Source organism: Crenalkalicoccus roseus (assembly GCF_004761865.1).
GTDB classification, from domain to species: Bacteria; Pseudomonadota; Alphaproteobacteria; order Acetobacterales; family Acetobacteraceae; genus Crenalkalicoccus; species Crenalkalicoccus roseus.
The window spans coordinates 1-86,706 of the sequence record NZ_SJDM01000012.1 but is presented as its reverse complement, the minus strand read 5'-3'; the positions used below and the strand labels follow the sequence as shown (position 1 = coordinate 86,706).

At 74.6% G+C, this 86,706-nt stretch carries 86 protein-coding genes and 1 pseudogene; 49 read left to right on the top strand and 38 right to left on the bottom strand.

The features are described 5' to 3' along the window. The 3 genes from ET526_RS11120 to ET526_RS11110 form a co-directional block, all read left to right on the top strand. Nucleotides 1-1,085 (top strand): murein hydrolase activator EnvC family protein (locus ET526_RS11120; protein ID WP_135467765.1); only part of this gene is annotated, 1,085 nt, incomplete at its 5' end. 331 nt (nt 1,086-1,416) lie between these two features. Then, complete coding sequence (locus tag ET526_RS11115) at nt 1,417-2,634, top strand: S41 family peptidase (protein WP_408869762.1); 1,218 nt, start codon at nt 1,417-1,419, stop codon at nt 2,632-2,634. A gap of 462 nt (nt 2,635-3,096) precedes the next feature. Next, nucleotides 3,097-4,176, top strand: a complete 1,080-nt coding sequence (locus ET526_RS11110; RefSeq protein ID WP_135467764.1) for a divergent polysaccharide deacetylase family protein — start codon at nt 3,097-3,099, stop codon at nt 4,174-4,176. A gap of 84 nt (nt 4,177-4,260) precedes the next feature. Here the strand turns inward: ET526_RS11110 and ET526_RS11105 are convergent, their stop codons facing one another. The 8 genes from ET526_RS11105 to ET526_RS11070 form a co-directional block, all read right to left on the bottom strand. Further along, entirely contained in the window at nt 4,261-5,658 is a 1,398-nt protein-coding gene (locus ET526_RS11105) for an MFS transporter (RefSeq protein ID WP_204623600.1), read from the bottom strand. Between the two features lie 219 nt (nt 5,659-5,877). Further along, nucleotides 5,878-6,480: a nitrile hydratase subunit alpha gene (locus ET526_RS11100; protein WP_135467763.1), complete on the bottom strand. Its 603-nt coding sequence runs from the start codon at nt 6,478-6,480 to the stop codon at nt 5,878-5,880. Continuing rightward, nucleotides 6,477-6,800, bottom strand: a complete 324-nt coding sequence (locus ET526_RS22390; protein ID WP_135467762.1) for an SH3-like domain-containing protein — start codon at nt 6,798-6,800, stop codon at nt 6,477-6,479. Before ET526_RS22390 ends, ET526_RS11100 begins: the two co-directional genes overlap by 4 nt. After that, complete coding sequence (locus ET526_RS22385) at nt 6,797-7,093, bottom strand: SH3-like domain-containing protein (RefSeq protein WP_135467761.1); 297 nt, start codon at nt 7,091-7,093, stop codon at nt 6,797-6,799. The genes ET526_RS22390 and ET526_RS22385 overlap by 4 nt, the downstream gene beginning before the upstream one ends. A gap of 105 nt (nt 7,094-7,198) precedes the next feature. Then, nucleotides 7,199-8,086 carry an SH3 domain-containing protein gene (locus tag ET526_RS11085; RefSeq protein WP_135467760.1) on the bottom strand — a complete coding sequence of 296 codons (888 nt, stop codon included), beginning with the start codon at nt 8,084-8,086 and terminating at the stop codon, nt 7,199-7,201. 32 nt (nt 8,087-8,118) lie between these two features. Next, entirely contained in the window at nt 8,119-8,493 is a 375-nt protein-coding gene (locus ET526_RS11080; protein WP_135467759.1) for a DsrE family protein, read from the bottom strand. After that, entirely contained in the window at nt 8,493-9,320 is an 828-nt protein-coding gene (locus ET526_RS11075) for a HesA/MoeB/ThiF family protein (protein ID WP_135467758.1), read from the bottom strand. Before ET526_RS11075 ends, ET526_RS11080 begins: the two co-directional genes overlap by 1 nt. A gap of 47 nt (nt 9,321-9,367) precedes the next feature. After that, on the bottom strand, nt 9,368-10,018 hold the full coding sequence (locus ET526_RS11070) for a S24 family peptidase (protein WP_135467757.1): 651 nt from the start codon (nt 10,016-10,018) through the stop codon (nt 9,368-9,370). A 198-nt stretch (nt 10,019-10,216) separates the two neighbouring features. On the opposite strand from ET526_RS11070, the gene ET526_RS11065 reads away from it, so the two are divergent. The 12 genes from ET526_RS11065 to terL all read left to right on the top strand — a co-directional run bounded on the left by ET526_RS11065 (nt 10,217) and on the right by terL (nt 22,047). Next, entirely contained in the window at nt 10,217-10,663 is a 447-nt protein-coding gene (locus ET526_RS11065) for a hypothetical protein (RefSeq protein ID WP_135467756.1), read from the top strand. After that, nucleotides 10,660-11,118 (top strand): hypothetical protein, encoded by a 459-nt coding sequence (locus tag ET526_RS11060; protein ID WP_135467755.1) that lies wholly within the window; start codon nt 10,660-10,662, stop codon nt 11,116-11,118. Before ET526_RS11065 ends, ET526_RS11060 begins: the two co-directional genes overlap by 4 nt. Nucleotides 11,119-11,260: 142 nt before the next feature. Continuing rightward, nucleotides 11,261-11,482 carry a hypothetical protein gene (locus tag ET526_RS11055; RefSeq protein ID WP_135467754.1) on the top strand — a complete coding sequence of 74 codons (222 nt, stop codon included), beginning with the start codon at nt 11,261-11,263 and terminating at the stop codon, nt 11,480-11,482. Then, the gene (locus tag ET526_RS11050) at nt 11,479-12,897 is read left to right on the top strand and encodes a portal protein (protein WP_135467753.1); all 1,419 of its coding nucleotides are present in this window, start codon (nt 11,479-11,481) and stop codon (nt 12,895-12,897) included. Before ET526_RS11055 ends, ET526_RS11050 begins: the two co-directional genes overlap by 4 nt. Nucleotides 12,898-12,905: 8 nt before the next feature. After that, nucleotides 12,906-13,631, top strand: a complete 726-nt coding sequence (locus tag ET526_RS11045; RefSeq protein ID WP_135467752.1) for a capsid assembly protein — start codon at nt 12,906-12,908, stop codon at nt 13,629-13,631. 259 nt (nt 13,632-13,890) lie between these two features. Beyond that, entirely contained in the window at nt 13,891-14,724 is an 834-nt protein-coding gene (locus ET526_RS11040; protein ID WP_135467751.1) for a phage capsid protein, read from the top strand. Nucleotides 14,725-14,925: 201 nt separating this feature from the next. After that, nucleotides 14,926-15,495, top strand: a complete 570-nt coding sequence (locus tag ET526_RS11035; RefSeq protein ID WP_135467750.1) for a hypothetical protein — start codon at nt 14,926-14,928, stop codon at nt 15,493-15,495. 3 nt (nt 15,496-15,498) lie between these two features. Further along, the gene (locus ET526_RS11030; RefSeq protein WP_135467749.1) at nt 15,499-17,382 is read left to right on the top strand and encodes a hypothetical protein; all 1,884 of its coding nucleotides are present in this window, start codon (nt 15,499-15,501) and stop codon (nt 17,380-17,382) included. Next, nucleotides 17,382-17,822: a hypothetical protein gene (locus ET526_RS11025; protein ID WP_135467748.1), complete on the top strand. Its 441-nt coding sequence runs from the start codon at nt 17,382-17,384 to the stop codon at nt 17,820-17,822. Before ET526_RS11030 ends, ET526_RS11025 begins: the two co-directional genes overlap by 1 nt. Before the next feature lie 94 nt (nt 17,823-17,916). Beyond that, nucleotides 17,917-20,229 (top strand): glycosyl hydrolase family 28-related protein, encoded by a 2,313-nt coding sequence (locus ET526_RS11020; protein ID WP_135467747.1) that lies wholly within the window; start codon nt 17,917-17,919, stop codon nt 20,227-20,229. A 71-nt stretch (nt 20,230-20,300) separates the two neighbouring features. Then, nucleotides 20,301-20,609: a hypothetical protein gene (locus tag ET526_RS11015; RefSeq protein ID WP_135467746.1), complete on the top strand. Its 309-nt coding sequence runs from the start codon at nt 20,301-20,303 to the stop codon at nt 20,607-20,609. Then, nucleotides 20,593-22,047, top strand: coding sequence for a phage terminase large subunit (gene terL / locus ET526_RS11010; protein ID WP_135467745.1), 1,455 nt, complete (start codon nt 20,593-20,595; stop codon nt 22,045-22,047). Before ET526_RS11015 ends, terL begins: the two co-directional genes overlap by 17 nt. A gap of 52 nt (nt 22,048-22,099) precedes the next feature. Here terL and ET526_RS11005 read toward each other — a convergent pair whose 3' ends face one another. Continuing rightward, nucleotides 22,100-22,321, bottom strand: coding sequence for a hypothetical protein (locus ET526_RS11005; protein WP_135467744.1), 222 nt, complete (start codon nt 22,319-22,321; stop codon nt 22,100-22,102). An 83-nt stretch (nt 22,322-22,404) separates the two neighbouring features. Here ET526_RS11005 and ET526_RS11000 point away from each other — a divergent pair, with 83 nt between their 5' ends. The 3 genes from ET526_RS11000 to ET526_RS10990 all read left to right on the top strand — a co-directional run bounded on the left by ET526_RS11000 (nt 22,405) and on the right by ET526_RS10990 (nt 25,098). Then, the gene (locus ET526_RS11000; RefSeq protein WP_135467743.1) at nt 22,405-22,734 is read left to right on the top strand and encodes a hypothetical protein; all 330 of its coding nucleotides are present in this window, start codon (nt 22,405-22,407) and stop codon (nt 22,732-22,734) included. Further along, a complete protein-coding gene (locus ET526_RS10995) occupies nt 22,731-23,264 on the top strand; it encodes a cell wall hydrolase (protein WP_135467742.1) in 534 nt (177 codons plus the stop codon). Before ET526_RS11000 ends, ET526_RS10995 begins: the two co-directional genes overlap by 4 nt. A 64-nt stretch (nt 23,265-23,328) precedes the next feature. Further along, nucleotides 23,329-25,098, top strand: a complete 1,770-nt coding sequence (locus ET526_RS10990) for a hypothetical protein (protein WP_135467741.1) — start codon at nt 23,329-23,331, stop codon at nt 25,096-25,098. A gap of 19 nt (nt 25,099-25,117) precedes the next feature. Here the strand turns inward: ET526_RS10990 and pip are convergent, their stop codons facing one another. After that, nucleotides 25,118-26,071, bottom strand: a complete 954-nt coding sequence (gene pip / locus ET526_RS10985) for a prolyl aminopeptidase (protein WP_135467740.1) — start codon at nt 26,069-26,071, stop codon at nt 25,118-25,120. 100 nt (nt 26,072-26,171) lie between these two features. On the opposite strand from pip, the gene ET526_RS10980 reads away from it, so the two are divergent. From ET526_RS10980 to rfbC, 7 genes are all read left to right on the top strand, one after another. Further along, nucleotides 26,172-26,927 carry a hypothetical protein gene (locus ET526_RS10980; protein ID WP_135467739.1) on the top strand — a complete coding sequence of 252 codons (756 nt, stop codon included), beginning with the start codon at nt 26,172-26,174 and terminating at the stop codon, nt 26,925-26,927. A 73-nt stretch (nt 26,928-27,000) separates the two neighbouring features. After that, nucleotides 27,001-27,972 carry a metal ABC transporter solute-binding protein, Zn/Mn family gene (locus tag ET526_RS10975; RefSeq protein ID WP_135467738.1) on the top strand — a complete coding sequence of 324 codons (972 nt, stop codon included), beginning with the start codon at nt 27,001-27,003 and terminating at the stop codon, nt 27,970-27,972. Further along, nucleotides 27,969-29,165, top strand: coding sequence for a hypothetical protein (locus ET526_RS10970; RefSeq protein ID WP_135467737.1), 1,197 nt, complete (start codon nt 27,969-27,971; stop codon nt 29,163-29,165). The genes ET526_RS10975 and ET526_RS10970 overlap by 4 nt, the downstream gene beginning before the upstream one ends. A 79-nt stretch (nt 29,166-29,244) precedes the next feature. Further along, nucleotides 29,245-29,964 carry a deoxyribonuclease V gene (gene nfi / locus ET526_RS10965; RefSeq protein WP_135467736.1) on the top strand — a complete coding sequence of 240 codons (720 nt, stop codon included), beginning with the start codon at nt 29,245-29,247 and terminating at the stop codon, nt 29,962-29,964. Between the two features lie 75 nt (nt 29,965-30,039). Next, the gene (locus tag ET526_RS22005; RefSeq protein WP_240048360.1) at nt 30,040-30,408 is read left to right on the top strand and encodes a DUF423 domain-containing protein; all 369 of its coding nucleotides are present in this window, start codon (nt 30,040-30,042) and stop codon (nt 30,406-30,408) included. Then, nucleotides 30,405-31,322 (top strand): SAM-dependent methyltransferase, encoded by a 918-nt coding sequence (locus ET526_RS10960; protein WP_240048359.1) that lies wholly within the window; start codon nt 30,405-30,407, stop codon nt 31,320-31,322. Before ET526_RS22005 ends, ET526_RS10960 begins: the two co-directional genes overlap by 4 nt. 371 nt (nt 31,323-31,693) lie before the next feature. Next, a complete protein-coding gene (gene rfbC / locus ET526_RS10955) occupies nt 31,694-32,260 on the top strand; it encodes a dTDP-4-dehydrorhamnose 3,5-epimerase (protein WP_135467734.1) in 567 nt (188 codons plus the stop codon). Nucleotides 32,261-32,418: 158 nt separating this feature from the next. Here rfbC and ET526_RS10950 read toward each other — a convergent pair whose 3' ends face one another. The 3 genes from ET526_RS10950 to folK all read right to left on the bottom strand — a co-directional run bounded on the left by ET526_RS10950 (nt 32,419) and on the right by folK (nt 34,932). Beyond that, nucleotides 32,419-33,183: an arginyltransferase gene (locus ET526_RS10950; RefSeq protein ID WP_135467733.1), complete on the bottom strand. Its 765-nt coding sequence runs from the start codon at nt 33,181-33,183 to the stop codon at nt 32,419-32,421. Between the two features lie 114 nt (nt 33,184-33,297). Beyond that, a complete protein-coding gene (locus tag ET526_RS10945; RefSeq protein WP_135467732.1) occupies nt 33,298-34,344 on the bottom strand; it encodes an LLM class flavin-dependent oxidoreductase in 1,047 nt (348 codons plus the stop codon). A 63-nt stretch (nt 34,345-34,407) separates the two neighbouring features. Further along, the gene (gene folK, locus ET526_RS10940; protein WP_135467731.1) at nt 34,408-34,932 is read right to left on the bottom strand and encodes a 2-amino-4-hydroxy-6-hydroxymethyldihydropteridine diphosphokinase; all 525 of its coding nucleotides are present in this window, start codon (nt 34,930-34,932) and stop codon (nt 34,408-34,410) included. 28 nt (nt 34,933-34,960) lie between these two features. On the opposite strand from folK, the gene ET526_RS10935 reads away from it, so the two are divergent. Together ET526_RS10935 and ET526_RS10930 are read left to right on the top strand one after the other, a co-directional pair. Further along, on the top strand, nt 34,961-35,614 hold the full coding sequence (locus ET526_RS10935; RefSeq protein WP_135467730.1) for a LabA-like NYN domain-containing protein: 654 nt from the start codon (nt 34,961-34,963) through the stop codon (nt 35,612-35,614). After that, the gene (locus ET526_RS10930) at nt 35,611-36,276 is read left to right on the top strand and encodes a uracil-DNA glycosylase (protein WP_135467729.1); all 666 of its coding nucleotides are present in this window, start codon (nt 35,611-35,613) and stop codon (nt 36,274-36,276) included. The genes ET526_RS10935 and ET526_RS10930 overlap by 4 nt, the downstream gene beginning before the upstream one ends. Here the strand turns inward: ET526_RS10930 and ET526_RS10925 are convergent. Next, nucleotides 36,267-37,391 carry an amidinotransferase gene (locus tag ET526_RS10925; RefSeq protein ID WP_135467728.1) on the bottom strand — a complete coding sequence of 375 codons (1,125 nt, stop codon included), beginning with the start codon at nt 37,389-37,391 and terminating at the stop codon, nt 36,267-36,269. The two genes, ET526_RS10930 and ET526_RS10925, sit on opposite strands and share 10 nt — an antisense overlap. 382 nt (nt 37,392-37,773) lie before the next feature. On the opposite strand from ET526_RS10925, the gene ET526_RS10920 reads away from it, so the two are divergent. The 8 genes from ET526_RS10920 to ET526_RS10885 all read left to right on the top strand — a co-directional run bounded on the left by ET526_RS10920 (nt 37,774) and on the right by ET526_RS10885 (nt 47,436). Further along, nucleotides 37,774-38,721, top strand: a complete 948-nt coding sequence (locus ET526_RS10920) for an ABC transporter permease (protein ID WP_135467727.1) — start codon at nt 37,774-37,776, stop codon at nt 38,719-38,721. 13 nt (nt 38,722-38,734) lie between these two features. Continuing rightward, complete coding sequence (locus ET526_RS10915; RefSeq protein WP_135467726.1) at nt 38,735-39,649, top strand: ABC transporter permease; 915 nt, start codon at nt 38,735-38,737, stop codon at nt 39,647-39,649. 98 nt (nt 39,650-39,747) lie between these two features. Continuing rightward, on the top strand, nt 39,748-40,743 hold the full coding sequence (locus tag ET526_RS10910) for an ABC transporter ATP-binding protein (RefSeq protein WP_456305113.1): 996 nt from the start codon (nt 39,748-39,750) through the stop codon (nt 40,741-40,743). After that, nucleotides 40,743-41,759, top strand: coding sequence for an ABC transporter ATP-binding protein (locus tag ET526_RS10905; protein ID WP_135467725.1), 1,017 nt, complete (start codon nt 40,743-40,745; stop codon nt 41,757-41,759). The genes ET526_RS10910 and ET526_RS10905 overlap by 1 nt, the downstream gene beginning before the upstream one ends. Nucleotides 41,760-41,794: 35 nt before the next feature. Beyond that, nucleotides 41,795-42,583, top strand: a complete 789-nt coding sequence (locus tag ET526_RS10900) for an enoyl-CoA hydratase/isomerase family protein (RefSeq protein ID WP_135467724.1) — start codon at nt 41,795-41,797, stop codon at nt 42,581-42,583. Nucleotides 42,584-42,587: 4 nt separating this feature from the next. Further along, nucleotides 42,588-44,762, top strand: coding sequence for an acetate--CoA ligase family protein (locus ET526_RS10895; RefSeq protein WP_135467723.1), 2,175 nt, complete (start codon nt 42,588-42,590; stop codon nt 44,760-44,762). Further along, complete coding sequence (locus ET526_RS10890; RefSeq protein ID WP_204623598.1) at nt 44,759-46,363, top strand: ABC transporter substrate-binding protein; 1,605 nt, start codon at nt 44,759-44,761, stop codon at nt 46,361-46,363. Before ET526_RS10895 ends, ET526_RS10890 begins: the two co-directional genes overlap by 4 nt. Nucleotides 46,364-46,548: 185 nt before the next feature. Then, the gene (locus ET526_RS10885; RefSeq protein ID WP_240048358.1) at nt 46,549-47,436 is read left to right on the top strand and encodes an endonuclease/exonuclease/phosphatase family protein; all 888 of its coding nucleotides are present in this window, start codon (nt 46,549-46,551) and stop codon (nt 47,434-47,436) included. 16 nt (nt 47,437-47,452) lie between these two features. On the opposite strand, the gene ET526_RS10880 is transcribed toward ET526_RS10885, so the two are convergent. The 6 genes from ET526_RS10880 to ET526_RS10855 form a co-directional block, all read right to left on the bottom strand. Continuing rightward, nucleotides 47,453-48,616, bottom strand: a complete 1,164-nt coding sequence (locus ET526_RS10880) for an aminotransferase (protein WP_135467721.1) — start codon at nt 48,614-48,616, stop codon at nt 47,453-47,455. Between the two features lie 37 nt (nt 48,617-48,653). Beyond that, nucleotides 48,654-49,859: a CaiB/BaiF CoA transferase family protein gene (locus tag ET526_RS10875; protein ID WP_135467720.1), complete on the bottom strand. Its 1,206-nt coding sequence runs from the start codon at nt 49,857-49,859 to the stop codon at nt 48,654-48,656. 67 nt (nt 49,860-49,926) lie between these two features. Continuing rightward, nucleotides 49,927-50,997 carry an ABC transporter ATP-binding protein gene (locus tag ET526_RS10870; protein ID WP_135467719.1) on the bottom strand — a complete coding sequence of 357 codons (1,071 nt, stop codon included), beginning with the start codon at nt 50,995-50,997 and terminating at the stop codon, nt 49,927-49,929. Continuing rightward, nucleotides 50,994-52,745, bottom strand: coding sequence for an ABC transporter permease (locus ET526_RS10865; RefSeq protein ID WP_135467718.1), 1,752 nt, complete (start codon nt 52,743-52,745; stop codon nt 50,994-50,996). The genes ET526_RS10870 and ET526_RS10865 overlap by 4 nt, the downstream gene beginning before the upstream one ends. 33 nt (nt 52,746-52,778) lie before the next feature. Further along, nucleotides 52,779-53,846: an ABC transporter substrate-binding protein gene (locus ET526_RS10860; protein WP_135467717.1), complete on the bottom strand. Its 1,068-nt coding sequence runs from the start codon at nt 53,844-53,846 to the stop codon at nt 52,779-52,781. Between the two features lie 79 nt (nt 53,847-53,925). After that, the gene (locus ET526_RS10855; RefSeq protein WP_135467716.1) at nt 53,926-54,879 is read right to left on the bottom strand and encodes a D-2-hydroxyacid dehydrogenase; all 954 of its coding nucleotides are present in this window, start codon (nt 54,877-54,879) and stop codon (nt 53,926-53,928) included. 127 nt (nt 54,880-55,006) lie between these two features. On the opposite strand from ET526_RS10855, the gene ET526_RS10850 reads away from it, so the two are divergent. Together ET526_RS10850 and ET526_RS10845 are read left to right on the top strand one after the other, a co-directional pair. After that, entirely contained in the window at nt 55,007-55,714 is a 708-nt protein-coding gene (locus tag ET526_RS10850) for a glutathione S-transferase family protein (protein WP_135467715.1), read from the top strand. Nucleotides 55,715-55,931: 217 nt separating this feature from the next. After that, the gene (locus ET526_RS10845) at nt 55,932-56,570 is read left to right on the top strand and encodes a VOC family protein (RefSeq protein WP_158295559.1); all 639 of its coding nucleotides are present in this window, start codon (nt 55,932-55,934) and stop codon (nt 56,568-56,570) included. A gap of 139 nt (nt 56,571-56,709) precedes the next feature. On the opposite strand, the gene ET526_RS10840 is transcribed toward ET526_RS10845, so the two are convergent. Next, on the bottom strand, nt 56,710-57,309 hold the full coding sequence (locus ET526_RS10840) for a class I SAM-dependent methyltransferase (protein WP_135467713.1): 600 nt from the start codon (nt 57,307-57,309) through the stop codon (nt 56,710-56,712). A 110-nt stretch (nt 57,310-57,419) separates the two neighbouring features. Between ET526_RS10840 and ET526_RS10835 the strand changes: the two genes are divergently transcribed. Then, nucleotides 57,420-58,790 carry a PleD family two-component system response regulator gene (locus tag ET526_RS10835; protein ID WP_135467712.1) on the top strand — a complete coding sequence of 457 codons (1,371 nt, stop codon included), beginning with the start codon at nt 57,420-57,422 and terminating at the stop codon, nt 58,788-58,790. Nucleotides 58,791-58,859: 69 nt separating this feature from the next. Here ET526_RS10835 and rpmG read toward each other — a convergent pair whose 3' ends face one another. The 9 genes from rpmG to ET526_RS10790 form a co-directional block, all read right to left on the bottom strand. Continuing rightward, a complete protein-coding gene (gene rpmG / locus ET526_RS10830) occupies nt 58,860-59,027 on the bottom strand; it encodes a 50S ribosomal protein L33 (protein WP_135467711.1) in 168 nt (55 codons plus the stop codon). A 92-nt stretch (nt 59,028-59,119) separates the two neighbouring features. Further along, nucleotides 59,120-60,637: a S41 family peptidase gene (locus ET526_RS10825; RefSeq protein ID WP_135467710.1), complete on the bottom strand. Its 1,518-nt coding sequence runs from the start codon at nt 60,635-60,637 to the stop codon at nt 59,120-59,122. Nucleotides 60,638-60,666: 29 nt separating this feature from the next. Next, nucleotides 60,667-62,949, bottom strand: a complete 2,283-nt coding sequence (rnr, locus tag ET526_RS10820; protein WP_135467709.1) for a ribonuclease R — start codon at nt 62,947-62,949, stop codon at nt 60,667-60,669. A gap of 1 nt (nt 62,950) precedes the next feature. After that, nucleotides 62,951-65,707, bottom strand: coding sequence for a type I DNA topoisomerase (topA, locus tag ET526_RS10815; RefSeq protein ID WP_135467708.1), 2,757 nt, complete (start codon nt 65,705-65,707; stop codon nt 62,951-62,953). Nucleotides 65,708-65,812: 105 nt separating this feature from the next. Then, on the bottom strand, nt 65,813-66,910 hold the full coding sequence (dprA, locus tag ET526_RS10810; protein ID WP_192898683.1) for a DNA-processing protein DprA: 1,098 nt from the start codon (nt 66,908-66,910) through the stop codon (nt 65,813-65,815). After that, on the bottom strand, nt 66,907-67,494 hold the full coding sequence (gene plsY, locus ET526_RS10805) for a glycerol-3-phosphate 1-O-acyltransferase PlsY (RefSeq protein WP_135467707.1): 588 nt from the start codon (nt 67,492-67,494) through the stop codon (nt 66,907-66,909). Before plsY ends, dprA begins: the two co-directional genes overlap by 4 nt. Further along, on the bottom strand, nt 67,491-68,768 hold the full coding sequence (gene pyrC, locus ET526_RS10800; RefSeq protein WP_135467706.1) for a dihydroorotase: 1,278 nt from the start codon (nt 68,766-68,768) through the stop codon (nt 67,491-67,493). The genes plsY and pyrC overlap by 4 nt, the downstream gene beginning before the upstream one ends. Continuing rightward, complete coding sequence (locus ET526_RS10795) at nt 68,765-69,220, bottom strand: GNAT family N-acetyltransferase (protein WP_135467705.1); 456 nt, start codon at nt 69,218-69,220, stop codon at nt 68,765-68,767. The genes pyrC and ET526_RS10795 overlap by 4 nt, the downstream gene beginning before the upstream one ends. After that, on the bottom strand, nt 69,217-70,167 hold the full coding sequence (locus ET526_RS10790) for an aspartate carbamoyltransferase catalytic subunit (protein WP_135467704.1): 951 nt from the start codon (nt 70,165-70,167) through the stop codon (nt 69,217-69,219). The genes ET526_RS10795 and ET526_RS10790 overlap by 4 nt, the downstream gene beginning before the upstream one ends. A 151-nt stretch (nt 70,168-70,318) precedes the next feature. Between ET526_RS10790 and ET526_RS10785 the strand changes: the two genes are divergently transcribed. Next, complete coding sequence (locus ET526_RS10785; RefSeq protein ID WP_135467703.1) at nt 70,319-71,317, top strand: hypothetical protein; 999 nt, start codon at nt 70,319-70,321, stop codon at nt 71,315-71,317. Between the two features lie 14 nt (nt 71,318-71,331). Further along, nucleotides 71,332-72,576, top strand: a complete 1,245-nt coding sequence (locus ET526_RS10780) for a TIGR02594 family protein (RefSeq protein WP_135467702.1) — start codon at nt 71,332-71,334, stop codon at nt 72,574-72,576. Nucleotides 72,577-72,588: 12 nt separating this feature from the next. Here ET526_RS10780 and ET526_RS10775 read toward each other — a convergent pair whose 3' ends face one another. Together ET526_RS10775 and thiS are read right to left on the bottom strand one after the other, a co-directional pair. After that, entirely contained in the window at nt 72,589-73,410 is an 822-nt protein-coding gene (locus ET526_RS10775; RefSeq protein WP_135467701.1) for a thiazole synthase, read from the bottom strand. A gap of 6 nt (nt 73,411-73,416) precedes the next feature. Then, nucleotides 73,417-73,629, bottom strand: a complete 213-nt coding sequence (gene thiS / locus ET526_RS22605) for a sulfur carrier protein ThiS (RefSeq protein ID WP_135467700.1) — start codon at nt 73,627-73,629, stop codon at nt 73,417-73,419. 127 nt (nt 73,630-73,756) lie between these two features. On the opposite strand from thiS, the gene aroQ reads away from it, so the two are divergent. The 3 genes from aroQ to accC are packed head-to-tail and all read left to right on the top strand — an operon-like array spanning nt 73,757 to nt 76,073. Beyond that, nucleotides 73,757-74,212: a type II 3-dehydroquinate dehydratase gene (aroQ, locus tag ET526_RS10765; RefSeq protein WP_135467699.1), complete on the top strand. Its 456-nt coding sequence runs from the start codon at nt 73,757-73,759 to the stop codon at nt 74,210-74,212. 22 nt (nt 74,213-74,234) lie between these two features. Further along, the gene (gene accB, locus ET526_RS10760; RefSeq protein ID WP_135467698.1) at nt 74,235-74,714 is read left to right on the top strand and encodes an acetyl-CoA carboxylase biotin carboxyl carrier protein; all 480 of its coding nucleotides are present in this window, start codon (nt 74,235-74,237) and stop codon (nt 74,712-74,714) included. Between the two features lie 9 nt (nt 74,715-74,723). After that, entirely contained in the window at nt 74,724-76,073 is a 1,350-nt protein-coding gene (gene accC, locus ET526_RS10755) for an acetyl-CoA carboxylase biotin carboxylase subunit (protein ID WP_135467697.1), read from the top strand. A 30-nt stretch (nt 76,074-76,103) separates the two neighbouring features. On the opposite strand, the gene ET526_RS10750 is transcribed toward accC, so the two are convergent. Together ET526_RS10750 and ET526_RS10745 are read right to left on the bottom strand one after the other, a co-directional pair. Next, nucleotides 76,104-77,072 (bottom strand): tripartite tricarboxylate transporter substrate binding protein, encoded by a 969-nt coding sequence (locus tag ET526_RS10750; protein ID WP_135467696.1) that lies wholly within the window; start codon nt 77,070-77,072, stop codon nt 76,104-76,106. 74 nt (nt 77,073-77,146) lie between these two features. Beyond that, nucleotides 77,147-78,787 (bottom strand): long-chain-fatty-acid--CoA ligase, encoded by a 1,641-nt coding sequence (locus ET526_RS10745; RefSeq protein ID WP_135467695.1) that lies wholly within the window; start codon nt 78,785-78,787, stop codon nt 77,147-77,149. Nucleotides 78,788-78,863: 76 nt separating this feature from the next. Between ET526_RS10745 and aat the strand changes: the two genes are divergently transcribed. From aat to ET526_RS10720, 5 genes are all read left to right on the top strand, one after another. Continuing rightward, nucleotides 78,864-79,586, top strand: a complete 723-nt coding sequence (aat, locus tag ET526_RS10740; protein WP_135467694.1) for a leucyl/phenylalanyl-tRNA--protein transferase — start codon at nt 78,864-78,866, stop codon at nt 79,584-79,586. After that, the gene (locus tag ET526_RS10735) at nt 79,583-80,335 is read left to right on the top strand and encodes a TRM11 family methyltransferase (RefSeq protein ID WP_204623596.1); all 753 of its coding nucleotides are present in this window, start codon (nt 79,583-79,585) and stop codon (nt 80,333-80,335) included. The genes aat and ET526_RS10735 overlap by 4 nt, the downstream gene beginning before the upstream one ends. A gap of 60 nt (nt 80,336-80,395) precedes the next feature. Further along, entirely contained in the window at nt 80,396-81,658 is a 1,263-nt protein-coding gene (gene serA / locus ET526_RS10730) for a phosphoglycerate dehydrogenase (protein WP_135467693.1), read from the top strand. A gap of 50 nt (nt 81,659-81,708) precedes the next feature. Then, a complete protein-coding gene (locus tag ET526_RS10725) occupies nt 81,709-82,428 on the top strand; it encodes a CBS domain-containing protein (RefSeq protein WP_240048357.1) in 720 nt (239 codons plus the stop codon). Nucleotides 82,429-82,569: 141 nt separating this feature from the next. Then, complete coding sequence (locus ET526_RS10720) at nt 82,570-83,178, top strand: YidB family protein (protein ID WP_135467692.1); 609 nt, start codon at nt 82,570-82,572, stop codon at nt 83,176-83,178. 49 nt (nt 83,179-83,227) lie between these two features. On the opposite strand, the gene ET526_RS10715 is transcribed toward ET526_RS10720, so the two are convergent. Then, entirely contained in the window at nt 83,228-83,656 is a 429-nt protein-coding gene (locus ET526_RS10715; RefSeq protein ID WP_240048356.1) for a septal ring lytic transglycosylase RlpA family protein, read from the bottom strand. A gap of 152 nt (nt 83,657-83,808) precedes the next feature. On the opposite strand from ET526_RS10715, the gene ET526_RS10710 reads away from it, so the two are divergent. Continuing rightward, entirely contained in the window at nt 83,809-84,828 is a 1,020-nt protein-coding gene (locus ET526_RS10710) for an RluA family pseudouridine synthase (RefSeq protein WP_135467691.1), read from the top strand. A gap of 68 nt (nt 84,829-84,896) precedes the next feature. Here the strand turns inward: ET526_RS10710 and ET526_RS10705 are convergent, their stop codons facing one another. The 3 genes and pseudogenes from ET526_RS10705 to ET526_RS21725 form a co-directional block, all read right to left on the bottom strand. Next, nucleotides 84,897-85,901 carry a Bug family tripartite tricarboxylate transporter substrate binding protein gene (locus tag ET526_RS10705; RefSeq protein WP_135467690.1) on the bottom strand — a complete coding sequence of 335 codons (1,005 nt, stop codon included), beginning with the start codon at nt 85,899-85,901 and terminating at the stop codon, nt 84,897-84,899. Between the two features lie 192 nt (nt 85,902-86,093). Further along, on the bottom strand, nt 86,094-86,366 hold the full coding sequence (locus ET526_RS10700; protein ID WP_135467689.1) for a hypothetical protein: 273 nt from the start codon (nt 86,364-86,366) through the stop codon (nt 86,094-86,096). A 149-nt stretch (nt 86,367-86,515) separates the two neighbouring features. Next, nucleotides 86,516-86,706 (bottom strand): annotated as a pseudogene (locus tag ET526_RS21725) (hypothetical protein); the annotation flags it as partial.

Below are 86,706 nucleotides of genomic sequence, written 5' to 3'. Positions count from 1 at the left end.
CCGCAGCGGCACGCGAGGCCGCGGAAGCGGCCGCCCGCGCCGCCGCGGAGGCGGCGGAGGAGGAGCGGCTGCTGGCCGAGCGGCGGGTCGCCGCGGCGCGGCGCGTGCAGGCCGCCGAGCAGCGTCTGCAGGAGGCCGAGGCCCGCACCCGCGAGGCCCGGGAGGCCGCGGCGGCGGCGCGCGAGGCGCTGGAGGCGCGCGCCGCGGCGCTGGCGCCGATGCTGCCGGTGATGCGCGCCCTGGCGCTGTGGCCGGCGGAATCCCTGCTCGCCGTCCCGGCCCCGCCGGAGGAGGCGCTGCGCGGTCTGCTCGTGCTGCAGGGGCTTTCCCGCAACCTCGCCGCCGAGGCGGCCTCGCTGCAGGCGGCCGGGGCCGAGGCGCGGCGCCGCGCCGCCGAGGCGGCACGCCAGGCGGAGGCGCTGGCGGCGGCGGAGGAGGCGGCGCGGGCCGCCGTCGCCGCGCTGGAGGAGGAGTTGCGCACGGCCCGCCAGCGCCGCGCCAGGGCCGCGGACGCCGAGACCGAAGCGGCCCGGCGTGCCGAGGCCAGCGCCGCGCGGGCACGCACGCTGGAGGCGGCGCTCGCGCGGCTCCTGCGCGAGCAGGCGGCGGCCAGGGCCCGCGAGGAGGCCGAGGCGCGCCGCCGCGCTGCGCAGGAACGCGCCGCCGCCGCCCAGGCGGCTTCCCGGGCGCCGCCGCCACCGCCGGCGCGCGGTGGACGCGCCCTTCCCGTGGTCGGGCGGGTGGTGCGGGATTTCGGCGCGGCCGGGGAGGGCGGTCCGGCACGGGGCCTCACCTGGCAGGCGGCGCCCGGCGCGCGCGTGGTCAGCCCCTGCGCCGGCCGCGTCGCCTTCGCCGCTCCCTTCCGCAGCTACGGCCTCCTGTTGATCGTGGATTGCGGCGGGGGTTACCATTTCGTCCTGGCCGGCCTCGACCGGCTGGATGCCTCGGCGGGCCAGCGCGTGCTGGCGGGCGAGCCCGTCGGCGTGCTCGGAGCGGATGGCCGTGGAGGAGCCACCCTCTATGGCGAGTTGCGGCGCAACGGCCAAGTGGTGGATCCGCGGCCCTGGCTCTCGGCCCGCGGGTAGCGGCTCCGGGCGGCGGGGAGCGACCTTGGGGGAACGGGTCCGCCACCGGGATGGCGCTCACGACGAGTTGTAACGCGATGCGATTTACCAGCGCAAAAGCCGCGGGCGGCACTATCATCAAGGCCTGCGGCGGCCACGGGTTGGCAGCGAAGGGACAGGGTGGCGCATGAAGCGTGGGCTTGGGACGGCGGCAGGGCTGGCGGCGGCATTCGCGGCGGGGATCATGGTCGGCCCCATGGTCGCCGCCTGGGCGCAGGACGGGGGGAGGGCGGAAACCTAACGGCTGCTCAACCTGTTCGGCGACGTCTTCGAGCGCGTCCGCGCCGAGTACGTGGAGCCGATCAACGACCGCGAGGCGATCGAGAACGCCATCAACGGCATGCTGAACGGGCTCGACCCGCACAGCTCCTACCTGAATCAGCGCAGCTTCCGCGACATGCAGGTCTCGACGCGGGGCGAGTTCGGCGGCCTCGGCATCGAGGTGACGCAGGAGAACGGCTACATCAAGGTCGTCTCCCCGATCGACGACACGCCGGCCTTCCGCGCCGGGGTGAAGCCGGGCGATCTGATCACCCACCTCAACGGCACCTCCACCCAGGGCCTCTCGCTGCAGGAGGCGGTGGAGCAGATGCGCGGCGAGCGTGGCACCTCCATCCGCATCACCATCCGCCGCGAGGGCGCGGAGCGGCCGATCGACCTCACCATCACCCGCGACATCATCCGCCCGCAGGTGGTGCGCTTCCGCCTGGAGGGGAACGACATCGGCTACATCCGCCTCACCTCCTTCAACGAGCAGACCGAGACCAACCTGCGCCGCGCCATGCAGGCCATCCGCCAGCAGGCCGGCAACAATCTGAGGGGGCTGGTGCTGGATCTGCGCAACAACCCGGGCGGGCTGCTCGACCAGGCGGTGCAGGTGACGGACGACTTCCTGGACCAGGGCGAGATCGTCTCCACCCGCGCCCGGCGGCCCGAGGACGCGCAGCGCTGGAACGCGCGCGCCGGAGACATTGCCCAGGGGCTGCCCATGGTGGTGCTGATCAACGGCGGCTCCGCCTCGGCCTCCGAGATCGTCGCCGGGGCGCTGCAGGACCACCGCCGCGCCATCGTCATGGGCGTGAAGTCCTTCGGCAAGGGCAGCGTGCAGACGGTGATGCCGATCCCCGGGCAGGGCGCCATCCGCCTGACCACGGCGCGCTACTACACGCCCTCCGGCCGTTCCATCCAGGCCATGGGAATCGAGCCCGACATCGAGGTGCTGGCGCAGCGCGAGACCGCCGAGGCGCGGCGCGAGCGGGGCGAGGCCGAGCTGCGTCGCGCGCTGCGCAACGACAGCAGCAGCGCCCAGCAGCAGCCGCGCATCCCGCCGCCGCCGCTGAATCTGCCATCACACATTGTGGAGAGCGTGCAGCGCCTGCCGCCGGAGGGGGCGCCCGCCTTCGATCCGGCGAAGCCGGAGACCGACCACCAGCTCCAGCAGGCGGTGCAGCTCCTGCGGGCCATGGCCGCGGCGCAGGTCCAGACACCGACCCGCCGCGCCGCCCGCTAGAACGGATCGCGGCGGACGGGAAACGGCCGGGAGCGTGCTTCCGCCCTGCAGACAAAGGGCCGGAGGCGTTGCCGCGAGCCCGGCCGGGCGGAGACGGCTCCAGCGCCCGCTTCGCGGAGGCGGGATCGCCGGAGCGGCGGGCCGCTCGCCCGGCAAGGGCGGAAGCGCGATTCGCCAGGGTGGATCACGCCGCGGCGCCCGATCCGCGAAGGCAGTGCCGCCGGAGCGGAGGGGCGAAGGCGTGACCCGTGGCAATGGTTCACGCCGCGGGGCGGAGCGCGGTTCCGCTCCGCAGGCGAAGGGTTGGAGCCGCCGCGGCGGGCCCGGGCACCCCGCGGCGGCCCGGACGCCTCTTCCACGCCAGGCCGGGCGCGCCGCGGCGGGAAGGGCGGAAGGCGGCGAACGGGAAGGAGCGATGTGGGGGAGGGCCCCGCAGCGCTCCCGGCCCGACGGGAGGCATCCTTGTCCACACACCGTGGCTGGCGGCTGCTGATCGCCACCTGGCTGGTGATCGGTCTCGGCACCGTCGGCACGCTCGGCTGGCTGGCCTGGCAGGGGCCGCTGCCCGAACCCGCCAGGGCCGAGGCGGAGGCGCCCGAAACCGTGCCCGACGCCGGCCAGACTCCGGCGGCGTCCCACCCTGCGGCGGCCCTGCTGTCCGAGCCGCCGCCGCTGGCGGCGGTGGAGCGCGCCGCCGCCTCCTCCGGCCACGCCATCGCCGCGCCCGACCCTTCCCTGCTCGAGGACGGGCCGCATGGGCCGTTGCCGATGATCGGCCCCGGCGGGCGCAGCTCCATCCGCGCCTATGCCCGACCCTTCGACCGGCAGGATCGCCGGCCGCGCGTGGGTCTCGTCATCGGCGGCCTCGGCCTCAACGCGGCGCTGACGGAGGAGGCGATCCGCCGCCTGCCGGGCGGCGTGACCCTGGCCTTCAGCCCCTACGCGCCGCGCCCCGGCCCGCTGCTCGACCAGGCCCGCGCCAAGGGGATGGAACTGCTGGTGGCGCTGCCGATGGAGCCCACCGGCTACCCCCTGAACAATCCGGGCGACCGGGCGCTGCTGACTGGCCTTCCCATGACGGAGAACCAGGACCGGCTGGACTGGGTGCTGTCCCGCTTCGCCGGCTATGTCGGGGTGATCGGGGCGCACGGGCCGATGCGGGGCGAGCGCTTCGCCCTGCTCGGCGACCGGCTGGGCATGGTGCAGCAGGCGCTGCACGGCAGGGGGCTGCTCTACATAGATCCCCGTCCCAATGCCCGCGGGCCGGAACGGGCCTGGGGGCGAACCGTGGATCTGGTGGTGGACGAGCCGGCGACCCGCGGCGAGATCGAGCTGCGCCTGCAGATGCTGGAGCGGCTGGCGCGGGAGCGGGGCTCGGCCCTCGGCTATGGCGGGGAGGCCTCGCCGGTGCTGGTCGAGCGGGTGGCCGCCTGGGCGACAGGGCTGGAGGAGCGCGGCCTGGTGCTGGCGCCGGTCTCGGTTCTGATCCGGCCGCCCGAGGGCATGGCCCAGCCCCTGCCGGCGCGCGCGCGCGCCGAGTAGGGTGATCGCGGAGGGCGGGAAACGGCTCTGGCGGCCATTCCACGCCTCGTCGCGCGGACAGGTCCGGCGATGTCGCCGGGCAGATCAGGCGGTCCGGCGCCGCGACAGGCTGAGCGCGCCGGCGGCGAGAGCGAAGCCGATCCCGGCCAGCAGCGCCACCCGCGCGCCGTCCGCCCCCGCCGCCTGGAAGCAGAGCGCCACCGTGGTGGTGCCAAGCGTGGTGCCGAGCAGCCGCGCCGTCGCCTGCATCCCTCCGGCGCTGCCGCTGCGCGTCCTGGGGGCGGAGCCGATCATGGTGCGGTTGTTCGGGGTCTGGAAGAAGCCGAAGCCGGCGCCGCACAGCGCCATCATGCCGGCGAGCAGCAGCCCCTGGCCGAGCGGCGGCACGGCGGCGATCACCCCGAGCCCGGCGGCCATCGCCGTCATCCCGATCGCGCAGAGCAGCGCCGTCGGCACCCGGTCCGAGAGGCGGCCGGCGAGCGGCGCCGCGACCGCCATGCCGAGCGGCCAGGGCGTCATCAGCAGGCCGGTCTCCACCTGGCTGTAGCCCGCCCCCTGCAGCAGGAAGGGGAGGGAGACGAAGCTCGCATGCCAGGCCGAGAAGCCGCAGACCGAGGCGGCGACGGCGAGCGCGATCGTGCGGATGCGCAGCAGGTCCACCGGCAGCAGCGGCGCCGGCTGGCTGAGCTGGCGCTGCACCAGGAGCCAGCCCGCCGCGACGCCCCCCGCCATCAGCAGCACCGCCGGCAGCGTCGCCTGCAGGACCAGGTCGAGGCCGAGGAAGAACAGCCCGAAGGCCAGCACGTTCAGCGCCGCCCCGGCGGCGTCGAAGCGGCGCGGCGCGCGCTCCGGATCGGGCAGGCTGCGCAGGCCGATCAGGATGCCGAGGAGGCTGATCGGCACATGCACCAGGAACAGCGCCGGCCAGGACGCGACGGCGAGGATCGCCGCGGCAAGGGAGGGGGCGGAGGCGCCCGAGACCGCGACCACGATGGCGTTGATCCCCATGGCGCGGCCGAGCTGGCGCAGCGGATAGGCGTGGCGGATCAGGCCCGCGGTCAGGCTCATCACCGCCGAGGCGCCGAGCCCCTGCAGCACCCGCCAGGCGAGCAGCGCCTCGAAGCCGGGCGCCAGCGCGGCGCCGAGCGAGGCGAGGCCGAACACCGCGAAACCGGAGAGGAAGATGCGGCGGAAGCCGACCACCTCGCCGAGCGAGGCCAGGGGCAGCAGCGTGGTGACGACAGTGAGCTGGTAGGCGATCTGCAGCCAGGCGACGGAGGCCGGCGCGATGCCGAGGTCGCGGGCGATGCCGGGCAGGGCCACGTTCAGCATGGCGCTGTCCAGCACCGTGGCGGCGATGGAGATCAGCACCGCGGCGACCGCCCAGTAGCGGCGCGGCACCGGCAGCCCGTCGGCCGGATCCGGCATCGGCGCGGGCCGGGCGGCGTCCTGCGGCAGGCGGGGAGCGTCCTTCGGCGACATGGGAGGCGGTCAGCGGCGGCGTTGCGGGGGAAGGCGAGCGGCACCCGCCGCGACGCGCGCCGGCCAGGGCGGTCCGGCGCGGCCCCGTCGGGTCACCGGCGGCGCACCCTCCGGAAGGTCACGGGCGGCGCGCTGGGGCGGGGCACGTCTTCATGGCCCGCGCCTCCGCCCCTGTCGAGCGGCCGCCGCACCGCTTCGGCGGGCTCGCCGGAGCGGGCGCTATTCGGCGGCGGCGGCGACCGGCGGCTGCGGCAGCGCCACGCCCACCAGCACGTCGCGCGTGACCAGCGCGGCAAGCCGCCCCTCGCTCCACCCCTCCGTGCCCGCGGGGCGGAGCGGCAGCACCATCCAGCGGTAATCCGCGGTGCTGTCCACCACCCGTACCTCCACGCCGGGCGGCAGCACCGTGCCCCATTCGGCCAGCACCGCGCGCGGCTCCCGCACCACGCGGGCGCGGTAGGCGAAGCTCTTGTACCAGGGCGGTGGGTAGCCGAGCACGGCGCGCGGGTAGCAGGAGCAGAGGGTACAGACGATGACGTGGTGGCGCGTCGGCGTGTCCTCGAGCACGCCGAGCGGCGGCGCACCGGCCATGGAGACGCCCATCGCCTCCGCCGCCGCGGTGCCGTCGCGGAGCAAGAGCGCGCGGTATGCGGGGTCCACCCAGGCGCGGGCGACCATGCGCGCGCCGGTCTCGGGGCTCGCCTTGTCGGTCTGGGCCTGGCGCGCGGCGAGTTCCTCCTCGGTGACGATCCCCTTCGCCTTTAGCGCGGCGATCAGGCGCTCGAGCCCGGCGATGGAGTCGGGGCGGGGGGGTGGGCTCATGCGGCCTCCTTCGCCGGCGCGGCGGCCGGCTCCAGCCAGTGCTCGAAGATCTCGACCAGCACCTGGTCGCCGGGCTCGCCCTCCCGCCACAGGGGCGGCTGGTCGAACAGCACGTGGTAGAGCACGCGGCGCGGCGCCGGCCGGGCGAAGGCGAGGTCCTCCGGGTTGGGGAAGGCGCCGAGCACGCGCTCCACCGTGCCGGTGCGGCCGCGCAGGTAGTGCGGCGTGCGGATGTGGCAGGGGCCGCGACGCTCCGGCCAGTCGTCGCGGACCTGGACGCGGTCGCCGGGGGAGAAGCGGGGCGCGGCGTCGTCGCTCATCCCCTCAGCTCCTCTTCCGTCACCACGCCCTTCTCCAGCATCAGCGCGGTGATCGAGCGCAGCCAGCGCTCGTAGTAGGTGAGGGCGAAGTACTCGTCCTCGGGGATGGATTCGATGCCCCGGCGCAGCTCGTCCACCGTCATCAGCCTCTTGGCGGCGAGAAGCTGGCGCAGCGCGTCCACGCGCTTGCCGAAGGCATCCGGCGGCGACTCGTCGTGCTCCACCGGGGTGCAGCGGAACCGGCTCAGGCCGCCGATGTCATGGGTGGCGGGGGTCCTGTCGGGGTCGCTCATGCGCCCAGGCTAGGACCGGCCGGGGGCGATCGTCCAGCGGGGAGCCAGGGCGGCCCTCGTGCCGGCGGCCGCGCGCGGACATGCCCGGCGACGCCGCCGGGCGCATCAGTTCACCGCCTCGTCCGGCGCCACGCCCCAGATCTCGCTGCGCTTCAGCCAGCCGCGATAATCCCCGACCTGCACCTCGCACCAGGCGCTGGCCTCGGGGCAGCGGCGCAGGCGGCCGATCACGCCGGGCTTGAGGCGGGCGACCGGCGCGGCCTCCTCCTCGGCGCGGCGACGCAGCACGCGCTCCTCGCCGCGCACCAGGAAGGTGCGGCGGCTGCTGAGCAGGGGGCGTTGGACCCAGCCCTCGGTCCCCTCCGGGTCGCGGATCCGGCGCCAGATCTGGTGCTCGTCGATGATCAGCACCGGCAGGTCCCTGCGCTGGTAGGTCCACTCGACGGGATAGCGGAGGTCGGGGCCGATGCGCAGGTTCACCTGGTTGGAGCCGAGGGCGGCATAGCGCGGCAGCGGCAGGCCGGTGGCGCTGCCAAGCCGCGGCGGGGCAGGCTCGGCCGGGGCGCTGGCGCCTGGGCGGGCGGCGGCGACGGCACCCGCGGCGACGGCGCCTGCCGCCGCCGCGCCGGCGGCCGGGGCGGCGCGCGGCCGCGGCTGCCCGGCCTGCGGTCCCTGGGGCGCGGCCGGGCGCTGCGTCGCCGTGCCCTGCGGCGGCGCGGGCGCCGGGGCGGCGGGGCGCTGCGCGGCAGCAGGGGCGCGCGGCGGCGCGGCGGGCCGCGCGGGGGCGGTGGCCTGGGGCGCGGGGCGCTGGGGGGCGGCTCCCTGCTGCGCCGGGCGCGCCGGCGGCGGCGCGGGTGGCGCGGCCTGGGGGCGCTGCGGCGGCGGCACGGGGGTCTGCGCGCCGAGGCTGCTCTGCGCCATGGCGGAAGGCGCGGCCAGCAGGGCGCAGAGGGGCAGGATGGCGAGGAAGGAGCGGTGCACGGGCAAGGGCATGCCAAGCCCGGCCGGTCGCGGTCAAGCGCGCGTTACAGCGCGACGATCTGCCCCTCGCCGACCGCGGCGAGGAAGCTCGCCACCCCGGCCACCTCCACCCCCGGCGCGAGCGCGGCGGCGCCGAGATCCTCGGCGCGCAGCCCGGCCTCGCAGGCGATGCGCCGCACGCCGAGCTCCGCGGCGGCGGGCAGCAGCGTGGCAATGGGGGCGACGCCGCGCGCCGCAAGCAGCGCCTCCCGCGAATCGGCGAGCAGCGGCGTCGGGTCGAGGAACAGGCGGCAGCCGGCGTTGGTGGCGAAGAGCGTCACCGCGCGGCCGAGCGCCGCCGCGCCGGTGGCGAGCACCAGCGCGTAGTGCGCCGCCTCGTGCCCGCCGGAGCGCAGCAGGATGCCGAGGGGGCGCGCCATCAGGCGGCGGCGCAGGCCGGCGCGGGCGCGGCACGGTGGGCGGAGAGGTCGCGTATCGTCGCCGCCTCGCCGCAGAGCGGGCAGGCCGGGTCGCGGCGCAGCGTCACGGTGCGGAAGCGCGCGTCCAGCGCGTCCCACAGCAGCAGCCGGCCGGCGAGGGGCGTGCCGATGCCGAGGAGCAGCTTCAGCACCTCCGTCGCCTGCAGCGTGCCCATCACGCCGGTGACGGCGCCGAGCACCCCGGCCTCGGAGCAGCTCGGCACCAGCCCCTCGGGCGGCATCTCCGGGTGCAGGCAGCGGTGGCAGGGATGGGGCGCGCCGAGATGGGACTGGAAGACCGAGAGCTGACCCTCGAAGCGCAGCACCGCCGCCGAGACCAGGGGGCGGGCGAGCAGGTGGCAGGCGTCGCCGAGCAGGAAGCGCGTGGGGAAGTTGTCGGTGCCGTCGCAGACGATGTCGTAGCGCGGGATCAGCGCCTCGGCGGCGGCGGCGTCCATGCGCAGCGCGTGGGTCTCGACGCGCACCTCGGGATTCAGGGCGGCGATCGTCTCCGCCGCGCTCTCCGCCTTGTTGCGGCCGAGCCGGGCGGTGGTGTGGGCCACCTGGCGCTGCAGGTTGGAGAGCTCCAGCGCGTCATGGTCCACGAGGCCGATGGTGCCGACCCCCGCCGCCGCCAGGTAGAGCGCGAGCGGCGAGCCGAGGCCGCCCGCGCCCACCACCAGCACCCGCGCGGCGCGCAGCCTGGCCTGCCCGACCGCGCCGACCTCGGCCAGCAGGATGTGGCGGGAGTAGCGGTGCAGCTCGGCATCGGTGAAGTCGAGGTCCATCCGCCGGATATGGGCGCGGCGGCCCGGCCGGCGCAAGCCGCGGGGGCCTACTGGCTCGCCCAGACGATGCGATGCATCCAGGCGATCTCGGCGAGATCGAAGGCGAGGTCGGGGTGCTGCGGGTTGAGGCTGCGCAGCTCGATCCGGCGGGCGGACTGGCGCTTCAGCTCCTTGGCCATCACCTCCCCCCTTTGGGTGCGCACCACCACGCGGTCGCCGCGGCGCACCGGGGCGCCGGGGGCGACGATGACGATGTCGCCGTCGCGGAACACCGGCTCCATCGAATCGCCCGAGATCTCGAGGGCGTAGGCGTTGGGGTCGCCCACCTCCGGCAGCGCGATCTCGTCCCAGCCGCCGCCGACCGGGTAGCCGCCATCGTCGAAATAGCCCTCGCTGCCGGCCTGGGCGAGGCCGATGAGGGGGATGCGCCGCGCCGCGGGGGCGCGGCCGGCGCCGCGCGGCAGGGCCGGGGCGCCGGTGACGAGGGCGGCGAATTCCTCGATGCCGGTGGCGGTGGCGGAGAGCACCTTGGCGATGCTCTCGGTGGAGGGCCAGCGCGCCCGGCCGTCGGCGCCGATGCGCTTGGAGGGGTTGAAGGCGGTGGGGTCGAGCCCGGCCTTCCTGGCGAGGCCGGAGGCGGACAGGCCGCGCTCCGCCGCCAGGGCGTCTATGGCTCGCCAAACATCGTCGTGCCGCATGGCTGTTCCCGTGCCGCGCCGCCGCGGCCTGCCGCCCTGGGGGCGGGGCCGGGCCTGCCGGATCTGGCGGTTGGCTTGGGGATAACATCCTAGGTCTTGAGTCGGAGCGCAATAGGCTTGTTTTCTTATTAACCCTTGCCGGTCATACAACCACAGGTGTATGTTCCTGGAACGTTCCGCAACGATGGAGCTGTTCCGATGCCAGTCGCCCTCCGCCCCAGCCACGTGCCGGTCCACGCCCCCCTGGCCCGCACCGAGCCCTTCCGCAGCGTCGAGGAGGCCTGGTTCTGGACCATGGCCGCCCTGATCGCCCGCGGCGACGGCGCCCGCATCGTCGCCGGTCGTGGCCAGGTCAGCCGCCCCTGCGAGCCCGACGACGTCGTGAAGTGCCTGGACCGCCTCTATCGCCAGCGTCGCATCGACCTGACGCATGTGCGCATCATGCGCATCTGGGGCGAGCGCGGCGCGGCGCCCGACCCGCGCTATCCGCGCGAGCGCGGCGACTGGCGGCTGTGGCGGGAGGCGATGTCGCGGCTGGAATGGCCGCTGCGGGTCAAAGGCATCGTCGTCGGGCCCGAATTCCAGCCCCCTGCGGCGGCCGAGCCCGTGCCGCTGCGGCGGCCCGGGGAGGGGGAGGCGCCGTGACCCGGGCGGCCCGCCCCGCGCACCGCCGCGCCGCCGAGGAGGAGGCGCAGCGGGTCTGGATCGTCTTCGGCGGCAGGGCGGACCAGCCCTGGCTGCGCCCGCTGCGGCCGGGCTTCCGCCACTGCTTCGCGGCGCTTGCCGACGCTTCCGGCTGGACGGTTCTGGACCCGCTTTCGGGGCGGCTGGTGGTGGCGCGGCTGGCCCTGCCGCCGGGCTTCGACCTGCCCGGCTTCTACCGCCGCGCCGGCTTCGCGGTGCTCGGGCCGTTCCGGCCGGGGGCGCCGCGCCGGCGCCTGCTGCCGCCGCTCACCCCCTTCTCCTGCGTGGCGCTGTGCCGGGCCGTGCTGGGCGGCGCCGCGCCCTTCGCGCTGACCCCCTTCGGCCTCTACAGCAAGCTTCGGAATCGGAACGGGATTAGGAAAAACTTCTTGACTGATGGTGCCGTGCCGGAATAGAAGGGTCTTGCCAACGGGCGAACTGTGCCCGGAGGTCTTCCTCCCTTCCCCATCCGGACTGCGCGGGCCCGGCTCTCCCAGGAGCCGGGCCCGCTCCTTTTCCGGAGGGAACATCCCCGAACCCAGACGAGAGGTGCCGCGCATGGGTGGCCTGTTCCGTGCCCCGAAACCCGTGATCGTCGCCCCGGCCCCGACCCAGCCCGAACCCGCACCGACCGCGGAGGCCGAGACGGTCGGCGAGGCGGCGCGCGCCGAGGCCCGGGCCCGCAGCCTGCGCGGCCGGCCGGGCACCATCGCCACCTCCGCCCGCGGCGTGCTCGCCCCGCTGCCGGCGGCGCGGCGCAAGACCCTGCTCGGGGAATGACCATGCGCCCCGCGGAGATCCTCTCCCGCTACGCCGCGGCGCTGGAGCGCCGGCGGCCGATCGAGCCGGTCTGGCACTCCTGCTATGACCACGCGCTGCCGCCCGCCGCCGGTGCGCCGGCGCTGTTCGACGCCACCGCCGCCGACGCCGCCGAGCAACTCGCCGCCTCCCTGCTCGCCGAGCTGACGCCGCCCTGGTCGCGCTGGTTCGGCCTCTCGCCCGGCCGACCGGTGCAGGATTCGGCCGAGGCGCAGGCGGTGGCCGCGGCGCTCGAGGACGCGGCCGCCGTGCTGCAGGGGCATTTCGACCGCTCCAACTTCGCCATCGAGATGCACCAGGCCTTCCTCGACCTGGTGATCGCCGGCACCGGCGTACTGCTGGTGGAGGAGGCGCCGCTCGGCGAGGCCTCCGCCTTCCGCTTCACCGCCGTACCGCTGCGCGCCGCGGTGCTGGAGGAGGGGCCGGACGGGCGCCTGAGCACGATCTTCCGCGAGGCGCGTCTGACCGCAGAGGAACTCCGCGCCCGCTTCCCCGCCGCCACCCTGCCCCGCGACCTGCCGCAGGACCGGCCCCTGCCGCTGCTCGAGGCGATCTGGCCGGAGCAGGGCGCGGTGCGGCACATGGTGCTGCTCGCCGCCGATCCCGACCGGCCGCTGCGCCTGGCCGAGGGGCGCTTCGCCGACAGCCCCTGCATCGCCTTCCGCTGGCTGAAGGCGCCGGGCGAGACCTACGGCCGCAGCCCGGTGATGAAGGCGCTGCCGGACATCCGCACCGCCAACAAGGTGGTGGAGCTGGTCCTGAAGAACGCCTCCATCGCGGTGACCGGCATCTGGCAGGCCGAGGATGACGGCGTGCTGAACCCGGCGACGATCAAGCTCGTGCCCGGCGCGATCATCCCGAAGGCGCCGGGCAGCAGCGGGCTGACGCCGCTCGCCGCGCCCGGCAATTTCGACGTCTCCCAGATCGTGCTGCAGGACCTGCGGGCGCGCATCCGCGCCGCGCTGATGGCCGACCGCATCGGCATGCCGCAGGACGCGCGGCGCACCGCGACCGAGGTGCTCGAGCGCGCGGCCGAGACGGCGCGCCTGCTCGGCGCCACCTATGGCCGCCTGCAGGCCGAGCTGCTGACGCCGCTCGTCACGCGCTGCCTCGGCATCCTGCGCCGGCGCGGCGAGATCCCGCCCCTGCTGCTCGACGGGCGGGAGGCGGTGCTGCGCTACGAGAGCCCGCTCGCCCGCGTGCAGGGCCGCGCCGACGCGGCGAACACGCTGCTGTTCCTCCAGGCCGTCGGCGCCATGGGGCCGGCCGCCGCCGCGCAGGTGGATGCCGCCGCGGCGACGCGCTGGCTCGCCCGCACCCTCGGCGCCCCCGCCGAGGTCCTGGTTCCCCCCGCCCCTCCCGCCAACCCGGAGTGATCCCGAGCATGCCCGAGAACCTGCTGCAGCCGGAGACGGACAAGGCGACGCCCGAGCGTCCGCAGGACGTCCCGGAGAAGTTCTGGGACCCGGAGCGCCGCGCCATCCGCGTGGAGGCGCTGCTGAAGTCCTATCGCGAGCTGGAGCGGCGCCTCTCCCAGCGCGAGCGTCCGCCGGGCCCCGACGCGGCGCCGGAGGAGCTCGCCCGCTTCCGCGCCCTGCTCGGCGTGCCGGAGAGCCCCGACGCCTACCAGATCCGCGCCCCCCACGACCTCTGCTGCGCCGATCCGGAGGTGAACCGCCGCCTGCACGCGGCCAACTTCACGAACGAGCAGGCCCAGCTCGTCTACGAGCTGGCCGCCGAGCGCCTGCTGCCGCTGATCGCCGAGGCCGCCGCCGAGTTCGAGGCGGAGCGCCAGCGCGAGAAGCTGCACGCCCATTTCGGCGGGCCCGAGCGCTTCCGCAAGGTGGCGGCGCAGCTCGCGGCCTGGGGGCGCGCCAACCTGCCGCCGCCGGTGTTCGAGGCGCTTTCCTCCACCGCCGAGGGCGTGCTCGCGCTCGAGCAGATGATGCGCAAGGGCGAGCCGACGCTGTCGCGCGAGGCGGTGCCGCCCAAGGCCGAGAGCGAGCAGGAGCTGCGCGCCATGATGCGCGACCCGCGCTACTGGCGCACCCGCGAGCCCGAATTCGTCCGCCGCGTCACCGAGGGCTTCCGCCGCCTGGTGAACGGCTGACGGGGCGGCGGGGCTGGAGCGTCGCCTGCCCCTCCTCCGACGCTCGCTCCGCCGCCGGCACCCGCGAGGCAGGTCGCGGGTGCCCCCGGCGCGGGGCGGGAGGCGCCCGAACGGCCGCCTCCCGCCCCCGCCTTCCCGATCCGCGCCGCGACCAACCCGCTCCCGCCCGGGGGCGGGCTCGCGGCGCGCGCGCCGCGGCGGCCCCGAGCGGCCAACCGACCGCGGCGCGCACCTCCAACCCCAGCCCAAGGACAAGAGCATGTCCGCTTCGATCGACCAGGCCTTCGTCAAGCAGTACCAGGCCGAGGTGCAGGAGGCCTACCAGCGCCAGGGCAGCAAGCTGCGCCCGACCGTGCGCAGCAAGACCGACGTGCGCGGCGCCTCCACCGTGTTCCAGAAGGTCGGCCGCGGCACCGCCGGCGCCAAGGCGCGCAACGGCGTGGTGCCGGTGATGAACCTCGACCACACCACCGTCGAGTGCTTCCTGCAGGACTACTACGCCGGCGACTGGATCGACCGGATGGACGAGCTGAAGATCAACCACGACGAGCGCGCCGTGGTGGCGAATGCCGGCGCCTACGCGCTCGGCCGCAAGACCGACGAGCTGATCATCGCCGCGCTCGATGCCGGCACGCGCGAGGCGACGGGCACCGCCAGCGGCACCACGGACAATGACGGGCTGACGCGGGCCAAGGTGCTGCTGGCCTTCGAGATGCTGGGCATGGCCGATGTGCCGGACGATGGCCAGCGCTTCGCCGTTGTCGGCTGGAAGCAGTGGAGCGAGCTGCTGACCATCCAGGAGTTCGCCAATGCGGACTACGTGGGCGACGACCAGCTTCCCTGGAAGGGCGCGCAGGCGAAGCGATGGCTCGGCGCGCTGTGGATCCCGCACAGCGGGCTGACGCTGAACGGCTCGCTCCGCTACTGCTACTTCTACCACAAGACCGCGATCGGCCACGCGGTGGCGAGCGAGATCACCACCGACATCACCTGGCACGGCGATCGCGCAGCCTGGTTCGTCAACACCATGATGAGCCAGGGTGCGGTGCTGGTGGACAACACCGGCGTCGTGCGGATGCGCGCCAAGGAATGAGACGCGGATGCGCGCGAAGGAATGAGATGCGGATGCGCGCCAAGGAATGAGACGCGGATGCGCGCCAAGGAATAACGTCCAGCCGCGCGCGCAAGGCCCGCATCGCGCGCATCCGCGCGCGGCGCCTTCGCGCGCCCCCCGCACCCCGGCCGGCGGTACCGCCGGCCGGGTCTTCCGCAAACCCTCGCCCTGGAATCTCCGATGGTCCTTTCCGCGCTCGCGCTCTGCTCGCGCGCCCTCCTGAAGATCGGCGCGCAGCCCGTCGCCTCCCTCGACGAGGGCACCGCCGAGGCCGAGGTGGCCGCCGCGCTCTACCCTTCGGTGCGCGACGCGCTGCTCTCGGTGCATCCCTGGAGCTTCGCCACGGCACAGGCGACGCTGCCGCGCCTCGCCGCGCGGCCGGCGGCGGACTTCGCCCACGCCTTCCAGCTTCCGCCCGGCTTCCTGCGCGCCCTCTCGGCCGGCGGACCGGGCAGCGGCCGCGGCCTCGCCTACCGCATCCTGGAAGGCAGGCTGCACACCGACGCGCCGCAGGTGACGCTGACCTACATCTTCCGCCCCGAGGAGAGCGCCTTCCCGCCCTTCTTCGCCGCCGCGCTGGTGGCGCGCCTCGCCGCCGAGTTCTGCATCCCGCTGACCGAGAACGCCTCCCGCACCGAGGTGCTGTTCCGCCAGGCGGAGGCGGAGCTGCGCGCGGCGCGGCAGGCCGACAGCCAGCAGGCGACGCCGCGCGCGATCGGCGACTTCCCGCTGCTGGCGGTGCGGGGCTGAGCCATGGCGCAGTCCCGCACGCTCAAGACCAGCTTCACCGCAGGAGAGCTGGCGCCGGAGCTGCTCGGCCGGCCTGACCTGCGCGCCTGGGCGAACGGCGCGCGGCGCCTGCGCAACGTCTTCATCCAGCCGACCGGCGGCGTGACGCGCCGGCCCGGGCTGCGCCACGTCGCGATGCTGCCGGGGCCCGCGCGGCTGATCCCCTTCGAGTTCAACACCGAGCAGACCTATCTGCTGGTGCTGACCGCCGGGGCGATGCGCGTCTTCGTCGGCGACGCCGAGGTGGCGCAGCTCGCCGGACCCTGGACCGAGGCGATGCTGCCCCAGCTCGCCTGGACGCAGAGCGCCGACACGCTGCTGCTGGTGCACCCGGAGATGCCGCCGCAGCGCATCACCCGCACCGGCCATGCCGACTGGCAGGTCGCGCCCTGGAGCTTCCTGCGCGAGCCGAGCTTCCGCTTCGCCCCGCCCGAGGTGACGCTGACGCCGGGGGGTACGAGCGGGGTCATCACGCTCCTCGCCTCGGCGCCGGTGTTCCAGCCGGGCCATGCCGGCCAGCCCTTCCGCATCGCCGGCAGGCGCGTGCGCATCAGCGGCGTGGGCTCGCCCGTCGCCGCCACCGCGGTGGTGGAGGAGGGGCCGCTCGAGAGCGCGGCGCCGACCACGATGTGGGAGGAGCCTGCCTTCTCCCCCGTGCGCGGCTGGCCGGTGACGCTGTGCTTCCACCAGGACCGGCTGGTGATCGGCGGCTCGCGCGACCTGCCGAACCGGCTGTGGCTGTCGCGCTCGGGCGACCTGTTCAACTTCGACCTCGGCACCGGGCTCGACGACGAGGCGATCGAGTTCGGCCTGGTCTCCGACCAGGTGAACGCGATCCGAGGCCTGTTCTCGGGCCAGCACCTGCAGGTCTTCACCTCGGGGGCGGAGTGGATGGTGAGCGGCATGCCGCTGACGCCCGGCAGCATCCAGCTCCATCGCCAGACGCGCATCGGCTCTCCGGTCGCGCGCATGGTGCCGCCGGTGGACGTGGACGGCGCCACCATCTTCGTCGCCCGCAGCGGCCGCAGCGTCCACGAGTTCGTCTACACCGACCTGCAGCAGGCCTACCAGGCCAACGACCTCGCCCTGGTGGCGCGGCATCTGGTCCGTGACCCGGTGGCGCTCTGCTACGACCAGGTCCGCCGGCTGCTGCACGTGGCGATGGCGGACGGCTCCCTGGCGACGCTGACGCTCTACCGCGCCGAGGAGGTCACCGCCTGGACGCGGCAGGAGACCGACGGTGCCTTCCGCGCCCTGGCCGAGATCGAGGGCCAGGTCTGGGCCGCGGTCGAGCGCGACGGCACCATGCGGCTCGAGCGCTTCGACGAGGCGCTGGCGACCGACGCCGCGCTGACCGGCGCCGCCGCCGCGCCGCGGGAGCGCTGGAGCGGCCTCTCCCATCTCGAAGGGCGGGAGGTGACGGTGGTGGCGGACGGCGCGCCGCATGGCGGCGCCACCGTCTCGGGTGGCGCGGTCACGCTCGACCCGCCGGCGCGGGAGGTGCAGGTGGGCCTCGGCTTCCGCCATGTCGTCGAGCCGCTGCCGCCCGACCTCGCCACCGCGATCGGGGTGCGCGCGGCGCCGCTGCGCCTCGTCTCCGTCACCTTCCGGCTGCTGGAGACGGGCTCGCTCGCGGTGGATCTCGGCCACGGCCCGAACCCGGTGCCGTTCCGCCGGCTCGACACGCCGCTGCTCGACTCCGCGCCGGGCCGCTTCACCGGCGACGTGCGGCTGCGCGCGCTCGGCTGGCGGCGCGACGCCCTCGCCTCGCTCTGGCGGATCGAGGACGCGACGCCGCTGCCCATGACCCTGCTTTCCGTCACCACCGAGACGAGGATCACCGACTGATGGGAGCACTTGCCTCTTTCGCCACCGTGCTGGGCGCCGGCGCGAGCCTCTACGGCACCGTGCGCCAGGCGCAGGCGCAGAGCGCGATGAGCCGCGCCCAGGCCGAGATCGCGAAGTCCCAGGAGGAGGCGCGCCAGCAGGAGCTGCTGGCGCAGCGCGAGGCCGAGCGGGCATCGCGGCAGCAGACGCTCTCCCGCACCGTGGCCGCGGCCCGCGCGCGCCTCGCCGCCTCCGGCGTCGCGCCGGATGACGGCAGTGCCGGCGCGCTTACCGCCGGCTTCGAGCGCGTGGCCGCGGAGGCGGAGGGCGCGAGCGAGGAGGCGCTGCGCGCGCGCCTCGCGCGCGGCCGCGCCAGCCTGCTGAATCCGGACGGCACGCTCACCGCGATGCTGCAGTCCGGTCGCAGCTTCGGCGCGCTGGCGAGAAGCCTTCTGGATTAGCCGGCCGCGCAACCGGTCGCCCCACCGACCCCGGTTGCGCGGCCGAAGGGGGCATGGCCCCCCCCAGCCCCCCTTTCGGGAGTTCCAGCGAGCGATGGACGAGCACATCCGCATCGGCGACGTCGCGCCGCGAGTGCAGTACGTGGCCGACGGCGTACAGACCGACTTCTCCTTCCCCTTCCCGATCTTCGAGGCCGCGAATCTCGAGGTGCGCATCGGCGAGCTGGTGCAGCAGACGGGCTTCGCCATCCTCGGCGCCGGCGCCTCGGGCGGCGGCCTGGTGCGCTTCGACCAGCCGCCGGAGGCGGGGCGGCGCGTGACGCTGCGCCGCAACCTGGTGGTGGCGCGCACCAGCGACTTCCAGGAGAACGGCATCCTCCGCAGCCGCGTGCTGAACGACGAGCTGGACTACCAGGTCGCCGCGCTGCAGGAGGTGAAGGAGGAGCTCTCCGCCACCCTGCGCCTCGCGCCCTCCGAGGTCGGGTCGCTGGCGCCGCTGCCGTCGCGCGAGGTGCGGGCGAACCGGCTGATCGGCTTCGACAGCGTCGGCGGCCTCGCGGTGTTCGAGCGCGGGGAGGGGCTGCTGACCGCGCCCTTCCCGGGCGGCGTGCCGCGCACGGTCGAGGACAAGCTCGGCGAGCGGCTCTCGGCGCGCGACTTCGGCGCGGTCGGGGACGGCGTGACGGACGACGGGCCGGCGCTGCAGGCGGCGATGCACGCGGCCGCGGCCAGCGGCAAGGTGCTGGAGATCGGCGAGGGCACCTTCCGCACCACCATGGGCCTGACGCTGCTCAGCGCCGCCGCCGGCCTCGCCATGCGCGGCACCATCCTCTACGACGGGCCGCCGGGCCGCACCGCGCTGGCGATCGGCGACGGCGGCGCCATCCGCGCCCAGGCGCGGCGCTACACCGGCCTCAGCGTGGTGCGCGCGGCGCAGAGCGACTGGACCGACGAGGCCGACATCGGCATCCAGCTCCGCAACATAGACGCCTGCCATGTCGAGATCCGCCGCGCCGAGCGCTTCACCATCGGCGTGCAGGTGGTGGGCGACCAGCTCGGCGCCGAGGACAGCGAGCTGTTCTACGGCCGGCTGATCGACAACCGCATCGGGCTCGATCTGCGTACCCTGACCGCTGCGGGCTGGTGCAACAGCCTGCGCCACCATGGCGGGCACTTCGCCTGCAGCTCCGCCACCAACCCGACGAAGGCGCGCTTCGGCGTGCGCTTCTCCAACGCCCCTGGCGCCTACGACCGGCACAACGCGCACCTGTTCCTCGGCCCGGCCTTCGAGCTGCAGCGCCAGGGCACGCCGGGCACGGTGGACGCCATCCCCTTCCTGCTGGAGGCGGCGGACGGGCGCGGGTTGACGGCGCTCGGCATCCGCATGGAGCAGTGCTCGCCCTACGTCGCGCGCCACACCGGCGGCTTCAACGACGCGGTGTACGAGGTGAGCTTCGTCGGCACCTACGGCTTCCTCGGCTGCGACATCCACTACCCGCCGGGGGCGACGCGCGCCGGCGGCACCGTCATTCCCCGCCACCAGGCGGCGGCGGCGATCGGCACGCCGCGCCTGATCGCCGCGGCGGAGAGCGTGCGCGCCCGCGCCTTCCGCTGGAGGGCGGGGGAGACTGGATTCGAGGGGATGGCGGTGCTGTCGGGCAATCCGGCGGGGCCGCCCGGCACGCTGAACGGCTTCTGCTTCCCGGGCCTGCCCGACATCGGGCTGAACGCCGACAGCGTCACCCTGCCCACCTCGCGCGCCCTCGCCTTCGTGGTGGATGCGGAGCGGTGCAAGGAGTTCTTCCTCGCCGCCGAGGGGACCGACCTGCGCCCCGTGGTGATGCAGTTCGGCGCGACGGAGATCGTGCTCGGGCCGGAGGCGCCGGCGCTGCTGTCCAACATGAACATCACCTGGGCCGGCGCCCCGGCCTTCTGGTGGGAGGGCAACGCCAACCTCGACAGCCTGACCGGCGGGCTGGCGCTGAACCGGCTGCAGCGGGTGACGCTGCATCCCGCCTGCCGCTACGCCGTGATCGGCGTGCGCGGCGGCTCGGCCGGCGCCACCCTGCGGGCGCTGCGCCTCTACGGCCCGGCGCAGCACGCGCCGGCGGTGCTGGCCGGCGGCGGGCGGCGCTGGGGCACGCGGGAGCTCGCCACCACCGCCGCGCTCACCCCGCCCCCGATCGCCGCCGGCGGATCCTTCGCCCACACCGTGCCGCTGCCGGATGCGGCGCCCGGCGACTTCGCGCAGGCCGCCTGGTCGAACGCGACCCTGCTGCCCTTCCTCGCGCAGGTCAACGCCACCGCGCCCGCCAGCGTCAGCCTGCGCATCTGGAACCCGACCGGTGCAGCGGTGGAGCTGGCGCCGGGCACGGCCTTCCTGCGCGTCGTCAAACCCAAGCTCTAGGAGAACCGCATGAGCAAGGAGTTCCCGCGGGCGGCAGAGGCGCCGGTGCGGTCCGGCGGGGCGGTGGCGCGATGAGGAGGCGCGCGCGGCCGCCGCTCGAGAGCACCGACTTCGCCGCCGCCGCCCGCCGCGTGCTGGCCGATTACGAGGGGTTCGTCGCCGCCTCGGCCGAGGCGGGCGACGCCGCCGACGCCCGCGCCTTCGCCGCCCGCCACGCCGCGGCGCGCGCGGCGCTCGCGCATCTCGAGCAGCTCCTCAAGCTCGCCGGCGACGGCGGGCGGGAGGAGGAGGTGCAGGACATCGCGCACTGCCTCGGCGAGACCCGCCGGCAGATCGCGGCGCTGGCGGAGGAGGAGGCGGCGGATGACGAGGGCGGCTGAGGCCGGCTTCCTGGAGTTCGTCTGGTCCTGGAACGCCCTGCAGGGGCAGGCGACGCCCGCCGTGCACCGGCGCGTCGCGCGCTGGCTGGAGGCGCGGCGCGAGGCCGGCGACCGGCGGCTGCTGCTGATGGCGTTCCGCGGCTGCGGCAAGTCCACCCTGGTCGGGCTCTACTGCGCCTGGTGGCTGCTGCGCGAGCCGGAGGCGCGCATCCTGGTGCTCGCCGCCGAGCAGACGCTGGCGGTGAAGATGGTGGCGACGGTGCGCCGCATCCTGGAGCGGCACCCGCTCTGCCGGCACCTGCTGCCGGAGGGGCCGGACTCCTGGGCGATGGACCGCTTCACCGTCGCCCGCCGCACGGTGCTGCGCGATCCCTCCATGCTGGCGCAGGGCCTGGCCGGCAACATCACCGGCGCGCGGGCGGAGCTGATCGTCTGCGACGACGTCGAGGTGGCCGGGAATTGCGACACGCCGGGCAAGCGCGCCGAGCTGCGCGAGCGGCTGCGCGAGACCGAGTTCGTGCTGACCCCGGGCGGCACCATCCTCTACGTCGGCACGCCGCACTGCGCGGAGAGCCTCTACCTGCATCCCGCGCAGGGCGAGGCCTTCCTCGCCGGCTACCGGCGCCTCGTCGTGCCGCTGCTCGACGCGGCGGGGCGCAGCGCCTGGCCGGAGCGCTTCCCGCCCGAGGCGGTGGCGGCGCTGCGCGCGCGCGTCGGACCGCTGCACTTCGCGCGGCAGATGCAGCTCCAGCCGGTGGAGGAGCGGGCGGCGCGGCTCGATCCGGCGCTGATCGTGCGCTACGCCGAGCAGCCGGAGTACCGGGAGGCAGGCGGACGCCCGCAGCTCTGGCTGCTCGGCCGGCGCCTGGTCTCGGGCGGCGGCTTCTGGGACCCGGCCTATGGGCGCCCGGCGGCGCGCGGCGAGGCGGGCGACGGTTCCGTCCTCGCCTGCTGCTACGCGGACGGGGAGGGCAACCACTACCTGCACCGCATCGCCTGGCTGCGGCACGACCCGGACGGCGCCGACGACCCGGCGACGCAGCAGTGCCGCGCCGTCGCCGCCATCGCGCGCGAGCTGATGCTGCCCGTGGTGCGCGTCGAGACCAACGGGATCGGCCGCTTCCTGCCCGCCCTGCTCAGGCGGGAGATGGCGCGCGCCGGCGCCGCCTGCGCCGTGGTGGAGCATGCGAGCCGCCGGGCGAAGGCGGAGCGCATCCTCGCCGCGCTCGATCCCGCCCTCGCCGCCCGCCGCCTGCACGCGCATGAGGGGGTGTTCCGCACCCCCTTCCCGCAGGAGATGGCCGCCTGGCGGCCGGAGGCGGCGGGCGGCCGGGACGACGCGCTGGACGCGCTGGCCGGCTGCCTGCTGGCCGAGCCGGTGCGCCTGCCCGGCGCGCCCGCCGTGCCGCGCCACGCCGCCTGGCATGGGGCGGGATGAGCGCCGCGGCCGGGGGGCGCCCAGCGCCGCCTCCGGCCGTCCGCGATCCGCCCTACGCCGCCGGCCGGCGCAGGATCTCCCGCGCGTGCCGGTCCTCGCCGGCCGCGGTGGCGACGAAGCGTCCATCCTCGCGCCGCCGCGCCAGACCCATGCCCTGCAGCCGCTTCAGGCAGGGCTCGTCCTGCAGCCCCTCCGGACGGCCGATCGCGCCCACCAGCATCAGCCGGTGCAGCGCCGATCGGCAGCAGGTCTCGAGATAGGGCTCGTTCCACATCGCAACCGTTCCATCCCGCGCGGACCGCCCGAGAGGGTGGGGCCGCCGCCGGGGGCCTGCAAGGAGGCCATGAGGAGGCAAGCATGCAGATCGAACCCACCTGGTGGATCACGGCGGTGGAGGCGCCGATCGTCGGCGCCCTGTTCTGGATGATCCACGGCCTGCGCCGCGACCTGCACGAGCGCATGGAGCGGGCCGACCAGCGGGAGAGCGAGGCCGTCGCCCGCACCCGCGAGGATCTGGCGGAGTTCAAGCTGGAAGTGGCGCGCACCTACGTGCCCCTCTCGCTGATCCGCGAGGTGGACCGCCGGCTCTCGGCGCAGCTCCTGCGCATCGAGGAGAAGCTCGAGGCGGTGAACCGCGCCGCCGCCAGCCGCCCGCGCGCCGGCCTCGGCCTGGGAGACGAGCGGTGAGGCGCGCGGCGGGCGCGCCGGCGGCGGAGACCCTGGCGCTCACCCTCTGGGCCGAGGCCGGCACGCGGCCGGTGCGGGCGATCGAGGCCCTGGCCGCGCTCGTGGTGAACCGCGCCAAGCTGGCGGCCGAGGCGGCGGCGGCGCGGCTGCGCTTCGCCCCGCCCTGGCGGGGCGCGCCCGCCTCCGGCGCCTGGCCCGGCCTGATCGGGCCGGTGTGCCGCGCGCCCTTCCTCTTCGCCTGCTGGAACCCCCGCCATCCGCGCCATGCCGCGCTGGGCACGGTGCCGGAGGGGGATGCGGCGCTCGCCATCTGCCGCCGCGTCGCCGCGCGTGCCGTCGCGGGCAGCCTGCCCGACCCGACGGGTGGGGCGACGCACTGGCATGAGGCGGGATCGCTGCCGGGCTGGGCGCTGACCCTGGCGCCCACCGCCGAGATCGGCGGCCTGGTGTTCTACCGGCCGGAGGCGCCGCCGCGGCGGGGGAGGGCGCGCCGCGCGGCGCCGGCCCCCGTGCCCCTGGCCGTGCTGTAACCGTTCCGGCTTGGCGGCTCCCGCCTTCCCCCCTAGGCTGGGCGCAACAGGACCGGGAGGAAGGATGTCCATCAGGAAAGGCGTGCGGCGGCATGCCGTGCTCGTGGTCGCCCTGCTGGCGCCGGCTCTTCCCGCGCAGGCCCAGCTCGCCCGGCCGGGCTGCCCCGCCCTCGCCGCCTGGGCGGAGGGTTTCGACCGCGCCGCGCGCTGGCGGCCGAACGATCTCGGCGGCCGCGACCGCTTCCACCCGCTGTTCGCGGCGCCGCGCACCGCCGCCCTATTCGGCAAGCCGGTGCTGTCCTGGACGCCGGAGGAGGCGCAGGCGCTTGCCCCCCTTCTCGCCGAATGCGCCGAGGCGGCGCGCCGCGGCAACCGGCGCGAGACGCAGGCGGCGCTGAACGCGCTGCGCCTGCAGGCCGCGCGGGAGGTGCCCACCTACCTCTCCGCCCTGGCCGAGGCGCGCGCCGCGGCGCCGCGCGCCCTTGCCGAACTCGGGGAGGCGCCGGCCTCGCCGCCCCTGCTGCGCCTCCACGCGGCGCTGGCCGGGATCGGCACCGAGGAGGGGGCCTTCGCGCGCGCCGGACAGGCCGCCGGGCTCCTCGCCGGCCCGGCCCAGGCCGCGGCCCGCACCCTGCTCGGCGCCCTGCGCGACCTGCCGGAGGAGGAAGGGCGGCAGGCCCTCCGCCCGGCGGCGGCGCGCCTCCCCGCGCTCCGCGAGGCGGTGCGGGACGGGCTGGTGGCGGAGATCGCGCGGGCCGAGCCCTCCGCCGCCGGGCTGCGCGCCCTCGACCGTCAGGCGCAGCAGACGGCGCAGGACCACGCCCCGGTCCTCGGGGCGGAAGCGACGCGGGCGGTGGAGGCGGCGATCGCCGCGCGCCGCGCCGAGATCGGCGCCGCCCTCCGCGACGGGATGCTGCGCGAGGTGCGGGCGGCGCCGCTTTCTCCCGAGGGGGCGCAGGCGCTCGACCGTTTCCGCCGGCAGGCGCTGCCGTCCCAGGCGGCGGCGATCGGCGCGGAGGGGGTGCAGGCGGTGGAGGCGGCGATCGCCGCGCGCCGCGCCGAGATCGGCGCCGCCCTCCGCGACGGGCTGCTCGGCACGATCGCGCGCCTGCCGCCCGACCTCTCCTCGCTGCAGATGCTGCGGGGAATGGCCTCCCAGGTGCCGCCGCACCTGCTCGACCTGGCCGGGGTGGAGGGGGTGCGGGCCGTGCAGCAGGCGGCGGAGGCGCGCCGCGCCGCACTGGCCGGCATGGTGGCGGAGCGGCTGGCGCAGGAGATCGCCGCCGTCCCACCCAATGCCGAGGCCTTCGGCCGGCTCGACCGGCTTGCCGCGGAGGGAGTGCTGCGGCTGCTGGAGCCGGAGGGCGCCGGCCGGGTGCAGGAGGCCGCCGCCGCGCGCCGCCGGTCGGTGGCGGAGGCGCTGCTGCCGGCCTTCCGCCGCGAGCTTGCGGCCCTGCCGCAGACCGAGGAGGGCATGGCGGCGATAGACGACCTCCTGCTGCCCGGCATCGCCGCCTGGCCGGCCTCGGCCGCCGCCGAGAAGGCGCAGTTCGCCGAGCTGGCCGGGGCGCACCGCGCCGTCATCCTGGCCGCGATCGAGCGTGCCGAGGCGGGACCGCTGCGCGGGCGGATCTATGAGGGGGAGCTGCTGCGCATCGAGTTCGTGGACCGCTCGCGGGTGGTGGTGACGCCGACGGGCGGGGTGCCCGCCGCCGGCACCTACACCGAGGAGGGCAACCGGGTCTTCGTGACGGTGAACGCCCTCTCCACCGTGTTCTCGCGCGAGGGCAGGCGCCTGGTCGGCGGCCCGCTGGCCTTGCGGCGGGTGCGCTGAACTCCGGGAAGGGGGCGCCCTACGCCCCCCGCCGCCGGAACCGCTCCACCGCGCCGACCAGCGCCGTGCGCACGCCGGGCTCGAGCGCCGAGTGGCCGGCATCCGGCACCACCGTCAGCCGGGCCCGCGGCCAGGCGGCGGCGAGTTCGAAGGCGGTCTCCGGCGGGCAGACCATGTCGTAGCGGCCCTGCACGATCTCGGCCGGGATGTGGGCGATGCGCCCCATGCGGCCGAGCAGCCCCTCGGGCGGCAGGAACAGGTCGTTGGCGAAGTACCAGGCCTCGATCCGGGCGAGGCCGAGGGCGGTACGGTCCTGGGCGAAGCTCGCCACCGTGTCCGGGCTCGGCAGCAGGGTGGAGCAGGAGCCCTCGTACTGGCTCCAGGCCCGCGCCGCCGGCAGGTGCACCATCGGGTCGGGGTCGCAGAGGCGGCGGAGGTAGGAGCCGAGCAGGTCGCTCCGCTCCTCGGGCGGCAGGTGCTCGACGAATTGCGCCCAGGCATCGGGGAAGACGCGGCGCAGGCCGTGGAGGAACCAGTCCACCTCGCTGCGGCGGCCGAGGAACACGCCGCGCAGCACGCAGCCGGTGACGCGGTTCGGGTGTTCCTGCGCGTAGGCGAGGGCGAGGGTGCTGCCCCAGCTGCCGCCGAACAGCAGCCAGCGCTCGATGCCGAGGAAGCGGCGCAGCGCCTCGATGTCGGCGACGAGGTGGGGGGTGGAGTTCTCGCGCAGCTCGCCGAGGGGGCGGGAACGGCCGGCGCCGCGCTGGTCGAAGATCACCACGCGCCAGTGGCCGGGGTCGAAGAAGCGCCGATGCACCGCGCCGGCCCCGGCGCCCGGGCCCCCGTGCAGGAACAGCACCGGCTGCCCGCGCGGGTTGCCCACCTGCTCCCAGTACATCACGTGGCCGCCCGACAGGGGCAGCAGGCCGGTCTCATAGGGTGCGATATCGGGGAACAGGTCGCCGCGGGGCATCGGCCTATTTTCCCCAGCCGGCCGGCTTCGGGCAACACGCTGCTGCGCGGCCCCTCATCCCCCCTTCGCCTTTCCGGCCGCTGCGCCTACCTTTGGCACGATGCCCGCTCCGTCCTCCGCCAGCTCCCGCCCCAACGCGGCCGACCCGCAGCCGGTCTGCGCCGTCTGCGGCACCGGCAGCCGGCAGGTGCCGTTCCGGCCGATGCCGCCCGAGCAGGCGCCGGATCTCGATCTCCGCCCCGGCGAGCCGGTGCGCAGCAGCATGGCCCGCTGGCTGCAGCAATGCCCCTCCTGCGGCTACGCGGCGCCGGACATCGCCAAGGCGCACCCGGCCGCGGCGCAGGCGGTGGCGGCGGCGCCCTTCCGCGCCCTGCTGGCCGAGACCGGCCACCCGCCGCTGGCCCGCCGCTTCCTCGCCTGGGCGCATGTGCTGGAGGAGACCGGGGCGCTGCACGCCGCCGCCGAGGCGACGCTGCAGGCCGCCTGGGTGGCCGACGATCTCGGCCGCGCCGACCTCGCCCGGCAATGGCGGCTGGAGGCGGTGGCGCTGTGGCGCGCCGGCCCGCCGCTCGATCCGGAGCAGACGGTGCGTGTGGTGGACGCGCTGCGCCGGGCCGAGGCCTGGGACGATGCCGCGGCGACGGCCGAGGCGCTGCGCCGCTCCAACCCGCCGGAGGCGGTGGCGCAGGTGATCGGCCTCGAGATCCGCCTGATCGCGGCGCGGGATGCCGGGCGCCATACCGTGGCCACCGCCCTGCCGCCGCCGGCCAGGCGGCCGCATGTGACGCATCAGCGCCTGTCCGAGCGCGGCGAATCCCTGCTCGACCGCCTCCGCCGCTGGCTGCGCGGGGGGTGAGCCCCTCTCGGGGGAGGTTGCCGTTTTTCCGGGGGCTGGTAGTGTTATAGTATAACATCACGGGAGCCGCCCGATGCGCCGCCGCCTCCTGCTTGCCCTCCCGCTCGCCGCCCTCGCCCCCCGCGCCGCCGCGGGCCAGACCGGCGGCGCCGTGCCGGTCGTCGCCTCCTTCAGCATCCTCGGCGACATGGTCCGCCAGCTCGGCGGCGAGAGGCTGGCGCTGCGCGTCATCGCCGGGCCGGATGTGGACGCCCACAGCTTCCAGCCCCGCCCCTCGGATGCCGAGGCGATCCGCGGCGCGGCGCTGCTGGTCAGGAACGGCCTCGGCTTCGATGCCTGGTTCGACCGCCTCGCCCGCGCCGCCGCGCCCGGGGCGCGGATGGTGACGGCGACCGAGGGGATCACGCCCCGCACCATGGAGGGGCATCACCACCACGGGCACGGCCATGCCCACGACCACGGCCATGCCGGCACGGAGCGGCGGCGCCAGCACGCCGTGCCGCCGCGCCGGGTAGCCGACCCCCATGCCTGGCAGGACCTCCGGCTCGGGCAGGCCTATGTGCGCACCATCGCCGAGGGGCTGGCCGCCGCCGACCCGGCCGGCGCCGAGGCCTACCGCCGCAACGCCGCCGCCTATCTCGGGCGCCTCGCCGCGCTCGACGCCTGGGTGCGCGAGCAGATCGCCACCGTGCCGCCGGCGCGGCGCAAGGTGGTCACCAGCCACGACGCCTTCGGCTATTTCGGCGAGGCCTATGGCGTCGAGTTCCTGGCGCCGCAGGGCGTCTCCACCGCCGCCGAGCCCTCGGCGGCCGAGGTGGCGCGGCTGATCCGCCAGGTGCGGGCCGAGGGCATCACCGCCGTCTTCGTGGAGAACATGGCGAGCCCCGCCGCGCTGGAGCGCCTGGCGCGGGAGGCGGGGGTGCGGGTGCGCGGCCGGCTCTACGCCGACGCGCTGTCGCCGCCCGACGGCCCGGCGCCGACTTACGAGGCGATGTTCCGCCACAATGTCGGGCTGATGGTGCCGGCGATGCGGGGAGAGGCGTGAGGATCCGCGCGGCAGGGTGGGGCGCGCTCGCCGCGCTGGCGCTTGCCGCGGCGCCGGCGGCGGCGCGGGAGGAGGGGGCGGCGGCCGCCTTCCCGCAGATCGCCGGCGAGATCGACATGGGGCTGTTCGGCATCGGCACCTTCCGCGCCGGCGACCGGGAGCGCCGCGGCAGCACCACCTTCCTGTTCGGCGAGATGGCGGCGGGGCTGCACCTTTCGCCGCGCTTCTCGCTCCAGGGCCTGCTGAAATTCGAGCCGGCGGGGGAGGTGGAGCCCGGCGGCACCCACACCTTCCTCCGCCACCAGGCCGCCTTCCTGAAGGCGCTGTACCTCGACTGGCGGCCGCACGACCGGCTCGGCCTCTTCGCCGGCAAGTTCGGCGCGCCCTTCGGCTATGGCCACCACGACTTCCCCGGCGTGCTCACCGCGTTCCGGGCGCACGAGACCTATGCAGTGGACGAGGCGCTCGGCTTCGGCGCCACCTGGACCTGGCTCGCCGATCCGCGCTTCGGCGAGCACGACATCTCCGCCGCGGTCTTCACCCTCGACACCACGCCGCTGTCCAACACCGTCCTCACCCGCCGCCGCTGCTGCGAGGAGGGGTTCGACCGCTTCCGGCGCAACACGCTGCACCAGGGCGGGGCGGGGAACACCGGGCGCCTCGACAACCTCGCCATCGCGCTCGACGGCGAGCGCATGCCGTTCCTGCCGAATGTCAGCTACCACCTGGCGCTGCTCTCGCGCGGGCCCGGCAAGGACGGCACGCGGCGCGAATGGGGCTTCGCCGTCGGCGCACGCTACGAGGTGCGCTGGACGGCGGAGCTGCGCACGCTGTTCTTCGGCGAGCACGTGGAGTTCCGCAACGCCGACGGCAGGCCGCTGGCCGAGCCGCACGGCCACGAGGCCGAGGCGGCCGCTGCCCCGCTACGCGAGACGCGGCGCTTCTCCACCCTCGGCGCGCAGACCAGCCACGGGCCCTGGCGCGCCACCCTCGCCTGGCAGCGGGACGAGCGGAAGCGTTCCTTCAACACGCTACCGACCGAGAACCACCTGGAGATCTCGGTCGGGCGGTCGCTGGGATGGGGCTTCGGCCTGGATGCCGGCTACCAGTACGCGCGCTACGCGCGGGAGGACGGCACGGCAGGGCATTCCAGCGCCCTGATCGGCCGGCTCGGCTTCCGGCGGGAGTTCTGAGGGCGGGGGCAACCCGCGCCGCTGCCGGCCGTTGCGCGGGGGCCTTGCGCAAGGCCCCCTCCCGCGACAGGCAGCGCCGATGCCGCCCGCCACCGCCATCCCACCCGAATGGCTGCGCCCGCCCGATCTTGCCGCGGCGCGGGCGGCGCAGGCGGCGCTGGCGGCGCGGGTGATCCGGCAGGACGCGCACGGCCCGGTGCGGCTGCTCGGCGGGGTGGACATCAGCAGCAACCGCTTCGACCCCGAGGACATGGTCTATGCCGCCGTGGTCGTGCTCTCCCTGCCCGACCTCGCCGTGGTGGGGCAGGCCGTGGCGGCGGCGCGCGCCGCCATGCCCTACATCCCGGGCTTCCTCGGCTTCCGCGAGGTGCCGGCGCTGCTCGAGGCGTGGGAGGGGCTGGCGGTGAAGCCCGACCTCGTCCTGGTGGACGGGCACGGCATCGCGCATCCGCGCGGCCTCGGCATCGCCGCGCATCTCGGCGTGCTGCTCGACGTGCCGAGCATCGGCGTCGCCAAGTCGCTGCTGGTCGGCGCGCCGGCCTGGCCGGTGGGAGAGGCGCCGGGCGCCGAGGCGCCGATCCTGTGGCGCGGCGAGCGCCTCGGCACCGCGCTGCGCACCCGCCGGGGGTCCCGCCCGCTCTACCTCTCGGTCGGCCATCGCGTCTCCGAGGCGGCGGCGGTGGCCTGGGTGCGCCGCGCCGGCGCCGGCTACCGCCTGCCGGAGCCGACGCGGCGGGCGCATGAGGCGGCGAACGCCTTCCGGCGGCGCCGGATGGCGGCGGGCCAGGCCGGCGCCTGATCCGCGCCGCCGCCGGCGCCGGAATGAGGATCCGGCCGTGCTGGCCCGGCCACGCCCCGCGCGGTAAGGAGGCGCATGCACCGCCTCTGGATCGCCCTCGGCGCCCTGCTCGGCCTCGGCGCCGTCGCGCTCTCCGCCTGGGCCGCGCACGCGGCGCCGCGCCTGCTCGACCCGGCGCGGCTGGAGGCGCTCGGCAACGGCATCACCATGCAGGGCTGGCACGCCCTGGCGCTGCTCGGCACCGGGCTGTGGGCGGAGCGGCGCGGCGGCCGGCTGCCGCACGGGGCCGCCGCCTGCTTCGCGCTTGGCGCGCTGCTGTTCTGCGGCGCCGTCTATGCCGCGGCGGTGGCGGGGGTCTCGCTCGGGCCGGTGGCGCCGACTGGCGGCGTGCTGATGATGGCGGGGTGGGCGCTGCTGTTCCTCTCCGCCGCCCGCCGGCGGTGAGCGAAGCGCCGGTTGCCGCCGCCTATCTCGCCGCGGAAGGCTTCGAGGCGGAGGTGGCGGAGGAGCTGCGCCGCGCCGGGCGCCGCGTCGCCGCCTGGCACGGGCGCCTCGCCCTCTCCCCGGATCCGCCCGCACCCTGCGCCTGGGCGCTCGACATCTGGACCGCGCCGGTGGAGCTGCCCGCGCCCTCGGTGAAGGCGGCGGCGGACGCGCTGCGCGCCATCCAGCGCAATTGGAGCCTCTACGCCGCCGCGCACCACCGCCGCGCGGCGCTGATCGAGGCCAGGCTGCCGCCGGTGAAGGCCCGCCCGCTGGTCTTCCCCGAACCGCCGCCCGCCTCGCATCTCGGCGCCTGGACGCTGCTCGCCCCCGACCGGCTGCTGGCGAGCCCCACCAAGTCCAGCCCCTTCGTCGGCGGCGCGCCGCGCTTCGTCGAGGACCGCGAAGGCCCGCCCTCGCGCGCCTATCTGAAGCTGTGGGAGGCGCTGACCCGCCTCGGCCGCTGGCCGGCGCCGGGCGAGACCTGCCTCGACCTCGGCGCCGCGCCGGGCGGGTGGAGCTGGGCGCTGGCGCGGCTCGGCGCGCGCGTGACGGCGGTGGACAAGGCACCACTCGATCCGGCGGTGGCCGCCCTGCCCGGCGTGACCTGGCGGCGGGAGAGCGCCTTCGCCCTCGACCCGCGGCGGGAGGCGCCGGTGGACTGGCTGTTCAGCGACGTGATCTGCTACCCGGCGCGGCTGCTCGCCCTGGTGCGGCGCTGGATCGAGGCCGGGACGGCGCGGCGCCTGGTCTGCACCATCAAGTTCCAGGGCGCGACCGACCACGACGCGGCGGCGCAATTCGCCGCCATTCCCGGCGCCGTGCTGTTCCACGGGGCGTACAACCGGCACGAGCTGACCTTCGCCCGGCTCTAGAGTGGATCGCGGACGGCCGGAAACGGCCGGGAGCGTGACTCTGCTCCACAAACACTGGGCTGAAGCCGTTTCCGCGTTCATGGCCGAGTGGAAACGGCTCTAGGACGGACCCCGTTCGGGGGGCCTCACCGGCACGGGTGAAGAGGCTCGCACGACCAGCGGGCCAGGGCATGTGCCGCGATCCGCCGGCGCGGATCGCGCCACAGGGCCGTCTCCGCCCGGCGCCGGGGCCGCAACGGCTTCAATGTCTTTTCATTTCCTGCGCCACGCGCCCCCCGCCATGGTCAGGGACCAGACTTCGGAACCGGGACGCCCATGCCCGACGACCAGCCAGCCCCCTCCCGCCTCCGTCCCGCGCGGAGCCGCCGCCCGTGATCTTCCACGAGACGCCGGTGCGGGGCGCCTTCCTCATCGAGCCGCAGAAGCGGGAGGACGAGCGCGGCTTCTTCGCCCGCGTGTTCTGCGAGCGCGAATTCGCCGCCGCCGGGCTGGAGACGCGCTTCGTGCAGGCGAACAACTCCCTGACCGGCCGCCGCCTCACCCTGCGCGGCATGCACTACCAGCTTCCGCCGGCGGCGGAGGTGAAGCTGGTGCGCTGCGTCGGCGGCGCGCTCTACGACGTGGTGGTGGATCTGCGGCCGGACAGCCCGAGCTTCGGCCGCTGGTTCGGCGCCGAGCTGAGCGCCGCGAACCGCCTGATGATGTACGTCCCGCGCGGCTGCGCGCACGGCTTCGTCACGCTGGCCGAGGACACCGAGGCGCTCTACCTGGTCAGCGCCTTCTACGCCCCGGAGCAGGAGCGGGGCCTGCGCTACGACGACCCCTGGATGGGGATCGAATGGCCGGTGGCGCCGCAGGACCTCTCCGCCAAGGATGCCGGCTGGCCGGCCTTCGACGCCGGGTTCCACGGCATCGAGCGAATGCGCGGCCTGCTCTGACGCGCCGCGCTCCGGCGGGCCGCCCGCCGGAGCGGATCGCGGAGGCCTGGAAACAGCCGGGAGTGCGACCCTGCTCCACGAACGATGACCCAGAGCCGTTTCCGCACCCGCGGCCAGGGGGAAACGGCCCCGGCAGGGCGGGCCGCACCCCCGGGCCCTCAGGCGGCGGTCTCCGGCAGCGCGGCCTGCGGCGCCTCCGCCGCTTCGTCCAGCGGGCGCCAGGCGCCGGCGATCAGGATCTCGCTCGGGCGGAAGCGGCTCTTGTAGGACATCTTGCGGCTGTCGGGCACCCAGTAGCCGAGATAGACGAAGGGCAGCCCCAGCGCCTGCGCCCGCGCCACCAGCCAGAGGATCGCCCAGGTGCCGAGGGAGCGCCGCGCCTCCGCCGGGTCGAAGAAGGAATAGACGGCGGACAGCCCGTCCGACAGCCAGTCGGTCAGACAGGCGCCGAGCAGCCGGTCCCGGCCGTCGCGGAACTCCACCACGCCGGTGGTGATCGGGGTGTCCTCGATCATGGCGCGGTAGTCGTAGAAGCCCATCGCCGCCATGTCCCCCTCGCCGTGCCGCGCCTGCTGGTAGCGCTGGAACAGGGCGAACTGCTCGGCGGTGGCGCGCGCCGGCGCCTCGCGCACGCCGAGATCGGCGTTGATGCGCTGCAGCTTGCGCTGGGCCCGGTTCGGCTCGAAGGCGCCGGCCAGGATGCGGATGGGAATGCAGGCGTTGCAGCCGGGGCAGACCGGCGAATAGGCGATGTTGTGGCTGCGGCGGAACCCGGCGCGGGAGAGGCGGTCGTGCAGCGCTTCGGCCTCGGGACCGGAGAGTTCGGTCACGATCTTCCGCTCCGTCCGGCCCGGCAGGTAGGGGCAGGGCAGCGGCGCGGTCGTGTAGAAGAACTGCGGTCGGCGAGTCGGGCGGTGCAACATGTATCGTGACAGTTTTGGCGGTGTGGGCCCGGGAATCAACCGCTGGCGTGCGGTGCGGTTCTCTCCGGCCGGAGCGGCTGTCGCGGAGGTGTGGCGGGGCCGCGCCTTCCCCTTCTACTCCGCCGCCGCAAGGGACGAGTCCCGGGACAGGCCGAAGGCCTCCGCGAGCAGCGCATAGCTGCGCTGCCGCGCCAGCGGGTCGTGGCACGCCGTCAGCACCGCCACCTCGGCCGCCCCAAGCTCCCGCGCCAGGGCCTCGAGCCTCGCCCGCACCTGTTCCGGCGCGCCGAGGATGGCGCGGGCGCGCAGCCGCTCCACCCATGCCCGCTCCGCCTCGGTGTAGGGGTAGGCCTCGGCCTCCTCCACGCTCGGCAGGGGCGGGTAGCGGCCGCTGTCGCGGTGGAGGCGCCACAGCGCACGCGAGCGGAACAGCCGCTCCGCCTCCGCCTCCGTCTCCGCGGCCAGGGCGAAGACGCCGATCGCCGCGTGCGGCGCCGCCAGCCTGCCGGGGCGGCCGGGATGCGGGCGGAAGGCCTGGCGGTACAGCGCCAGTGCCTCCGCCGCGCCATGGCCGTCGGTGATGAAGTGGGCGAAGCAGTAGGGCAGGCCGAAATGCGCCGCGACCTGCGCCCCGTAGTCGCTGCTGCCGAGGATCCACACCTCCGGCCGCGTCGGCCCCTCGGGCTGGGCGCGGACGGCGCGGAAGGGATGGCTCTCCGGCAGGCCGTCGCCGAGCCAGCCGAGCAGCTCCATCACCTGGGCGGGAAAGCGCTCCGCCGCCTCCGCGGCGTTGGGATTGAGGGCGAAGGCGGTCCGCCCGTCCGAGCCGGGGGCGCGGCCGAGGCCGAGATCGATCCGCCCCGGCGCGATCGCCTCCGCCACCCGGAACTGCTCGGCCACCTTCAGCGCTGAGTAGTGCGGCAGCATCACCCCCGCGGTGCCGACACGGATGCGCCGCGTGGTGGCCGCGATCGCCGCCACCAGCATCTCCGGCGCCGCCCCGGCATGGGCTTCCGAATTGTGGTGCTCGGCCAGCCAGTAGCGGCGGTAGCCCCAGGCATCGGCCAGGCGGGCGAGCGCCAGCGTCTCCCGGATCGCCTGGTCGGCGCCGCGGCCGGAGGCGATCGTGGACTGGTCGAGGATGGAAAGGCCAGGCGTCATGGCGTGTTCCGGGTCGGGTCCCGCGCACCCTATCGGCCGCGGCGCCACGGTCCAAGCCGCGCCTCAGGCCGCGAGCGGGCGCAGGGCGGGGCCGGGGAGGGCGGCCAGCAGCGCCTCCACGCTCTGCCCGAGCACGGGGTGGCGCCAGCCTGGAGCGACATCGGCCAGAGGCTGCAGCACGAAGCGGCGCAGATGTGCGCGCGGATGCGGCAGCACCGGATCCGGCGCCGGCCGCACCAGCCCGCCGAGCGCGATCAGGTCGAGGTCCAGGCTGCGCGGCGCGTTGGGGAAGGGGCGGCTGCGCCCGGCCTCCGCCTCGATCGCATGCAGCGCCCGCAGCAGGGCCGCCGGATCCCACGCCGCGCCCTCGAGCCGGGCGAGGCCGTTGACGAAGGCGGGCGCGCCCGGCATGGGCGGCTCGGGATCGGAGCGGTACCAGGGCGAAAGGGCGACGAGGCGCAGGCCCGGCAGCGCGGCCAGCGCCCGGGCGGCGCGCCGGCAGGTTTCGAGGGGCGGGGCGCCGTCGGGTCCCGGAAGATTCGCCCCGATCGCCACGAGGGCGACATTTTCATCCTTACTGTCGCGCATTTTTTACGATAACAGGACGGATATGGTCATGGCGCATATTTCAAAGGCCACCCCTTTGCACTCCGAACGCATCGAGCGGCTCGCCCTCTTCATCGACGGTGCCAACCTCTACGCCGCCTCCCGCACGCTGGGCTTCGACGTGGACTACAAGAACCTGCTGGCGCATTTCCGCCGTCAGGGCTACCTGATCCGCGCCTACTACTACACCGCGCTGCTGGAGACGGAGGAGTACTCGCCGCTGCGGCCGCTGGTGGACTGGCTCGGCTACAACGGCTACGCGGTGGTGACCAAGCCGGCGAAGGAGTTCACCGACGCCACCGGCCGCCGCCGCGTCAAGGGCAGCGTGGACATCGAGATGGCGGTGGACGTGCTCGACCTCGCCTCCCGCCTCGATCATGCCGTGATCTTCTCCGGCGATGGCGACCTTCGCCGCCTGGTGGAGGCGGTGCAGCGCCGCGGCGTGCGCGTCACCGTCGTCTCCACCATCCGCACCCAGCCGGCGATGATCGCGGACGAGCTGCGCCGGCAGGCCGATGCCTTCCTCGACCTCGCCGACCTCGCCGAGCATGTGACGCGCCGGCAGGTGGAGCCGCGCCCGCGCACCGCCCCGCCGCGCCCCGCCGCGCCCCGCGCCACCCCGGCCGAGCCCTTCCGCGAGACGGCGGGGGACCTGCCGGAGTGAGTGGCGCCGCGCCGGAGCAGCCGGCGCGGGACTGCCCGCTCTGTCCGCGCCTGGTCGCCTTCCGCGAAGCCAACCGTGCCGCCTGGCCGGACTGGCACAACGCCCCGGTTCCGGCCTGGGGGCCGCTCGAGGCCCCGCTGCTGATCGTCGGCCTCGCCCCCGGCCTGCGCGGGGCGAACCGCACCGGGCGGCCCTTCACCGGCGACTTCGCCGGGCGGTTGCTCTACGGCACGCTGCTGCGCTTCGGCCTCGCCGCCGGCACCTACGGCGAGGATCCGGCGGACGGATTGGCGCTGACCGGCGTCAGGATCGCCAATGCGGTGCGTTGCGTGCCGCCCGAGAACCTGCCCCAGCCGCGCGAGATCGCCACCTGCAACCGCTTCCTGCAGGCGGAGCTCCGCGCCATGCCGCGGCTGCGCGGCGTGCTCGCCCTCGGCGTGGTGGCACATGCGGCGGCGCTGCGCGCGCTCGGGCTGAAGCCCTCGCGCCTGCGCTTCGCCCACGGCGCCCTGCACGAACTGCCCGGCGGGCTGCTGCTGGCCGACAGCTACCATGTCAGCCGCTACAACACCCAGACCGGGCGGCTGACCGCGGCGATGTTCGAGGCGGTGGTGGCGGCGCTGTTGCGCCGCACCGGAGGGGCGGTCCCGCCTCAGCAGTAGCCCTGCAGCGTGCCGCGCCGGCGGATGTCGAGCGTGGCGCAGTGGAAGGCGCCGCCGAACGGGCCGTAGGCGAGGAAGGGGATCGGCATCGGCTCGAAGCCCCATTCGCGCAGCCTGCGGTGCAGGGTGGGCTGGGTGGCGTCCACCACCACCCGCCGCTCGTCGAGGCTCAGCACGTTGATGCTGATCCAGGCGCTGCACATGGTGATGCGCTCGAGGCGCCCCTCCACCGGGTCGGGGCGCGGCGCCACCAGCACCTCCCACTTCTTCAGCACCGGCGGCAGGCGCTCGAGGTCCACGTAGTCGGGGTTGACCATCACCCGCCCGGGCGCGAGCGGGACGAAGCTGCTGTCGATATGCATCGGCTGGCGGCAGGTGGAGACGATCTCGTGCACCCGGATGCCGCGATCGGCGAGGTGGCGGCGCAGCCACTCGATGCCGGCCTGGTTGGTGACGTTGCTGCGCGTCACGAACAGGTCGCGGCCGCAGCGGGCGAAGTCGGCGGCGTCGAACACCGGCTCGAACTCGTTCACCACGTAGCGGAGCGGCTCTCCCGGTGCGGGGATGCGGTAGTCGCGCTCGTAGAGTTCGTCGGTGAGCTGCGGGCGCGGCGCCGCGGTCCAGCGGGCGCCGGCGTGGAAATACTCCTTGAACAGGCGGCGATAGGCGTCGCCCTCGAAGTAGCGGCTGCGCCAGGCCATCGGCGTCTCGATGATCTCGTCGCCGATCACCAGGAAGCCGTCGCGCGGGCAGGCGATGCAGAAGCCGCGCGAGGACCAGGCAGGGGTGCGGAAGCGCCGCGCGTGCGGGATCGGGTCGGGGCGGCGCACCGTGATGCCCTCCCCCTCCAGCAGCCGGATGAAGCCGTCGAGCTGTTCCTGGGCGCGGCGTACCATCCATTTCGGATAGCGCATGCCGGCGGTGAAGCGGTGCAGCCGGCGGGCGAGCGCCGGCATGTTGAAGGTGACGGCGACGTGATGCGGCGGGATCACCGCCCCCTCCAGCCGGCCGACGATCACCTCCTCCAGCGGATCCCACTCGTTCCAGGAGTTGACGGGGCAGGGCTGGCGGAGATCGGCTGCGCCGAGGGCGGCGCCATCCACGTGCTGGTCCATTCCTTTGCGGTCTCCTGGCGGGGGCCGGCGCGCGCGGCGCGGCGGAAGATCCGGGCCCCCTGGCGTTCCTGTAGGGGGCGTACCATCGCCGCTCCGCGCCGCGACGGCAATCGCCCGCGGCCGGCGGCCCGGCACGACCGGGCTTGACAGCGGCGGCCATGGGCAGAACCCTGAGGTTAACGTCCGTACAGAGACGCGTCCGGAAACGGAAGATGCGCCCGCCGCCGGGTCCGGCGGGCCGGACAGGGAGGAGAGGACCGTGCCGAATCGCACCCCAGGCTCCGCCATGGGCGCCGCGCCGCTGCCGTCAGGCCCGGCGCGCCGCTGAGGCGGGCGGCCGCCCGCAGCGCGCCGCAACAGAACCCCCGCGGGGAGGATCGCAGTGCTGTCCTACATCATCCGGCGCTTCCTGCTGATGATCGTGACGCTGTTCGGCATGTCGGTGCTGATCTTCCTGCTGCTCCGGCTGATGCCCGGCAACGTCGCCGACATCCTGTTCGACGCGGGCGGCTACATAGATCCGGCGGAGCGGGCGCAGATCGAGGCGGAACTCGGGCTCGACCAGCCGATCGTCGTGCAGTACGTGAACTGGATCGGCTCGCTGCTGCGCGGCGACCTCGGCTATTCCTACATCACCGAGCGCCCGGCGATCGAGGAGATCGCGCCGCGCATCCCCGTCACCGCGCAGCTCGCCCTGTGGGCGCTGGTGTTCTCGGTGGTGTTCGGGGTGCCGCTCGGCGTGATCAGCGCGGTGCGGCAGAACACCGCGCTCGACTACGTGCTGCGGCTGATCAGCCTCAGCGGCCTGTCCATGCCCTCCTTCTGGCTGGCGCTGCTGATCATCATGTTCACGGTGCAGTACTTCGGCTACATCCCGATCTACACCGCGACGCCGCAGAGCGTGTGGGAGAGCCTGGCGATGTACGCCATACCGGCGGCGGCGGTCGGCTTCCGCAGCTCGGCGCTGATCATGCGCCTCACGCGCTCCTCGATGCTGGAAGTGCTGCGGCAGGACTACATCCGCACCGCGCGCTCCAAGGGCGCGTCCGAGAACGCGGTCAACTACCACCACGCGCTGCGCAACGCCGTGCTGCCGGTGGTCACCATCATCGGCATCGAGGCCGCCTTCCTGATCGGCGGGCTGATCGTGACCGAGACGGTGTTCAACATCCCCGGCGTGGCGCGCTTCCTGGTGGAGTCCATCCTGTGGCGCGACTACCCGATCGTGCAGAACCTGGTGATGTTCATCGCGGTGGTCGTCGTGGTGGTGAATTTCGTCGTGGACATGCTCTACGCGGTGCTCGATCCGCGCATCAAGTACTCGGATTGAGGGGGAAGTCGGAATGTCCTACGCGGGCCCCCAGGCGCAGGCGGTGGATCACGGGGCGGAGCTCGCCCGCGCCGGCGCCCATGTCCAGGGCTGGGGAGGCTCCGTCCTCTACCAGGCGCGGCGGCACCCGCTGGGCGCGCTCGGCCTCCTCATCGTCGCGGCCTTCGTGCTGGTCGCGCTGTTCGCGCCCTTCATCGCCACGCACGACCCCCTGGCCACCAACGCGGCCTCCTCCCTCGCTAGGCCGGGCGGGGAGCACCTGCTCGGCGCCGACTTCATGGGGCGGGACATGTGGAGCCGCATCATCTACGGCGCGCGCATCTCGCTCATCGTCGGCATCGCCTCGACGCTGCTCGGCTGCCTGCTCGGCGTCGCCGTGGGGCTGATCTCCGGCTTCTGGGGCGGGTGGGTGGACCTGGTGACGCAGCGCGTCAACGACGTGCTGCAGGCCCTGCCGCTGCTCGTGCTGGCGCTGGTGATGGCCGCGGCCCTCGGCCCCTCGCTGCAGAACGTGATCATCGCCATCTCGATCCCGGTGATCCCGAACGTGGCGCGCGTGATCCGTTCCAACACGCTGGCGCTGCGCGAGATGCCTTTCGTCGAGGCGGCGCGGGCGCAGGGCATGAGCGAGCTGCGCATCGCCGTGCTGCACGTGCTGCCGAACACGCTGGCGCCGGTGATCGTGCTCGCCACCGCCCAGCTCGGATCGGCCATCCTCACCGAGGCGTCGCTTTCGTTCCTCGGCCTCGGCATCCCGGAGCCCTACCCCTCCTGGGGACGGATGCTCTCGGAATCCGCCGCGGAGTACGTGCGCACGGCGCCCTGGCTGGTGATCTTCCCGGGGCTCGCCATCAGCCTGGTGATCTTCGGGACCAACCTGCTCGGCGACGCGATCCGCGACATACTGGACCCGCGGGAGCGGAGCTGAGGAACCGGGCGGGGGAGGGAGGGAACGGAGTGACCCAGACGGCAGCGGCCCGGTTGGCGACAGGAGCGGAGGCGGCGCCGGCGCCCGCGGCGGAGCCGGTGCTGGCTGTGGAGGACCTGCAGACCTACTTCTACACGCGGCGCGGCCTGCTGAAGGCGGTGGACCGGGTCTCCTTCTCCGTCGGCGCCGGCGAGACGCTGGCCATCGTGGGCGAATCCGGCTGCGGCAAGAGCATCACCGCGCTTTCCGTCATGCGCCTGGTGCCGAGCCCGCCGGGGCGCATCGTCGGCGGTTCGGTGCGGCTGCGCGGGCGCGACCTGCTGCGCCTCTCCGAGGAGGAGATGCGCCAGATCCGCGGCAACGAGATCTCCATGATCTTCCAGGAGCCGATGACCTCGCTGAACCCGGTGCTGACCATCGGCAATCAGATCAGCGAGGCGCTGATCCTGCACCAGGACGTGTCCAGGAAGGCGGCGATGGAGCGCGCGGTCGAGATGCTGCGCCTGGTGCGGATCCCGGAGCCGGAGCGGCGCGCGCGCGAATACCCCCACCAGCTCTCGGGCGGCATGCGCCAGCGGGCGATGATCGCCATGGCGCTCGCCTGCAACCCCAAGGTGCTGCTGGCGGACGAGCCGACCACGGCGCTCGACGTCACCATCCAGGCGCAGATCCTGGAGCTGATCCTCGAGCTGCAGCAGCGGCTCGGCACGGCGGTGGTGCTGATCACCCACGATCTCGGCGTGGTGGCGGAGACGGCGCAGCGCGTCATCGTCATGTACGCCGGCCGCAAGGTGGAAGAGGCGGACGTCACCTCCCTCTTCGACGAGCCGCTGCACCCCTACACCCGGGGCCTGATGGGCTCGATCCCCCGCCTCGACATGCCGGAGACCGGCACCAAGGGCGCCGACCGGCTGCAGGAGATTCCCGGCATGGTGCCGCCGCTGAACGCGCTGCCGCCCGGCTGCGCCTTCGCGCCGCGCTGCGCCATGGCCACCGAGAAGTGCCAGGCCGAGTACCCGCCCTACCGCGAGCTGCGGCCCGGCCACTGGTCGGCCTGCTGGCATGCGGAGCGGCTCATGGCGGGAGGCGCGTGATGTCCGGAAGCCTGCTGCAGGAACGGCGGCCCGGAGGCGGCGCCAACCTCGCCGCCGAGCCGGTGCTCGAGGTGAAGGAGCTGAAGAAGCACTTCCCCGTCCGCAAGGGCATCCTCAGGCGCACCGTCGGCCATGTCTATGCCGTGGACGGCGTCAGCTTCTCGATCGCGCAGGGCGAGACGCTCGGCCTCGTGGGCGAGAGCGGCTGCGGCAAGTCCACGGTCGGGCGCGCGGTCATGCGCCTGGTCGAGCCGACGTCGGGCCGGATCCGCCTGAACGGGCACGACATCACGCGCCTGTCCAAGGCCGAGATGCGGCCGCACCGGCGCGAGATGCAGATCATCTTCCAGGATCCCTACTCCTCGCTCAATCCGCGCATGCCGGTGGGGCGGATCGTGGGCGAGCCGCTCTACGTGCACGGCATCGGCACCGCGAAGGAACGGGAGGAGCGGGTCGCGGCGCTCTTCGAGCGCGTCGGGCTGCGCGCGGCGCAGATGAAGAACTATCCGCACGAATTCTCGGGCGGACAGCGCCAGCGCATCGGCATCGCCCGCGCCCTCACGCTCGACCCGAAGCTGATCATCGGCGACGAGCCGGTCTCCGCGCTCGACGTCTCGATCCAGGCGCAGGTGATCAACCTGCTGATGGACCTGCAGCAGGAGAAGCGCCTCTCCTATCTGTTCATCGCCCACGACCTCGCGGTGGTGAAGCACATAAGCCACCGCATCGCGGTGATGTATCTCGGCCGCATCGTCGAGCTGGCCGACACGCGGACGCTGTTCACCGACCCGCAGCACCCCTACACCGAGGCCCTGCTCGCGGCGGTGCCGGTGCCGAACCCGCGGCAGAAGCGCAAGCGGCGCATCCTGCAGGGCGACGTGCCGAGCCCGATCCGCCCGCCGCCGGGCTGCCACTTCCACACCCGCTGCCCCTACGCCGAGGAACGCTGCCGGCGCGAGGTGCCGGTGGCGAAGGAAGTCGCCCCCGGCCACGTCGTCGCGTGCCACCTGCGTTAGCCCATGCACCTTCCACCCACAGCGCGAGTCCTTCCATGAACGAGAGCGGGCAGTTCACCAGCATCGGCGTCGCCGCCAAGGGGCATGTCCTCACCGTCGAGATCCGCCGGCCGCCGCACAATTTCTTCGACGTGCAGATGATCCGGGAGATCGCCGCCGCCTTCGAGGCGGCGGACGCCGACCCCGCCATCCGCGCCCTCGTGCTGGCGGCGCAGGGCAAGGCGTTCTGCGCCGGCGCCGACTTCTCGCGCCGCGACGAGCAGGGGAACGAGCCGCGCACGGGCGCGCAGAAGCACCTTTACAAGGAGGCGATCCGGCTGTTCCGCACCCGCAAGCCGGTGGTCGCCGCGGTGCAGGGGCCGGCGATCGGCGGCGGCCTCGGCCTCGCCTGCATGGCGGATTTCCGGGTGGCCTGCCCGGAGGCGCGCTTCAGCGCCAACTTCACCCGCCTCGGCTTCCATCCCGGCTTCGGGCTGACCGCCACTCTGCCGCGCCTGGTCGGCGCGCAGCAGGCGGCGCTGCTGTTCTACACCAGCCGGCGCATCAACGGCGAGGAGGCGGTGCGCATCGGCCTCGCCGACATGCTGGTGCCGCTCGAGGAGGTGCGGGGAGCGGCGGAGGCGCTGGCGACGGAGATCGCACAGTCGGCGCCGCTCGCAGTTTTGTCCACCCGCGAGACGGTGCGCCGCGGCCTCGCCGACGCGGTGGAGGCGGCGACGGAGCGCGAACTCGTCGAGCAGGAATGGCTGCGCCGCACCGAGGATTTCCGCGAGGGCGTGAAGGCCATGGCCGAGCGGCGGCTGCCGGACTTCGCGGGGCGCTAGGGCGATGCCGGACCTGGACGCGCTGCTGGCGCCGCGAAGCATCGCCATCATCGGCGCCTCCCCGGACACGACGATCATCCGCGGGAAGATCCAGCACGTGCTCCAGGCGCGCGGCTTCCCCGGCCCGGTTCATCCCATCAGCCGCAGCCACGCCGAGATCCAGGGCCGCAGGGCCTATCGCAGCATCGCCGAGGTGCCGGAGCGGGTGGACCTCGCCGTCGTCGTCATCCCCGCCGCCGCGGTGCCGGAGGCGCTGGAGGAGTGCGGCCGGGCCGGCGTGAAGGCCGCCTACATCATCAGCTCCGGCTTCGCGGAGGAGGCGAGCGAGTCGGGGCCGGCGCTGCAGCGGGCGGTGCGCGAGATCGCCGCCCGCTACGACATGGCGGTGTGCGGCCCGAACGCCGAAGGCTTCTTCAACGCCCCGGCGCAGGTGGTCGCCACCTTCAGCCCGGCGGTCGAGGACTACGCGCAGCCCCTGCTGCCGGACGTCACGCGGGGCCGGCGCATCGCCGTGGCGGCGCAGAGCGGCGGCATCGGCTTCGCCTTCTTCCACCGTGGCCGGCCGCGGCAGCTCCGCTTCGAGGTGCTCGCCAGCACCGGCAACGAGGCGGCGCTCGAGGGCTTCGACCTGGTCGAGCACCTGATCGACGCCGACCGCGCCGACATCTTCCTCCTCTATCTGGAGGCGGTGCGGAATCCGCAGACCTTCCTGCGCGCCGCCACCAAGGCGGCCGAGCGCGGCAAGCCGCTGATCGTCGCCAAGATGGGCCGCTCGGAGGTGGCGCGCCGCGCCGCGGCCTCGCACACCGGCGCGCTGGCCGGCTCGGACGCCGCCTATGAGGCGGTGTTCCGCCGCCACGGCGTCATCCGCGGCGAGGACATGGACCAGATGCTCGACATCGCGGCGGGCTTCGCCTTCTGCCCGCTGCCGAGGGGACGGCGCGTCGCCGTCATGTCGGGCTCGGGCGGCGCCGCGGTGTGGATGGCGGAGACGCTGGTCGCACACGGGCTGGAGGTCCCGCCGCTCGACGAGGCGACGCGGCGCGAGATCGCGGCGCTGATGCCTTCCTACGGCACGGCGGCGAATCCGGTAGACCTCACTGCGGGGGCGATCGGCAAGGTGGGCTACGCGCATGTGGTCGGCATCCTGCAGCGCTCGCCGGTCGTCGATGCCGTGGTGATCGTCGGCTCCGTCGCCAACGCGCATCGGCTGCGCGAGGACCAGGAGAAGCTGGCGCAGGTCGCCTCCCATCCCGAGAAGCCGGTGCTGTTCTGCGCTTACACGCGGGCGGTGCAGGAGGCGGTGGATCTGGCGGCGGCGTGCGGCGTGCCGATCTTCACCAGCATGCCGAACTGCGCCCGGGCGATCCGTGCCATGGCCGACTACCGACGGTTCCGAGAAGGTCTGGGCGCGCGCCTCCCGGAGCCGACACCGCCCCCCGCGGCCGGGGTCGGGGAGCGGCTGCGCGGGGCGGGGCGGATCCTCTGCGAGCACGAGGCGAAGGAATTGCTCGAGGCCTACGGGGTGCCGCGCCCGCCCGAGAGCCTGGCCGCCGGCCCGGAGGAGGCGGCCGCGGTCGCGGCGCGCCTCGGCTTCCCTGTGGCGCTGAAGATCCAGTCCCCGGAGATCCCGCACAAGACCGAGATCGGCGGCGTGGCGCTGAACCTCGCCTCGGCGGAGGCGGTGCGCGCCGCCTGCCGCGACATGCTGGAACGCGCCCGCGCCGCCCGCCCGGATGCCACGATCCGCGGCGTGCTGGTGCAGAGGATGGCGCCGCCCGGCCAGGAGATCATCCTCGGCGTCAGCCGCGACCGGGATTTCGGGCCGATGCTGATGGTCGGCCTGGGCGGCATTCATGTCGAGGTGCTGCGCGACGTCGCCTTCGCTCCCGCGCCCCTCGGCGCGGAGGAGGCGCGGGCGCTGCTGGCCGGACTGAAGGGCGCGGCGCTGCTGAAGGGGGTGCGCGGCGCGCCACCGGCCGATGTCGAGGCGCTGGTCGGGCTGATGGTGCGGCTCGGGCGCTTCGCCGGCGACTTCGCCGAGGATATCGAGGAAATAGACCTCAACCCCGTGATCGTTCATCCTGCCGGAGAGGGGCTGACGGTCGTGGATGCCCTGGTGGTCCGCAGGGAGGAGCGGAACCGGGCGAAGCAGAGCAGGGAGGAAACGGAGCAATGACATCCTTCATCGGCAAGCTGGCCCTCGGGGCCATGCTGGGCTCGGTCCTCGTGATGAGCGTGGCCTCGGCCCAGACCAGGGGCGGGACCTTGCGGATCTACCACCGCGATAGCCCGCCCAGCGCCTCGATCCATGAGGAGGCGACGATCTCCACCGCCGCGCCCTTCATGGCCGTGTTCAACAACCTCTTCGTGTTCAACCAGCACTCCGAGACGGCGAGCCCGGACGACATCGTGCCCGAGCTCGCCACCGAGTGGCGCTGGAACGAGGACAACACCAGACTCACCCTGCGTCTGCGCGAGGGGGTGAAGTGGCATGACGGGAAGCCCTTCACCAGCGCCGACGTGAAGTGCACCTGGGACACGATCCGCGGCGAGCGGAACGCCGGCTGGCGGAAGAACGTGCGCCGGCCCTGGTATTTCAACCTGCAGGACGTGACCACCAACGGCGATCACGAGGTCACCTTCCATCTGGGCCGGCCGCAGCCCTCCTTCATCAGCTTCCTCGCCACCGGCATGTCGCCGGTCTATCCCTGCCACGTGGACGGGCGGGTGATGCGCCAGCGACCGATCGGCACGGGGCCGTTCCGCGTGGTGGAGTTCCGGCCGAACTCGCATATCCGCCTGGCGCGCAACCCCGACTACTGGAAGCCGGACCGGCCCTTCCTCGACGCGATCGAGTGGCGGATCATCCCGAGCCGCTCCACCCGCATCCTCGCCTTTACCGCCGGCGAGTTCGACATGACCTTCCCCTGGGACGTGACAATCCCGCTGGTGCGCGACGTGCGCAGCCAGGCCCCGACGGCGCAGTGCGAGGTGAAGCCCTCCAACGTCGCCGCCCAGCTCCTGATCAACCGCGAGGCAGAGCCCTTCAACAGGCCCGAGGTCCGGCGCGCCGTGGCGCTGACGCTCGACCGCAACGCGTTCAACACCATCCTCGGCGAGGGCCAGCTCGCGCTTGGCGGGGTGATGCTGCCGCCACCGCACGGGCAGTGGGGGCTGACGGCGGAGGATCTGGCCGAGGCCGGCGTTCCCGGCTACGGCAACAATGTCGAGCAGAACCGGGAGGAGGCGCGCCGGATCATGGGCGGGCTCGGCTACGGCCCGAACAACCCGCTGCGCATCAAGGTCTCGACCAGGGACATCGCGATCTACCGCGACCCCGCCGTGATCCTCATTGATCACCTGAAGCACGCCTTCATCGAGGCCGAGCTGGAGATCCATGACACCACGGTGTGGTACACCGTCATGGCACGGCGCAATTTCTCCCTCGCCATGAACCTGGTGGGCCGCGGCATCGACGATCCGGATGTGGGCTTCTATGAGAGCTACGCCTGCGGCAGCGAGCGGAACTACGAGAACTACTGCAACGAGGAGATGCAGCGCCGCTTCGACGCCCAGTCGGCCGAGACGGATCCGCAGAAGCGCCTGCAGCTCGTGCGGGAAACCGACCTCGCGCTGCAGCAGGACATTGCGCGGCCGATGCTCTACCACACGGCGGGCGGCACCTGCTGGTATCCGCATGTCAAGGGTCTGACCATCGCCGGCAACAGCATCTACAACCACTGGCGTATGGAGGATGTGTGGCTCGATCGTAGATAGCGAGCCGCCCCGGGACGTCCCGCCGCGCCGGCGGGACGTCTCGGCCGCCGCTTCCGCCCGGCGGAAGCGGCCGGCCCCTTCACGAAGCGCTTGGATTGCCGACCGTCTGCCCCTAATTGCTGCCGGGCACGAACCCTGGCCGGCAACCCCGTGTCGCCTCGGCCTTTTCAGCCAGACGGATGACCTTGCAGCCCTTTCGCCTGCCGCGTCCCGACGCGTCGCCTGATCCTGGCCGAGCCGGCCGCCGCTTCCGCGTGCCCGGCGCGGCGGCACGCGACCTCCTCTGGGAGGCCAACCGCCCCGTCATCCGCCACGGTCCGTCGGGGGCGCGGCGGGAGGGCGACCTGCGGGTCGCCTCCTACAACATCCACAAATGCGTCGGCACGGATGGCCGTTTCGATCCCGGCCGCATCGCCGCCGTGGTGGGCGAGCTTCGCGCCGATCTCGTGGCGCTGCAGGAGGTGGACCGGCGCTTCGGGCGGCGCACCGGCCTGCTCGACATCGCGGCGATCGAGCGCGAGAGCGGCCTGGTGCCGCTGCGCGTCTCCGACCTGCCGGACGGGCTCGGCTGGCACGGCAACGGCCTGCTGGTGCGGCCCGGCACCAGGGCCCGGCTGCACCGCATGGCCCTGCCGGGGGCGGAACCCCGGGGCGCCGTGGTGGCCGAGCTGACGCTGCCCTGCGGCCGCGGCCCGATCCGGGTGGTGGCGGCCCATCTCGGCCTGCTGCGCCGCTGCCGCCTGCGCCAGGCCGCCTGCATTCTCGAGACCATTACCCAGGGTCCCGACATGCCGACCCTGCTGCTCGGCGACCTGAACGAGTGGCGCCCCGGCGGGCGTTCGGTGCTGCAGGCGCTGTCGCCGGTCTTCGGCCCGGTGCCGGATGGCCCGCCCAGCTTCCCCGCCCGGCTGCCGGTGCTGGCGCTCGACCGCATTCTCGGCTGCCGGCGCCTCGTGGTGGGGCCGGTGGAGGTGCATGACAGCCCGCTGGCCCGGGTCGCCTCCGACCACCTGCCCCTGAAGGCGTGGGTGCGGCTGGAAGCCGGGGCGACGGCGCTGGCCAGCGCCGCCTGAGCGCCCGGCCGCGGCGTCAGAGCGCCGCCAGCCGCTCCGGCACCGCCTCGATCGCCGCCTCCTCCACATTTGCGAAGGCGAGCCGCAGGTGCCGCTCCTGTCCGGGGCCGAAGAACGGGCCGGGCAGGCAGAGCAGCCCGCGCTCCACCGCCAGCCTTTCGGCCGCAGCCATCGCGCCGGGCGCTTCCTCGGGCAGGCGCAGATAGGCGAAATAGGCACCGAGCGCATCGAGCCGCCATCCCGGCAGGCGTTCCGCGGCGCGGCGGAACGCCGCCGCCCGCGCCGCCATGAGGAGGCGGTTCTCCTCCCGCCAGCCGCGCAGCGCCTCCACCGCCCAGGCGAGCGCTATCTGCGCCGCGCGGGGGGCGCAGATCTGCAGCGTGTCGAGCGCCTTCATCAGCTCCGCCCGGAAGCCGGGGCCGGCGAGGATGGCCCCCACCCTGTGCCCCGGCACGCAATAGGCCTTCGAGAAGGAGTAGAGCTGCACCACCCCCTCCCGCCAGGCGGGATCCCGGAACAGGGGGTGCGGCGGGTCCTCCCCGGCCGGCAGGAAGTCCCTGTAGGTCTCGTCCAGCACCAGCCAGGCACCGGCGGCGCGACAGAGCGCCGCGCAGCGCGCGATCACCGCCGGCGGGCAGGTGGCGCCGGTCGGATTGTTGGGCGAGACCAGGACCATCGCCCGCGCGCCCTCGCGCAGCAGCGCCGCCACGCGGTCCGGATCCGGCACGAAGCCGTCCTCGGCGCGGCAGGGGAGGGGAATGGCGCGGATGCCCTGCATGGCGAGGGCCATGCGATGGTTGAAATACCACGGGGTGGGCAGCAGCACGGCGTCGCCCGGCCCGGCCAGGACGGCCATGGTCATGGCGAAGGCGAGGTTGCCGCCGGCGGTGATGGCGACATCGCCGGCCCCGACCGGCGCGTCATAGGCGCGGGCGATGTCGGCGGCGAGCGCCTCGCGCAGCGCCGGCTCGCCGTCGATCGGCCCGTAGCCGGCGCTGGCGCGGCGTCCGGCCGCCTCCGCCAGGCGGGCGAGCAGCGCCGGATGCGGCGGATAGCCCGGCACCGCCTGGGTAAGGTCGAGCGGCGGCCCTGCCCTTCCGTCATAGGCGGCGGCCCAGGCGCGGGCAGTGGGGATCGGCGGCGCGTCCGTGGCGCGGATGTGGGGGGAGAGCGGGACCATGCCCCACCCTATCGCCCTTCCCGCCGCGCCTGAACCGTCAGCCGAGCCTGACCACGCCCCGCGCCGCCAGGTCGCGGATCGCCTCCTCCCCGTAGCCGAGCTCGGCGAGCAGCTCCGCGGTGTGCTCGCCGAGGCGCGGCGCGGGGCGGCGCACATCGGCGGGGGTCCTGGCGAAGCGCGTCGGGGGGCGGGCGTAGCGCAGCCTGCCCTCGCTCGGGTGCTGCATGGTCTGGAACATGCCGACCGCCTTCAGGTGCGGATGCTCCGGCACCTCGTCGAGGCGCGAGAAGGCGGTGGCGGGGATGTCCAGCTCCTCGCACAGCCGCAGCCATTCCGCGGTGGTGCGGGTGCGCGCGATCTCCGCCGTGGCCTCGTAGACCTTGTCGATGTTGGCGTTGCGCCTCACCGGGTCGTCCACGGCGAGCGCCTCGATCAGCTCCGGCCGCCCGGCGGCGGTGAAGAAGGCGCGCCAGTGCGCCGCGGTGTAGGGCAGCAGCGTCATCCACCCGTCCGCGGTCGGCACCGGCTTGCGGTGGCGCAGGCGCTTGTAGCCCGCCCCGCCCTCCGGCGGGTCGAAGGCGAGGCCGCCGAGATGCTCGACGCTGACGAAGGCGGTCAGCGTTTCGAGCATCGGCACCTCGACGAGCTGGCCCTCCCCGGTGCGCTCGCGGTGCAGCAGCGCGGCGAGGATGGCGGAGAGCAGCGCCATGCCGGTGATCTTGTCGGCGACCAGGGAGGGGACGAACATCGGCCGCCCCGCCTCCTCGCCCACGATGTCGGCAAGACCGCTCGCCGCCTGGATGATCTCGTCGAAGGCCGGGCGGGCGCGGTGCGGTCCGTCCTGTCCGAAGCCGGTGGCGACGGCATAGACCAGCCGCGGGTTCAGCGCCGCGCACTCCTCCCAGCCGAAGCCGGCACGCGCCATGCCGGCGGGGCGGATGTTGCTGGCCAGCACGTCCACGCGCGGGATCAGCCGGCGCAGCACCTCCGCCCCCTCGGGCTTTTTGATGTCGAGGCAGAGGGAGCGCTTGTTGCGGTTGATGCTGAGGAAGACCGAGGCCATGCCGCGATGGCGCGCGACGCCGGAGTTGCGCACCAGGTCGCCTTGCGGCGGCTCGACCTTGATGATGTCGGCGCCCCAGTCGCCCAGCATCTGCGTGGCGAAGGGGCCGAGCACCACGCCGGTGAGGTCGAGCACGCGGAGGCCCTTCAGCGGGCCGGTGGGCGGTGGCGTCGCGGTCATGGCTGTCGGCGCGGCTGCATGTCTCGGCCTTCCTCTGCGGCGGATGGGGCCGGCACGGCCCGTCCTGTCAGCTTATGGCGACGATCTGCGCGGGATCGAAGCGCACCCACACCGCCTCGCCCGGCTGGTGGCGCTGCGCAGGGGCGGCGGTGACGCGCAGCCTGGTGCCGCTGCCCTGCGGCACCACCACATAGTCCCAGTGCTCGCCGAGATAGGCGCACTCCACCACCTGCGCCGGCACCGAGACCCTGTCGCCGTCGTCCGGCGGCGGGGCGTGGTGCAGGGTGATGCTCTGCGGCCGCACCGAGAGCAGCACCCTCTCCCCCGGTCCCGCGGCGCTCTGCACCATGGCGGCAGGCAGCTCGAAGCCGTCGAGGCCGAGCCGGTCGCCGACCAGACGCGCCTCGAGAAAGTTGGTGCGCCCGATGAAGCCGGCGACGAAGCGCGTACGCGGCCGGTTGTAGAGCGAGAAGGGATCGTCCACCTGCTCGATCTTGCCGGCGTTCATCACCGCGATGCGGTCGGAGGTGACCATCGCCTCCGCCTGGTCGTGGGTGACGTAGACGGTGGTGATGCGGAACTCGTCGTGCAGGCGGCGGATCTCGAAGCGCATCTCCTCGCGCAGATTGGCGTCGAGGTTGGACAGCGGCTCGTCCAGCAGGAGGACGGAGGGCTTGACCACGATGGCGCGCGCCAGCGCCACGCGCTGCTGCTGCCCGCCTGAAAGCTCGGCCGGGTAGCGGCCGGCGAGGTGGGACATCTGCACCACCTCCAGGATCTCTCCGGTGCGGCGGCGCACCTCCTCCGCCGGCAGCTTGCGCAGCTTCAGGCCGAAGGAGACGTTCTCCGCCACCGTCATGTTCGGCCAGATGGCGTAGGACTGGAAGATCATGGACATGCGCCGCCGTTCGGGCGGCATCACCGCCTGCGGCGAGGAGAGGATCTCGCCGTCCATCTCGATCGTGCCGTCGGAGGGCGGGATGAAGCCCGCGATCATGCGCAGCGTGGTGGTCTTGCCGCAGCCCGAGGGGCCGAGCAGGGAGACGAACTCCCCTTCCTGCAGCGCCAGGTCCACGCCGTCCACCGCGGCGAAGCTGCCGAAGCGCCGGTGCAGGTTGCGCAGGACCAGCTTGCTCACTCGGAACTCCTCCGCAGCATGAAGTCGCGGCCGATCAGCCTCATGCCGATGCCGACGAAGACCAGGGTGATGACCAGCAGGATGCCGCCGAGCGCGGACAGTACCTCGAAATTGCCCTCCTCGCTCAGGTCGTAGAGAAGGACGGAGATGGTGCGGGTGTGCGGGCCGATCAGGAAGATCGCGGCGGAGAGCTCGCGTGTCGCCAGGATGAACACCAGCAGCCAGCCGCCGAGCAGCGCCTTCTTCAGCAGCGGCGCCACCACGGAGCGGATGGCGGTGAGCCGCCCGCCGCCGAGGATGCGCACCGCCTCCTCCATCTCCGGATGGATCATCTGCATCCCCGCCGCGCCGTTGGCGTAGGCGATCGGCAGGAAGCGCGTGGTGAAGGCGAGGATCATCAGCGTCGCCGTGCCGTAGAGCAGCAGCGGCGGCCCGGCATAGGCGGCGTAGAAGCCGATCGCCATCACGATCCCCGGGATGACGAAGGGCGCCATGCACAGGAAGGCGAGGGCGGTGCCGAAGGGCAGCAGGTTGCGCCGGACGACGTAGGCGATGGCGAGCGCCAGCGCCATCGCCAGCGTCGCCGAGGCGGCGGAGAAGACGAAGGTGTTGACGATCGCGCCGCGGGCGGCGTCGTGCCCGAACAGCAGAAACTCGTAATTGGCGAGCGTCAGGTTGTCGAGCGAGAAGCCGCGCCCCCAGGCCCTGGAGAAGGAGGCTTGGACCAGGGCGATCATCGGCGCCACCACCGAGAGCACGCAGACGACGACGCACCAGCCGAACAGCACCCAGCGCCAGGGACCGAGGTTGATGACCCGCCGCTCGCCGCCCTTGCCGGTCTGCGAGACGTAGCCCTTGCGCGACAGCAGCAGCTTCTGCAGCCCAATCAGCGCCGCGGTGATCAGCAGCAGCGGCATGGCGTAGGCGGCGGCCACCTCGGCGCGCACCGGCGCCTCGAAGAACTGCCAGAGCTGCGTCGTCACCACGTTGATGCGGGCCGGGATGCCGATGATCGCCGGCGTGCCGAACAGCGCGATGGTCTCGAGGAACACCAGGATGATGCCCGCGAGCATCATCGGCCAGACCAGGGGCAGCGTGACCTTCAGGGTGGTGGTCCAGGTGCCGGCGCCGAGGATGTTCGCCGCATCCTCCATCTCGGAGGAGATCAGGTCGAGCGCCGACTTGGTGAAGATGAAGATGAAGGGGTAGGAGTTCAGCGCGATGACCAGCGCCAGGCCCCAGAAGGTGTAGACGTTGACGAGGCTCGCCTCGGAGCCGGTGAGCAGGCTCCAGGTCTGATTGATCCAGCCGGAATTCGGCCCCGCCAGGAGGATCCAGCCGATGGCGCCGAGGTAGGGCGGGATGATGAAGGCGGCGAGCACGGTGAGCCAGGCGAAGCCGCGCCCCGGCATGTTGGTGCGCGAGCAGGCCCAGGCCATCGGCACCGCCATCACCGCGGAGATCGCGGCGGCGAGGGCGCCGAGCGCCAGCGAGTTCAGCAGCGCGTCCACGTAGCGCTGCCGCCCGTAGGCGGCGGCGTAGTTGGACAGGGTGAACTCACCCGTCCGGCGCGCCTGGAAGCTGGTGATCAGCAGTTCGGCGACCGGCCAGACGACCAGGAAGAACAGCGCGCCGACCAGCAGGAGCCAGAGCAGCGTCGCCGGCTCCAGGTAGCGGAGCCGGCGCAGCAGGCCGCCCGAGGGCGCGACCGGGCCCGCGGCGACCTTCGGAGCGACGGTGGTGCTCATGCTGCGGCTCCCGCCGGCCGGCCGTTCAGGACGCTAGACCCCGAAGGTGTCGCGCCAGAGCTCCCGCACCTCCGGGATGCCCCGCTCGATCTCCTCGTCGGTCGGGCGGATGATCTTCACCGTGGCGAGGTCCCGCGCGCCGGGGAAGGAGGGCACGTCGCTGCGCACGATCTCGCTGAAATTCTCCGCCTGGATCTCGCAGGAGCGCTTGCTGAGCAGGAACTCGACGAACAGCCGCGCCGCGTTGGGGTTGCGCGTGCCTTTCATGATCGCGGTCGGGGAGATCATCAGCACCGTCCCGTCCTCGGGGTAGTTCACGGCCAGAGGGTTGCCGCGCGAGGCGCTGCGCAGCGTGGTCGCGCCGGGTCCGGCGCCGACCCAGCGCTCGCCGGCGTTCAGCATGGTGACGGTGTCGTTGATCGAGCGGCCGATCTGCGGCCTGTTCCGCTCCAGGCGCTTGAAGAAGTCCCAGCCGTAGAGCTTGCGCATCGTCACCACCCAGGTCCCGACATAGCCGGAGAAGGCGGGGTGGCCGACCGTGACACGGTTCTCCCACTTCGGGTCGAGCAGGTCGGTCCACTTCACCGGCGCCTCCTCGCGGCTGACCCGGTTGGTGTTGAAGTTGATCAGCACCGTGCCGATGGAGGTGGTGTGGTAGTAGCCGTCCTTGTCGATGTCGCGCAGCGAGGGGATCACGTGCTGGATGTTCTCCGGCACGTACTTCTCGAAGCGCCCGTCCTCCTTCAGCCGGATGTAGTGGCCGACGTCGGTGGAGCTGAACACGTCGCAATTCTGCACCCGCGCGCGCAGGTCCTGCGACAGGCGCTGGAAGGCGACCTGCGCGGTGGTGCGCACCACGTTCGCCTTCACGCCGGGGAAGGCCTCGTCGAAGGCGCGGCCGAGCGCCTCGGCGGTCTCGCTGTTGTAGTGCGCGACGTACCAGGTGGCCTGCTCGTTGCGGGCGCGCGCCGCCTCGTAGAGCTTGCGCTGGTGCTCGGTGATCTCGTCCGGCTGCCGGGCGCGCGCGATCGCCGGCGCCGCGAGCGCCGCCATCCCCAGCATTGCGAAGCCGCGCCTGCCGATGTGCCCGTTCTCGGACATGGCTTTCCTCCCGGATTATGGTTTGACGGAATGGTGGCACCGGCCTCGCGGAGGCGTCAACCGCCCCCCCCCCCGGCCGTCAGTATCCCGCGGCGCGGTCCACCACCTCCCGCAGCGGCCGCCCGTCGAGGAAGCGGGCGAGGTTGTCGGCGAGCAGCGCGGCGACGATCGCGTCGCGTTCGGGATGCAGGCCGCCGATGTGCGGCAGCACCATGATGCCCTCCGTGGTCCAGAAGGGATGGTCCGGCGGCAGCGGCTCCTCGCGGAACACGTCGAGCACCGCGCCGGCGATGCGCCGCTCCCGCACCGCCGCCACCAGGTCCTCGTCCACGATCAGCGCGCCACGGCCGAAATTGAGCAGCCACGCCTCGCGCCGCATCCGCGCCAGGCGGCGCGCATCCATCATGTTCTCGGTCTCCGGCGTCGCCGGCAGCAGCAGCAGCACGAAGTCGGACTGCGCCAGCACCTCCTCCGTGCGGTCGGGCGGGAACACCTCGGCGAGGCCGGGCAGGGGCGCGCCGCCGCGCCGCGTGCCGATGACGCGCATCCCGAGCGCCCGCGCGAGCCGCGCCACCTCCTGGCCGATGGCGCCGAGGCCGAGGATGCCGAGCGTCTTTCCGCCGAGCGGGACGGAGACGCGCCGCGTCCAGCGCCGCTCCCGCTGGTCGAGCGCGATGGCGTGGTAGGGCTTGGTGATGTGGAACAGCGCGCCCAGGATGTTCTCGGGCATCGAGCTGCGATGCGTGCCGCGCGCGCAGGTGAGCACGATCTCCGGGCGCAGGTCGGGCAGGGCGAGCCACCCTTCCACGCCCGCGGTCAGCGCCTGGATCCAGCGCAGCCGCGGCATCCGCCCGATCAGGCCGGGCGGCGCGCCCCAGGCGAGCATCGCCTCCGTTCCGGCGAGCGTCTCCTCCGAAGGCATGGCCTTGCGCGGCAGCGCCTCGATCGCGACGCGGCCCTCGAGGCCGGCGGCGGCGATGGCGGCGCGGTAGGGCTCCGCCTGGTCGGTCCAGAGCAGCAGGCGCGGCGGCATTCCGATCCTCCCCGGGTGTCCCGGCGCGCAGCCTAGGCCGGGCGGGCGGGTCCGGCCATGGGCGGCGTGGGGTTGCGCGCCCGGCCATCCCCCCGGCAAGCTTCCCGGAGGCGGAGAGGAGACGCGCATGGCGCCACCCATCCAGGTCTGGACCTGGCCCACCCCCAACGGGCACAAGGTCCACATCATGCTCGAGGAACTCGGGCTGCCCTACGAGGTGATCCCGGTGGACATCGGCAAGGGCGAGCAGTTCAGGCCGGAATTCCTCGCCATCACGCCGAATCACCGCATCCCCGCGATCGTGGACCCGGAGGGGCCGGAAGGCCGCCCGCTGGCGCTGTTCGAGAGCGCGGCGATCCTGATCTACCTCGCGGAGAAGACCGGCAGCGCCCTGCTGCCGAGGGAGGGGGAGGCGCGCTACCGCTGCCTGCAGTGGACCATGTTCCAGATGGGCGGCATCGGCCCCATGTTCGGCCAGTACAACCACTTCGCCAATTACGCGGCGGAGAAGCTGCCCTACGCCATCGAGCGCTACGGCAACGAGGTGCGGCGCCTGCACCGGGTGCTGGAGAAGCGCCTGGCCGAGAGCGCCTATCTCGCGGGGCCGGACTACAGCATCGCCGACATCTGCACCTTCCCCTGGATCCGCAACGCCGACCGGCGCGGCATAGACCTTGGCGAGTTCCCGGCGGTGCGGCGCTGGCACGATGCCATCGCGGCGCGTCCCGCGGTGCGGCGCGGCGTCGCCGTGCTGGCCGACCGCCAGCGCCGCGCGCCGATCACCGACGCGGAGCGGGAGGTGCTGTTCGGCAGGACCCAGTTCGCCCCGCGCTAGGCAGCTCGCGGAAGGGAGGGAAACAGCCAGGAACGAGAAACCACAAGGCTTGGCAGGGATCGCCGCCGGCGGGTGAGATGCCCGTGAGGATGATGCCGGGGCATTCGCCCGGAGGCCCGGCCAAGCAAAGAATGCCCACGGGGGAGGACAGGGGGGCAGGGCGGCGCCGGGCATGCGGCTCCGTCCCGGCACCACGGGAAGGAGAAGGAAAGGCCGCATGGCGGAGATCGACCACATCGTCCTCGGTGCCAGGACCCTGGAGGAGGGGGCCGAGTACATCGAGCGCCATCTCGGCGTCCGGCCGGATCCCGGCGGGGCGCATGAGGGCTTCGGCACGCACAACCTGCTGCTGGGTCTCGGGCCTGCCTGCTACCTGGAGGTGATCGCCCCCGACCCCAGCCAGCCGGAGCCGGAACACCCCCGGCCCTTCGACCTCGACGACCCCGCGATGCGCACGCGCCTCGAGGCGGAGCCCTCGCTGATCGCCTGGGTCGCCCGCACCCCGGTGCTGGATGCGGTGGTGGCGCGCCTCGGCCCGCGCGGCGGGGAGATGAGGGCGATGCGCCGCGGCCGGCTCTCCTGGCGCATGGCCTTCCCGCCTCAGCGGCAGGACATGGACAACCTGATCCCCGCCCTGATCCAGTGGGACGGCCCCGGCGCCGCCTCGCAGATCAGGGACAGCGGCTGCCGCCTGCTGGCGCTCGAGGCCGAGCACCCCGAGGCGGAGGCGCTGCGCGCCGCCCTCGCCGAGCGGGGGCTGGAGGAGGCGCTGCGGGTGCGACGCAGCCCTCATGCGCGGCTGGTGGCCCGGCTGCGGCGCCCCGACGGGGGGGAGGTGGCCCTGACCTCCGGCTGAAGGCGGAAGCGGCGTGTGCCCGGCCCCGCAGGCGCAATCGCTTCTTATCGGGCCGGCGCTGTGCTATGCGTCACAGCGTGAGCGGTCATGGCGGAGTACCACCCCTGCGCGACTCCCCGGCGGAGGTGTCATGGGCTCCCTAGCGGGCAGGTTGGTAGCGCCACACGCTTGCAGGCGGGAAGTTGAGCGGCGTCCACGCCTCGCGCCGGGCCGTCAGGCCGAGGGCTCGGTAGGGCAGGGGCGACGTGATGCAATAGGTATAGAGCAGGAAGCCGCGGCCCGGCGCCACCGCCTCCACCGCCTCGACGAAGCGACGCTGCTGGGCGAGCGGCAGCAGCACCAGGGGGATGCCGCAGATCGCGGTGCCGACCTTGCCGTGCCAGCGCGAGGGGAGCATCCGGGGCAGTTCGAAGGCGTCGCCCGTGATCACCGTGGCGCCGGGCAGGACACGGCGCAGATGCGCCGCCATGTCGGGCACGATCTCCAGCACCACCAGCCGTTCGGGCGGCACCCCTGCGGCGATCAGGGCGCGGGAGACCACGCCGGTTCCGGCACCGAGTTCGACCACGACCTCATCCTCCGCCCGCGTCACCAGCGCGGCAATGCGGCGGCACAGGCTGGGGGAGGAGGGGATGATCGAGCCCATCTGCAGGGGGTTCGCCATCCACCGCCGGAAGAACAGGGCGATGTTGGCCACGCCCCTGCGGTCCTCGCGTTCGCTTGCCGTGATGTCGGACATGCCGTGCTCCTTCCACACGTCCTGGCCTCTCTAGGCGCTGCCGTGCAGCGGACGAACCCCCGCGGAGGTTCCGGCGCCATGCCTGCGCCCACTCTTCACGGAGCCGTCACATGACGGCCCGCATCCTGGTGGTGGACGACATCGCCACCAACCTGCGGCTGCTCGAGGTCAAGCTGCAGGCGGAATATTACGAGGTGGCGCTCGCGGGCTCGGGGGCGGAGGCGCTAGCCCTGGCCCGCACCTGGTCGCCGGACGTGATCCTGCTCGACGTCATGATGCCCGGGATGGACGGCTACGAGGTCTGCCGGCGCCTGAAGGGCGACCCGGCGACCGCCCATATCCCCGTGGTCATGGTCACCGCGCTCGCCGACCAGTCCGAGCGGGTGCGCGGCCTGGAGGCCGGGGCCGACGACTTCCTCTCCAAGCCCATCGACGATGCGACGCTGTTCGCCCGCCTGCGTGCCCTGCTGCGCGTCAAGCAGGTGCAGGACGCTTGGCGGCGCGGCGTGGCGGCGGTGCAGGAGCTCGGGATCGAGGCGCCCTGCGACCCCGCGCTCGACCTCGGCGGCGCCCGCGCCCTGGTGGTGGGGGGCGATGCCGGGGAGGCGGCGCGCATCCAGGCCGCGCTGGCCGCCGACGGGCTGTCGGCGCGCCGCGCCGCCGAGCCCGAGCACGCGCTCCGCCTGCTCTCCGAGGGCGGCTTCGACCTTGCCCTGCTCTGCCTCGCGGCGGAGGGGGGCGAGACGCTGCGCCTCGCCTCCCGCCTGCGCGCCCAGGCGACGACGCGCGACCTGCCGGTGCTGCTGGTCGCGGACCCGGACCAGCGCCGGCTGGTGCTCCGCGGCTTCGACCTCGGCGTGAGCGACCACCTGTTCCGCCCGCTCGACCTGCACGAGCTGCGCGCGCGGGTCCGCAACCAGATCCGCCGCAAGCGCTACCAGGACGGGATGCGGGACATCCTGGACCGGTCGCTGAAGATGGCGGTGACCGACCAGCTCACCGGGCTGCGCAACCGCCACTACGCCAGCCGCTACCTGGAACAGCTCCTGCGCGGCAGCGACGCGGCGGTGCTGCTGCTCGACGTGGACCGGTTCAAGGCGGTCAATGACGGCTTCGGGCACGAGACGGGCGATGCGGTGCTGCGCGAGGTCGCGCGGCGGCTGCAGGCGCAGCTTCGCGGCGCGGATGTGGTGGCCCGCTACGGGGGGGAGGAGTTCCTGGTCGCGCTCGCCGCCGAATCCGCGGACTATGCCGCCATGGTGGCGGAAAGGCTGCGCCAGGCGATCAGCAGCGAGCCCTGCCTGGTCGGGCCGCTCAGCATCGCCGTCTCCGCCAGCATCGGCCTCGCCATCGCCCCCATCGGCACCCCGGTCGCGGCCGCCATCGGGGCGGCGGACGCCGCGCTCTACCGCGCCAAGGCGCGCGGGCGGGACTGCGTGGTGATGGCGACCGCCGCGGATCTGGTGCCCCAGCCGGCCTGAGGTGGATCGCGGGCGGCCGGAAACGGCCAGGTGGAAACGGCCCTGCGGCCCCAAGGGAAGGGGGCGCGGCTACTTGATCTTGGCCTCGCGGAAGACGACGTGCTTGCGCACCACGGGGTCGTACTTCTTCTTCTCGAGCTTGCCGGTGGTGTTCCGGACGTTCTTCTTGGTCACGTAGAAGAAGCCGGTGTCGGCACTGCTCACCAGCTTGATCTGGATGGTATTCGCTTTGGCCATGGCGAAGCCTTCTGTCCCTGGGGTTCGGGGCGCTCAAGGGCGGGGACACTAGCGGCGGAGCCGGGCGCGTCAAGCGGAACCGGACAGGGGGGTCAGCGCGCCCGGGCCGCCTCGTAGGCGGGCGGGGAGTCGAGCAGCGCCTGGGCGGCGGCGAGGTCCGCCTCCCGCCCTTCAGCCGGCGGGCAGGCCTCGCGCAGCGCCACCTGCTCGCTCGCCGGCACCGGCGGGCGGGCGGCGCGCAGGCGGGCGAGCAGCGGAGCCATCGGCGACTCGCCCCGGCGCAGCCGCGCCAGCGTCTCGGCCAGGGCCTCGGCGCCGAGGCTGGTGCACAGCGCCGGCACCACGCCGAGCCCCTGGATCGGCCAGCCCCCGGGCGCGAGCACCCGGGCCCAGGTGACCAGCAGCTCGCCCCCGTTCGGCAGCGGCGCCACCACCTGGATCAGCCCCTTGCCCATGGTGGTGCTGCCCGCCACCACCGCCCGGCCGCGGTCGGAGAGCGAGGCGGCCACGATCTCCGCCGCCGAGGCGGAGCGCCCGTCCACCAGCAGCACCATCGGCAGCCCGGCGGCGATGTCGGCCTCGTCGGCGAGGTAGAGGCGCTCCGCCTCCGGGTGCCGCCCCGAGGTGCGGATCACGACGCCCCCCGGCAGGAAGGCCGAGGCCACCGCCACCGCCTGGCCGAGCAGCCCGCCCCGATTGCCGCGCAGGTCGAGCACCAGGCCGCGCAGCGCCCCCGCCCGCCGCGCCTCGGCCAGCGCCTCGGCCAGGCGCCGGTCGGTGTCGTTGGCGAAGACCTCCAGCGTCAGCCACAGGATCTCCTGCCGCCGTTCCGCCCGCAGCGCCGGGGGCTGCGCGGCGAGGCGCGGCAGCACCACCTCGAGGCGCCGGCCGGCGCGCTGCAGGGTCAGCCGCACCTGGCTGCCCGGCGGCCCCTCCAGCAGGGCGACGGCCGCGCCAAGGTCATGCGCCGACACCGCCACCCCGTCCACCGCCAGAAGCCGGTCGCCGGCGCGCAGCCCCGCCTCCTCCGCCGGCCCCCCTTCCTCCACCCGTGCCACCACCACCGCGCCGCCCCGCCCGGCGCCGAGCCGCAGGCCGAGACCGGACTGGCCGACGCGACGCGCCCGCGCCGCCCGCGCCTCCGCCGCGCTCAGGTAGCGGCTGTAGGGGTCGAGGTGGTTGAACAGCTCCTCGAAGGCGCTGCGCAGCATCCCCTCCGCCCCGGCCCGCCGCAGCGCGGGAGAGGCGCGCCAAGCCGCCTCGAACAGCGCCGCCAGGGCGGTGGCGAGCTGGCCCGCCGCGGCCGGAGGCGGCCCGCCCGGCACCGGGCGGGCGCCGAGCAGCCGCTCCGGGTCCGAGAGCAGCAGCGTGCCGGCGCTGAGTTCGGGCCGCAGGCCGGGGTCCAGCACCTCGAGGCCGCGCAGGCTCCACAGGCCGAGCTCGGCCGGCGCCGCCGCCTCCAGGTGGCGCTCAAGCACCACCTCGAAGGCGGAGGCGAAGACCGCCTGCACCAGGTCGCGCGGGAATTCCCGCTCCACCGCCCGTGCCGAGGCGGCGAGCAGCATCAGCAGCGCGCCGAGCAGGCCCGCGCCCGCCCGCCGCCTCGCCACCCTCCCGCCGGATCCGGGGCGGGGCGCCCTCAGCCGCGGCGCCCGCGCCCCGCGCCTCTCGGGCCCCGCCGCGCCACCCCCTGCATCAGGTGGAACACCATGCCGCCGGTGCGCGGCGTCGCCTCCACCAGCCGCGCCTCCACCGCCTGGCCCAGGCGGAAGCGCAGCCCCGTCCTCTGGCCTGCCAGCGAATGCGTGGCCTGGTCCTCGGTCCATCGGTCGTCCGGCAGGGATCCGAGCGGGACGATTCCGCTCGCGCCATTCGCCTCGACGGTGACGAAGAGGCCGAAGCGTGTCACGCCCGAAATGCGCGCCTCGAACACCTCGCCCACATGCTGTGCCATGTATGCCGCAAGGTAGCGGTCCACCGCGTCGCGCTCGGCCGCCGCCGCCCGGCGCTCGGTCTGGGTGACGTGCTCGGCGGTGTCGGGGAAGCGCGCCGCCTCCGTCTCCTCCAGCGCCCCGGCGCCGAGCTTGAGGCCGCGGATCAGCGCGCGGTGCACGAGAAGGTCGGCGTAGCGGCGGATCGGGCTGGTGAAGTGGGCGTAGCGCGGCAGGCCGAGGCCGAAATGCCCGATGTTGTCCGGGCTGTAGGCGGCCTGGGACTGGCTGCGCAGCACCGTCTCGTGCACCAAGCGCTCCTCCGGCCGCCCGCGCGCCTGGTCGAGCACGCCGGCGAAGTCGCGTGGGCGCAGGCGGTCCGCGGGCGGCAGGGAGAGGCCGAGGCCGGAGAGGAATTGCCTGAGCGATTCCAGCTTCTCGTCCGAGGGGCGGTCGTGGATGCGGTACATGCAGGGGGCGCCGAGCCGCTCCAGCTCCTCCGCCGCGCAGACATTGGCGGCGATCATGAACTCCTCGATCAGCCGGTGGCTGTCGAGGCGGGCGCGCGGCACCACGCCGGCGACATGGCCGCGGGCATCGAGCAGCACCCGCCGCTCCGGCAGCTCGAGGTCGAGCGTGCCGCGCCGCTCCCGCGCCGCGAGCAGGGCGCGGAAGGCGCCGTAGAGCCGCGCCGTGTGGCCCTGCGCCAGCCCCTCCGGCTCGGTACCGGCATCGGCCGCCGCCTGCACCTGCTCGTAGGTGAGGCGCGCGGCGCTCCGCATCACCCCGCGGCCGAAGCGGTGGCGGAGCTTGGTGCCGGAGCGGTCGAACCACATCTCGACGAACAGGCAGCCGCGCCTCTCCCGCGGGCGCAGGCTGCACCAGCCGTTGGACAGCGCCTCGGGCAGCATCGGCACCACCCGGTCGGGGAAGTAGACGCTGTTGCCCCGCGCCCAGGCCTCGCGGTCGAGCGCGCTGCCGGGGCGGACATAGTGGGCGACATCGGCGATGGCGACGATGACGCGCCAGCCCTCGCCCTCCGGCTCCGCCCACACCGCGTCGTCGAAGTCGCGCGCGTCCTCGCCGTCTATGGTGACGAGGGGGATGGCGGTCAGGTCCTCCCGCCCCCGCGCCGCCACGCCGCGGGCGCGCTCGGCCTCGCGCACCGCCTCGGCGGGGAAGATGTCGGGGATGCCATGGGCGTGGATGCAGACGAGGGAGACCGAGCGCGGCTCCCCCATCACCCCCAGCCGCTCGACGATGCGCGCCGGGCGCAGGCCGAGGTGGCGGTGCGCGGGCAGGGGCTCGGCCAGCACGATCTCGCCGGGCTTCGCCTCCCCCGCCTGGCCGGGCGGCACCGCCCATTCCGCCTTGTGGCGGCGGTCGGTCGGGATGATGCGCCCCTCCTCGTAGACGCCGAGCACCCGCGCCGGCGCCGCGCCGCCGAGGCGCTTCAGCGTGCGCCCCTCGTACTTCCCGGCGCCGAGGCGCCTGAGGCGCGCCAGCACCCGCTCCCCGGGCGCGAGCGCCGGCTGCCCCTTCGCCTCGGGGTGCATGTGGATCACCGGCGGCCGGCCCCGCTCCGCCTTCCAGCCGAGGGGGCGGGCGATCGGGTCGCCGTCCGGATCGGTGCCGGTGACCTCGACCACCGCCGTCTCCGGCAGCCGGGCCGGGACGGCGGCGGAGAGGCCCCGCCGGCCCGCGGGGGCGGCGGCGCCTTCGGCCTTCAGCTCGGCGAGGAGGCGGCGCAGCGCCGGGCGCTGCCCGGGGGCGAGGCCGAAATGCCGGATGATCTCCGCCCTGCCGACCCGGCCGGGCGCGGCGGCGAGGAAGCGGCGCAGCGCCTCCTTCGAGGGCAGGGGCGGCGGTTCCGCCGCGCGGGCGCGGGCGCGCCGCGCCGGGCGCTCCGGCGCCGGCGCCGCGTTCCTGGCCGGGGCCCCCTCCCGCCCGTCCTTGCCGCGCCGCGACGCCGAGCCGGGGAGGCGGGCCATCTCAGCCCTCGCCCTTGCGCCGGCCGCCGGATTTGGCAGCCGGCCGCTTCTTCCTCGTCGCGGCGGCGGTCGTCTTGGCGCCGCGCCGCGCCGCCGGCTTGGGCTTGGCCGCGGCCCGCACCGCCGGGGCGCGCTTCCGGGCAGCGGGGGCGGGCGCCTCGGCGCCCTCCGCCGGCGCCGCCGCCGCGCGGGCGGCGCCGCGCTTCGCCGCCGTGGCCTTGGTGCCCTTCCGGCCGCGCGGGGCCAGCTCCTTCCCCTTCTCCCGCAGCAGCGCGACCGCCTGCTCGAGCGTCACCTCCTCCATGTCGGTGTCGCGCGGCAGGCTGGCGACGGTCTTGCCGTGCTGGACGAAGGGGCCGAAGCGGCCCTTGCGCACCTCGACCGGCGCGCCATCCGCCGGGTGCGGGCCGAGCAGCCGCACCTTGGCGCGCGCCTTGGCCAGCAGGTCCATGGCGCGGTTCATGCCGAGCGTCAGCACGTCGTCGCCCGGCTCCAGCGACTGGTAGGTGTTGCCGAGGCGGACATAAGGGCCGAAGCGGCCGATGCCGGCGGTGATCTCCCCCCCTGTCTCCGGGTCGAGCCCGATCACCCGCGGCAGGGAGAGCAGCGCCAGCGCCCGGTCGAGGTCCAGCGCCTCGGGGTCCATGTCGCGCGGCAGGCTGGCGCGGCGGGGCTTCAGCTTCTTTCCCTTCTCGTCCTCCGTCTCCTCGCCGAGCTGGAGGTAGAGGCCGTAGGGGCCGCGGCGCAGCGTCACCGCCTGGCCGGTGGCCGGGTCGGTGCCGAGCTCGCGCGGCCCTTCCTGCAGGGCGCTCGCCGTGTCGCCCTCGGCGCCGGGGACGGCGAGGGGGCGCGTGTAGCGGCATTCGGGGTAGTTGGAGCAGCCGATGAAGGCGCCCTGCCGCCCGAGCTTCAGCCCGAGCCGGCCGGCGGCGCAGGCCGGGCAGGCGCGCGGGTCGGCCCCGTCCTCGCGGGCGGGGAAGAAGTGCGGCCCCAGCTCCTCGTCCAGCGCCTCGATCACGTCGCTGATCTTGAGGTCCCTGGTGGCGTCCACCGCGCGGCGGAACTCTTCCCAGAAGGCGCGCATCACCGCCCGCCAGTCCGCCCGCCCGCCGGAGATGTCGTCGAGCTGTTCCTCGAGCGCGGCGGTGAAGCCGGTGTCCACGTAGCGCTCGAAGAAGGCGACCAGGAAGGCGGTGACGAGGCGCCCGCGATCCTCCGGGACGAAGCGGCGCCGCTCCAGGCGCACATACTCCCGGTCCTGCAGCACCTGCAGGATGGAGGCGTAGGTGGAGGGGCGGCCGATGCCGAGCTCCTCGAGCTTCTTCACGAGCGAGGCTTCGGAGTAGCGCGGCGGCGGCTGGGTGAAGTGCTGGTCCGCCGTCACCTCCTGGGTCTTCAGCGGGTCGCGCTCGGCCATGGGGGGCAGGGTGCGGCCCTCCTCGTCCTCGGCGCCGGTCGGGTCGTCGAGGTCCTCGCGGTAGAGCTTGAGGAAGCCGTCGAAGGCGATGACCGAGCCGGTGGCGCGCAGCCTGGTGCGGTCGGCCTCGTCGGCCAGCTCCACCGTGGTCTGGTCGAGCTCGGCCGAGGCCATCTGACTGGCCACGGCGCGCTTCCAGATCAGCTCGTAGAGGCGGCGCTGGCGCTCGTCGAGGAAGCGGGCGACCCGCTCCGGGGTGTTGCGCACGTCGGTCGGGCGGATCGCCTCATGCGCCTCCTGGGCGTTCTTGGCGCGGGAGGCGTACTCGCGCGGCCCGGGCGGCAGGTAGTCGCCCCCGAACGCCTCCTTCACGTGGTCGCGGATCGCGACCATCGCCTCGCGCGCCATCTGCACGCCGTCGGTCCGCATGTAGGTGATGAGGCCGACCGTGTCGCCCCCGATGTCCACCCCCTCGTAGAGCTGCTGCGCAAGGCGCATGGTCTGCTGGGCGCCGAGGCCGAGCTTGCGGCTGGCCTCCTGCTGCAGGGTGGAGGTGGTGAAGGGCGGGGGCGGGTTGCGCCGCACCCGCTTCCGCTCGACCGAGGCGACCGAGAAGGCGCCGGCCTCGACCGCCGCCTTGGCGCGCATCGCCGCCGCCTCGTCGGGCAGGTCGAACTGTTCGAGCCTGCGGCCGTCGAGATGCGTCAGCCGGGCGGTGAAGGGGGCGCCTGCCGGGGTCAGGAACCGCCCCTCCACGGTCCAGTACTCGCGCGGGCGGAACGCCTCGATCTCCGCCTCGCGCTCGCAGATGAGGCGGAGCGCGACCGACTGCACCCGCCCGGCCGAGCGGCTGCCCGGCAGCTTGCGCCACAGCACCGGGGAGAGGGTGAAGCCCACCAGGTAGTCGAGCGCCCGCCGCGCCAAGTAGGCGTCGATCAGCGCCCGGTCGAGGTCGCGCGGGCTGGCGAGTGCCTGCTGCACCGCGCGCTTGGTGATCTCGTTGAAGGTGATGCGCCGGACCTCGAGCCCCTTCAGCGCGCCCTTGCGCGCCAGCATCTCCCGCACGTGCCAGGAGATCGCCTCCCCCTCCCGGTCGGGGTCGGTGGCGAGGAAGAGGCGGCGGGCGCCGCGCAGCGCGCGGGCGATCTCGTTCACCTGCCGCTCGCCGCGCTCCTCCGCCTCCCAGTCCATGGCGAAGTCCTCCTCCGGCCGCACGCTGCCGTCCTTGGGCGGCAGGTCGCGGACGTGGCCGAGGCTCGCCAGCACCGTGAAGTCGCGGCCGAGATACTTGTTGATCGTCTTGGCCTTGGCGGGCGATTCGACGACGACGACGTCGGGCATGGATCCTCGATCCGCAGGGCTCCGTGACGGGAAGCTACGCCAGGGAAGCCGATTCGTTGCACTCCGGCATCCGGGGCGCGCCCCCCGCCGCCCGGCCTGTCCCGCTCAGCCCCGGCCGGTCAGGGCCACGCGGTTGCCGGGCAGCATCTCCACGCTGCCTGCCAGTTCGAGCTCGAGCAGGACCGCCTGGACGGCGGCCGGCGAGAGGTGGCAGCGCCGCAGGAGATCGTCAACCGCGATCGGGCTCGGGCCAAGCAATTCAAGAACTTGGCCGTGGGCACCGGCGGGGGGCGGGGGCTCCTCCGCCGCCGGGCGCGGGGGCGGGGCGCGCCGGGGGGCGAGCGGCGGCGCCGCGCGGGGCGCCTGCGGCAGGTGCGCCAGCACGTCCTCCGCCGTCTCGGTCAGGTGCGCGCCCTGGCGGATCAGGTCGTTGGAGCCGCGGCAGCGGGGGTCGAGCGGGCTGCCGGGCACGGCGAACAGCTCCCGCCCCGCCTCCAGCGCCAGCCGCGCCGTGATCAGGCTGCCGGAGCGCGGCGCCGCCTCCACCACCACGACGCCGAGGGCGAGGCCGGCGACGATGCGGTTGCGCCGGGGGAAGTGGCGGGCCAGCGGCGCGGTGCCGAGCGGCGCCTCCGCCACCACCGCGCCGCCCTCGGCGGCGATGCGCGCCTGCAGCGCCGCGTTCTCCGGCGGGTAGGGGCGGTCGAGCCCGCCGGCGATCGCCGCCACGGTGCGCCCCGCGCGCAGCGCGCCGAGATGCGCCGCGGCATCCACCCCGCGCGCCAGGCCGGAGACGACGACCAGCCCCGCCCGCGCCAGCGCTCCGGCCAGCTCCTCGGCGATGCGCCGCCCGGCGGCGGAGGCGTTGCGCGCCCCGACCAGGGCGACGGCGCGGGGCGCGAGCGCCGCCGGGTCGCCGAGCACGGCGAGGGCGGGCGGCGCGTCCTCCAGGAGGTCGAGCAGGGGCGGATAGCCCGGGGTGCCGGCGAAGAGGAACCGACCGCCGAGCCGCGCCAGCGCCTCCATCTCGCGCGCCGCCCCGGCCTCCGGCGCCGGGGCGAGGGGGCGGCCGCCGAGGCGGGGCAGCGCCGCCAGCGCCCGCTCGGCGCTGCCGTGGCGGGCGAGCAGGCGCCGCACCATCACCGGCCCGACCCCCTCGGTGCGGGCGAGGCGGAGCCGCGCCAGCGCCTCGGCCGGGGTCACGTCTTCTTCTGGCCGATGCGCGGCTCGGTGCCGGCGCGCAGGCGGGCGATGTTGGGGCGGTGGCGCCAGACCACGAGGGCGGCGATGCCGGCGGCGAAGAGGGCGAGGTCGCCCCGCCCCGCCGCCAGCGCGATCAGCGGTGCCGCGGCGCAGGCGGCGAGCGCCCCGGCCGAGGAGATGCGCGTCGCCGCCACCGTGGCCAGCCATACCGCCAGCGCCGCGAGGCCGAGCCACCAGGCGGCGGCGAGCAGCACCCCGCCCCCCGTCGCCACCCCCTTGCCGCCCCTGAAGCCGAGCCAGACCGGGAAGGCATGGCCGAGCATGGCGCCGAAGCCCGCCACCAGCCCCGCCGCCTCCCCCCACAGCCAGCCCGCCAGCAGCAGCGCCGCCACCCCCTTGCCGAGGTCGAGCGCCAGCGTCGCCGCCGCCAGCGCCTTGTTGCCGGTGCGCAGCACGTTGGTGGCGCCGATATTGCCCGAGCCGATCTGGCGGATGTCGCCGAGCCCGGCGGCGCGGGTCAGCAGCAGCCCCCAGGGCACCGAGCCCAGCAGGTAGCCGAGGGCGAGAGCGAGGAGCGCGCTCATGCGCCGAACACCCGCCGCCCGGCCTTCCAGGTGCCGACCACCCGCCCCTCGAGCGCGCGGCCGTCGAAGGGAGAGTTCTGCGCCTTGCCCGGAAGCTGCCCGGCCTTCACCTGCCAGCCGCGCTCGGGGTCGAACAGCACGAGGTCGGCCGGCGCGCCCCTGGAGAGCCGCCCGACGGGCAGGCCGAGCAGCCGCGCCGGGCGGGCGGTGAGCAGGTCGAGCGCGTGCAGCAGGGAAAGCTCCCCGGCATGGACCCGCGCCAGCGTCACCGCGAGCAGGGTGGCAAGGCCCGCACCCCCGGCCTCGGCCTGGGCGAAGGGCTGGCGCTTGTCGTCGGCGTCGCGCGGCTGGTGGTCGGAGGCGATGGCGTCCACCGTGCCGTCGGCGAGCGCCGCCGCCACCGCCTGCCGGTCGTCCTCCGGCCGCAGCGGCGGGGAGAGCTTGGCGTAGGTCCGCCAATCGCCGATCGCCGTCTCGTTGAGGTCGAAATAGGGCGGCGCGGTGTCGCAGGTGACGGCGAGGCCCTCCGCCTTGGCGGCGCGGATCTCGGCCAGCGCGGCGGCGGTCGAGACATGGGCGAAGTGGACATGCCCGCCGGTGAGGCGGGCGAGGGCGATGTCGCGGCGGACCATCAGCGCCTCCGCCATCGCCGGGATGCCGGGCAGGCCGAGGCGGGTGGCGAGCTCGCCCTCCGTCGCCGCGCCGCCGGCGGCGAGCGTCGGCTCCTCCGGGTGCTGCACGACGAAGCTGCCGAAGGCGCGGGCGTAGGAGAGGGCGAGGCGCATCACGCGGGCCGAGGCGATGGCGCGCCTGCCGTCGGTGAAGGCGACGGCGCCGGCCTCGCGCAGCAGGCCGTATTCGGCGATCTCCTTCCCCTCGCAGCCGCGGGTGGCGGCGGCGTAGGGCAGGAGGGCGATGCTGCCCGTCGCCTCGCCGCGGCGCAGGATGAACTGCACCAGCGCCGGGTCGTCGAGCGGCGGGTCGGTGTCGGGCAGGGCGCAGAGGGTGGTGATGCCGCCGGCGGCGGCGGCCTCGGCGAGGGAGGCGATGGTCTCGCGGTACTCCGCCCCCGGCTCCCCGGTGGCGGCGCGCAGGTCCACGAGGCCGGGGGCGAGGCAGAGGCCGGCGGCCTCCACCACCTCGGCGCCGTCCGGCCGGCCGAGCGCCTGGCCGAGATCGGCGATGGCGCCGTCGCGCACCAGCAGCTCGCCCGTGGTGTCGAGGCCGCTCGCCGGGTCGAGCAGCCGCGCGCCGCGGAACAGGGTCTCGGTCACGGCAGGCGCTTCTCCATGTAAATACGATGGAAGCCCTTCTCGGTGGCGCGGTGCGTCTCGACGAAGCCGAGGCCCTCGTAGAGCCGGATGTTCGCCGCCATGGCGGCATGGGTGTAGAGGCGGAGCCGGGCATGGCCGCGCCGCCGCGCCTCCTCCTCCGCGAAGCGGACCAGGCGGCGCCCGTGGCCCTTGCCCTGCTCCGCCGGCTCGACCGCGACATTGTCGAGGACCAGGGCGTCGGGCGCCTCCTCCAGCACGACGAGGCCGAGGTGGCACCCTTCGGCGGAGTCCAGCACGAAGGCCTCCCCGGCGGCGATGCGGGCGGCGTAGTCCGCGCCCATTGGTCCCGGCTCGCGGCCGACCGCCGGGATCCAGGGGGCGTAGGCGCGACGCGCCAGGGCGCGCAGCGCCCCGGCCTCCTCCGGCCGGGCGGGGCGGATGCGGAGGCTCATGCGTTGCGCCGGAGGTCGCGCGCCAGCACGTCGAGCACCGCCATGCGCACGGCGACCCCCATCTCCACCTGCTCGCCGATCACGCTGCGCTCGGGGTCGTCGGCGATGGCGCTGTCGATCTCGATGCCGCGGTTCATCGGCCCGGGATGCATCACGATGGCGTCCGGCTTCGCCAGGGCGAGCTTGGCGCGGTCGAGGCCGTAGAAGCGGAAGAACTCGCGCGGGGAGGGGACCAGGCCGGCGCTCATCCGCTCGCGCTGCAGGCGCAGCATCATCACCACGTCGGCGCCGGCGAGCCCCGCGCGCATGTCGTGGAACACCTCGACGCCGAGGCGCCCCGCCTCGGCCGGGATCAGCGTCGGCGGGCCGACGACGCGCACGCGGGCGCCCATGGTGGTGAGCAGGTGGATGTTGCTGCGCGCGACGCGGCTGTGCAGCACGTCGCCGCAGATGGCGACGGCGAGGCCCTCGAGCCGCCCCTTGCGGCGGCGGATGGTCAGCGCGTCGAGCAGCGCCTGGGTCGGGTGCTCGTGCGTGCCGTCGCCGGCGTTGATGACGCTCGCCGAGACCTTCTGCGAGAGCAGCGCCGGGGCGCCGGACTGGCCGTGGCGCACCACCAGCAGGTCGCAGTGCATGGCGTTCAGGGTGGCGGCGGTGTCGAGCAGCGTCTCGCCCTTGTTCACGCTGCTGGTCGAGACCGACATGTTGATCACGTCGGCGCCGAGGCGCTTGCCCGCCAGCTCGAAGCTGGTGCGGGTGCGGGTGCTGTCCTCGAAGAACAGGTTGATCAGGGTGCGGCCCTTCAGCAGGTCGCGCTGCGTCTTCCCGGAGCGGTTCAGCAGCGCGTAGCTCTCGGCCAGTTCCAGGAGCGCGCCGATGTGCGGCGGCTCGAGGCCCTCGATCGCCAGCAGGTGACCGTCGGGCAGGACGGGATAGGAGAAGGACATCGCGACTCGTCCGGGACGACGGGCGGCACCCTAACCGCCGCGCCCGGCCAGGCCAAGCCGGCCGCGCCGGCCCGATCTGTGCGCCAAGTCACGGCGCGGGCGGGCCCGCCCGCCGCAGCATCCCTCCGGCATGACGGGAGGGGAGGCGGCGATGGGCGCTGCCGATGCCGGGCGCCTTCTGGCCACGGCGGCCATGGCGGCGACGCTGGCGGGCTGCGCGGGCTTCGGCGCGGCGCCGCGCTCGCCGGTCCGCGACATGGAGGCCGCGGTCGCGGGGCTCGAGACGGCCTACGCGCCCTCTGCGGTGCTGGCCTGCCTGGAGACGCCGCTGGAGGCGCAGCGCCCCTGCCGCGACCGCATCGCGCAGGCGCTGATGGTGGCGGTCGATCTGCGCTACGCCGACTACGAGCTCGGAATGTTCGACGGCCACCGCTATGGCGGCTTCGCCGCGACGCTGGCGCAGCTCGGCCTGACCACCGCGGCCTCCGTCTCCGGCGCGGCGCCGGCGCGGCTCCTCGCGGCGCTGGCCACCGGCGTGACCGGCGCCCGCGCCGCCTTCGAGCGCGAGGTCCTGGCGGAGCGCACGGTGACGGCGCTGCAGAGCGCGATGCAGGCCCGGCGCGGCCAGGTCGGCGCCCGCATCCGCGCGGGGCTGATGCAGCCGGCCACCGTCTATCCGCTCGGTGCGGCGATGGCCGACCTCTACGCCTATTTCCGCGCCGGCACGATGGTCGGGGCGGTGGTGGGCCTCGGCGAGGCGGCGAGCGAGGATGCGCGGCTGGCGCGGGAGCGGCTGGACGGGATGGTCGGGCTGCGGCCGCTGCGCGAGGGCGCCGCCCCGGCGGCCGTTCCCGCCCCCGCCCCGGCGGGGGCGGCGGCGCGGCCCCCGTTCCCGGAAGGGCCGCCGCAGGGGATGGGGCTCTCCATGGCGCCCGCCGCCGTCGCGCTGCGCGACTGGGTGCGCGCGGGCGGCCCCGCGGCGGAGCCGGCGCGGCGCCGGCAGATCGCCTGCCACGCCGAGGAGCTGGGGATGGGCCGGATCACCGTCGCCTCCTTCCTGCGCGACGACCGCGCGGAGGCGGAGGCGCGGCGACAGCGGGTGCTGGAGCGGCTGCGCGCCGGCTCGGAGCGCTGCGGCGCCATGGGGTGAGGGAGGGGTGCGGGATGACGATCGTCACCGGCTGGCATGGCGGCCTGACCGCCGCGCAGGCGGAGGAGATGGAGGAGGAGCTCCGCGCCGACGCGGAGGCGGAGGGAGTCGGCATCGCCTTCCGCCGCGCCGGGGAGCCGGAGGGGAGCGTGGCGCTCGGCTGGTTCGTCCTGCCGCCGCCCCGCCTGGCGGAGGTGGCGGAGGCGGGGGCGCCGCCGGGCGGCCTCGCCGCGGCGATCCGGGAGGCGGCGGCCCGGGTCGGGGTGGAGGCGCTGGCGCTGGCCACCTTCGCCGCCCTGGAATCCGGGTTCGACCCCGCCGCGCGCTCGGCCACCTCCAGCGCGCGCGGCCTGTTCGGCATCATCGACGGCACCTGGGAGAGGCTGGTGGCGCGGCACGGCGCTGTGCACGGCATCGCGGCGGCCGACCGCGACGACATCCGCGCGCAATGCCTGATGGCGGCAGAGCTGCTGCGCGGCACCGCGGCGGCGCTCGGCCGCGGCCTCGGCCGCCGGCCGGCGCTCGCGGAACTCTATTGCGGTCACTTCCTCGGTTCGGCGGCGGCCGCGGCGCTGCTCGCCGCCGACCCGGCCGAGCCCGCCATCGGGGTGCTCGCCCGCTTCTACGCGGAGACCCGCCTCGGCGCCGGCTTCGCGGAGCGGATCCGCGTGGCGAACCGCCCGATCTTCGAGGACGGGGGCACCGTCCGCAGCGCCGGCGAGGTGCTGGCGCTGCTGCGGGACAGGGTGGAGCACGTCCTGCCCCGGGCCCGCGCGCTGCTCGCCGCCGCCCCGTCCGCGGCGCTCCCGCCCGTCGCGCCGGCCACGAAGCCCGAATGGCTGCGCGTGGCGGAGGCCGAGGAGGCGGCCGGCGTGGCGGAGCTGCCGGGCCGGCCGAGCAACCCCAGGATCGAGGAGTACTTCGCCTGGACCACCCTCGGGGAGCAGCCGGACAGCACCTCCTGGTGCGGCGCCTTCGTCAGCTTCTGCCTCGGCATGGCGGGGGAGGTGGGGATGGGCAGGGGCTCGGCCCGCGCCGCCAATTGGCTGGGCTGGGGCCGGCCGCTCGCGCGGCCGCGGCCCGGCTGCGTGGTGGTGCTGCGGCCGCAGGCGCCCGGCACCTCCGGCCATGTCGGCTTCTGGGTGGGCGAGCGCGGCGGCAAGATCACGCTGCTCGCCGGCAACCAGGGCAACCGCGTGCGCCGGCAGGACTACGCCATCACCGAGCTGCAGCCCGGGGGCTTTCGCTGGCCGGCCTGAGCGCGGAAGCGCTCAGGTCTTGCGGATCAGCCCCCCGAGCGGGCTCGACGGATCGGCCACGTACTGGCGCGGCATCCGCCCGGCGAGGTAGGCGAGCCGCCCCGCCTCCACCGCCGCCTTCATGGCCCGCGCCATGGTCACCGGGTCCCGGGCATGGGCGATGGCGCTGTTCATCAGCACCGCGTCGCAGCCGAGCTCCATGGCGATGGCGGCGTCCGAGGCGGTGCCGACGCCGGCATCCACCAGCACCGGCACCTTCGCCTGCTCGACGATGGCGCGGATCATCACCGGGTTCTGGATGCCGAGGCCGGAGCCGATCGGCGCGCCGAGCGGCATGACGGCGCAGCAGCCCATCTCCTCCAGGCGCCTGGCGGCGATCGGGTCGTCGTTGCAGTAGACCATCACCTCGAACCCGTCCTTCAGCAGCGCCTCGGCCGCCTCGAAGGTCGCCCGCATGTCGGGATAGAGGAAGGGGGGCGGGCCCAGCACCTCGAGCTTCACCAGGTTCCACCCCCCGGCCTCCCGCGCCAGGCGCAGGGTGCGCACCGCGTCCTGCGCGGTGTGGCAGCCGGCGGTGTTGGGAAGGTAGGTGTAGCGCTTCGGATCCACGTAGTCCTGCAGCATCGGCGCCTTGGGGTCGCCGAGATTGACCCGCCGCACCGCCACCGTGACGATCTCCGCCCCCGAGGCCTCGATGGCCCGTCCGGTCTCCTCCAGGTCCTTGTAGCGCCCGGTGCCGACGATCAGGCGGGAACGGAAGCGGCGGCCGGCAACCTCCCAGATGTCGTCGGCGCCGCCCGGGATGCCGCCTTCTTGCGTAGAGCGCGCCAGCATGGGTGCTCAGCCTCCGCCTATGAAGTGCACGATCTCCAGCTCGTCGCCCGCGGCGAGGGCGGTGGCGGCGTAGCGGGAGCGGGGAACGATCTCGAGATTGCGCTCGACCGCGATCTTGCGCGGATCGAGCCCGATCTCGGCCAGCAGGTCGGCCAGGGTGGCGGCGGCCCGGATCTCCCGCGCCTCGCCGTTCACCGTGATGCGGATCGTCGGTCCCATGGCGGGAATGTGGCGAGGTGCCGGGCCGCCGGCAAGGCGCCCCCGCCGCGCGCATGTCCGGGATGCTTGCGGCGCGGGCCGGCTCCGTGCTAGCGCCCCCGACCGCCTGGACGGACCCCGCGATCCCGTGACCCCGCCGCTGATCGCCGTGCTGAACGGCCCGAACCTGAACCTGCTTGGCCTGCGCGAGCCGGAGAGGTACGGCACCGCCACCCTCGACGACGTCGAGGCGCTGTGCGCCGAGGTGGCGGAGGAGCTGGGGCTGGCCATCGACTTCCGCCAGACCAACGGCGAGGGCGAGCTCGTCACCTGGGTGCAGGAATGCCGCGGCCGCGCCGCCGGCATCGTCATCAACCCCGCGGGCTACACCACGACCTCGGTGGCGCTGCTCGACGCGCTGCTGGCGGTGGAGCTGCCCGTCATCGAGGTCCACATCACCAACATCCACCGGCGCGAGGAATTCCGCCAGCACAGCTACGTCTCCCGCGCGGCGACGGGCGTGATCGCGGGCCTCGGCATCGAGGGCTACGCCCTCGCGCTCCGCGCCATGGCGCGGCTGGTGGCCGAGGAGGCGGCGGAGTGAGCGCCGCCCCGGAGAAGGACGCATGAGCAGCGGCATCCAGTTCGACCCGGAGGCGATCCGCGCCCTGGCGCAGATCCTTCGCGACACCGACCTGACCGAGATCGAGCTGGTGGAGAAGGACAGCCGCATCCGGGTGGCGCGCACCCCCGCACCCGTCGCCGCCGCGCTGCCGGCCGTGGCCGCCGCTCCGGTGCCGCCAGCGGCGGAGGCCGCGGCGCCGCCGGCGGCCCTCGCCCCGGCCGTGGCCGAGGCGGTGGACGCCAAGCATCCCGGGCTCGTCACCTCGCCCATGGTCGGCGTCGCCTATCTGGCGCCGGAGCCGGGGGCGGCGCCCTTCGTCACCGTCGGCAGCCGGGTGGAGCAGGGCCAGACGCTGCTGCTGATCGAGGCGATGAAGACCTTCAACCAGATCCGCAGCCCGCGCGCCGGCACCGTGACCCGCATCCTGATCGAGAACGGGGTGCCGGTGGAGTATGGCGAGCCGCTGATGGTCGTGGAGTAGCCTGGCGCGATGTTCGGCAAGGTGCTGATCGCCAACCGCGGCGAGATCGCGCTGCGCGTCCACCGCGCCTGCCAGGAGATGGGCATCCGCACGGTGGCGGTGCACTCCACCGCCGACGCGTCGGCGATGCATGTGCGCCTCGCCGACGAGAGCGTCTGCATCGGCCCCCCGCCGGCGCGCGACAGCTACCTCAACACCGCCGCCATCCTCTCGGCGGCCGCCATCACCGGGGCGGACGCGATCCATCCCGGCTACGGCTTCCTTTCCGAGAACGCCCGCTTCGCGGAGATGGTGGAGGCGCACGGCCTCGCCTTCATCGGCCCCTCGCCCGAGCACATCCGCATGATGGGCGACAAGGTGGCGGCGAAGGAGGCGATGCGCCGCCTCGGCGTGCCGCTGGTGCCGGGCAGCCCCGGCGCCCTCTCCTCCCTCGAGGAGGCGCGCGCCGTCGCGGCCGATGTCGGCTACCCGGTGCTGATCAAGGCCGCCGCCGGCGGCGGCGGGCGCGGCATGAAGGTGGCCCGCGGCGAGGCCGAGCTCGAGGAGGCGTACCGCGTCGCCCGCGCCGAGGCCAGGGCCGCCTTCGGCGACGACAGCGTCTATCTCGAGAAGTATCTCGACCGCCCGCGCCACATCGAGCTGCAGGTGCTGGCCGACACCCACGGCACCGTCGTGCATTTCGGCGAGCGCGACTGCTCGCTGCAGCGGCGCCACCAGAAGCTGGTGGAGGAGGCGGGCTCCCCCGCCCTCTCCGCCGCCGAACGCGACGCGCTCGGCGGGACGGTGACGCGGGCGCTGGCCGAGCTCGGCTACCGCAACGCCGGCACGCTGGAGTTCCTGTGGCAGGACGGGCGGTTCGCCTTCATCGAGATGAACACCCGCCTGCAGGTCGAGCACCCGGTGACCGAGATGGTCTGCGGCATAGACCTGGTGAAGGAGCAGATCCGCATCGCCGCCGGCGAGCGCCTCGGCTACCGGCAGTCCGACATCCGCTTCCACGGCCACGCCATCGAGTGCCGCATCACCGCCGAGGATCCGGAGACCTTCGCCCCCTGCCCGGGGCGCGTCACCACCTACCACGCGCCCGGGGGGCTCGGCGTGCGCGTCGACTCCGCGCTCTACAGCGGCTACGCGGTGCCGCCGCACTACGACAGCCTGGTCGCCAAGCTGGTGGTGCACGGCGCGACGCGCGCGGAGGCGATCGCCCGCCTGCGTCGCGCCCTCGACGAGATGGTGGTGGACGGCATCCGCACCACGCTGCCGCTGCACCGCGCCATCGTGGACGACCCGGAGTTCCGGCGCGGCGACTACACCATCCACTGGCTGGAGCGCTTCGTGGCGCGGCGGCGGGCGGAATAGCGCTGGCGAGAGGCCAGGGGCGCCGGGGGGTCAGCCCTGCAGGCGGATGTCGTTCTCCCGCACCACCCGCGCCCAGCGCTCCATCTCGCTCTCCATGAAGGGGCGGAAGTCGGCCGAGCCGGCGGCGAGCACGGTCATGCCCTGCGCCTCCACCTTCGCCCGCGTCTCCGGCTCGGCCAGGATGCGCGCCATCGTCTCCTCCATGCGCCGCCGGATCGGCTCCGGCACGCCCGAGGGAGCGAGCAGGCCCCACCAGGTCGGCGCCTCGAAATCGGTGAAGCCCTGCTCGTGGAAGCTCGGCACCTGCGGCAGGTCGCGCCAGCGCTCGCGGGTGGTGACGCCGAAACCCCTGAGGCCGCCGCTGCGCACATGCGGCCCGCCGACCGGGGCGTTGGTGACGAACAGCGGCACGTGGCCGGCCAGCGCGTCCGCCAGCGCCGGCGCCCCGCCGCGATAGGGCACGTGGGTGAGCTGCACGCCCGCCAGGTTGCAGAGCTGCACCATCGCCACGTGCATCATCGTGCCGATGCCGGCGGTGGCGTAGTTGATCTGGCCGGGCCGGCGCCGCGCGTCCTCCACCATCTCGCGGAAGCCGGCCCAGGGCACGGAGGGGTGCGCCGCGACCAGCAGCGGCCCGCGCCCGATCAGCGTCACCGGCGCGAAGTCGCGCCGCGTGTCGTAGGGAAGCTGCATCACGCTCGGCACGATGACGTGGCTGTCCACGATCAGCAGCCAGGTGTGGCCGTCCGGCGCGGCGCGCGCCGCCTCCGCCGCGCCGACCGTGCCCGTGGCGCCGGGGCGGTTCTCCACCACCACGCTCTGGCGCAGCAGCTCCTGCAGCCGCGGCTGGAAGATGCGCGCGAGGTTGTCCACCGAGCCGCCGGGCGGCCAGCCGACGACGAGGCGGATCGGCCGCGCGGGCCATGCCTCCTGCGCGCGGGCATGGGCGAGAAGCGCGGGCGCGGCCAGAAGCCCGCCCAGGATGGCGCGACGCTGCATGGTTGTCTCCTCCCGTCCGGCAGGGTGTCGTCCGTGCCGGTTGCGGGAAGGCTATCGGCCCCTTGCGCGGGGGGTCAATCGCCGCCCGCCGCCTCCCGCCGCAGCAGGTGGTCGCGCCACTGCTCGCGTAGCGCGGTCTTCTGCACCTTGCCGGTGGCGGTGTGCGGCAGCGCCTCCACCACCACGACATCGTCGGGCAGCCACCACTTCGCCACCTTGCCTTCCAGGAAGCGCAGCAGGTCCTCCCTGGAAGGCGCGCGGCCGGGCTTCGGCACCACCAGCAGCAGCGGCCGCTCGTCCCATTTCGGGTGGCGCGCCGCGATCGCCGCCGCCTCCGCGACGTCGGGGTGGGCGACGGCGAGGTTCTCGAGCTCGATCGAGGAGATCCACTCGCCGCCCGACTTGATCAGGTCCTTGGCGCGGTCGGCGATCTCGACCGTGCCGTGCGGGTCTATGGTGGCGATGTCGCCGGTGTCGAAGAACCCCTCCGCATCCAGCCAGCCCGCCTCGTCGCGGAAATAGCCGCGGGCGATGGCGGGGCCGCGCACCTTCAGCCTGCCGCGGGTCCTGCCGTCCCAGGGCAGGGGACGCCCGTCGTCGTCGGTGATCCTGATCTCGACGGTGAAGGGCGGGCAGCCCTGCTTGACCGAGAGGTCGAGCCAGCCCTCCTCGTCCGCGACGCCGTGCTCCGGCTTGGCGAGGGTCAGCGTGCCGAGCGGGGACATCTCGGTCATGCCCCAGCCGTGCAGCAGGCGCACGCCATGGCGCCGCCAGTAGCTCTCGGTCATGGCGCGCGGCACCGCCGAGCCGCCGATCATGACGCGCTTCAGGGTGGAGAGGCGCCCGCCCGTGGCCTCCAGGTGCTGGTGCAGCGTCATGAAGATGGTCGGCACCGCGGCGGCGAAGGTGACGCGCTCCGTCTCCATCATCTCGTGCAGGGAGGCGCCGTCGAGCCTCGCGCCGGGCAGCACCAGGGCCGCGCCCACCATCGGGCAGACGAAGGGCAGGCCCCAGGCGCTGGCGTGGAACATCGGCGCCACCGGCATCACGCGGTCGTTCACGCCGAGTGCCAGGCCGTTCGGCTGCGCCATCACCAGCGCGTGGATCACGGCGGAGCGGTGCGAGTAGAGCACGCCCTTCGGGTTGCCCGTGGTGCCGGAGGTGTAGCAGAGGCCGCTCGCCGCGCGCTCGTCCAGCGCCGCCCATTCCGTGTCGCCGTCGCAGCCGGCGATCCATTCCTCGTAGGGGATGGCGTTGCGCAGGCTGGTGCCGGGCATGTGCGCCGCGTCGGTCAGCAGCACGTAGCGCTCGACCGTGGGCAGCCTGGGCGCGAGCTGCTCGAGCAGCGGCACGAAGTTCAGGTCCGCCAGCAGCATCCGGTCCTCGGCGTGGTTGGCGATCCAGGCGATCTGCTCGGGGAAGAGGCGCGGGTTGATGGTGTGGTAGACGGCGCCGATGCCGGTGATGCCGAACCAGGCCTCCAGGTGCCGCCAGGTGCTCCAGGCGAGGGTGCCGATGCGGTCCCCTTCCCGCATCCCGTCCCGGCGCAGCGCCTGGGCCACGCGCAGGGCGCGGTGGCGGAGCTCGGCGTAGCCGGTGCGGTGGATCGGCCCCTCGACGGAGCGCGTCACCACCTCCCGCCGCGGGTGGTGGATCGCGGCATGGTCGATGATGCGGTGCAGCAGCAGCGGCCAGTCCTGCATGATGCCGAACATGCGACCCTCCCCGGCCCCGGCCCGGCCGGCGCCCGCAGCGAAGCGTGGCACCCGCCGCGCGGCGGCCGCAACAGGAATGCCGCCGCTCGCCACCCGCCGGGCGCCACGCCATAATGAGGGCGTGAGTCGCCGCCAGATCGACATCACGCCCGAGCTGATGCTGCGGGCCTACCGGGCCGGTCTGTTCCCGATGGCCGAGAGCCGCCGGGGCGACAGGCTCTACTGGCTCGACCCGGAGCGGCGCGGCATCATCCCCCTCGACGCCGGCTTCCACCTGCCGCGGCGGCTGGCGCGCACCGTGCTCTCCGGCCCCTACCGCGTCACCGCGGATGCCGACTTCGCCGGCGTCATCGCCGGCTGCGCCGCGCCGGCGCCGGGGCGGGAGGACACCTGGATCAACCCGGAGATCGAGCTGCTCTTCCTCTCCCTCCACCGCCAGGGACACGCCCATTCGGTGGAAGTCTGGCAGGAGGGCGTGCTGGTCGGCGGCCTCTACGGTGTCGTGCTCGGCGCCGCCTTCTTCGGGGAGAGCATGTTCAGCCGCGCCCGCGACGCCTCCAAGGTGGCGCTGGTGCACCTGGTGGCGCGGCTGCGCCTCGGCGGCTTCACCCTGCTCGACGCCCAGTTCCTGACCGAGCACCTGGCGCAGTTCGGCGCCCGCGAGATCCCGCGCGCCGACTACAAGCGCCGCCTCGCCGCCGCCGTCTCGGCCGAGGCACGCTGGCAGGCCGCGCCCGACCCCGAGCGGCTGCGTGCGGAGATCCGCGCGCTGCGCGGCGCCTCTGGGCCGGAGCGGTGAGCGGGGCCGAGGCGGAGCCCGCACCGCCGCCCCTCCGCCGCCGCACCCAGTCCGGCCGCGCCACCGCGGATGTGGTGCATTCCGCCATGGTCGGCGGCAACGCCGAACTGTTCCCGCGCATCCTCGCCCTGCATGTGCCGGAGGGGGCGGTGGTGGCCGACGTCACCTACGGCCAGGGCGTGTTCTGGCGGAAGGTCCCGCCCGGGCGCTACCGCCTGCTGCCGAGCGACCTCGCCACCGGCACCGACTGCCGCGCCCTGCCCTATGCCGATGCCAGCCTGGATGCGGTGGTGCTCGACCCCCCCTACCTGGAAGGGCTGCTGCGCGGCCGGGCGGAGACCCGCGGCGGCCAGGGCAGCCATGGCGCGCTGCGCCGCTTCTACGCCAGCGGGCAGGAGGCGCCGGGCCAGGGCCGCTGGCACCAAGCGGTGCTCGACCTCTACCTGGAGGCGGCGGCAGAGGCGCGGCGGGTGCTGCGCGACCATGGCATCCTCATCGTCAAGTGCCAGGACGAGGTCAGCGCCAACCGCCAGGAGCTGACCCATGTGCAGATCGTCACGGGCCTCGCCGCGCTCGGCTTCTACGCCCGCGACCTGTTCGTGCTGGTCCGCCCGAACCGCCCCGGCGTGGCGCGCCTGCTGCGGCAGGTGCACGCGCGGAAGAACCACAGCTACTTCCTGGTGTTCCAGAAGGTGCCGGAGGGGGTGCCGCTCGCCCGCTACCGCACGCGGGACCTGCCGCCGCGCTGACCGCCTTGCCGGCCGCGCCCCGGCGCGCCATGCAGCGCCCGTCGCGCCGGAGGAGCCGCCATGTCCGACCGCCTCTCGCTGCCGAAGGACCGCATCCGCATCCTGCTGCTGGAGGGCATCGCCGAGAGCGCCGTGGCGCGCCTCGGCGCCGCCGGCTACAGCAACGTCACCCGCCTGCCGCGGGCGCTCGACGGCGCGGCGCTGGCCGAGGCCCTGGCGGGGGTGCACCTGCTCGGCATCCGCTCCCGCACCCAGCTCACGGCGGAGGCGCTGGAGGCGGCGGACCGGCTGATCGCCGTCGGCTGCTTCTGCATCGGCACCAACCAGGTGGCGCTCGACGCGGCGCGGCTGCGCGGCATCCCGGTGTTCAACGCCCCCTTCAGCAACACCCGCAGCGTCGCCGAGCTGGTGATCGGCGAGATCGTCATGCTGCTGCGCGGCATCCTCCCGCGCTCCGTCTCCGCCCATCAGGGCGGGTGGGACAAGTCCGCCGCCGGCAGCTTCGAGGTGCGCGGCCGCACCCTCGGCATCGTCGGCTACGGCAACATCGGCAGCCAGCTCTCGGTGCTGGCCGAGGCGCTCGGGATGCGGGTGATCTACTACGACCACACCGCCAAGCTGCCGCACGGCAACGCCCAGCCCCGCGCCACGCTCGGCGAGCTGCTAGCGGAGGCCGACATCGTCACCCTGCACGTGCCGGAGACGCCGGAGACCACCGGCATGATCGGCGCGCGCGAGATCGCCGCCATGAAGCCGGGCGCCATCCTCATCAACAACGCCCGCGGCGGCGTGGTGGACCTCGAGGCGCTGGCGGCGGCGCTGCGCCGGGGACACCTCGCGGGGGCCGCGGTGGACGTGTTCCCCGAGGAGCCGAGCCGCAACGGGGAGCGCTTCGTCACCCCGCTGCAGGGCATCCCGAACGTCATCCTCACGCCGCATATCGGCGGCAGCACCGAGGAGGCGCAGCTCCGCATCGGCGAGGAGGTGGCGCGCAAGCTCGTGGAGTACAGCGACACCGGCGCCACCATGGGGGCGGTGAACTTCCCGCAGGTGCAGCTTCCCGCCCGCCCCTACGGCGCGCGCTGGATGCACGTGCACCGCGACGCGCCGGGCATGATCACCCGCATCAACGAGGCCTTCGCCCGGCGCGGGCTGAACATCGCGGCGCAGTACCTGCAGACCATGGGCGAGGTCGGCTACGTGGTGGTGGACAGCGCCGCGCCGACCGAGGAGGCGCCGGCCATCCTCGCCGAGCTGCGCGCCCTGCCCGGCACGGTGCGCGCCCGCCTGATCTACGACCGCGGCCAGCCGGGCGGGGCTTGACCCGGATCAGGGCGCGCGCCCCTCTGGCGGGGCAGAAGGAGGGTGGCGCCATGCCGGCCAAGGGAGATGCCATGCGGGCCAGGGAGCTGATGTCGCGCGACCTCGTCGTCGTGCCGCCGGAGACGCCGGTTCCCGCCGTGGCGGAGCTGCTGGCCGCGCGCGGCATCTCCGCCGTGCCGGTGGTGGACGAGGGCGGGCGGCCGCTCGGCATCGTCACCGAGGGCGACCTGATCCGCCGTCTGGCCGAGGCGCCGCGCGGCCCGCTCGGCTGGTTCCTCGACCTGTTCCGCGACCCGACGCCGATGATCCGCCGCTACGCCAAGGCGCACGGCGCCACGGCGCGGGACGTGATGACGAAGGAGCTGGTCTGCGTGGAGGAGGACACGCCGGCCGAGCGCATCGCGGCGCTGATGGAGCGGCACAACATCCGCCGCGTCCCGGTGCTGCGCGAGGGGCGTCTGGCCGGCATGGTCAGCCGCGCCGACCTGCTGCGCGCCCTGCTGCGCCGCGAGGCCGCCCCCTCCGCCCCGGCGCCGGCCGAGGACCGCGAGATCCTGCGCGCCGTCATCGCGGCGATGCGCGAGCAGCCCTGGACCGACACCTTCTGGGTCTATCCGGACGTCTCCGACGGGGTGGTCACCCTCTACGGCTATGCCCGCTCCGACGACATGCGGGAGGGGCTGCGGCTGCTGGCGCAGCGCGTCCCGGGTGTGAAGCGGGTGGAGGACCGGATGCAGAGGATGCCCCTGATCCTGCGGGCCCTGGCCTGACGCCGGGCCTTGCGGACCGCGGCCGATCAAGCGGCCTTGGGCGCCGGCGCGCGCCTCCGCGGGCCCGGCCTTCGCCGCGCGGGCGGGCAACGCCGGCGCGCCCCTGGCGTTGGCGTCGCGGCCCTTCCCGGAGACCGCGCCATGAGCGACCTGTTCTCGCAATTCGCCAACACCCCGCTCGGAGCCATGCTGCAGCGGCTCACGGGCGGCCAGGCGGGGCCCGAGGGCCTGCAGGCCCTGATCGAGCGGCTGCGCGCCGGAGGGCTCGGCCGGCAGGTGGAGTCCTGGATCTCCACCGACCCCAACGAGCCGGTGGCGCCGGAGGAGCTCGGCCGCGCCCTCGGCGAGCAGGAGACGGAGCAGGCGGCGCGGCAGGGCGGCATGGAGCGGGGCGCGCTGCTCGGCCTTCTCGCCGCCTTCCTGCCGCGGCTCGTGGACATGCTGACGCCGCAGGGGCGGCTGCCGCAGCCCGGGGAGGCACCCGCCGCGCCGCAGGGTGGCCTTGCCGGCCTGCTTGGCGGGCTGCTCGGCGGCGGCGGGGCGGGCGGCCTCGCCGGCGGGCTCGGCGCACTGCTCGGCCAGGGTGGTGGCGCGGCGGGCGGGCTTGGCGCGCTGCTCGGCGGCGCCGGAGGGGAGGCCGCGCGCCAGCCCGGCCTCGGCGGCAGCCTGTCGGACAGCCCGGGCCGGATCGGGCCGGCGCCGGCACCGGAGGGGGAGGCCCCCGCTTCCGACCCGGCGCGGCGGGGCTGACGCGCCCCGGCCGGGGGCGGCCTCACGCTCCCGGCCCGCCGCGATCCGCTCAGCGCCGCGCCGACTGGGTCTGGCCGTCCTGCCCGGGTACCGAGAGCGGCGTCACCGTCACCGGCACCACGCCCTCCTGCTTCATGTCGAGCTGGCGCGCCACGCGCGGGCTGACGTCGATGATGCGCCCGCGCACGAAGGGGCCGCGATCCTCCACCACCACGATCGCCGAGCGCCCGTTCTTCAGGTTCGTCACCCGCGCCACCGTGCCGAGGGGGAGGTGCTTGTGCGCGGCGGAGTTGGAATCCGGGTGGAAGCGCTTGCCGTTCGCCATCTTCCGCCCGTGGAATTTCGGGCCGTAGTAGGAGGCCTCGCCGCGCTGGACGCGCGGCGTCTGCCCCGCCTCCGCCCCGGCCACGGGCATTCCGGCCTTGACGAGGCCGAACGCCAGGGCGGCCGCCCCGGCGGCCAGCATCATCCTTCGCATGCCGTATGTCCCCTGTGCTTCAGCGTGTGCAGGGCAAAGCGCGCGGGGCCGCGCCCGGTTCGCCGCCCGGGGGTGTGCCACCCGCGGCGGCGGGCGGCAAATCCCCCGCCGCCGCGTTCCGTCCGGGACGGTCCGGGGCTAATCCCTCGGCCATGACCGTCCGGCACCGCACCGTGGCGGCGGAGGAGGCGGAGATGCGCCTCGACCGCTGGTTCCGCCGCCACTTCCCCCGCCTCACCCAGGGCGCACTGCAGAAGATGCTGCGCACCGGCCAGATCCGCGTGGACGGCAGGCGCGCCGAGGCGGCGACGCGTCTCGCTCCCGGCCAGGAGGTGCGCATCCCGCCCCTGCCCGAAGGGCCGGCGCCGGAGCGCCCCGCCCGCCCCCCGGTCTCCGAACAGGATGCGCGGGCGCTGGAACGGCTGGTGATCCACCGTGACGACAGCGTGATCGCGCTCGACAAGCCGCACGGGATGCCGGTGCAGGGCGGCCCGGGCATCACCCGCAGCCTGGACGCGCTGCTGGACGCGCTGCGCTTCGGCCATGCGGAGCGGCCGCGCCTGGTGCACCGGCTGGACCGCGACACCTCCGGCGTCCTCCTGCTCGCCCGCACGCCGGCCGCCGCCGCCGCCCTCGCCCGCGCCTTCCGCGGCCGGGACGTGGAGAAGACCTACTGGGCCGTGGTGGTGGGCGAGCCGACGCCGCGCGAGGGCCGCATCGACATCGCGCTGGCGAGGCTGGGCGGCCCGCACGGCGAGCGGACCCAGGCGGTGGACGACCCGAAGCAGGGCGCGCACGCCATCACCGACTTCCGCACCCTCGATGCCGCCAGGCGCCGCGCCGCCTGGCTGGAGCTGAAGCCGCTGACCGGCCGCACCCACCAGCTCCGCGTCCACTGCGCGGAGGGGCTGGGCTGCCCCATCCTCGGCGACGGCAAGTATGGCGGCGCGGCGGCGCATCTCGAGGGGCTGCCCGGCGCGCTGCACCTCCATGCCCGCGCGCTGCGCCTGCCGCACCCGGAGGGCGGGATGCTGGAGGTGGCGGCGCCGCTCCCTCCCCATATGAGGGAGACCTTCGCCTTCTTCGGCTTCACAGCGCCGCGCACCCCCCCGCCGCGCCGCCTGCCGGGGCCGGCGCGGCGCCGAGCGGATCGCGGCGGGCCGGGAGCGTGACCCCGCCCCGCGCATGACGGGCCGGGGCCGTCATCGCGCGGAGGGGCGGGCGGAAGCCGCGCCGGCGCCTATTCGATGCGCGCCCCGCTGTCGCGCGCCGCCTGCGCCCAGATGGGCGCGTCGCGGCGAAGCTGGGCGGCGAACTCCTCCGGGCCGAGGCCGGTCGGCACCAGCCCCATCACCCGCAGCCGCTCCCGCCCCTCCGGCGTGCGGATCACCCCGAGCACGGCCTCGGCGAAGCGGCGCACGATCTCGGGCGGGGTGCCGGCGCGCATCACCAGGCCGTTGAAGCCGAGCAGTTCCAGCCCGCCGCCATAGCCGAGCTCCCTGAAGGTCGGCACCTCGGGCAGCGTCTCCAGCCGCTCCGGACCGGTGACGGCGAGCGGCCGCAGCCGCCCGTCGCGGATGTGCGGCACGCTCACCGCCTCGTCGTTGATGGAGAGGAAGGCGTGGCCGGCCAGCACGTCCTGCACCGCAGGCGCGCTGCCGCGATAGGGGATGTGCGTCATCTGCACCCCTGCCTGCCGCTCCAGCATCGCGCCGTAGAGGTGGCTCGCCGAGCCGATGCCGAAGCTGGCGTAGGAGAGCTCGCCCGGCCGGCGCCTGGCCAGGGCGATCAGCTCCTCGAGCGTGTTCAGCCCGCGGTCCGGCCGCACCGTCAGCACCAGCGCGGCGGTGCCGAACTGCACGACCGGCGTGAAGTCCCGGAACGGGTCGTAGCCCGGGTTGGGGTGGATCACCGGGTTGATCAGCATGATCGAGGCGTTGACGTAGAGCACCGTGTAGCCGTCGGCCGGGGCCTGCACCGCGGCCTGGGTGCCGATCATGCCCTGCGCGCCGGCGCGGTTCTCCACGATCATCGGCTGCGGCAGCACGCCGCGCAGCCGCTCCGCCAGCCACCGGCCGACGATGTCGGTCTGACCGCCCGGCGGGTAGGGCGCGATCAGGCGGATCGGCCGCTCGGGCCAGGCGGCGGCGCGGTCGGCCTGGGCCGCGGCGTGGCGCGGCAGGGCGGCGAGGCCGAGCAGGGCGAGCGGCAGGCCGAGCCGCGCCCGGCGGGCGGTGAAGGTCATGGACATCCTCCCGGTTCCGTTCTTGCGGGGCAGGATGCCCGATGCGCCGCCGGGCGGGAACCAGAGACCGCCGCCGCCGCCGCGGATCAGGGGCCGGGGCGGATCCCGGCCGGAGAGACGGCGGAAGCGTGAACCCGCTCCCCGGGCAAGGAGCCAGAGCCGTTCCGCGAGCACGGTTGGGTGGAAACAGCCCTAGCCGTCCTCGCCATCCGTCACCGTGGCGGCCGGGCCGCCGCGCTCCGCCGTCACGGGGCCGGCCAACCGTGGTGCGGTGCCGGCGAGGGCCACGTGGCCGTCTTCCGCCACGCGCCAGCCTTCCCGGCGCAGACCATCCAGCAGCGTCTCGTGATGGTCGGTGCCGTGCCGCGCGCGGACCATGCCGGCCGCGTCGGTGAGCACCGTGCCGGCATCGTCCGTGCGCAGGGTCAGCGCCTCTCCCTCGCGTTCGAGCCTGGTCCTGCGCATCGCCGCCTCCCGGGGCCGCTCCCGCCCGGCGGTGCCGGCGGCAGCGGCGCCATCGTCCTCGTTCCGGGGCGGAGCCACCTCCGTCGGCGATCCGCCCCGGCGAAGGGCGAACGCCCCGCCAGGGCGGGCGTTGCGGCGGGATGCCCGCCTCAGCGCCCCCGCATCAGGAAGGCCGGCGGGCTGTCGCGGAAATCGCCGTCGCGCCAGGAGCGGTCCTTGCGCCCTTCGACGCGCGCCGGCGCTGCCCGCCGCCGTGACGCCTCGCCGCCATGGGGCTGCGGCCGCGCCGCCTGCGGCCGCGGCGCCGGAGCCTGGGCGGCGCCACGGCGCGGCGGGCCGC

Coding starts and splice junctions, on each gene's coding strand:
- ET526_RS11105 (WP_204623600.1), bottom strand. CDS start 5,658: ATGTCGCCGAAGGACGCTCCCCGCCTGCCGCAGGACGCCGCCCGGCCC.
- ET526_RS11100 (WP_135467763.1), bottom strand. CDS start 6,480: ATGAGCCCACCCCCCCGCCCCGACTCCATCGCCGGGCTCGAGCGCCTG.
- ET526_RS22390 (WP_135467762.1), bottom strand. CDS start 6,800: ATGAGCGACGACGCCGCGCCCCGCTTCTCCCCCGGCGACCGCGTCCAG.
- ET526_RS22385 (WP_135467761.1), bottom strand. CDS start 7,093: ATGAGCGACCCCGACAGGACCCCCGCCACCCATGACATCGGCGGCCTG.
- ET526_RS11085 (WP_135467760.1), bottom strand. CDS start 8,086: ATGCCCTTGCCCGTGCACCGCTCCTTCCTCGCCATCCTGCCCCTCTGC.
- ET526_RS11080 (WP_135467759.1), bottom strand. CDS start 8,493: ATGGCGCGCCCCCTCGGCATCCTGCTGCGCTCCGGCGGGCACGAGGCG.
- ET526_RS11075 (WP_135467758.1), bottom strand. CDS start 9,320: ATGGACCTCGACTTCACCGATGCCGAGCTGCACCGCTACTCCCGCCAC.
- ET526_RS11070 (WP_135467757.1), bottom strand. CDS start 10,018: ATGCGGCACGACGATGTTTGGCGAGCCATAGACGCCCTGGCGGCGGAG.
- ET526_RS11065 (WP_135467756.1), top strand. CDS start 10,217: ATGCCAGTCGCCCTCCGCCCCAGCCACGTGCCGGTCCACGCCCCCCTG.
- ET526_RS11055 (WP_135467754.1), top strand. CDS start 11,261: ATGGGTGGCCTGTTCCGTGCCCCGAAACCCGTGATCGTCGCCCCGGCC.
- ET526_RS11050 (WP_135467753.1), top strand. CDS start 11,479: ATGACCATGCGCCCCGCGGAGATCCTCTCCCGCTACGCCGCGGCGCTG.
- ET526_RS11045 (WP_135467752.1), top strand. CDS start 12,906: ATGCCCGAGAACCTGCTGCAGCCGGAGACGGACAAGGCGACGCCCGAG.
- ET526_RS11040 (WP_135467751.1), top strand. CDS start 13,891: ATGTCCGCTTCGATCGACCAGGCCTTCGTCAAGCAGTACCAGGCCGAG.
- ET526_RS11035 (WP_135467750.1), top strand. CDS start 14,926: ATGGTCCTTTCCGCGCTCGCGCTCTGCTCGCGCGCCCTCCTGAAGATC.
- ET526_RS11030 (WP_135467749.1), top strand. CDS start 15,499: ATGGCGCAGTCCCGCACGCTCAAGACCAGCTTCACCGCAGGAGAGCTG.
- ET526_RS11025 (WP_135467748.1), top strand. CDS start 17,382: ATGGGAGCACTTGCCTCTTTCGCCACCGTGCTGGGCGCCGGCGCGAGC.
- ET526_RS11020 (WP_135467747.1), top strand. CDS start 17,917: ATGGACGAGCACATCCGCATCGGCGACGTCGCGCCGCGAGTGCAGTAC.
- ET526_RS11015 (WP_135467746.1), top strand. CDS start 20,301: ATGAGGAGGCGCGCGCGGCCGCCGCTCGAGAGCACCGACTTCGCCGCC.
- terL (WP_135467745.1), top strand. CDS start 20,593: ATGACGAGGGCGGCTGAGGCCGGCTTCCTGGAGTTCGTCTGGTCCTGG.
- ET526_RS11005 (WP_135467744.1), bottom strand. CDS start 22,321: ATGTGGAACGAGCCCTATCTCGAGACCTGCTGCCGATCGGCGCTGCAC.
- ET526_RS11000 (WP_135467743.1), top strand. CDS start 22,405: ATGCAGATCGAACCCACCTGGTGGATCACGGCGGTGGAGGCGCCGATC.
- ET526_RS10990 (WP_135467741.1), top strand. CDS start 23,329: ATGTCCATCAGGAAAGGCGTGCGGCGGCATGCCGTGCTCGTGGTCGCC.
- pip (WP_135467740.1), bottom strand. CDS start 26,071: ATGCCCCGCGGCGACCTGTTCCCCGATATCGCACCCTATGAGACCGGC.
- ET526_RS10980 (WP_135467739.1), top strand. CDS start 26,172: ATGCCCGCTCCGTCCTCCGCCAGCTCCCGCCCCAACGCGGCCGACCCG.
- ET526_RS10975 (WP_135467738.1), top strand. CDS start 27,001: ATGCGCCGCCGCCTCCTGCTTGCCCTCCCGCTCGCCGCCCTCGCCCCC.
- nfi (WP_135467736.1), top strand. CDS start 29,245: ATGCCGCCCGCCACCGCCATCCCACCCGAATGGCTGCGCCCGCCCGAT.
- ET526_RS22005 (WP_240048360.1), top strand. CDS start 30,040: ATGCACCGCCTCTGGATCGCCCTCGGCGCCCTGCTCGGCCTCGGCGCC.
- ET526_RS10950 (WP_135467733.1), bottom strand. CDS start 33,183: ATGTTGCACCGCCCGACTCGCCGACCGCAGTTCTTCTACACGACCGCG.
- ET526_RS10945 (WP_135467732.1), bottom strand. CDS start 34,344: ATGACGCCTGGCCTTTCCATCCTCGACCAGTCCACGATCGCCTCCGGC.
- folK (WP_135467731.1), bottom strand. CDS start 34,932: ATGCGCGACAGTAAGGATGAAAATGTCGCCCTCGTGGCGATCGGGGCG.
- ET526_RS10935 (WP_135467730.1), top strand. CDS start 34,961: ATGGCGCATATTTCAAAGGCCACCCCTTTGCACTCCGAACGCATCGAG.
- ET526_RS10925 (WP_135467728.1), bottom strand. CDS start 37,391: ATGGACCAGCACGTGGATGGCGCCGCCCTCGGCGCAGCCGATCTCCGC.
- ET526_RS10915 (WP_135467726.1), top strand. CDS start 38,735: ATGTCCTACGCGGGCCCCCAGGCGCAGGCGGTGGATCACGGGGCGGAG.
- ET526_RS10905 (WP_135467725.1), top strand. CDS start 40,743: ATGTCCGGAAGCCTGCTGCAGGAACGGCGGCCCGGAGGCGGCGCCAAC.
- ET526_RS10900 (WP_135467724.1), top strand. CDS start 41,795: ATGAACGAGAGCGGGCAGTTCACCAGCATCGGCGTCGCCGCCAAGGGG.
- ET526_RS10895 (WP_135467723.1), top strand. CDS start 42,588: ATGCCGGACCTGGACGCGCTGCTGGCGCCGCGAAGCATCGCCATCATC.
- ET526_RS10890 (WP_204623598.1), top strand. CDS start 44,759: ATGACATCCTTCATCGGCAAGCTGGCCCTCGGGGCCATGCTGGGCTCG.
- ET526_RS10880 (WP_135467721.1), bottom strand. CDS start 48,616: ATGGTCCCGCTCTCCCCCCACATCCGCGCCACGGACGCGCCGCCGATC.
- ET526_RS10875 (WP_135467720.1), bottom strand. CDS start 49,859: ATGACCGCGACGCCACCGCCCACCGGCCCGCTGAAGGGCCTCCGCGTG.
- ET526_RS10865 (WP_135467718.1), bottom strand. CDS start 52,745: ATGAGCACCACCGTCGCTCCGAAGGTCGCCGCGGGCCCGGTCGCGCCC.
- ET526_RS10860 (WP_135467717.1), bottom strand. CDS start 53,846: ATGTCCGAGAACGGGCACATCGGCAGGCGCGGCTTCGCAATGCTGGGG.
- ET526_RS10855 (WP_135467716.1), bottom strand. CDS start 54,879: ATGCCGCCGCGCCTGCTGCTCTGGACCGACCAGGCGGAGCCCTACCGC.
- ET526_RS10850 (WP_135467715.1), top strand. CDS start 55,007: ATGGCGCCACCCATCCAGGTCTGGACCTGGCCCACCCCCAACGGGCAC.
- ET526_RS10845 (WP_158295559.1), top strand. CDS start 55,932: ATGGCGGAGATCGACCACATCGTCCTCGGTGCCAGGACCCTGGAGGAG.
- ET526_RS10840 (WP_135467713.1), bottom strand. CDS start 57,309: ATGTCCGACATCACGGCAAGCGAACGCGAGGACCGCAGGGGCGTGGCC.
- ET526_RS10835 (WP_135467712.1), top strand. CDS start 57,420: ATGACGGCCCGCATCCTGGTGGTGGACGACATCGCCACCAACCTGCGG.
- rpmG (WP_135467711.1), bottom strand. CDS start 59,027: ATGGCCAAAGCGAATACCATCCAGATCAAGCTGGTGAGCAGTGCCGAC.
- rnr (WP_135467709.1), bottom strand. CDS start 62,949: ATGGCCCGCCTCCCCGGCTCGGCGTCGCGGCGCGGCAAGGACGGGCGG.
- topA (WP_135467708.1), bottom strand. CDS start 65,707: ATGCCCGACGTCGTCGTCGTCGAATCGCCCGCCAAGGCCAAGACGATC.
- plsY (WP_135467707.1), bottom strand. CDS start 67,494: ATGAGCGCGCTCCTCGCTCTCGCCCTCGGCTACCTGCTGGGCTCGGTG.
- ET526_RS10795 (WP_135467705.1), bottom strand. CDS start 69,220: ATGAGCCTCCGCATCCGCCCCGCCCGGCCGGAGGAGGCCGGGGCGCTG.
- ET526_RS10790 (WP_135467704.1), bottom strand. CDS start 70,167: ATGTCCTTCTCCTATCCCGTCCTGCCCGACGGTCACCTGCTGGCGATC.
- ET526_RS10785 (WP_135467703.1), top strand. CDS start 70,319: ATGGGCGCTGCCGATGCCGGGCGCCTTCTGGCCACGGCGGCCATGGCG.
- ET526_RS10780 (WP_135467702.1), top strand. CDS start 71,332: ATGACGATCGTCACCGGCTGGCATGGCGGCCTGACCGCCGCGCAGGCG.
- ET526_RS10775 (WP_135467701.1), bottom strand. CDS start 73,410: ATGCTGGCGCGCTCTACGCAAGAAGGCGGCATCCCGGGCGGCGCCGAC.
- thiS (WP_135467700.1), bottom strand. CDS start 73,629: ATGGGACCGACGATCCGCATCACGGTGAACGGCGAGGCGCGGGAGATC.
- accB (WP_135467698.1), top strand. CDS start 74,235: ATGAGCAGCGGCATCCAGTTCGACCCGGAGGCGATCCGCGCCCTGGCG.
- accC (WP_135467697.1), top strand. CDS start 74,724: ATGTTCGGCAAGGTGCTGATCGCCAACCGCGGCGAGATCGCGCTGCGC.
- ET526_RS10750 (WP_135467696.1), bottom strand. CDS start 77,072: ATGCAGCGTCGCGCCATCCTGGGCGGGCTTCTGGCCGCGCCCGCGCTT.
- ET526_RS10745 (WP_135467695.1), bottom strand. CDS start 78,787: ATGTTCGGCATCATGCAGGACTGGCCGCTGCTGCTGCACCGCATCATC.
- aat (WP_135467694.1), top strand. CDS start 78,864: ATGCCGCCGCTCGCCACCCGCCGGGCGCCACGCCATAATGAGGGCGTG.
- serA (WP_135467693.1), top strand. CDS start 80,396: ATGTCCGACCGCCTCTCGCTGCCGAAGGACCGCATCCGCATCCTGCTG.
- ET526_RS10725 (WP_240048357.1), top strand. CDS start 81,709: ATGCCGGCCAAGGGAGATGCCATGCGGGCCAGGGAGCTGATGTCGCGC.
- ET526_RS10720 (WP_135467692.1), top strand. CDS start 82,570: ATGAGCGACCTGTTCTCGCAATTCGCCAACACCCCGCTCGGAGCCATG.
- ET526_RS10715 (WP_240048356.1), bottom strand. CDS start 83,656: ATGCGAAGGATGATGCTGGCCGCCGGGGCGGCCGCCCTGGCGTTCGGC.
- ET526_RS10710 (WP_135467691.1), top strand. CDS start 83,809: ATGACCGTCCGGCACCGCACCGTGGCGGCGGAGGAGGCGGAGATGCGC.
- ET526_RS10705 (WP_135467690.1), bottom strand. CDS start 85,901: ATGACCTTCACCGCCCGCCGGGCGCGGCTCGGCCTGCCGCTCGCCCTG.
- ET526_RS10700 (WP_135467689.1), bottom strand. CDS start 86,366: ATGCGCAGGACCAGGCTCGAACGCGAGGGAGAGGCGCTGACCCTGCGC.